The sequence below is a fragment of the Sphingobium sp. L-44 genome, assembly GCF_056859495.1.
On the sequence record NZ_JBSXOQ010000122.1, the window covers coordinates 1 to 92,653 of the forward strand.

A 92,653-nucleotide genomic window follows, 5' to 3' on the forward strand; every position below is an offset into this window, starting at 1 on the left:
CATGCAGATCGAGGGCATGGCCGCCCTTGCCACACCCATAACCGAGGAGGTTCAGCCGCTACAGATTACACCCAAGGCCGCCTGAAAATGCAGCCCGATGGCCAGCACCGAAATTACACCACATTGACGGACGTGACCGAAGATAAGCCCCGAAAGGCTCGGCGCGTGGATTCGTTCTTGGGATACAGGGCTCTCCTCAGAGGCTATATTCCACTACATGACCCTCGGCATAAAGGGCGGCGCAACACCTGCTGATCCTTCCGATCTCGGGCGGTGTCTGCGGCTCCTTGAGTGCTTTCCTGAATGGAAGCCGCGCATGGTCGAAATGTCCGATGTCAGCAAGGAATGGGCTTTGCTGATCCCGCACTGGAGCGCGATCGAGGCATCTTTTTTGGCTGAGGCGGGCGGCTCATTGCCTGGCCGTTGCCAGAACTGGAGCGCGCCAGCCACCTACGAAATGATGCGCGACGTTTTCTACTTCCGCAAGGACGGCATGCTGTTTTCGCGGGCGGCGTTCCCTGACGAACAGGTGCCCGCATGACCCCGCCCCGCAAACACCCCGCGCCCAAGCCCTTCCAGCCAACGCCCAAGAAGGTGGGCCAGTGGGTCCTCAAGGGTGGGGAGTTCGTCAAGGTGGAGGAATGTCGTGGCTGAGCAGAGCAATGACTATAAGCGCGGATATGCTGCTGGCCGGCGGCGCGAAGGCCGCGAAGAAATCGACCAGGCGCGCCAGCATCAGCGCCACATGGCTCGCTATGCGCTGGCTGCTGCTATCGCGCCCGGCATCATTGAACGCCCTTGGGTCAAGAGCAACGGCGAGCAGATAGCCAGCGCATCCGGCATCGCTGGCACGATCACCTATATCGTTCTCGAAGTCGAAAAGAGGCTGGGATGAAACACTACGGCACCGACACCTGCGTCGAATGCGCCGCGCCCGCCGGTCACACGCTGATCTGCGACAAGTGCGCCGCCGAGAAGGGCTATGCCAACGACAACCGGGCGCGGAGTGACTTCGTTGATGATGTCGATCCGGCTGCGAGGGAGGAGGTGAAGTCATGAGTGAAAAGCGCGACATCGCTATGATCCGCGCCTTGCAGACGGTCATTGGCGAAATGGGCGACATGCCTATTCCGATCAGCGCGCTATGGCTTGAACGGCTCATCAACCGGGCCGGGGTGCCGTGCGAGATTTACGACTGCGAGGCACGGGAAGTCGATGCCATCGCGTTGTCGGCCCTCTGCACGCTGGCTCTCCGCAACTGCACTTTCCGTCACTACGAGGCCTCGGCTCCAGCGATCGAATGGACGCCAGCACCTGATGAGCCGGGCGCCTATCGTGTCGGACACAGCCTGCAACCGCATGTGGCTGATGCCATGTGCGCCAGCGTCTGCATCGGTGGCGGCGCTTTCAGCACGATCCCCAATCCGATGGCTGGGTATACCGGCAGCTTGGGATGGCATCTGACGTGGGGAAATGTGCAGCCGTTGGCGCTCACTGCTCGCAGTATGATCGAGAGCTACGAATATCTCATCTCAGGGTCGATCAACATGAAGGAGGCGACGCACCGGCTTCGGCTGCTGCGTAGTGCATATCGATCGCTGGCCCTGCGCGCGCGGGCGGGAGGTTTGTGATGGCTGGACACTACCATGTCGGCAAGCAAGTCCTGCGCGCCGATGGATCGCACTACGCTGACGCCGCGTCCGTCGAGATTGCGGCTGATATCGTTGCCCTGCTGGATCGGTTGGAGGCGGCTGAGAGGGGATGGCAGCCGATTGAGACGGCGCCGAGGGATGAAAGCTTCTTTCTCGCATACTGGCCGGTTCACACGCGAGAAGATCGCGTCTGCGCCACAAGGTGGAGCCACGATGCGATCGATGGATATATGGGTAGGTTTGTCGATGTGGCGGATCATATCGACTGGTGCCAGCCCACCCACTGGCGCCCGCTTCCCGACGCGCCCGCCATCCGGGAGGTGAAGCCGTGAGCGAGATGATCGAGAGGGTGGCCAAAGCCATCTACGAGGAAGACGACCCGTGGCACAAGGCATGGCCGTGGCCCAACCTGAACGAAAGTCAGGGGTCGCCAGAGCCATATCGACGGATCGCCGCCGCAGCCATCAGGGCTATGCGCGATCCGAGCGATGCCATCTTGGACGTGATGCACGATCGCATCCAAATCCTTGTCGACCCGGCCAAGCGGACCGCCGATATCCAGAATAATCGCGACCTATGGCAAGCTATGATCGACGCCGCTCTTGTGGGGGAGGGGTGAACCATGGGGAGCGAGAAAACCGGATCGACGGTGCTTGACCGCGGCAAGCCTCCATCTGAGTGGGTTGCCATCCTAGCCTCCAGGGGATTCCCGGTATCCGAGCGGACCTTGCGAGAGAAAGCGCATCGTCTGGGAGCGTGCCACAAGATCGGCCGCGTGATGCTCATCACGCCGGCGCAAATTGACGAGATTATCGGAGAAAAAAGATGCCGCTTGAACCCTATCGCAGGGGCGCGGTCTGGTGGGCAAAGGGCCGGGTCGAATATCTCGGCAAGCCAATCACGGACTACTACCGATGCAGCACTGGAGCATCTGAAGCGGCAGGCGCGTGGGCGTGGTGCCGCGACGAAGAAGAGCGCCGCATAAACGAACATGTCCTTGGCGCCAACCGGACGCTGACTTTTGCGGAGGCGGTCATGGTCTACCCGGCGAATGCGGCGACGGCAAAATATCTGATCCCGATCGTCACCGAATGGGGTTCCAAGCTGCTGTCCTCCATCGCGCCGCGCGATGTGCGCGCGCTCGCCCGCAAGCTATATCCCGACGCTTCCACCGACACATGGACGCGGCAGGTCATCACGCCGGTGCGCGCTATCATCAACAACTTCCGCGACAGCGAGAAGGGCGAGGCGTTCAGGGTCAAGGGGTTCTCCAAGAAGGAACGGCTCGACCAGGACAAGCGGCGCGGAAAGCGCAGCCGCGTCCGCAAAGAGCCGGGCAGTTGGGAATGGCTCCTGCGGTTCCGCCAGCACGCGCCCCAGCAGCATGCAGCCTTGGCCTTGACGATGTTCGTGACCGGCGCGCGGATCAGCCAGGTTGTTGCCATGCACCCGAAGGATCACTGCAGGCTGGACGAAGGGATGATCTGCATTCCTGCGGCGAAGGGTCACGATGACCGCTGGCTTTCGATCCCGGCTGAACTGGTGGACGAACTGCGTGCGTTGCCGCTGATGTATATCCGGCGGACGAAGCGGATACCGGCAAACCTGCGGCTTTTCGGATTTGCTGGGCGGTCAGGCCCGATCAAGGGATGGAAGAAGGCATGCGAAGAGGCGGGGATACCTTACATCCCGTTCCACGCCGCTGGCCGGCACGGCTTCGGGCAGGAAATGAACGTCCGCCAGGCGATCGATGAGAAGGCTGCCGGCGAGTTCGGCGGTTGGTCTGACACCGCCCTGATGAAGCGCACCTACACGCATGCCGAAGGTGTGGCGGATAAGGTGCATGACGCCTTCTATCGCGGCCTGAAAGACGCCGAAAAACTGACCGGAATCACACTTTCCACTAGCCGTGATTCGTACAATTCGAGTACACTGGCGGATGAGGAATGACTAATATGTCTTTTGATTCAATTGCCTGCAAGGAAGTGCATACTTCCTTCACACGGGTGGGGTCACAGGTTCAATCCCTGTCGCGCCCACCATGATTTCAACGATTTGCGTTGAAGCATGGCTGGAGATATCCAACATCGGTAGTTGACCGTTGCAGCCACAGACCAGCACCGGCGCTTCTATGTGCCCTCGGCAAGTCGATGGTTGCCGCCGAGGATGAAGCGAAGCGAGCAATTTCGCCCTCATCCCCGGCCATCACAGTCTCTCACATATCGTCGAAGCGCGGGGCGCCTTCGAAATCCGCCTGCCCGAACGGCTTGTCGGTGAAGAGATAGGCATAATAATAATTGCGCAGCCTGGCATGGAAGGCGCGGATGCGATCCTGATAGGCGAATTGCGCCTGCATGTCGGTGTCAGCGAGGCGGGCGAGCAGTGCCTGCACGCCGACTGAGGGCAGCAGCCAGCCGACCGAATGGGCGGCAGCATCGCGCGCCTCGATCCCGTGGCGGTAGGCGATTGCCTTGGGCGCGACGCTTTCATCGCCGACTTGGTGGAAGGCGAAATACCATTTCCAGTGGAATGCGTGGCCTAGCGGCGGGCTGTCCTTCCATTCGGGATGGCTGGCATAGAAAGCCCGCATCGTCTGTTCGCGCGGAATGTCCCAGGCACGGTTGACCGCCTCGCGCTGGGCGAGCGTCAGTTCCACGCCCTGGCCGACCGGGATGGCGCGATTGATCGCGACATGGGCGATGGTCGGCAGCAGAAGAGTCAGCAGCAGCCACAGGCCGGCAAGCGTCGCGGCATTGGTGACCGAACTCCAGCGCAGCCGTCCTACCAGCAGCGTGACGCCAATCCAGAAGGCGAGATAGAGGGCGACGAGGCCCAGCACCGCCAGCAGCGGGAGAAGCTTCACATGCGAGAGGATTGCGCCGATGGTGACAGGCAGGGCGAGCGCGAGGAACAGCAGGCCACCACGCAGCAGCACACGCCGTGCCCAGAGATGCCGTCCCGACCCTGCGAGCGCATCGAGCAGGCGCAGCCGCCCGGCTTCCCGCTCGCCCGAGACCAGGTCATGGAACAGGGCAATCACGAACAAAGGCGTCAGATAGACGAGCACGAAGGCGAAATCGAAGCGACCGGGGAGGGCGAGTTCGGGATTGAACGCCTCGCCATCGTAAAGCTGTGCTTCCAGCCCCAGTGCGCGGACACGCAGGATGTAAGGTGCGACGTCCCGCAAGCCGAGCGCCACGAAGGCGAGCGGTGCGGGCGCATCCCAGGTGGCATGGAAGCTGTAATAGGCCGCGTTGCCGGGATCCTGTGTCTTGCCGGCCCATTGCGCGACGGCGGCGATATCCTGTGCCTGTTTCGGCTGGATGCGGGCGATGACGGCGCGCTGCCGGGCGACTTCGGCCATGCCGGCAGCGACCGAGGCGATGGCGAGCAGGGCGACGAGCAGCAGCGCCAACAGCGCCATGCGCGAGCGCAGCAGCAGGCGCAGTTCATGGGTGAGGAGGGTCATGGACGGGCTTTCTGAAGATGGCGGGCGACGGGCAGCAGCGCCAGCAGCGCTAAGGCCAGCCAGGCGAGCAGCAGGCCCAGGCCGGGCAGGCTGGCCGTCACCAGGTCGCCGGCGGTCGGCGCGATGAAGCGGAATTGCGGGATCGACTGCCAATGATCGGCGGAGATGCGCTTGCGCTGATCGGCGCTGGCATCCTTGGCCTTGTCATCGGCATAGCTGACGGCATCCGCCTGCAACTGGTTGAGATGCTGGACCATGGCGAAGCGATAGGCTTCGGCCTGAGCGAGGAAGCGGCGATGGCCCGCAAGATCGGTGCCCGCGGCTGCCATCGACAATTGCCGCAGCGAGATGGCCGGGCTGATGATACCGAAGCCGTCGGTCAGCCGGCTCTGCGCCTGCTGGATCGCGAAGCTGCGATCGGCATAGTCGTCGAACAGCCCCGACGTCAGCTTCTCGCCCTCGACCGCGAGCAGGCCGTTATAATTGACCGGCAGATCCTCTACCTTGTCGACGCCATAGCGGCGCAGCACCTTCTGCTTGAAGGCGTTGAAGAAGGGATCGTCAGGATTATGCGCGTCGCCAAGGCGATGCAGATCCTGCTGGATGGCGATGTCGGTTTCCAGGCGGGTGGGCAGGCTATGGGCCTGCGCTGCAATATCGGGGGCCACGCGCGGCAGCAGGATGACCAGCACCGCCCAAAGCGCCAGCAACGCCAGCAACGCGTCGCGGCCGCGCCTTACCAGCGCGGAGACAAGGATGACGATGATCGACCAGAGTGCCAGATAGGCGCCATAGCCAAGCGCGATCACCGCCATCGGCCCGGCCAGCGCGCCCGGCTGACCCGCGATCAGGAGAAAGGCGATGAGCGCGGGCAGACCGACCAGCGCGGCGATCACGGCCAGCGCCAGCAACTTGCCGATGACGAGCGCGCGGGCGGACACGCCCTGCACCAGCATCTGGTGTAGCGTGCCGCGTTCGCGTTCGCGCGCGACCGCGCCATAGCCAAGGAAGATCAGCAGCAGCGGCGCAATCACCTGCAGCACGAAGGCCGGGGTCAGCTGGCCGAAGCGGACCAGCAGCGAGGATTGGCGAACATCGCCGAAATTGGCGCTGTTCTGGCGATGGCCTTCCAGGAAGATGCTGTTGCCGGTGAAGGCATCGACGCCGGGATCGAAGGCGGCGAGCGGTGGCAGCGGGCGGAAGATGAAATTGCCGAAATGGACCATGCGATGGGGATGGCGGTCGGGCTGCGCCTCGAACGCCTCGGCGGCCTGCGCCTGGAACCGGGCGCGGGTTTCGGCAATGCCGCTCTGGTGCGACCAACTGATGAGCGCGGCGGCGAGTGTCAGCAGGACGAGCAGCGCGAAGGCGATGACGGCGACGCGGTTGCGCCGCATCAGCCGCAATTCGTCGCGCGCGATCAGGGTGATGGCGCTCATGCGGCAACGGCCTCCCGCGCGAACTTGCGATGCAGGTCGCGCACGTCGAAGCGGTCCGTGCCCTGCGCCGATGCCTCGTCGACGATCCGGCCGGATTCGAGGAAGCCGATCCGGTCGGCAATGTCGGCGGCCGACAGCAGGTCATGGGTGACCATCAGCACGGCCGCGCCCTTGCGTGCGACATCATGGACCAGCCGGTTGAAGTCGGCGGTCGCGCGCGGATCAAGGCCGGAAGAGGGCTCGTCGAGCAGCAGCACCGGCACTTCGCGCAACAAGGCGATGGCGATCGCCACCTTCTGCCGCATCCCCTTGGAAAAGCCGCCGAGCCGCTTGTCCCAGGCCGATGCCTGCAGGCCCGTTGCGTCGAACGCGCCGTCAATCTCCTGCGGGGCCGGGTGGCGGCCGGCCAGCGCCAGCAGATAGGCGGCATTTTCCCGCGCTGTCAGATGCTCGTAAAGGGCGACATTTTCGGGGACATAGGCGATCTGCTCGCGCGCCCTGTCGGGCTGCGCCGCCGGGTCATGGCCGGCTACCAGCACCGTGCCGCTGTCTGGGCGGGCAAAGCCCAGCAGGGTCGACATGGTGGTCGACTTGCCGGCGCCATTGCCGCCGAGCAGCGCATAGATTTCGCCGGCATCGACATGCAGGGTCAGGCCGCGCAGCACATGATGGCTGCCATAGGACAGGTGGACGTCGGACAATATTATGGGCTGGCCGGTGGCGGTCAGGGACATGGGGGCAAGGCTCCTTGGCTGTTGCGCCGGACCATTTCGGCGATGCAGCAATCTGTCAATGAAATAATATAACATTTCCATTGACGAGTGCGACGAGCCTACCCTAGGGGCAGCGGCGAATGAGATTTCGTCTCATTTCATTCAGGGGAAAATATGTCGATCCAGTTCCTGCCGCGGGCCTGCGCTGCGCCCGTCCGTTCCCGTCGCTTCCATCACATCGCCCGCGCGCTGCCGCTGGCCGCCGTCCTGGCCTGGCTTCCAGCCCAGGCGCAGACTGGCGACGCGGTTCATCATGTGCCGGAGGGCGAGGGTGCCATCACGGTCGACGGCGTGCGTCAGGCCTATCGCGGCGATTTCTCCGTGAAGGAAATTCCCCAGGCCATCACCGAGATCGACGCGGAGACGCTGCAGCAGAATAATATCCTGCGCCTGACCGACGCGCTGGACATGAATGCCTCGGTCGCGCGCCAGAATACGCTGGGCGGGCTGTGGGATAGCTTTGCCATTCGCGGCTTTGCCGGCGATGAAAATCTGCCGAGCGGCTATCTGGTCAACGGCTTCAACGCCGGGCGCGGTTTTGGCGGCCAGCGCGACGTGGCCGGGATCGAGCGGGTCGAGGTGCTGAAAGGTCCGGCGGCGGCGCTGATCGGGCGCGGCGAGCCGGGCGGCACGATCAACCTCGTCACCAAGCAGGCGGAAATCGGCCGGACCTTCGGCACGGGCACGCTGCAATATGGCAGCTATGACCGGTTCCGCGCTGACGCCGACGCCAATCTGGCGCTGACCGACGGCATCACCGCGCGGCTGATCGGCTATTATGAGAAGGGCGACACGTTCCGCGACTATGTGTCTCAAAAGCGCTGGGGCTTCCTGCCCTCGATCGGCGTTGCGCTGGGCGATCGGACGCGCCTCACCTATGATTTCGAATGGACCCGCGTGGAAGTGCCGTTCGATCGCGGCATCGTCGTGCTGAACAATGATTTCAACACCGTGCCACGCTCGCGCTTCCTGGGCGAGCCGGGCGATGGCGATACGGTGGCGCGCGCCACCGGCCACCAGTTGCGGCTCGACCATCAGTTCAATAACGACTGGAGCCTGCTGGTCGGGGCCAGCCATCGCGACACGCTGCTGACCGGTTTCTCGTCCGACGCGGAGCAGACCGCATCGCGCCAGAAACTCACTGTCGATGGCCGCTCCCTGTCGCGCCAGCGCCGCTCGCGCCGCTATGATGCGGAACATAGCGTGGTCCGCGCCGAGGTCGCCGGCAAGTTCGAGACCGGATCGCTGCGCCATCGCGTGCTGATCGGCGGCGATTTCGACCAGTTCGAATATGATAATTATTTCACCCGCTATCGGCCGCCGGCGCTGAGCAGCAATCCGAGTGACCAGGCCGGCTATGTCATCGACATCGACAATCCGGTCTATGGCCAATATCCGCTGCCTGCGACGTCGGTGTTGACCAATCGTCTGGATACCCAGCGCAGCTTCGGCTTCTATGTGCAGGACCAGATCGAACTGACCGATCGGCTGCAGATCCGCATCGGTGGTCGCTACGACAATCTGACGCTGAAGGTCGATAACCGCGTGCTTGCGGAGGCCAATCGTTACAACAGCCGCAAATATGAGCGGTTCAGTCCGCAGGCCGGCATCGTCTATGACCTCAGCGATCCGATCACCCTCTATGCCGCTTATGGCCAGGGCTATCGCGCCAATGTCGGCGCGGATTTCTTCAACAATATCTTCGACCCGGAAACGAGCGAGTCGATCGAGGCCGGTGTCAAGCTGACCGCGCTCGGCGGCGCCCTGACCGGCACCCTGTCGATCTATCAGCTGACCAAGGACAATGTGCTGGCCAGCGACAATAATAATCCCGGCTTTTCCGTCGCGATCGGCAAGGCGCGGAGCCGCGGCGTCGAACTGGACGTGAACGGCCATCTGCCCGGCGATATCGATATATTGCTGAGCTACGCCTATACCGATGCCGAGGCGCGAGAGGCGGTGAACGATCCCAATTTCGCCACCCAGATCCTGCCGGGGGACAGGCTGATCAACATTCCCGACCATAATCTCAACATCCAGGTTGCGAAGCATTTCGAGGTCGGCGGGCGCGAGGCCCAACTGGGCGCAGGCATGCAATATGTCGGCGAACGGCTGGGCGAAACGGGCACGGACTTCACCCTGCCGTCGCACACCCTGTTCCGCCTGTTCGGCAGCGTCGATGTGATCGAGGGTGTCGAACTGTTCGGGACGATCAGCAACCTGTTCGACGAGACATGGTATGCCAGCAGCTACAGCTCGGTCTGGGTGCAGCCGGGCACGCCGCGCACCGCAACCGTCGGCGTGCGCGCCCGCTTCTGAGCCGGAATGATAGAGACATGAGCAAGACGATGACGCGCCTTCTGGGCGCCGCCGCTTTGTGTGTTGCTGGCACCGCGATCGCGCAGCAGCCGACTGAGGCGCCGCTGCCGGGGCTGCCCGCTTCGGTGCTGCCGCCAACGCTGCCCTGGTCGGGGGCAAGCGAAAAGCTGGTCGTCGGCAAGAATGATCCCTGGATCACGCCGGCCGAGCAGGCGGGCTTTGCCACCACGCCGCGCTATGATGAGGTTACGGCGTGGTTGAAGCGTCTGGATGCGGCCTCGCCCCTCATCAGCCTCGAAAGCTTCGGCCGCACCGGCGAAGGGCGCGACATGCTGCTGGTGCGGGCCAGCAAGGCCAAAGATGGGTCGGGCGCGGGCAAGCCGGTCGTGCTGGTGCAGGCGGGCATCCATGCGGGGGAGATCGACGGCAAGGATGCCGGCCTGATGCTGCTGCGCGACATCGCGCTGCGCGGCAAGGACGGCCTGCTCGACAAGGTCGATCTGGTGTTCGTGCCGGTCTATAATATCGACGGGCATGAAAAGATGAGCCGCTGGAACTTCCCGGCGCTGCGTGGCCCGGCGGAGAAGGGCTATGTCGGCAACAGCCGCAACATCAACCTGAACCGCGACTATTCCAAAGCGGACGCGCCCGAAAGCCGGGCTATGATCGGCCTGCTGCGCCGGCTCGACCCGATCCTCTATGTCGATTGCCACGTCAGCGACGGCTTCGACATGCAATATGACATCACCTTCACCTATGCCGGCTGGGGCCGCTATGCCTATCACCGCGCCACCGCCGACTGGCTGCAGGGCCGTTTCGGGCCGAGCGTGACGGCCGCGCTGGAAAAGGCCGGGCATGTCCCCACCATCTATCCCAGCCCGATCGATACGCGCGAGCCGACAAAGGGCATCCGCCAGGCGCCCGAAGGACCGCGCTATTCGACCGGCTATGGCGATTTCATCGGCGTTCCGACCGTGCTGGTCGAAAACCATATGATGAAGCCCTATCGCCAACGGGTGCTGGGCACTTATGTCCTGCTGGAGGCGGCGCTGAAGCTGGCCGGGCAGGATGCTGGAGCGATTGCGCAGGCGAAGGCCAGCGACCGGGCATCGCGCCCCGCCGAAATGCTGACCCGGTGGAAACCCGCTGCGCAGCCGATCGGCTGGGTCGAACGGTTCAAGGGCATTGCCTTCGACACCTATGTCTCGCCGGCGAGCGGGCGCAGGGAACAGAAATGGCTGGGCCGCCCGGTCGACTGGCGGATGCCGATCATCGGCCAGGAACCGGTCGAGACGGTGCGTCTGCCCAAGGCATGGTGGGTGCCGGCCGGGCAGGCCGAGGTGATCGACCGGCTGACATTGCATGGCATCCGTTTTGAGGTGCTGGACGCGCCGCGCACGTTGACGCTCGATCGGGCGCGGCTGGTGGACCCGCAATCGATGTCGGTGCGCGACGCGCGCATCCCGCTGGACACGAAGTTGCGGCACGAGACCGTGACTGAAACGCTGCCAGCCGGCACGGTGCGCGTGCCTGCCGACCAGCCGCTGGGCCTTTTGGCGGCAGCGCTGCTGGAGCCGGAAAGCCAGGACAGTTTCCTCGCCTGGGGCTTCTTCCCGGAGATATTGGCGGCGCCTTCTGGGGCGGAGGATTTCGTCCGGGCGCCGATCGTCGAGGCGCTCCTCGCCGCTGATGCGCAGCTTCGCGCAGAGTTCGAGGCGAAATTGGCCGCTGATGCCACATTCGCCGGCGATGGCGACGCGCGGCTCGACTGGCTATCGGCCCGGCTGCCCGATCGCAGCCCCTATCATCATCTCTATCCCGTGCTCAGGGAGAACTGAGCCCGATGAACCGGGGCGACCAAGCCGCCCCGGTTCTTCCACATCAGAAGCTGACCCGCGCGGTCACACGGATGTCGCGGCCGGTGAGCGGGGCATAGTCCTTGAGGAAGGACGAGGCCCGGCGGGCGACCACATCGAAGATGTTGTTGGCCGACAGGGCGAAGCTGAGCGGACGTTCCTTGCCCCAGGGGCGAACATTCAGCTCGGCATTGACCATGGTGTAGCCGGCTGTCGTGGTCTCGAACTCGGCGACCCGGTCCTGCTTGCTGACACGCTCGACTTCGCCGCGCAGGTCGAACTTGGTCGCCTGATAGGCCAGGCCACCGAGCAGACGGAGCGGAGGAATGCGCGGCGCCGGCCCGACGCTCTTCACATTGGCATGGACATAGTCGGCCAGGCCATCAGCGACGATCTTGCCGTCGCCCAGCTTGGCCAGGGTCAGCGATCCCTGCACCTCGAAGCCATAATAGCGGGCGTCCGCCTGGTTGAAGGCATAGACGGGCAGGCCATCTTCCTCCTCGCCGGTCAGATCCTCATAGATGAAGTTCGAGAACCAGGTGTGATAGGCCGACGCCTCGAAGCTGTAATTGTCGCCGCTGCCGCGCAGGATCGCCTCGACGCTGTTGGCCTTTTCCAGATTGAAGTCGGGATTGCCGACCTCATAGGCCTGGGTGCCGGCATGGGGACCGTTGGCGAACAATTCTTCAGCCGCCGGCGCGCGTTCGGTGTGCGACAGATTGAGGCCGATGCGCCAGCTGTCGGTCAGGCCATAGGAGGCGCCGACCGAACCGGAGAAGGCGTCGAAGTTGCGCTTGCCGGCGAAGAACTGCTCCTGATCCTCAAGCGGATTGGCGGTCAGGCTGGTATGTTCGTAGCGGCCGCCAAGCTCGAACTTGAGTGCGCCATAATCGAGCTGCTGCAGGGTGAAGACGCCGGCCTGCGTGGTCGAGTTTTTCGGCAGGAAGGCTTCCTCGCCGATCACGTTGAAGTCGCGGTTGAACAGTTGCACGCCGGTCGCGCCGCGCCAGGCGCCATGCTTGGTCTGGGTCAGTTCCAGCCTGGCTTCCATGCCCTTGCTGAAGAAGGCGGTGCCGACCGAGCCATCTTCTTCCAGCTCGGCATGGGTATAGTCCGCATAGCCCAGACGCAGCGAAACCTTGTCCAGCACATTGCCGTCGCCATTCACTTCGGCGCGCAGGTTGACGCTGTCCTGTTTCATGCTGAGGCGCGGGGCTTCCTGCTCGTCGCCCGGCTGGGTCGCAAAGCGGATCGGCACGCCATAGAGGCTGTCATAATGGTCGTAGGAAATGCCGATATTGCCGGTGTCGCCGATATAGGCGATTCCCCCGCCAGCGGTCCAGGTCTTGGCCGCCGAATTGGGCAGCTTGCCCTTGACCGCGGCATTGCCGGCGAAGTCGATCGCTTCCTCGCTGTCGTCGGCGGGGAGCAGGCTCGATGCCAGCGCCTGATCGCGCAGGGCAGGGGTGAGGGCATGGCCGCCGATGCGGACATCGTCGCTCTTCAAATAGCTGCCATCGGCATGGGCGACCCAGCCGCCCGATAGGGGCACGTCGACCGAGGCCGCGCCCGAACGCTCGTCCGCAGCCGAGCCATAGGTGCCGATCGCATCGACATGGACCGGCTCATCCGGGATGGCCGTGGGGATACGCTTGTCGATCACGTTGACCACGCCGCCGATCGCCGAGGAGCCGTAGAGCAGCGACTGCGGACCGCGCAGCACCTCGATACGCTCGGCGAGCAGCGGATTGACGACCACGGCATGATCGACCGAGGTGTTGGACACGTCCACGGTCGACAGGCTGTTGGTCAGCATCTTGACGCGTTCGCCCTGCAGGCCGCGCAGCACCGGGCGCGATGCGCTGGGGCCGAAGGAGGTGGCGGATACGCCCGGCTGATGTTCCAGCGTCTCGCCGATCGACGGGCGGATCGCCTGGGTCAGATCCTTGCCCTCGACCACGGCGACGCTGGACAGCATGTCCTGGCGGCGGGTCGGCAATATGCCGGTGACGATGATGTCGGAACGGGTGGCCTGATGATAGCCGTCGGCGGCGTCATCGGACGCGGTTTGCGCATGGGCGGCCGTGGAAATGCCGAGAACGGCAAGCGCACAGCCGGCGAGAAACTGGAATTGCATGGACTTGGATCCCCCGAGGTGGATGGAGCGACATTATTCTGACCTCCACGCCCTGCTCGGTCGCGCTGGAGGCTGCACCGCCTCTGTAAAAACATGTCCATGATGTTACAACATATCAAACATTCCATTTCTGTCATGTGGCCAGCGCCCTATCCATCCAGCCCGCGCAGCTTCCGCAGGTCGATCCCCAGCCGTCGGACCCGATAATAAAAGGTCTTGCGCGGCAGTCCGAGGCGTTCGATCGCCTGGCCCATGTCGCCGCCGGTCGCCTGGATCGCCTCGATGATCGCCATGCGTTCAAACGCATCCATGCGGGCGTCGAGCGGCAGCGTCGCGCCATCGGCAACCGGTTCCTGCTCCAGCCCCAGCGCCAGCCGTTCGGCCAGCCGCCCCAGTTCATGGACGTTGCCGGGCCAGTCATGGTCCAGCAGATGGGCCAGCACCGCGCGGCTGACCGGCGGCACCGCGCGGCGGAAGCGGCGCGCGGCGGCATCGAGCAGATGGGCGAAGATCAGTGGAATATCCTCGCGCCGTTCGCGCAGCGGCGGGATATGCAGCCGCACCGCCGCCAGCCGATAGAGCAAAGCCGGCTGGATCGCCGCCGCCTGGCCCTGCTGCGTCATGCAGCCGATCACGCGCAGGTCCACCGGCTGGGGTTCGCGCGCGCCGACCGGGCGAACCAGCCGGTCCTCCAGAAACTGGATCAGATGCGCCTGCAGCGCCGGTCCCGACTGGTCGACATCGTCCAGGAACAAGGTGCCCTGATGCGCGCGGGCCAGCCGCCCTTCAAGCGGCGCGCGCCCGGCCAGGCTTTCGCCATGCAGGCTGGTCTCCGCAATCGCATCGGGCACGGCGGCGCAGGCGATGCTGACGAACTGGGCGCTGGCGCGGCGGCTGCGCTGATGGATCATGCGGGCGACCAGTTCCTTGCCGGTGCCGGTCTCGCCCTCGACCAAAATGTCGATATTGGTGTCGGCCAGTGTCGCCACCATGTCACGCAGCCGCTCGATCGCCGGAGAATGGCCGATAAGCGGGGAGGCGACGGCGGTGTCGACCATCGCGCGCAGGCGGCGATTTTCGATCACCAGCAGCCTCTTCTCGCTCGCCCGCGCGACCGATGCCAGCAGGGCGTCGGGATTGAAGGGCTTGGTCAGGAAGTCCCAGGCGCCGGCCTTCAGCGCATCCACCGCCATCGGCACATCGCCATGGCCTGTGACCAGGATCACCGGCAGTTCCGCGTCGCGGGCATGGAGCGCCCGGAACAGGTCGATGCCCGACATGTGCGGCATCCGCACGTCGCTGACCACGACGCCGGGAAAGTCCGCATCGATCGCCGCCAGCGCGTCGGCGGCGCGGGCGAAGGCACGGACCTCATGGCCCGCCAGCGTCAGCGTCTGCGCCATGGCGGCGCGCAGGTCATCATCATCGTCGACCAGGGCGATCGGACGCGGGGGCATGTCGGTCATGCGCGTTGCAAACTCAGCTGGAAATGGGCGCCGACTTCGCTGGGCAGCAGGCGCAGCGATCCGCCCATGTCGGCCATGATGTCGCTGGCGATGACGAGGCCGAGCCCCAGGCCCGACGGGCGGCTGGTGACGAAGGGGGTGAAGAGCTGGCCCTGCACCGACGGATCGATGCCCGGCCCATTGTCGATCACCGACAGCAATATTGTCTCCGCATCGAGCGTGACCGATAGGCGGATCGTCGGCGCGGCCACGCCCTCCAGTGCTTCCAGCGCATTTTGCAGCAGATTGACCAGCACCTGTTCCAGCCGGATCGTGTCGGCCATCACGCGCAGATCGGCAGGCAGGTCCGGCAGGTGCAGGTCGACCCGCGCCAGCCGCGATTTGAGGATCAGCACGCTGCCCTCGATCGGCCCGGCGAGCGGAATGGCGTCGATCGCGCCGGTCGCCTTGCGGGAAAAACCGCGCAGTTCGGCCTTGACCTTGCCGATCCGGTCGGTCAGCCGTTCGATCGCCGCCATATTCTCGGCCGCCGCCTCGGCATCGCCGCGCTCGATCAGCAGCCGGCCATTGGCGGCATAGCTGCGGATCGCGGCGACCGGCTGGGCGGTTTCATGGGCGATGCCGGCGGTGATCTGGCCCAGCGATGCCAGGCGATTGGCCTGGCGCAGCCCTTCGCGCAACGTGTCGGCGCGCGTCTCGCTGGCGGCGCGTTCCTCCATCTCGCGGCGTAACTCATGGGTGCGGGCGGTGACCATCGCCTCCAGTTCGCTGGTGCGCGCGGCGGCCATGGCGGCCCGTTCGGCGCGGCGATGGGCGCGCTCGCGCAATATCCAGATGCCGCCGGCAAGCAGTAGCAGCAGCAAGAGGGTCGCCAGCCGCACCGTGCGCACGAAGCTTTCCACGCCATGCAGCGGCGTCAGCATGTTGAGCTGCCAGCCCGGTTCGCCGGCCGCAACCGATTGCCATAGCAGGCGCCGGCGCGGTTCGTCGGCGGGGCTGACGATCTGCCGCCCATCGGCATCGCCCATGCCCCTGAGCGGCACTGGCAGCAGCGAGCCGCGGCCGGACTGCAATTCGGCGCGAAAGCGCTGCTTGGCCTGCGCCGAGAGCGGATGGATGGTGGTGAAGCGCCAGTCGGGGCGGCTGGTGATCAGGATGATGCCCTCGCGACTGGTGATGAAGGTGATCTCACCGAGCCGCGCCCATTGCTGCTCGATCCCGTCAAATTCCAGCTTCACCACGACATAGCCGCCGCCGCGCGATCGCCGCGACAGATACATGCCGGGCCGCTCGCTGATCGTGCCGAGGGCGAATTGCGCGCCCGATCCATGCGCGGCGGCGAGCTTGAAATAATTGCGGAAGGAATAGTCCTGGCCGACGAAGCTGCGCTCGCTGCCCCAGTTGCTCGATGCGACGGTGCGCCCGGATGCGTCGAGCACATAGATTTGCGCCGCGCCGGTGGTGCGGGCAAGCGCCTGCAGCTTGCGGTCCAGCGCCCGCAGGGCGGTCTGTGATCCGGTGAGGCCCGCGACCAGATCGCTATCGTCGGACAGGGCGATGGGCAGCAGCCGGAACCGCTCGATCTCGCTCTTGAGATAGGCCTGCCGCAGGATCGCGGCGCCGCGCGTCTCCGCGCTCAGCCGGGCAATGGCATTGCGCTCGGCAACCTCGCCCGACAGCCAGAGCAGGCCGCTAGCCACGCCCAGGAACAGGGCGATCCACAGGATGCGATTCGGGAAGCGGGCGCTGTCCATAGCCCTGCATATCGCGCCGGCAGGCTATGTGCAAATTTTGGCACATCGCGCGATATTGGTGAGCAATTATATGCACTAAATGAACTGGCCGCAGGCATGGAAATCGTATTAATATATTGAGTTATAATGATTTAATTTCATTCCTCCTGCAATTTGTCGCGCATGGCTGACGGCTCGATACTGGTCCCCTCAATTCCCGACCCGCCCAACCAAGAAGGCGGGAAGGCTTTTGGCGAGGGCCAGAAAGATAACTGTCATGCAGATTTCCGATTTCCCCGACACGCCGGTCGCCCGGCGTCCCTGGTATTTTCATCTTTATGCGCAGGTGCTGCTGGCGATCATCGCCGGCGTGGCGCTCGGCCATTTCGCGCCGCATCTGGGGGAGGCGATGAAGCCGGTCGGCGACGCCTTCATCAAGGCGGTGAAGATGGTCATCGCCCCGGTCATCTTCCTGACGATCGTCACCGGCATTGCCGGCATGCGCGACATTGCCAGCGTCGGCCGGGTCGCGGGCAAGGCCTTTGCCTATTTCCTCTTCTTCTCCACCCTGGCGCTGGTCGTCGGCATGATCGTCGCCAATGTGGTGCGGCCGGGCGCGGGCCTCAATATCGATCCCGCCACGCTCGACGCCAGCAAGGTCAGCGAATATGCGGAAAAGGCGCATGACAGCACGCTGACCGGCTTTCTGACCGGCATCATCCCCGACAGTTTCCTGTCTGCCTTCGTCAGCGGCAATATCCTTCAGGTGCTGTTCGTCGCGATCCTGTTCGGGGTTGCGCTGGCGCTGATCGGCGATCGCGGCGCGCGCGTGCTCGACCTGCTCGAAGATGTCTCGACCGCCGTGTTCAAGCTGGTCGCCATCGTCATGAAGGCCGCGCCCGTCGGTGCGTTCGGCGCCATGGCCTTCACCATCGGCAAATATGGCGTCGGCACGCTCGCCAATCTCGCCTTCCTGGTCGGCACCTTCTACCTTACCTCGGCACTGTTTGTGGTCGTGATCCTGGGCCTGGTCGCCCGTGCCGCCGGCTTCTCGATCTTCGGCCTGATCCGTTACCTGAAGACCGAATTGCTGCTGGTGCTCGGCACCTCCTCGTCGGAAAGCGCGCTGCCGGCGCTGATCGAGAAGATGGAGCGGGCGGGCTGCCCCAAGTCGATCGTCGGCCTAGTCGTGCCGACCGGCTACAGCTTCAACCTCGACGGCACCAATATCTACATGACGCTGGCCGCGCTGTTCATCGCGCAGGCTACCGGTGTGGACCTGTCGATCGGCGACCAGATCCTGTTGTTGGGCGTCGCCATGCTCTCGTCCAAGGGCGCGGCGGGCGTGACCGGTGCCGGCTTCATCACGCTGGCGGCGACCCTCTCCATCGTCCCCTCCGTGCCTGTCGCCGGCATGGCCCTGATCCTGGGCGTCGACCGCTTCATGAGCGAATGCCGCAGCCTCACCAACTTCATCGGCAATGCGGTCGCGACGATCGTCGTGTCGCGTTGGGAAGGGAAGCTGGACCGGGCGCAATTGCAGGCCGCGATGCGGGGGCAGGGCGGGGTGCCGTACCCGGCGTCCCCGGCGCTCACCAACGCCGTCCCGGCGGAATGAGGCGCAGCCACCATGGTTCGTTTCTCCTGCGCGGCCACGCGCCGCCCCATCGCCGTCTCCGCTCTCACCCTGGCCACCCTGTTCGCCCGTCCCGCATGGGCCGACGCCATGCCCGCTGAACCCGCCAGCCTCTATCCCGCCGATGCCGTTGGCGAAGGATCGGTATCGGGCGGCTATGCCCTGTCGCGCTGGGCGGAGGACTGGCGCAGCAAGGCTGATCCGCAGCAGCGCGATGACCTGTTCGATCGCCTCAAATATCTGCCGCTTGACGATGATGGCGACATCTATCTGACGCTCAGCGGCGAGGCGCGGGTGCGGGTCAATTACACCACCAACCTCAACCTGCGGAACGCCGGCAGCCAGCGGCAGGACATCAACCGGCTGGTCGGTGGCGCCGACCTGCATGTCGGGCCGCATCTGCGCTTCTATGGCGAGATCGCCCATGGCGGCATTTCCGGCGACAATATCGGTGCGCCGTCGGGATCGCTGCGCAATGATCTGGTGCTGCTCCAGTCCTTTGCCGAACTGAAGGGCCGGGTCGCCGGCATGGACCTGGGCCTGCGCTATGGGCGGCAGGAATTTACCGACGGACCCAATCTGCTGACGTCGCAGCGCGACAATAATACGATCCGCTATGCGCTGAACGGCGTGCGGGCCTGGGCACGGACGGGATCGCTGCGCATCGACGCCTTCGATTTCAAGCCGACCGCACTGGGCAATGGCGGCATCGACGATGACAAGGTCGAGCAGGGGCGGCGCTTTTCCGGCTTCACCGCCGGCATCCGTTTGCCCGAAAAGGCGCTGGGCGGATCGGAACTCTATCTCGATCCCTTCTTCTGGCGGTTGCGCACCAGCGAAGCGCTCTGGGGCGGCGTGACCGGCCGGGTCGAGCGCTTCTATGCCGGCGCGCGCCTGTGGGGGGAGGTTGGCCCGGTCAATCTCGACTGGACCGTCAACCACCAGTTCGGCGATTTCGACGGTCGCGACATCAACGCCTGGCAGCTTTTCTTCAACCAGAGCTACAAGCTGCCGGGCGACCTGCCGATGGCGCCGCGCATCGGCTTCCACGCCGATTATGCCAGCGGCGGCGGCACGTTCGAGGGTGGCACGCTGAAGGCCGCTTACGCTCCCTTCGGCAATAATATCTATTACAGCTACCAGCTGTGCATGACGCCGACCAACCTCAAGACGCTGGCGCCCAGCCTGACCCTGTCGCCGCTCAAGGGTGTGAAGGCGACGATGGAATATCAGTTTGCCTGGCGCGCCGATGAAAATGATGCGGTCTATCGCGCCAACAAGTCGATCTTCGCCGGCACCCAATCGGTTCCCGGTCACAAGATCGGCGAATCCATCCGCGCACAGATCACATGGTCGATCACGCCGCGCCTGTCCTTTGTCGGGCGCTACGAGCATCTGGATGCAGGACCGGTGCTTAGCCGTGCTGGCTATGGCAACAGCGATTATCTGGCCGGCTGGCTGAGCTTCCGTTTCTGAAGGTGGATGGGGTGGTGCGCATGACCTGACGGACAAGATTGGCGAACGCGCATCCGGCCGCCCGGCCCCTTTCCACGCAGATTTGGAATCCACGATCATGACATCCTCCTCCAGTCCGGCGGCACCGCGCCGCCGGCCCCTGTTCAAGAAGATCCTCCTTACCCTCGCCATTCTCCTCCTGGTGCTGGCGATCGCCGCCACCGCCTTCCTGTTCCGTCCGATGGCCTCGCCCGCCGGCAAGGCGGCCGCCAATGACAAGCCGGTCGATGTGCTGGTGATCGGCGGCGGCATCATGGGCGTGACGCTGGCCACCTATCTCCAGGAAATGGAGCCGGACTGGCGGATCGACATCTATGAGCGGATGGACAAGGTCGCGCAGGAAAGCTCCAATGGCTGGAACAATGCCGGCACCGGCCATTCGGGCTTTGCCGAGCTGAACTATACGCCGGAGAAGGACGACGGATCGATCGCGACCGAAAAGGCCGTCGATATCGCCGAGCAGTTCGAGATTTCGCGCCAGTTCTGGTCGCATGAGGTCAGGCAGGGTCGCCTGCCCAAGCCGACCGACTTCATCAATGCGACGCCGCATATGAGCTTCGTCTGGGGCGACGACAATATCGCCTATCTGCACAAGCGCCGCGATGCGCTGGTCAAGAACCCGCTTTTCTACGGCATGCAATATTCGCAGAATCCCGCACAAATCCGCCGCTGGGCGCCGTTGGTGATGGAGGGACGCGACCCGAAGCAGAAGGTTGCGGCGACGTTCATGCCGCTCGGCACCGATGTCAATTTCGGTGTCATCACCACCCAGCTGACCCATGCGCTGACCCGCAATTCCAATTTCAACCTGCAGCTCGGCCATGAAGTCCGCGGCCTGCATCAGAATGCGGACAAGACCTGGAACGTTACCGTCCATGACCTCAAGAAGAACAGCGATGCCGTGGTGAAGGCGAAGTTCGTCTTCATCGGCGCGGGCGGCGCTTCGCTCAAGCTGCTGCAGATGTCGGGCATTCCGGAATCGAAAAACTATGCCGGCTTCCCGGTCGGCGGCCAGTTCCTGGCGTTCGAAGGGCCGGCCGCGACCAGCCGTCACAATGTGAAGGTCTATGGCAAGGCGGAGGCCGGATCGCCACCCATGTCGGTGCCGCATCTCGACGCGCGCAAACTGGATGGGAAGTCGGTGACCCTGTTCGGCCCGTTCGCGCTGCAGAGCACGAAGTTCCTGAAAAATGGCTCGTCGCTCGATCTGTTCGCTTCCATCTACAAGAATAATGTCGGCGGCATGATGAAGGTTGGCGCGGAAAATCTGGATCTGGTCCGCTATCTGGCGCAGCAGGCGACGTTGACCGATGCCCAGCGTCAGGCCGAACTGGTCAAATATTACCCCAATGCCAAGCGCGGCGACTGGAAGCTGATCACCGCAGGCCAGCGCGTGCAGGTGATCAAATATGATCCCAAGAAGGGCACGGTGCTGCAGTTCGGGACCGAAATCGTCACCGACAAGGATGCCAGCATCGCCGCGCTGCTGGGCGCCTCGCCCGGCGCTTCCACCTCGCCGGCGATCATGCTGGAAGTCATGCGCCGCGCCTTCCCGCAACAGATGGCGACCAGCTGGAAGCCCAAGGTGGCGGCGATGGTGCCCTCCTATGGACAGAAGCTCAACGCCAGCCCGGACCTCACCAACCGCATCCGTCGCATGACCAGCCAGACGCTAGGCCTGCCTTATGTCGAGGTGCCGGCGAGCCTCAATGGTGCGACGCCCGATGCCGGCGCCAAACTGCCGGCGAAGCGCAACCTCAATTCGGAACAGCAGGCGCTGTAACGACCGGACAGGGGAGAGGCTGGTGCGTGATCGCCAGCCTGTTCCCTGTCCCTCAGCCTATCGCCGAGTGATGCCCGCGCCGCCATCCACCGGGAACACGCCGCCGGTGATCCAGGCGGCTTCATCGGACGAAAGGAACAGCACCAGATTGGCGACATCCTCGACCGTGCCGAGCCGGCCGAGTGGATGGCGCAGGATGTTGGCGGCCAGCGCGGCCGCCGGATCGGGCTGGCGGTCGAAGGAGGCGCGCAGCATTGCCGTGTCGATCGAGGCCGGGGCGACGCAATTGGCGCGAATACCGTCGGCTGCGACGTCCAGCGCAAAGCCCTTCATGAAGGTTTCTAGGCCGCCCTTCGATGCGGCATAGGCGGCCAGGCTGGGCGCGCCCATGCGGGCATTGATCGAGGAAATGAAGACGAAATTGCCCCGGCCCGCGTCCTGCATGGCGGGGGCGAAGGCCTGGACCAGGCGGACTGCGCCACCGACATTCACGTCATAGATCGCATTGAAGGCTTGCGGTGAGGAGGCGAAGATGTCCGCCTGTTCGGTCGCGGCGCCGGCATGGACGATGATGTCCGGCGGCCCAAGCCGTGCCAGCAGGTCGGCCGCGCCCTGCGCAATGCCGGCGTCGTCGGCCAGGTCGCACATCCATGCCTCGTCCCCCGCATAGGGGGCGATCCGGTCCATGGCGACGACATGGGCGCCCTCCGCCTTGAAGCGGGCGCAAATGGCCGCGCCGATGCCGCCGGCGGCACCGGTGACGAGAGCGATCTTACCGGACAGGCGGGGCATATCTTCTCCATTCGTATTTATAAAAGCAACATATCATCTAGAGATGTGCTCGCAATGGCATAATTCTGACAATGCTAGATTGACGTGTTGCTAAATGAGCGATAATTGAAATGGAAACAGGAGAGGAAGGGGTTCCATGAAGGTCAGTGGCGTATATCCGGTTCTGCCCACGCCGTTCGATGCGTCGGGCGCTATCGACGATAGCGGCATGGATGCGATTGTCGATTTCGTCGTCGATTGCGGTGTCGATGGCGCAGTCTTTCCGGGCCTCGCCAGCGAATATGACATGCTCTCGCTCGATGAGCGGATCGGCCTCATTACCCGGATCGCCACGCGCATCGATGGCCGCATCGGCTTCATCATCGGCGGGTCCAGCCCGGACGTCGAGGAAAGCCTGGCGCTGATCCGTGCGGGCAAGGCGGCGGGTGCCGTCGGCGCGATGGTGATGACGCCGGGCGCGCTGGCCGGCGACAATGACGCACTCGCCGCCCATTATCGCACGCTCGGCGAGGTCGGCCTGCCGCTGATGCTGCAGAACGCGCCCCGGCCGATGGGGGCGGGCCTGAGCGCCGAGGATGTCATCGCCGTGGTCGGCGCCGTCCCCGCCATCCACTGGGTCAAGGAAGAGAATATGCCGTGCGGCCAGCGGATCAGTGCGATCCGCGCCGCCGCGCCAGAGCATTTGCTGGGCGTGTTCGGCGGGGCCGGTGGCCGCTACATCACCGACGAACTGGCGCGCGGTGCGATCGGCACCATGCCGGCGGCCGAACTGCCCGAGGCGCATGTCGCGCTGATGGCCGCCCATCTGGCCGGCGACGGCGATGCGGTGCGCGCCCATTATGAACGGATGCTGCCGCTGCTGATGATGCAGGCAGTGTTCCGCTGGCGCCTGACCAAGGAAGTGTTGCGTCGGCGCGGCCTGATCGCCGACGCCTTCACCCGCGCGCCCGGCCCGGAACTGGACGAAGGCGACCAGCGCGAGCTTGACCGCATCCTCGCGCGGATCGACGATTGGACCGGTATCGGCGTGGTGCAGGGCTGAAGGATATGGGCGCGATGGGCGATGTGATCGAGCGGCTGGACGTCTTCACCGTCACCATACCTCGCGATGTGCCGTATCTGGGCGCATTGGGGCCGGGCGAGGAAGTGAATGCCGCCGGCTATATCGTCCGGCGCCGCAATGGCACCATCTATCCGACGGTCGACCGATCGGTGGTGGTGCGCGCCACCAGCCGGTCGGGACTGGTCGGCTGGGGCGAAACCTATGGCCTGGTCGCGCCGGGGGCGATCCACGAGCTGGTCGACAATGTCATCGCGCCAATCCTGGTCGGTCGATCGGCCCATGATGTCGAGGTGATCTGGGAAGATCTTTACGACCTGATGCGGGTGCGCGGCTATCAGGGCGGCTTCTGGCTGGATGCGATGGCGGCGGTCGACATCGCGCTGTGGGATATCCATGCCCGCGCCGTCGGCCTGCCGCTCTGCCGCGTGCTGGGCGGGCAGCGGCGCGAGACCATTCCGGCCTATGTCTCCGGACTGCCCGAACCGACATTGGAGGCGCGCTGTGCGCTGGCGAAGCGCTTCGTCGACCAAGGGTTCGACGCGATCAAGTTTGCCGGCGTGGTCAGCTTTGACGGGATCGAGGCGGAAGCGAAGGCGTTGCGCGCGGCGATCGGCCCGGACGTCAAGCTGATGGTGGATCTTCACTGGATGTATTCGGCGGCCGAGGCAGTGGCGCTCATCCGCCGGCTGGAACCGCATGACCTCTATTTCGCCGAAGCGCCGGTCAAGCCCGAGGATGTGGCGGGGCTGGCCGATGTCGCCGCCCGCGTCGCAACGCCGATCGCCGCGGGCGAGGAATGGCGCAGCGTGTTCGACGCCCGGCCAAGACTGGAAGCGCGCGCGGTATCGATCGTGCAGCCCGAAATGGGCCATACCGGCATCACCCAGTTCATGCGCATCGCCCGGCTGGCGGAGGCGCATCATGTCCGGGTGATGCCGCATGCGACCATCGGCGTCGGCATCTTCGCGGCGGCCAGCCTGCATGCCGCCGCAGCGGTGCGCGACCTGCCCTATCATGAATATCAGCATTCGATCCTGCCGCGTTCGGCACAATTGCTCGACGGGCGCCTGTCCTGCACGGCCGGCGCCTTCGCCTTGCCCGAAGGGCCGGGGCTGGGGGTGGCGCCGAACGCGGCCTTCTGGAAACATGTAACGCGGGGGCGGCAATGAAAGATCTGGGCTGGCTAAAAGCCGTGGTCGGACGCTAGAAACGGCCATGCGCACGAAAATCAACGCCCAGCCCAACCAGAGCCTGATCGACGGGATCACCACGCTTCAGGCGCTCGCTTCCTCGCCCGAGCCGATCGGCTGTCGCGAACTGGCGCGACAGCTGGATTCCGATCCGACCAAGATCAACCGCCTGCTCAAGACGCTCGCCTATCTGGGCATCGCGCGTCAGACCGCGAACCGCAAATATACCGCCGGGCCGGGCATGCATGTGCTGGCGGCGCAGAGCCTGTTCGCGTCCGGCCTGATCCGTCGCGCCCTGCCGGAACTGGAGCAACTGCGCCGCTATGGCCATACGGTGGCGATGGGCGTGCTGTGGAACGACAGCGTCTCCTATCTCTTCCACGCCCCGCCGGGGATTGAGGCGTCGCGCGGCCTGGGGCGCATCGGCCTGTTGCCGGCAACCACCAGCGGCATCGGCATCGCCCTGCTCGCGGAACTGGAGGATGCCGATGTGCGCGAACTCTATGACGGGCGCGACATTCCGATGTTCCCGGACGGCATCGACAGCCTGCTCGCCAAGCTGAGCGAGGTTCGTGCGCTGGGCTATGCGCGCGTCCATGTGGCGGATGAGCGCGACCATCATATCGTGTCCGTGTCGATGGGCGATCCGGTCCATGCCGGCATTGCCATGTCGGGCTGGATTCCTGAGGGGGCGACGGCGCCGCTGGTCGAGGCCCTGCGTGAGGCGGCGCAGCGCATCGGAGAGTAGGTGTTGCTTCATGTGATACAAATATGCCGCGATATCGATTTTACTCCGCAAAATTGGCCAATTAAATCGATATAGAAGCAACAAATTTCAGATTTCGGGATTGACACGTCGCTAATTGTGCAACAATTTCCCTCTCAGAAGCACAATGCTCGCACAGGAGGGGATGAAGATGCGCAAGGTAGCAAAATGCGCGAGCCTGTTGGTACTGGCCACCACGGCCGCGTTTCCGACGATCGTAGCCGCCCAGGACACCGCAGAGCCGCAGCCCGCCCAGGCGGCCGACGGCGCGGTCGCCGATATCGTCGTCACCGGCATTCGCCAGAGCCTGAGCAAGGGTATCGAGACCAAGCGCCAGGCTGTCACCTTCGTTGACTCGATCGTGGCCGAAGATGTCGGCAAGCTGCCCGACCAGAATATCGCGGAATCGCTCCAGCGCGTATCGGGCGTGCAAATCCGCCGCTCGCTGGGCGATGGCACCAGCGTCTCGATCCGCGGCCTGCGTCAGAACCGGACCGAGGTGAATGGGCGCTCGCTGGTCAGCCCCTTTGGTCGTGGTCCCGGCGTGCCGGCCGATGCCGATTTCAATCCGCTGTCGCTTTATCCCGCCGAACTGATCAGCCGCCTGGAAGTCACCAAGCTGCTGTCGGCCGACCAGATTGACGGGTCGCTGGGCGGCACGGTCAACATCATCACCCGCAAGCCGCTCGACGCGCCGAACACGATGGTCGCCGGCCGGATCGAGGGTAGCTATGCCGACATGCTCGACCGCAAGGGTGTCAGCGGTTCGCTGCTCTATTCGCGCAATTTCGATGACCGGTTCGGCGTGCTGGTGAATGTGACTGCGTCCGACCGGCCGATCCAGGAAGACAGCTTCAACAGCTTCGCCGGCTTCCTGCCGCTGACCGGCGCGTTCGACCCCAATGGCGATGGCGTGGCCGACAATGATCCCAATGGCGACGGTCTGGCCGGCACCTATATCGCCGACCTTCGCTATCAGCGGCTGCGCGAACGCCGCAAGCGACTGGGCGCCAATGTCGTGCTGCAATGGCGACCCACCGACGAACTGGAGCTGTCGCTGGACACCGTCTATGCCGCCGGCAAGGCCAAACGCCGACGCAACTGGTTCGCCGTCGCGCTGACCAGCAATGGCGCGGACTATGTCGACTACAGCTTCTCGCCCAATGAGGTGCTGGTCGCGGGCACGGTTCGCCGGCCGCTGCAGGGCAATGACGAGCGGCTGACGATCAAGGATGACTCGCTCTCCAGCGCGCTCAACCTGCGTTATGAGAAGGGGCCGTGGACGATCAAGGCAGAGGGCAGCTATTCGGACGCCCAGCTCAATTACAACCAGACCTATGTCCGCACCCAGACGCGGGCATCCTACCTGACCTCGTTCGATTTCACCGGCGGCGGTGTGCCGCAACTGACCCTGCCGTCGGGCGTCGACCTGCTCGATCCGTCGCTCTACAATTATTCCAACTTCTTCGATAACCGCTTTGAATCCAATGCGAAGGAATATGCCGGCCGGGTCGATCTGCGCTATGCGATCGAAAGCGGCGTGCTGGACTCCTTCGAGGTCGGCGGCCGTATCGCCAAGCTCAAGACCGCGCGCAATTCGCTGCTGTCACAGCTCACCTCCTCGGTCCGCCTGACCGATCGGGATGCGGCGCTCTATGAGGTCGGCAGCTTCCCCGATCTGCTCGGTGGCAAGGCGCCCTTCGCCCAATCCTATCTGGTCGGCAATCCGTTCGGCACCGGCGCGGACTTTGCCTGCGAGGCGATATTGGGCAGTTGCACGCCGCGCGTGCTGGACCCCACCGCCTCCTACAAGCTCGATGAAGTCACCAAGGCGGGCTATGTGAAGCTCAATCTGAAGGGTGACCTGGGCAGCATTCCCTTCTCCGGCAATATCGGCCTGCGTTACACCCGCACCGACCGTGATGCGGTGTCCGCGCTGCGCCGCGCCGACGGCACGTTCCAGCCGGTCACCGCCTCGCCCTCCTATGAGGACTGGCTGCCGAGCGCGGTGCTGAAATTCGACCTGACCGACAAGCTGGTGGCCCGTGTCGGTGCGGCCAAGGTCGTCGGCCTGCCGGACTCGCAGGATCTGAGCCCCGGCTTGCTGCTCAACCGCATCGTCTACACCGGGACCGGCGGCAATCCGAACCTCAAACCCTTCCGCGCGGATCAGTATGACGTGTCGCTGGAATGGTATTTCCGCCAGGGCTCGGCGCTGACGGTCGGCCTTTTCTACAAGGATATCGGCTCCTTCCTGACCACCCGCTCGACCTTCGAGGATGTGCCGGGCGAGGCCCAGCAATTCCTGGTCACGCGCAAGGTCAATGGCGAGGGCGGCAAGCTCAAGGGCGCGGAAGTGATGCTGCAGTTGCCGTTCAACTTCCTCGATGGCTTTGTCAGCGGCTTCGGCATTCTGGCGAACTACAGCTATATCGACAGCAGCACGCCGTTCGTGAATGCCCGCACCGGCGCTACCCTGCCACTGGAAGGGCTGTCCAAGCATAATGCCAATCTGGTCGGCTATTATGAAAAGGATGGGTTCGGCCTGCGCGTCGCCTATAATTATCGCTCGGGCTATCTCGACAGCGTGACGGCGGGCGGCGAAGGCTCCTTCTTCAAGCCCTATGAGACGATCGACGCATCGATCCGCTATGATTTTGGCGCCTTTGGTATCTATGCCGAGGCCGGCAACCTGACCAACGAGAAGCAGATCCGCTATACCGGCGCGCCCGAAGCGATCGCTCTATATGCCGAGCAGGGCCGCCGCTTCGCCATCGGCGCCAACTTCAAGTTCTGAGGACGGGATGAACATGCTGATCGCGGGCGATTGGGGATCAAGCAACATGCGCCTCCACCTGTGCCGGGTGGAGGAGGGGCGGCTGATCCCGGTCGAGACGGTGCGTGGCAAGGGTGCCAAGGATGTGGCCGATCATGAAACCGCCTTCCGCGCGGCGGCAGGGGACTGGATCGATCGTCATGGTCCGATGCCGGTGCTGTTGTCGGGCATGATCGGGTCGACCATCGGTTGGCGCGAGGCGGCCTATCTGCCTTGCCCGGCCGGACCGGAGGCGATGGCCGGCGCGCTGCTGCGGTTCGAGGCGGCAGGATGCCCGGATGCGATCGTGCCGGGCCTGTCCTGCCGCAACATCTTCGGCCAGCCCGATGTGATGCGCGGCGAGGAAGTGCAATTGTTCGGCTGGCTGGCGGGCGTGGCGGATGATGATGCCGAACGGCTGATCTGCCTGCCGGGCACCCATGCCAAATGGGCGCGGACACAGGGACGGACGGTGCTGGATTTCGTTACCTCGATGCAGCGGGAAATGCGCGAGTTGCTGCTTGCCTATGGCCTGCTCGGTCGGTCGCTGGCAAAGCCCTATGATCCGGCCGCGCCGACCGACATCGCCGCCTTCGATGTCGGTGCCGGGCTGGTGGTCGATGATCCGACCTTGGCGATCGAGCATGGATTGTTCGCGCTGCGCAGCCGTATCCTGATGGGCGAACTGACCAGCGACGCCGCGCCTTCCTTCCTTTCCGGATTGATGATCGGTGCGGAGGTCCGCGACGCGGTCGCTGCCCATCGTGCGCGGGGTATGGCGGTGGACAGCATCGTGCTGGTCGGCGCGGAACTGCTGGTCGATCTTTACGGCCGGGTCTGCGAGCGTCTGGGGATCGTTACCGACAAGGCGGCGGGTGACGGCACCGCACTCGCCGGCCTGTCGGCGATCGCCGCGCGCATGGAGGCGGCGGCCGCATGATCGAGGGGAAGGCCCGCAAGATCAGATGGGCGATCCTGGCGATGCTGTTCGCCTCGACCGTGATCAACTATCTCGACCGGCAGGCGCTCTCGATCCTGGCGACGACGGTGCAGCAAGACCTGCATATGGATGACATCGCCTATGCGCGCGTCGTCCAGGCTTTCCTGATTGCCTATACCTTCGCCTATCTGATGGCCGGCCGGGTGACCGACTGGCTGGGCACGCGCCTGTCTTTGGCGCTGTTCGTGGGCTGGTGGTCGCTGGCGAACCTGCTGACCGGCTTCGTCCGGTCGGCAGGGGAACTAGGCGCGACGCGCTTCGCGCTGGGGCTGGGCGAGGCGGGCAATTATACCGCCGGCCCCAAGGCGGTTTCGGAACATTTTCCACCCAGGGAACGCGGCATTGCGCTTGGCATCTATACGGCCGGCGCGATGATCGGCGCAACGCTGGCGCCACCGCTGATCGCCGGCATCGCGCTGCATTTCGGCTGGCGCGCGGCGTTCATCGCCACCGGCGCGGCGGGCCTTGCTTGGCTGGTCGTCTGGCTGACAATCTATCCGCGCAGCGCGCCGGAAGCCAAGGAAGAGCGGATCAGCGAAGGCGCGCTGTGGGGCCGTATCCTGCGCGACCGGTCGGTCTGGCTGCTCGCCGGCGCCCGCGCGGTCGCCGATCCGGTCTGGTATTTCTACCTCTTCTGGTTCCCCAAATATCTGACCGATATCTATGGCCTGACCCTGATCGCGGTCGCCTCCATGGCGTGGATCGTCTATCTCGCGGCCGACCTTGGCAGCATTGGGGGCGGCTTCTTCTCCAGCCGGTTGATCGCGCGCGGCGTGGCGCCGGCAACCAGCCGCATCATCGTGATGGGCGCGGCCGCGCTGGTGGCGCCACTGGGCGCGATCGCGGCCAGCCATCCGGCCCTGCCGATCCTGTTCGCGCTCGCCTCTGCCGTGGCCTTCGCCCATCTGGTGTTCCAGATCAACATCAGCACGCTGATCGTCGATCTCTACCCCACCCGCATCGTCGCCACCGTGTTCGGCGTGGTGGCGGCGGGCAGCGGGCTTGGCGGCCTGCTGTCGACCCAGTTGGTCGGCCAGCTTGTGGCAGGCGGCGCGTTCGAGCGCAGCTTCCTCTTGATGGCGCTGCTCCATCCGATCGCCTTTCTGCTTGCTTTCCTGGCGCTGCGCAGCGCGCGCCGATCCAAGGGGGAAGGCCAACTCGTCCACGCATAACAACAAGTGGGAGAGGAAGATGAAGCGTTTCTATGGACTGGCAGGGGGACTGGCCCTTGCCGGAACGGCGTCGGCCGCGCTGCTGCTGAGCAATACGGCCACCACGGGCGGCGCCAGCGGATCGACCAGCGCTATTGCCAACTGGGTTAGCCTTGGCAGCCCGCTCCAGGCGACGGCGGAAGAGCCCATGGCCGCCGCGCTCGCTGCCAGCATCAGCGTCGAGCGGGTGCCGCGCGACGCGGACTCCTCCAACCAGGCCGCCTGGTGGGTGCCGATCGCGCTGGCCCCCGACGGCACGCTCTATGTCGCCTTCGACAGTCCGCCCGCCTCCGGCGCGGCCGGCAGTCACGAGATCAAGATCGGCAAGCGCGACACGAGCGGCATCTGGACCTTCGCCGTGCTGCGCAATCCCGATGGCACGGTCTGGACCGAGGCGGACGATATCGGCCACAAGCAGCCGACCATCGCGGTCGACGGCGCGGGCGTGCTGCATGTCTGGGCCGACATGCACAATCTGTCGGACGGCATGCGCTATTTCCGCGCCGATGCGCCCGGTGGCATGAGCTTCACCCGCCAGACCGATATTCCGGCGACTGGCCTCTACACCTATCCGGTCGCCAAGCGGGCGCCCAATGGCGACGTCTATCTGATGATCCGCAGCTACGACGCGGCGACCTATGATGGCGAGGGCGAACTGTATCGCTGGGCCATGTCGGGCGGCAGCGGCGCTTGGAGCCATGTCGGCACCTTTGCCGCCGCCAATGATGCGGTCGTCTATCCGGACGACATGACATTCGGCAGCGACGGCAGCGTCCATCTGCTGTGGGAATGGGCCAAGTCGCTGCCCCGGTCGCTGCGTCATTATGGCAGCTATCTGCGCTACTCGCCGACCGGCGGCGGCTGGAGCTATGCCGATGGCACGGCGGCGATGCTGCCGGTGGGCCTCGCCAATGCCAAGCTCTTCTTCCTGCCGCTCCAGTCGGGCGAGGTCTTCACCACCGACCAGACGCTCAAGGGACTGCAGAGCGCCAAGCTGGCGCTCGACGATTATAACCAGCCGACCATCGCCTATCGCTATCGCCCGACCGATGGCAGCGGGGACGCCAATTTCGATGTGTGGCGCGTGCGCTGGAGCGGCACCGGCTGGACCAGCCGGGAAAAAATCTACGCCGCCAGCAACAATGTGCCCGCGGCGCTGGGCATATCGCGCACGGCGGCGCAGGTCCGCGTCTATTTCGCCACCACCGGCGAAGGGCTGCGCCAGGGGCTGAAGACATCGACGGCGTCGGGCTGGACGATCACCGACCTCGCCCCCGGCAAGGCGATAACCCGGCTTGCCACGGTGCCGCTGTCGGCCGACACCGACATCATCTATGGCGCCGCGCCGACCGATGTGAACAGCACCACCGGCAGCGTCTATCTGACGCAGGTCACGAACTGAAAGGGAGACGGGATGATCGGCAGTCGACGCGAATTTCTGGCGGCGGTGGCAAGTTCACCGTTGTTCGGCCGCTTTTCCGCGGCCACCGACGAGCCGACGCAGATCATCCCGCTCTGGCCCGATGGCGTGCCGGGCGGCAAGATACCGGCCATCACCGAAGTGGTGGACGACCAGATCGACACGCTGGGCTATCGCTACCGCGTCGGCATCCATGTGACGCGGCCGACCCTGTCCTGGTTCGCGGCGGCCAAGCCGACTGGCGCGGCAGTGCTGATCATTCCGGGTGGCGGCTATTCGCGGGTAGGCATCGACCGGGAAGGCTATGAATGCGCGCGCTGGATGGCTGACATGGGTATCCATGCCTTCGTCCTGCGCTATCGCCTGCCGGCCGATCGCTGGGCGGCGGGGGCAGATGTCGCGTTGCAGGATGCGCAACGGGCGATGCGACTGATCCGGGCCGGGCGCAGCGGCGGCTGGACCGTCGATCCGCAAAGGGTGCTGGTGCTGGGCGGGTCGGCCGGTGGTCATCTGGCCGGGAGCCTGTGCATGCGGCCCAATGACCGCATCTATCCGATGGCGGAGAGCGCGGACCATCTGTCGGCCCGGCCGGACGGGGCGATCCTGCTCTATCCGGTGGTGACGATGGCCGGCGCCACCAATGGCGGCAGCCGAAGGTCGCTGATCGGCGACGATCCGACCGACGCGCAAATAGCTGCCTATTCGCTGGACAAGATCGTGGCGTCGACCACGCCGCCGATGATCCTTTTCCATTCTGTCCATGACCGCACCGTGCCGGTCGACCAGTCGCTGACCTTGTTCGGGGCGGTGCGGGCCGCGCAGGGGGCGATCGACATGCATTTGTTCGACGAAGGCAGTCATGGCGTCGGCCTGCGCGGCGACCCGGCCCAGCCCTTTGCTGACTGGCCGACAATCGCGCGCAAATGGCAGGTGCGGAATGGACTGGTCTGAGTGTCAGGGAGTCCGGTGGAAGGGGGACATATTCTTCCAACCGATTGATCTTTTCCGTCGCATCGCGCTAAGCCCGGCCGATATTGTGGTGCCCGATCGGGTGCTGCCCGGAAAGGATGAGCATGTCCCCATATCTGAAGGCCGGCGCTGCGTTGGGCGCCTTGCTGCTGTTTCCCGTCACAGCCGCGCAGGCGCAGCAAAAGCTGACGCTGGAGCGGGTGTTCGCAAGCCCCGACCTCGCCGGCCCGCAGCCGCGTGCGCTCAAGCTCTCGCCCGACGGCAAGCTGGTGACCCTGCTCAAGCCGCGTGCTGACGAGAAGGAGCGCCTCGACCTCTGGGCAATCGACACCGCAACCGGCGCCGAGCGCATGCTGGTCGATTCGAAAAAGACCGGCAGCGGTGCGGAACTGAGCGAAGCGGAAAAGATGCAGCGCGAGCGCGACCGTTCGGTCGCCGGCAGCACCGGTATCACCAGCTATGACTGGTCGCCCGATGGCAAGACCATCCTGGTGCCGGTCGATGGCGATCTCTATCTTGCCGCGCTCGACGGCAAGGTCACCCGTCTCACCGACACGCCGGACGGCGAACTCAACGGCGTGGTCAGCCCCAAGGGCGGATTCGTGTCCTTCGTGCGTGGCGGCAATTTGTTCGTGCAGCCGATGAACGGCAGCGAGAAGCAACTGACCCAGGGCGCCAGCGATACGGTCAACTGGGGCGTGTCCGAATTCGTCGCGCAGGAGGAAATGGATCGGCGCACCGGCTATTGGTGGTCACCGACCGACGCGATGATCGCGGTCGCGCGGGTTGATGAAAGCCCGGTCGGGATTGTCACCCGCACCGCGATTGGCGGGGAGGGCACCAAGGTCTATCAGCAGCGCTATCCGGCCGCCGGTACCCCCAATGCGATCGTCGACCTTTTCGTCATGAAGGCGGACGGCTCGGGCCAGATCCAGGTCGATCTCGGCGCAGACAAGAACGTCTATCTCGCCCGCGTCGACTGGTCGAAGGATGGCAAGACCCTCTATGTCCAGCGCGAAAGCCGGGATCAGCAGCGGCTTGACCTGCTCGCGGTCGATCCCGCGACCGGCAAGGCGAAGGTCGTCCTCACCGAAACGTCGAAAAGCTGGATCAACCTCAGCAATAATTTCACGCCGCTGAGCGACGGCAGCTTCCTGTGGTGGTCGGAAAAGACCGGCCATGGCCATCTCTATCATGTGCGGGGCGGCAAATGGACCGCGCTGACCAGCGGCGAGTGGGAAGTGCGCGACATTGTCGGTGTGGATGAGGGCAAGGGCCTGGTCTATTTCACCGGCAATCGCGACACGCCGCTGGAGCAGCAGCTCTATGTCGCATCGCTGGCCAAGACCGGCCCGCTCAAGGCGCTTACCGCCAAGGGTTGGTGGAACGACGCGGTGATGGACGGCGCGGCCAGCCGGATCGTCGTCACCCGCCAGAATGCCGACCAGCCCAAGCAGGTCTATCTGGCCGACAGCGGCGGCAAACAGTTGCAATGGATTTCGGAAAATGCGCTGAAGGGCGATCATCCCTACGCGCCCTATCTGGCGAGCCACGCCAGGACCGTGTTCGGCACCGTCAAGGCGGCCGATGGCAGCACCCTCTACACCAAGATGCTGACCCCGCCGATGCAGCCGGGCAAGCGCTATCCGGTGTTCATGATCCATTATGGCGGTCCGGGTGCCGGGCGCCAGGTGACCAACACATGGAGTGGCGCGCTGAACCAATATCTGGTCGACCAGGGCTGGATCGTCTTCTCGATCGACAATCGCGGCACGCCCGATCGCGGCAAGGCATTCGAGGACCAGATCCATCGCGCCATGGGCACGGTCGAGGTCGACGATCAGTTGAAGGGCGTCGAATGGCTCAAGGCCCAGCCCTTCGTCGATCCCGAGCGGATCGCCACCTATGGCTGGTCCTACGGCGGCTATATGTCGCTCAAGCTGGCGGAAAAGGCGCCGGGTACGTTCGCCGCGATCGTCTCGGGCGCGCCGGTGACGAAGTGGGAGTTTTACGACACTCATTATACCGAACGCTATCTGGGCCAGCCGCAGGACAAGCCGAGCGCCTATCCGGGCTCCGATGCGGTCGATGAGGCAGTGAAGATAAAGGATCCGCTGCTGCTGATCCACGGCATGTCGGATGACAATGTCGTGTTCGACAATTCGACCGCGCTGATGGCGAAGATGCAGGGCGCGGCCGTGCCGTTCGAACTGATGGTCTATCCGGGGCAGACACACCGCGTCGGCGGGCCGAAGATCAGCGTTCACCTCTGGACCACGATCGAGAATTTCCTGCGCGATCAGGGTGTCGATCCGGCCAAGTGAAGGCCGGGCGTAGAGAGTAACGGATGGGTGGCGTCAATCGTGCTGACGCCACCTCCCACCCCGTGACTATCGCTGGCAATAGCCCTTCTTTCTGGACAAATCGCGCCACTGCGCTATGCGCCACCCCGCAATACTGCATGGAGTGGAGTGTTAAGTCATGGGTTATAAGGTCGTCGTCGTTGGTGCCACCGGTAATGTGGGCCGCGAGATGCTGACCATTCTCGCCGAACGCGAATTCCCGATTGACGAGATCGCGGCGGTTGCATCGCCCCGGTCGCAGGGCACCGAAATTGATTTCGGTGACACCGGCAAGACACTCAAATGCAAAAATATTGAACATTTCGATTTCACCGGCTGGGACATCGCCCTGTTCGCGGCCGGCTCCGGCCCGACCGCCGAATATGCGCCCAAGGCGGCGGCGGCCGGCTGCGTCGTGATCGACAATTCGTCGCTCTATCGCATGGACCCGGACGTGCCGCTGATCGTGCCCGAAGTGAACCCGGACGCGATCGACGGCTATGTGAAGAAGAACATCATCGCCAACCCCAACTGCTCGACCGCGCAGATGGTCGTGGCGCTGAAGCCCTTGCATGACGCCGCCAAGATCAAGCGCGTCGTCGTCGCCACCTACCAGTCGGTGTCGGGCGCCGGCAAGGAAGGCATGGACGAGCTGTTCGAGCAGTCGCGGAACATCTTCGTCGGCGATCCGGCCGAGCCGAAGAAGTTCACCAAGCAGATCGCCTTCAACGTGATCCCGCACATCGACGTCTTCCTGGACGATGGTTCGACCAAGGAAGAATGGAAGATGGTCGCGGAAACCAAGAAGATCCTCGATCCCAAGATCAAGCTGACCGCGACCTGCGTGCGTGTGCCGGTGTTCGTCGGCCATAGCGAAGCGATCAACATCGAGTTCGAGAATGAGATCTCGGCGAAGGAAGCGCAGGACATCCTGCGTGAGGCGCCGGGCATCATGCTGGTCGATAAGCGCGAGGACGGTGGCTACATCACGCCGATTGAATGCGTCGGCGATTTCGCGACCTTCATCAGCCGCGTGCGTGAGGATTCGACCATCGAGAACGGCATCAACCTGTGGTGCGTCAGCGACAATCTGCGCAAGGGCGCGGCGCTGAACGCGGTGCAGATCGCCGAACTGCTGGGCCGTCGCCACCTCAAGAAGGACTGAGCCCGAAGATGATCTCCGGCGCTGTCGCGGCATGGAAGGCCCTTCCTGTCGCTCAGCGCCGGATGATCGCCACCTTGTTGGTGGCGATCGGGTTGGCCAACGTCGCGCAGCCCTTTCCCGACCTTGCGCCGTTGCAGCATGGGCCGACCTTGCTGCTGACGTTTGCCACGCCCTGGCTGCTGCGGCGCTGGCCGCTTTCAAGCCGCTCGGTCGGCTGCATCTGGCTGTTCCTGCTGCTCCACACCTTCGGCGCGCGCTGGATCTATTCCTATGTGCCCTATGATGATTGGGCGCGAATGCTCAGCGGCCATGATATTTCCGGCCTCCTCGGCCTCCATCGCAATGCCTATGACCGGCTGGTCCATTTCGCCTTCGGGGCGCTGCTGACGGGGCCGGTGGCGGAGGTCGTGCGACGCAAGGGCGGCTTGCGCCATGGCTGGAGCCTGGCCTTCGCCTTTGCCGCGGTCGGCCTTGGCAGTGCGCTTTACGAGATATTCGAATGGCTGCTGACGGTGATCGCCGCCGGCGAGACCGCCGACTATTATAATGGCCAGCAGGGCGATGTGTGGGATCCGCAGAAGGACATGGCCGCCGCCCAGGTCGGCAGCGCCCTTGCCCTGATCGCGCTCTTGCGCGGGCGCGGCGGAGATCCTATCGGCGAGACCCCACGCCCCGAAGGACCAGTGCAATGACCGACCTGCAGATCGAACGCCATGATATCAAGGGCCTGGGCGGCCTGCCGATTGCGGTGCATGTCGTGGGAGAGGGACGCGACCTGGTGCTGATCCATGGCTATTTCTCCAATGCCTGGACCAACTGGATCCGCTACGGCCATGCCGCCAAGCTGGTGGAGGCAGGTTTCCGCCTGATCATGCCGGACCTGCGCGGTCATGGCGAAAGCGGCAAGCCTCATGACGCAGCGGCCTATCCGGCCGATGCGCTGACCGACGACAATCTGGCGCTGGTCGAGCAGATGGGGCTGACCGACTATGATCTGGGCGGTTACTCGCTGGGCGCGCGCACGACCGTGCGGATGCTGGCGCGCGGCGCGACTCCGCGCCGGGTGATCCTGGCCGGCATGGGTCTGCGCGGGCTGACCAGGACACTTGACAAGGGCGGCTATTACAAGAAGGTGCTGACCAATCTGGGCACGTTCGAGCGCGGCACGTCGGAATGGATGACCGAGGCGTTCCTCAAGACCACCAAGGGCGATCCGGTGGCGATGCTGCATATCCTCAACACCTTCGTCGACACGGACGAGGCGACGATTGCCGGTTTCCAGCAGCCGACCGAAGTGATCTGCGGCGCCGACGACCAGGACAACGGCATCGCGCAGGAACTGGTCGATGCACTGCCCAACGGCCGCTATGTCGAGATTCCGGGCAATCATATGAACGCCGTCACCCGCAATGAGCTGGGCCAGGCGATGGTCGATTTCCTGACCGCTTGACTGTCTCGCCCGCCTAATCCACCTTGGCCCCATAAGAAGACCTGAGGGGCCAAGTTCCATGAAAATCGCCATTTCGATCGCCGCGCTTGCGGCTGCCCTTGTTGCATCGCCGGTGCTGGCGCAGCAGGCGCCGACCGCGCAGCAGCCGACCGCTGCCGAAGCCGAAGCCTTCCTGACCAAGGCGGAGAAGGCGCTGTTCGATCAGTCGCTGATCAGCAGCCGGGCCGCCTGGATCAACGCGACCTACATCACCGACGATACCGACGCGCTCGCTTCCTATTTCGGCGCGATCGATACGACGATGCGGGTCGACTATGCGCTGGAGGCGGCAAAGTTCGCGACCGCGCCGGGCCTGACCGAGGAAACCAAGCGTCGCCTGACGCTGCTGCGCACGGCGCTGACCTTGCCCGCGCCGACCACGCCGGGCGCCTCGCAGGAACTCAATGACCTCGCGACCAAGCTGCAGTCCACCTATGGCAAGGGCAAGGGTACGCTCAACGGCCAGCCGATCAACGGCAGCGATATCGAAGAGAAAATGGGCACGGACCGCAACCCGGACGAGCTCAAGGAAATGTGGGTCAGCTGGCACGACAATGTCGGCGCGCCGATGCGCGGCGACTATGCCAAGTTGGTGACGATCGCCAACCAGGGCGCTAAGGAACTGGGCTTTGCCGATACCGGCGCGATGTGGCGGTCCAAATATGACATGCCGGCTGACGACTTCGCCAAGCTGACCGACAAGATCTGGGCCGAGGTGAAGCCGCTCTACGATGATCTGCACTGCTATACCCGCACCAAGCTCAACGAGAAATATGGCGATGCCGTTCAGGCCAAGACCGGGCCGATCCGCGCCGATCTGCTTGGCAATATGTGGGCGCAGGAATGGGGTAATATCTATGATATCGTCGCGCCCGCCGGTGCCGGTGACTTGGGCTATGACATCACCGACCTGCTGACGGCCAAGAATTACGATCCGATCAAGATGGTGAAGACGGGCGAAGGCTTCTACAGCTCGCTCGGCTTTGCGCCGCTGCCCCAGACCTTCTGGGATCGTTCGCAGATTACCAAGCCGCGCGACCGCGAAGTGATCTGCCATGCCTCCGCCTGGGATCTGGATAACAGGGACGATATCCGGATCAAGATGTGTACCAAGGTGAATGGCGACGATTTCGTCACCATCCATCATGAGCTGGGCCATAATTATTACCAGCGCGCCTATAATATCCAGAAGCCGCTCTATCTCGATGGCGCCAATGATGGCTTCCACGAGGCAATCGGTGACTTCATCGCGCTCTCGATCACGCCGGACTATCTGGTGAAGATCGGCCTGCTCGATCCCGCCAAGGTGCCGGGCACCGACAAGGATCTGGGTCTGTTGCTGCGCCAAGCGATGGACAAGGTCGCCTTCCTTCCGTTCGGCCTGCTTATCGACAAATGGCGCTGGGGCGTGTTCGACGGATCGATCCCGGAATCCAAATATGAGTCGGCCTGGACCGACCTGCGCCGTCAGTATCAGGGCATCGTTCCGCCGGTGTCCCGTGACGAGACGAAGTTCGATGCCGGCGCGAAATTCCATATTCCAGGCAATACGCCCTATACCCGTTATTTCCTGGCACGCGTGCTGCAGTTCCAATTCTATGAGGCGGCCTGCCGCCAGTCCGGCTGGAAGGGACCGCTCCATCGCTGCTCCTTCTATGGAAACAAGGCCGTAGGCGAGAAACTTGATGCCATGTTGAAGATGGGTGCATCCAAGCCCTGGTCCGATGCGCTGCAGGCCTTCACCGGCAGCCGCGAGATGTCGGGCAAGGCGCTGGTCAATTATTTCGCGCCGCTTCAGACATGGTTGAAGACGCAGAATAAGGGCAAGTCCTGCGGCTGGTAAGTCGCCGTAAAAATTGGTAAATGGCCGGCGCATGAGCGCGCCGGCCGTTATTCTTTCCCTGCTTTTCGGTACTGCCCTGGTGATGACTATCGCCATGGGTGTTTCATGGCTGCATTTCGGTCGCCAGAGGCATGTGCTGACCTGGACCGCATCCTATGCGGTCGCCATCCTCCAATGGATCGCCAATGCCGGTGGCTATTTCCTGCACAGCCGCTGGCTGTTCATCCTGACCGGCATCGGCCTCATTGTCAGCGCGTCGCTGCTGGCGATCGGCATCCGTCAGCGTTCGGGCCGCCCCTTGCAGTTGCTCGCCTTTGCCGTCCCGGCTGTCCTGGTGAGCCTGGCAATGGCGATTGCGATCGGGCCAGTGGGTAGCCAGATCATGCAGGGGATGATCATTCCTGCCTATGTCGGTCTGCTCATGGCGGTCAGTGCGCTGTCGCTCTGGCCGCGCAACCGGTCCTTCACGCCGCCCGAACTGGCCTTCTTCGCCGCGCTGCTCGCCTTTGCTCTGGGTCAGCTGGCGCTGGCCACATCGGCAGCCCTGATCCGCGGCCCGGAGGACGGCAAGGAACTCTATCGCGCGATCCTCGGGCTGTTCATGCCGACCGTCTATGTCGGCACGGCGGTTACGGCCGTGCTGGTGGTGGCGGGCGATCTTGCCCAGCAGCTTCGGCAGCAGATGATGCATGATCCGCTGACCAATATCCTCAACCGTCGCGGTATCGAGGAAGCAGCCGAAAGGGCGATCGCCAACGCCAGGCGGCAGGGGCGACCGGTTGCGCTGGTCATCTGTGACCTGGATGGCTTCAAGGGGCTGAACGACGGCTATGGTCATATGGCGGGCGATGCCGCGCTGCGCGGCTTTGCCCATCTGCTGACCAACGCGGTGCGGCGCGGTGATGTGGTCGGCCGCCTGGGTGGCGACGAGTTCGGCCTGCTGATGGTGGATACCGGCGCGGAAGTCGCGGCCGATGCGATGGAGCGCGTGCGCGCCGAAATCAGTTGCCTGCGCCTTGGCGAAGCGCCCCAGGCGCTGTTGCGCGCCAGCTTTGGCGTTACCGATTTGCGGCCGGATGATCGGGAACTGGACGATCTGGTCGCGCGGGCGGATGCGGCGCTTTATGCTGCGAAGCGCGACGGCAAGAACCGGGTCACGGTATCCCGCGCCGCCGCCTGATCCATCGGGATCGGGCAACGACGCGGGGGTTCCTGCCTTACCGGAAGGGCGGCTCGTTGAAGGCGCGCAGTTTGCGGCTGTGCAGCTTTGGCCCTTCCTGACGCAATAGTTCGCAGGCCATCAGGCCGACACGTAGATGGCCGGCAATGGCTTCCTCATAGAAGCGGTTGGCCTGGCCGGGCAGCTTCAGTTCGCCATGGATCGGCTTGTCCGATACGCAGAGCAGCGTGCCATAAGGGACGCGGAAGCGATAACCCTGGGCCGCGATCGTCGCGGACTCCATGTCGATGCCAACCGCGCGCGACAGGCTGAAGCGCAGGGCGGAACTGGAATAGCGCAATTCCCAGTTGCGATCGTCGGTGGTGACGACGGTGCCGGTGCGCAGGCGGCGCTTGAAATCCTCCGGGTTTCCACCGCCCAATATCGCTTCGGCGGCGCTCGCCATCGCGACCTGGACCTCGGCGATCGCCGGCACCGGGATTTCCGGCGGCAGCATCTCGTCGAGGACATGGTCGTCGCGCAGATAGGCGTGGGCCAGCACATAATCGCCGATCCGCTGGCTGGGTCGCAGGCCGCCGCAATGGCCGATCATCAGCCAGGCTTCGGGGCGAACGACGGCCAAGTGGTCGCAGATGGTCTTGGCGTTGGACGGGCCGACACCGATGTTGACAAGAGTGATGCCGCTGCGATCCGGCGCGATCAGATGATAGGCCGGCATCTGATGCTTGCGCCAGGCGCTGTCGGCGATCATCTGCGCGGGATCGGCGGTTTCGGGCGTAACGAAGACGCCACCGGCACCCGACAGCGCAGTGAAGCGGCTGTCAGGGCGCTGCAGTTCCTTGCAGGCCCAATCCACGAACTCGTCGACGTAACGATGATAGTTGGTGAACAGGATATAGCGCTGCACATGCTCGGCCGGGGTGCCGGTATAGTGCTTCAGGCGCGCCAGCGAGAAGTCGGTGCGGAGCCCGTCGAACAGGGCGAGCGGACGGTCCCCTTCGGCATCCGGCGTGAACAGTCCGTCAGCGATCTCGTCGCCGATCTCGGCCAGTTCCGTTGCCGGGAAGTGGCGCGCCAGCTCGGTCGGCGGCGTGCCGTCGAGCGCGTTGATGTCGAGTCCGTCGAGGACATAGGGGAAGGGGATCTGCTGATCCGACAGGCCGGTTTCGACCTCCACGCCATAGTCGCGGACCAGAAGGTCGATCTGTTCGGCGAGATAATCGGCGAACATGGCGGGCCGGGTGACCGTGGTCACATAGCGGCCGGGCTTCGACAGGCGCGCGAACGAACGGCCCGGCGGTGGTGCCTGGCTGTCATCCTGATAGGTGACCCGCAGTTCGGGGTAGCAGAAGCGCCGGTCTGCCCGCGCCTCGGGCGGCGGGATGCTGCCGTCGCGGGCATAGGCACGCATGGCCTCCCGCAGATTTTCGATGGATGTCTGATAGATGGCGTCGAGTTGCGCGACGATCGCTGTGCCGATGCTCTGTGTCATCACCTCTTGCTACCGCACTTGTGTGACGGAAGGAAGATGCCAGCGAAACAATCGCGCGCCCGACCGATCTGGCCGGGCGCGCGACCGGAAAATTCAGAGCTGTTCGAGCATGAAGTCGGCCGAGGAGACCTTGAAGTCGCCCGGTGCTTCGACGTTCAGTTCCTCGACGACGCCGTCCTTGACGATCATCGAGAAGCGCTGGCCACGCTCGCCAAGGCCGAACTTGCTGCCGTCCATGGTCAGGCCCACGGCCTGCGCGAAGCTGCCATTGCCGTCTGCCAGCATCGTCACCTTGTCATCGGCGCCGGCCGACTTGCCCCATGCGCCCATGACGAAGGCATCGTTGACGGCGGTGCAGGCGATCTCGTCGACGCCCTTGCCCTTCAGGGCCTCGGCCTTTTCGATGAAGCCGGGCAGATGCTTGGCCGAGCAGGTCGGCGTGAAGGCGCCGGGCACCGAGAAGAGGGCAACGGTGCGGCCCGCGAAATAATCATCCGAAACAACCTGTTCGGGGCCGTTTTCGGTCATCTTCGTGAAGGTGGTGCTGGGAAGGCGGTCACCCTTGGCGATGGTCATATCTTGTCTCCTGGCCTGTGGCGTCGCGGAGTTCGTTGCTCGCGCCTTCGCTGTCAAGGGTGCGGGTGCGGAATATGGCACGATGCCCCTTTGTCGCGACGGTCGCCGATTGGCATTGGCGCGTTTCTGCCTATATTCCGCAGCATGACCGATCCGCGCTTCTATGGCGGCCGCTTCCTACTGGCATTGCCAGGCATGGAAGATGAGCGCTTCGACCATTCCGTGATTGCGCTATGCGTGCATGACGAGGATGGGGCGCTGGGTATTTCCCTGAGCGAGGAGGTCGAGGGGGTCGGCTTGCGCGACCTGCTCCAGAGTTTCGATATCGACGCTTCGGCCATTCCTGACCAGCCCGTCCTGAAGGGCGGACCGGTGGAGCCGCGGCGCGGCTTCGTGCTGCATTCGCTCGATTGGGCCGGGCAGGACATGGTGCAGTCCGGGCCGGACTGGGGTCTTTCCGGCTCGCTCGACATATTGAAGGCGATTGCCGAAGGGCGCGGCCCGAGCCGCTATCTTGTCGCGCTGGGCTATGCGGGCTGGGGCGCGGGCCAGCTGGAACGGGAAATGGCGGGCGAAAGCTGGTTCCTGGCCGAGGGCGATGCGGCCCTGCTGTTCGACACGCCTGCGCACCGCAAATGGCGCGCGGCCTATGCCGCCGCGGGGGTCGATTCGGCCCATCTGGTGAGTGGCGGCGGGTCGGCCTGACTTTTTGATCCGTTGCGCTGTCGATTTCCGGCCGTTTCAGGGATGGAACGACAAAAGCCGTTGGCCGCTTGTTCTGGCATCGTAACTGAACCGTTTAGGGTAAATTCGCTTTAACCATAGCGCGATAGATTGCAGCAATCGGTTCCGCTCATTCTCCGTCCTTGGGGAATATGCGGGGTTATTTCATGAAGAAGATTATCTGTGCGGCACTTGCCGCAGCGATGCCGCTCGCGCCGGCGTCGGCAGCGACCTGCTGGAAGAAGGATCATGTCGAGGCGGCGCAGGTCCGCAATTTCGAGATGATGCTGATGGTGTCGGCGCTTCGCTGCAATACGAGCGCCTATGATTTCCTGCCGGCCTATAACCAGTTCGTGCGTGAAAAGCGGACGGCCCTGGTCGAGGTGAATGACGCGCTGCGCAGCCACTTTGCGGACGTTGCGGGTCTGGAAGGCGGTCTCGACGCCTATGATGATTATGTCATCATGCTGGCGAACAGCTATGGCGCGGGTGCTGGCGGGCTGGAATGCCGGGATCTTCAGGCGATCCAGGCGGCGGCCAATGCGGTCCCGGCCAATCGGGCTGCGATCTGGAAATTGTCGGAATCTGCCGGCATCGCGCCGCGGATCGATGCGCCCCAGTGCGACATGGCGATCGCGCTGGCCAATGATCTGCTGGCCGACGAAGGTGTAAGCGGCGGCTCTGTGGGCCGATCCATCGCCATGGCCGAAGGAGCAGCGCGCCTGCCGTCCGCACAGGCTCGGGGTCCGGCCAATTAACACATAAAGAAAACTTTATATTGAGTTGCCATGCTTGGCGGCGATTGGTAAAGCCCGACCATCGCCGCCGCCTTTCTTATGCCGGCGGCCGGTCAATTTCTAATGATGGAGACAGGCTCGTGGCCACCGTACCCGCTGACAAGGCGCAGGATTATGTGATCGCCGATATCGGCCTTGCCGCCTTTGGTCGCAAGGAAATCGAGATCGCCGAAACCGAAATGCCCGGCCTGATGGCTCTGCGCGCCGAATTCGGTGCGTCGCAGCCGCTCAAGGGCGCGCGCATCACCGGTTCGCTGCACATGACGATCCAGACCGCCGTGCTGATCGAGACGCTGACCGCGCTGGGCGCGCAGGTCCGCTGGGCGACCTGCAACATCTATTCGACGCAGGACCATGCCGCCGCCGCGATCGCCGCGTCGGGCGTGCCGGTCTTCGCCGTCAAGGGCGAGAGCCTTCAGGAATATTGGGACTATGTCGAGCGCATCTTCGACTGGCACAATGACGACAGCGGCGTCTGCAACCTGATCCTCGACGATGGCGGCGACGCCACCATGTTCGCCCTGTGGGGCGCCCGCGTCGAAGCCGGCGAAGAGCTGTTTACGCCGTCGAACGAGGAAGAGGAAATCTTCTGCGCCGTGCTGAAGCGCGTGCTGGCCGAGCGTCCCGGCTTCCTGACCAAGACCGTCCAGTCGATCAAGGGCGTGTCGGAAGAAACCACCACCGGCGTGCATCGCCTGTATGAACTGTCGAAGAAGGGCAAGCTGCCTTTCCCGGCAATCAACGTGAACGACAGCGTCACCAAGTCGAAGTTCGACAACCTCTATGGTTGCAAGGAATCGCTGGTCGATGCCATCCGTCGTGGCACCGACGTCATGCTGGCCGGCAAGGTCGCCTGCGTTGCCGGTTTCGGTGACGTCGGCAAGGGTTCGGCCGCATCGCTGCGCAATGGCGGCGCCCGCGTCCTCGTGACCGAGGTCGATCCGATCTGCGCCCTGCAGGCCGCGATGGAAGGTTATGAAGTCGTGACGATGGAAGAAGCCGCGCCGCGCGCCGACATCTTCGTCACCGCGACCGGCAATGAAGGCGTTCTGACCGTCGATCATATGCGCGCCATGAAGAATATGGCGATCGTGTCGAACATCGGTCACTTCGACAGCGAAATCGAAATCGCGGGTCTCGCCAACATGAAGTGGACCGAGATCAAGCCGCAGGTCGACGAAGTCGAATTCCCCGACGGCAAGAAGATCATCGTCCTGTCGAAGGGCCGTCTGGTCAACCTGGGCAACGCCACCGGCCACCCCAGCTTCGTGATGTCGGCCAGCTTCACCAACCAGACGCTGGCGCAGATCGAGCTGTGGACCAAGAGCGAAACCTACGGCAACGACGTCTATGTCCTGCCCAAGCATCTGGATGAAAAGGTCGCTGCGCTGCATCTGGAAAAGCTGGGCGTGAAGCTGACCCAGCTCAGCCAGCGTCAGGCCGACTATATCGGCGTGCCGGTCGAAGGCCCGTTCAAGCCGGACCACTACCGCTACTGAAAATTGGAAAGGGGGAGGGCCATCCTCCCCCTTTTGCCTTATCCGATGCCCGGACCATGCTGTGCCGGGCATTCATCATATCTGGGCGCTTTCCGCCGGCGCCAAGTTGCGTTAGGCCCGTGGCCATTGGTCTGTATGAACGATAAACAACTGGTCGCGAACGGGATGGGAATGGCGCAATGGGGTCTATGAGCCCGCTTGCCACTTTGTTGCTGGGCACGGTGATGGCCGGCTGGCTGGGGGCTGCGATATGGGCGCTGGTCACGGGCCAGCGCATGCGCCGCGCAGGCATGCAGGCGCAGGGCAAGCTGGATCGGCTGACGACGCTGCTGGCGTCGGCGCCGGCTGCGCCCGTCATCATTCATCCTGACGGCCGGATGGAGGCCGCCGATCGGCTGGGCAAATGGCTGGGCCGGGACCGTGTGCCGACCTTCGTGTCCGAACTGACGGCGCCCGATGGCGGGCTTGAGCCGGCCGATGCCGCTGCACTGGGGCGCGAGATCGGCGCCGCACAGAAAGCGGGCAAGAGTTTTTCGCTGCCGATCCGGGGCAGCGGCTCGTCGCGCACGCTGCTGGTTCGCGGTGCGCCCGCCGGGCCGGCGCTGGCCGCCAATGGCGGCGTCGTGCTGTGGATCTTCGACGCGACCGACAGCCAGGCGGAAATCCAGGCGCTAAGCGCGACCGTCGGGCAATTGCGCGAGGCGTTGGAGGCGCTCGCTGGACTGGTCGAGGCCGCGCCCTTCCCGATGTGGCACCGCACGCCCGACCTGCGCCTGAGCCTGGTCAACAGCGCCTATGTCCGCGCCGTCGACGGCGCTGGTGCCCATGACGTGATCATGAACGGCACCGAACTGGTCGAGAATGTGAACGGCTTCAGCCCGCAGGACGCCGCGGCACAGGCGCTCGACGAAGGCAATTCGCTTGCCCGTATCGTTCCCGCAACGATAGATGGCGAACGGCGGACGATGCGCGTCGTTGACGTGCCGCTGGGCGCGGCCGGGGTCGCAGGTTTCGCGATGGACCAGCATGAGCTGGAACAGGCGCGGGTCGAGCATCGCCGGTTGGAAGCGGCCCAGCGCGATCTGCTCGATCGGCTGTCAGCCGGCGTCGCGCGCTTCGGTCCAGATCGGGCGCTGCGCTTCTGGAACCAGCCCTTCATCAGCCTGTTCGGCCTGAAACAGGAAGCGCTCACGGATGCACCGCTGTTCGAGCGCGTGCTGGATCAGATGCGCGATGCCCGCCGCCTGCCGGAAAATCGCGACTTCCCGGCCTGGCGCGCGGAGCGGCGCGACTGGTTCCTGTCGCCGGATCCGCTGGAGGAGAACTGGCTGCTGGTCGATGGCACGCATTTGCGCGTCTATGCCCAGCCGCTGCCCGACGGTGGCCTGTTGCTGATCTTCGAGGATCGGACCGAACAGGTGCAATTGTCGAGTGCGCGCGACACGCTGCTGCGGGTGCGGACGGCGACCTTCGACAATCTGTTCGAGGCGATCGGCGTCTTCTCGTCGGATGGGCGCCTGCATCTGTGGAACAGCCGTTTCCGCACCATCTGGGACATCAGTGAAGAAGCGCTGGGCAAGCATCCCCGCATCGACGAGTTGATGCGCGCCGTGCAGAGCCGCCTTGCCAAGCCGCAGCAGAGTAATCTGGTGCGCGAACTGGTCCGCGCGGCAACGGTCGAGCGCAAGCAGCGTGTTGGCCATGTCGGCTTTGCCGACGGGCGTATCTTCGAATTTGCCGCCATTCCGCTGCCGGACGGCAATGCGCTGTTCACCATGCTGGATGTCACCGACAGCCGGCGGGTCGAGCAAATGCTGCGCGACCGCAACGAGGCGTTGGAGCAGGCCGACAAGGTCAAGACCGCCTTCGTCACGAACATGAGCTATGAATTGCGCACGCCGCTGACGACCATCGCCGGCTTTGCCGAGATGATGAGTGCTGGCTATGCCGGTGAACTCAGCGACAGCGCGGTCGAATATGTGAACGGCATCCTTCAGAGCACCGGCCGCCTGTCGATGCTGATCGACAATGTGCTCGACCTCACCCAGGGCGAGGCCGGCACCTTGCCGATCGAACGCAGCGAGGTCGATCTGGCGGCTCTGGTGCGTGCCAGCGTGGCGCGCATCGATGCCGAGGCGAAGGCCAAGGGGATCGATCTTGCCGTCACCTTGCAGGATACGCTGGGGGTGATCCAGGGCGATGCACGCCGGATCGGCCAGGCGGTCGATCATCTTCTGGAAAATGCGGTGCGCTATTGCGGCTCGGGCGCACGGGTGCTGTTGCACGGCGATGGCGGCCCCGATCTCGCGCGCCTGGTCGTGTCGGACAATGGCCCCGGCATCGATGCCACCCGGCAAGCCACGATCTTCGATGCGATCAGTCGCGCCGAACAGAATCGCAAGGGCGCGCGCGCGACGATCGGCCTGCCGCTCGTCAAGCAGTTGGCACAGGCCCATGGCGGCACGTTCGAACTGGTATCGGAGCCGGGTCAGGGAACGATGGTCGTGATCGAGCTGCCGCGTGGCTGAGCTGGATATGATGCTGGAGGGCGAGGGCGCCCAGCTCGATCTGGGCCGACGACTGGCGGGCCATGTCCGCATCGGTGACGTCATCGCGCTGGAAGGCGGTCTGGGCGCCGGCAAGACGACGTTGGCGCGCGGCCTGTTGGAGGGGCTTGGCCTGGAGGGGGAGGCGCCCAGCCCCAGCTTCGCGATCGTCCAGCCCTATGACATTCCCGATGTCCGCCTGCCGGTCGCCCATGTCGATCTCTACCGGCTTGATGATGCGGAGGAAGCGGCCGAGCTGGCGCTGGACGAATATCTGCAGGACAGTCTGCTGATCATCGAATGGCCCGACAGGCTGGGCGATGGGCTCTGGTCGCACGCCCTGTTTCTGACCATCATGATCGAGCCGGATGGCGCACGGCGCTTGACAGCGCGCGTGCCCGACGCTTGGACGGACCGATGGTCACAGATATGATCCCCCCCGCAACCGCCCCCGCTTTCCTCACGCAGGCGGGTTGGGATGGCGCCGCCATCGTGCCGCTTGCCGGCGATGCGTCCTTCCGCCGCTATTTCCGCGTGGTCGACGGCGGCCGCCGTGCCGTGCTGATGGACGCGCCGCCGCCGCATGAAGATCCGCGCCCGTTCATTGCGATTGCGCAGCATCTGCTGGGTCAGGGCTTTGCCGCGCCGGCAATCCTGGCGCAGGACCTGACGCAGGGCCTCGTCCTGATCGAAGATTTTGGTGACGAGCGCCTGAAGGAGCATGTCGAGGAGGATCCGGCGGGTGAACTGGCGGTCTATCGCCGCGCGATCGATCTGCTGGCCGACCTGCACAAGCTGTCCGCTGCCGATGTCCCGCCCTATGACCGCGCGGTCTATCAGCGCGAGGTCGGGCTGCTGACCGAATGGTATTGCCCGGCGCTGGGGCTGGACGTCGATGCCGACGCCTATCATGCAGCCTGGGACGCGGTACTGCCGATCGCCGAACAGTCGGCAAGCCCGGTCGTCACCGTGCTGCGCGACTATCATGCCGAAAATATCATGCTGATTGACCGGCCCGAAGTGCGCGGCCTGGGTCTGCTCGATTTCCAGGACGCGCTGGCCGGCCACCCGGCCTATGACCTCGTCTCGCTGCTGCAGGATGCCCGGCGCGACGTGCCTCCCGAACTGGAGGCGGCGATGCTGGCCCATTATCATGCAGTCGCCAATCCGCCGGCCGATTTCGACGCCGCCTATGCGGTGCTGGGCGCCCAGCGCAACGCGAAGATCATCGGCATCTTCACCCGCCTGTGGAAGCGCGACCACAAGCCGCGCTATCTGTCCTACCTGCCGCGCATGTGGGGGCTGCTGGAGCGCGATCTGGCCCATCCGGCGCTGGCGCCGGTCAAGGCCTGGTTCGATGCCAATATCCCTGCCGACAAGCGTCATCATGCGCTCGCGGAGTTCGCCCAGGCATGATCGATACCGCCATGCTCATGGCAGCAGGACTCGGCAAGCGGATGCGCCCGCTGACGGCAACCCGTCCCAAGCCGCTGGTGAAGGTCGCCGGCAAGGCGCTGATGGACCATGCGCTCGATCGCCTGGCGGCCGGTGGCATCAAGACCGTGGTCGTCAACGTCCATTATCTCGCCGATACGGTCGAGGCGCATCTCAAAACGCGCAAGGACATGGACTTCCGCATTTCCGACGAGCGGGCCAAGCTCCTGGAAACCGGCGGAGGGCTGATCCACGCCAGGCCACTGCTCGGCGACAAGCCGTTCATCTGCGCCAATAGCGACAATCTCTGGATCGACGGCCCGGCCGAGACGCTGGGCATGATGCAGCGGCTATGGGATCCCGAACGGATGGACGCGCTGCTGCTGCTGGTGCCGCTGGCGCGGGCCAATTGCCATAGCGGACCGGGCGATTTCCATATGGACGCCAATGGCCGCCTGACGCGGCGCAAGACCGCCCATGTCGCGCCGTTCGTCTTCACCGGCGTACAGATCCTTTCGCCCCGCCTGCTGGTCGATCCGCCAGCGGATGTCTTTTCGACGAACATCTTCTGGAACCGTGCAATCGCGGCCGGGCGCCTCTATGGCGCAGTGCATCAGGGGCTATGGTTCGACGTGGGTACGCCGCAGGCCATCCCCGTCGTGGAGTCGATGATCGCCCATGGGTGATCGGGCCAAGCCGGCGCTGTACACCATCCCGGCGCACCGCGCCTTCGCCGACGCGCTGGTTGCCGGCATCTTGGCGCAGCAGGGAAGCGATCCGGTCCGTCTGGCGCAGGGCATGATCCTGTTGCCCAGCAATCGCGCCGTCCGGGCCGTCAGCGACGCCTTTGTCCGCCGGGCCGAAGGCGGCCTGCTGCTGCCCCGTCTGGTCGCGCTGGGCGATCCCGAACTCGGTGAGGAAGTCGGTGGCGCGCTCGACCCGCTCTGGGAAGGCGATGCCGTTCCCGCCGCCATCCCGCCGATGCGGAGACAGATGATCCTGGCGCGCATGGTGCAGGATGCGGGCGGCGCAGCCGATGCCGGGCAGGCGCTGCAACTGGGGCAGGCGCTCGGTGCCGTGCTCGACCAGATGCAGGTGGAGCGGGTGCCGGTCGATGCGCTGTCGAAGCTCGACCTGATCGAGGGGCTGTCGAGTCATTGGGAAAAATCGCTCGGCCTCTTCTCCATCCTGATTGCGCGTTGGCCGGCTGAACTGGCACGGCTGGGCTTCATCGACCTTGCGGATCGGCGCAACCGGCTGTTCGACCGGGTTGCTGCGCGCTGGGCGGAGGCTCCACCGCCGGGCTTCATCGTCGCGGCCGGCATCAGCGCAACTGCGCCGGCGATCGCCGGGCTGCTGCGGCGGATCGCCGAACTGCCCAATGGACAGGTGGTGTTCGCCGGCCTCGACCAGAATTTGGACGAGGACGCCTGGGCCGCGATCGGTCCGTTCCCGCCCGATCCCGTCACCGGCCGCAGCGCTGCGGGACATGAGACCCATCCCCAATATGCCTTGAAGCGCCTGCTCGACCGGATGAGCGCCAGCCGCGAGGATGTCGCCCAGTGGCGCTGGGGCAGCGAGCATGATGCCCGGGCCGTGCGCGGCCGCAATATTTCCAATGCGATGCTGCCGCCGCGCCTGACCAGTCGCTGGCGCGATCTCAAGACCGCCGATCGCTCGCTGGCCAGGGTCGAGGCGCTGGAGGTAGCGACGCCGGGCGAGGAAGCGCAGACGATCGCCATCGCGCTGCGCGAGGCGCTGGAAACGTCCGAACGCACCGCCGCGCTGGTGACGCCGGACCGACAACTGGCGGTGCGGGTTTCCGCGCATCTGCGCCGCTGGGGCATAGAGGCCGACGATTCCGCCGGTCAGCCCTTGTCCCGCCTGCCGCCCGGCACCTTGCTGATCGCGATGGCGGAGGCGGCGGCCGAGCGTTTCGCGCCGGTCGCGCTGCTGACCCTGCTCAAGCATCCGCTGGTAATGCGCGGCGAAATGCGTCTGCCCTGGCTGGAGGGCGTGCGTCAGCTCGACCTGCTGCTGCGCGGACCGCGGCCGCAGGCGGGGCTGCGCGGCATCGACCTGCTGCTGGAATCGCGTGAGGGCGATGACCGGCAGAAGGATCTGCGCGCGCAGGCCCGCGCATGGTGGCCTTGGGCGCGCGACCTGCTGGAACCGCTGGAGGCCGCCTTCGCGCTCGCGCCCGATCTGGCCGGGCAATTGGCGGCCGTGCGCGAGCAGGCCGGGGCGCTCACCAATGACGCGCTCTGGGCCGGGCATCAGGGCCATGCCGCCGCCGACCTGTTCGCCGAGATGGAGGCCGCCGCGACCGAAGGGCCGCGCCAGGCCGATATCCGCTCCTTGCCCGCACTGCTCGACCATATGCTGGGCGGCGTGTCGGTGCGCCCGCCACAGGGCGGCCATCCCCGCATCGCCATATTGGGTCTGGTCGAGGCGCAGCTGGTTCAGGCGGACCTGATGATCCTGGGCGGCCTCAACGAAGGCAGCTGGCCGGGCCTGCCATCGCCCGATCCCTGGCTGGCGCCGCGCATTCGCCGCGAACTGGGCTTGCCGGGTCTCGAAACCCGGATCGGCCTTGCCGCGCATGATTTCGCGAGCGCGCTGGGCGCCCCGCATGTCCTCATCACCCGTGCCCGGCGCGGCAGCGGCGGGCCGGCGATCGCCTCGCGCTTCTGGCTGCGGCTGAAGGCGATGGCCGGGCCGCAATGGAAAACCGCCGATCGTTATCACCTGCTGGCCGATGCGCTGGACCTGCCACCCAGCCACCGGCCGTCCGCGCGCCCTGCGCCGGTGCCGCCGCTTGCCGCCCGGCCGACCCGCATTCCGGTTACCGATGTCGACCGGCTGAAGGCCGATCCCTTCGCTTTCTATGCCCGGCGCATCCTGAAGCTCAATCGGCTCGATCCGGTCGATGCCGATGCCGGCCCGGCCTGGCGCGGTACGGTCGTGCATGAGATATTGGAGCATTGGGCGCAGGGTGGCAGCCGCGATCCGGCCGATCTGGAGGCGCGCGCCCGCGCCCTGTTCGCCCGGCCCGATGTTCATCCGCTGCTCCGCGCCCTGTGGCAGCCGCGCCTGATCGAGGCGATCCGCTGGATCGCGGCCGAAGTGGCGAAGGATCAGGCCGCGGGTCGCCATATCCTGGCGGTGGAGACGGAAGGGAAGGCGGAGATTGCCGGCGTTCTATTGACCGGCAAGGCCGATCGCATCGATCGGATGCCCGACGGCAGCATCGGCATCGTCGACTACAAGACCGGCAAGCCGCCCAGCGCGCGGCAGGTACGGGGCGGCTATGCGCTGCAGCTCGGCCTGCTCGGTTTGATTGCGGAATCCGCCGATGGCGCCTTCCCCGGCGTTGCCGGCGCGCGGGTGGCGGGCAGTTTCGAATATTGGTCGCTGGCCAAGAAGGGCGACGCCTTTGGCTATCGCGAGAGCCCGGTCGATCCGATGGGCAAGCGCGACAAGGTCGTCACCGCCGATTTCACCGCCTTCGTCTACGACCAGTTTCGCGACGCAGCCGAAACCTGGCTGACCGGCGCCGCGCCCTTTGCCGCGCAGGTCAATCCGGAAGTGGCCAATTATGGCGATTATGACCAGCTGATGCGGCTGGAGGAATGGTATGGGCGCGACGATGGCTAAAGGCTCCAGCCCTTTGCAACCGCTGGCCGGCGCGCAGGCGCTGGCCGCAGCGCCCGACGCCCATGTCTGGCTGTCGGCCTCCGCCGGCACTGGCAAGACCCATGTGCTGACCGCGCGCGTCTTCCGCCTGCTGCTCCAGGGCGTGCGGCCGGAAAATATCCTGTGCCTGACCTTTACCAAGGCCGGCGCGGCGGAAATGGCCGACCGTATCCATGACCGGCTCGCCACCTGGGTACAGGCCGAGGAACGCGACCTGTTCAACGATCTGGAAGCGCTGGGCGAGGAAAGCGGGCCGGAGGCGCGCGACCGCGCCCGGCGCCTGTTTGCCGAAGTGCTGGAATCGACCGGCGGCGGCCTGCGCATCCAGACCATCCATGGCTTCTGCCAGCAATTGCTTGCCTCCTTCCCGTTGGAGGCGGACCTCGCCCCCGGCTTTCGTCCGCTCGACGCACGCGAACAGGGTGTGCTGGCCCGCCAAACGCTGGCCGATATGGTCATCCGGGCCGAAGAGCTGGGCGATGGCGACCTGATCGACGCCTTGCAGGCTTTGAGCCTGCGACTGGGAGAGGGGGCGGCCGAGACTTTCCTGCTGCGCTGTGCCGCCCGCCTTTCCGCACTGACAGAGCTACCCGGCGATATCGGTCCCTGGCTGGCGCGCGAACTGGGCCTGCCCGAAGGCGATATCGACGCCTGGCTGGCGGACCAGTGCAGCGACGACATGTTCGACATGCGCAGCCTGGCCTGGGTGGCACAGGCTAATGCCGACTGGGGTACGGGCCGGGCGCTGGAACGCTGCGACCGGATCGCCGCGTGGCGCAGCCGCGATCCCGCCGCACGTGCCGCGGCCCTGACCGACCTGCACAGCGCCTGGGCGAAGGCGGATGGCGACCTCATTTCCGCCAAGGGCTGGGTGCCGCCGATCGACGGCTATGGCGAGGCCACGGCACGGCTCCATGCCCGCTGCGCCGAGCTGATCGGGGTCAAGCTTCAGGCCGATTATGCCGCGCTGCTGGCCCGCGCGCTCCATGCCGGCCGCGCCTATGCCCGCGCCTATGACGAAGCCAAGCGGCTCGCCGGCGCGGTCGATTTCGACGACCTGATCGCGCGCACGGCCTCCCTGCTCCAGAAGGAGGGGATCGCCGAATGGATCCGCTACAAGCTGGACCAGCGGATCGACCACATCCTGGTCGACGAGGCGCAGGACACCAATGTCCACCAATGGGCGATCGTCGGCGCGCTGGCGGCCGAGTTTTTCGCCGGTGAGGGCGCCAAGGCCGACAAGGTCCGCACCATCTTCACCGTGGGCGATTTCAAGCAGGCGATCTTCGGCTTCCAGGGCACCAGCCCGCAGGCCTTTGCCGCCGCGCAGATGGTGTTCGCGCGCCATGCCGACATCGCCGGCCATGCCTTTCACGACCTGTCGCTCGATCGCAGCTTCCGCTCGACCCCGCCGGTGCTCGATCTGGTCGACCGGACGATCGCCACCTTGCGGGCGCAGTCGCTGGGCCTGACCGAGGGCGAAGTCCGCCATATCAGCGCCAATCGGCATCCCGGCGACGTGCTGCTGTGGAAGCCGACGATCGCGGGCCTGGCCGACGAGGTCGAAGGCGAGGAGGATTGGGTCGCCGATCAGGAACGGGAACTGGCCAGCAAGATCGCGCGCCAGATCCGGCAATGGATCGACGACAAGATGATGCTGGAGGCGCGGGGGCGCCCGGTCCGCCCCGACGACATCATGATCCTGGTCCGCCGCCGCAGCGAACTCGCCCGACTGATCGTCGCGCGCCTCTATGAGGAAAAGGTCGCGGTGGCGGGGATCGACCGTCTGCGCCTCAATGCGCCGCTGGCGGTCCGTGACCTGCTGGCCGCGCTGCGCTTTGCTACGCAGCCCGACGATGACCTGAACCTTGCCGCCCTGCTGGTGTCGCCACTGATCGGCTGGACCCAGGACGAGTTGATGGAGCGGGCGATCGGGCGCAAGGGCGGCCTCTGGCGCCATCTGCTCCAGCGCTTGGACGACGCCCAACTGCTGCCGCTGCGCCAATTGCTGGGGCAGGCGGATTTCACCACCCCCTATCGCTATCTGGAGGCGATCCTGTCCGGCCCGATGGACGGGCGCCGCCGCCTGATCGAGCGGCTGGGCGCGGAAGCGGCCGACCCGATCGAGGAATTGCTGAACGCGGCGCTCGGCTTCGAGGCGGACGACCATCCCTCGCTCCAACGCTTCATCGACTGGTTCGACCGCGGCGAGGTGGAGATCGTCCGCGACGCGGCGGCACAGGGCGATGCGCTGCGGCTGCTGACCGTGCATGGCGCCAAGGGGCTGCAGGCGCCGATCGTCATTCTCGCCGATGCCTGTCTTGATCCCGACGCCGGCAACCGGATGGATTCGCTCGAATGGAACGGCCTGCCGATCCTGGCCCCGCGCAAGGGCGAGCGACTGGGGCCGATCGGCGAGGTCGCGGCCGATGCCGCCGCGATCGAGCGGGAGGAGCATTGGCGCCTCCTCTATGTCGCCCTGACCCGCGCCGAGGAAAAGCTGATCGTCGCCGGATCGCTCGGGCCAAGGGCCAAGGGCGAGGTCAAGCCGCAAAGCTGGTATGGCGCAGTCGATGCGGCGATGGTCGACATGGGCTGCGACTGGGAAGCCGATCCGCTCTGGGGCGCCCGCCGTCGCTGGCGCGGGACCGAGGCGCTGACGCCCAAGGCGACGCAGCCCGAAAGCGCCGAAGACAAGCCTGTGGTGGTCGAGCCCGACTGGCTGCGCGCGCAGGCGCCGGCGGAACAGCGCCCCCCCCGACCGCTGGCGCCGTCCGCGCCGGTCGAGGATGATGTCCCCAATCCGCCGCCGACGGCTGCGATGCGGCAGGCCGCCGAGCGCGGTCGCTGGCTCCATGCCCTGTTCCAGCGCCTGCCGGACCTGCCCGCCGAGCGGCGGCGCGAGGGCGCCGAACGCTGGCTGGAACAGCAGGGGGCAGGGGATGCCGCTCTGCGCCGGGACGTGATCGACCATGCGCTGCGGGTGATAGAGGATCCGCATTTCGCCGCCCTGTTCGCGCCGGGTGCGCTGGCCGAAGCGCCGATCGCCGCGGTCGTGGGCGAAGCGGTGATTGCCGGCACCGTCGACCGGCTGCGGGTCGAGGCCGACCGGGTCCAGCTGGTCGATTTCAAGACCGGGCGGATGACGCCGCGCGATGCGGAGGAAGTGCCGGTCCCCCATGTCCGGCAGATGGCGGCCTATGTCGCCGCGCTGGAAGTGATCTTCCCCGGCCGCGCGGTGGAAGCAGCCCTGCTCTATACCAGCGTGGCGCGGCTCATCGCGCTGCCGGCGGCGCAACTGGCGCCCTACAAGCCGGGCTTTTCGCCCACGCAGCAATATTTGCTGCTGTGACCCGTTGAGCCAAGGGCGCAGCCATCCTAGATATTGACCAACTTAAGGAGTTTGCAGTTATGGCCACCAAGGCAGTTACCGATGTCAGCTTCAAGCAGGACGTGATCGACGCCGACAAGCCCGTCCTTGTCGACTTCTGGGCCGAATGGTGCGGCCCGTGCAAGATGATCGGCCCGGCTCTGGAAGAGATTAGCGAGGAACTGGCCGACAAGGTCACGATCGCCAAGATCAACATCGACGAAAATCCCGATGCGCCGGGCCAGTATGGCGTGCGGGGCATCCCGACGATGATCCTGTTCAAGAATGGCGAAGTCGCCGCGACCAAGGTCGGCGCCGCGCCCAAGAGCGCGCTCAAGGGCTGGATCGAAAGCGTCCTCTAAGTCGCTGGTAAATCTAAAAAGGGGACGGCAGCCCGGCTGCCGTCCCCTTTTTATTAGCTGAGCGGGATCATTACCAGTTCGGCATAGGCCGGCTTTTCGCGCAGCCGATCATACCAGGCGCGCAGATGCGGCAGGTCGGGCCGCGGCATGTCGAGCGTGAAATAGGTGTGGGCGTAGACGCCCATCGGCACATCCGCGACACCGAAATTGACACCCGAAAGCCATTCTTGATCCGCCAGCGCCCGGTCGAGGATCGTCATCGCCGCGCCGGACGCCTGCGCGGATGTCTCGACCACCTGTAAATTTCGCTGTCCATCTTGGCGTCGCACCAACTGGATGAAGGCGTCGCGCTGGGCGTCGGCAAAGCTGAACTGCCAGTCCATCCATTTGTCGCCCTGCGCCCGCAGCGCCGGGTCGGTGGGATAGATCTCCTCCGATGCATAGCGATGGGCGAGATAGCGCAGGATCGCGTTGGATTCCCACAGTATGACATCGCCGTCCTCGATCGTCGGGATCAGGCGATTGGGGTTCATCGCCAGATAGGCGTCGGACATGCCATGTTCCATGCCGACATCATGCCGCACGAAAGGCAGGCCGATTTCCTGCGCGAACCAGGCGACCTTCTTCACATTATGCGAATTGAGGCGGCCCCAGATCGTCAGCATGCTCGGTCTTCCTTCGGTCAGGCATAATAGGTCTTGGCGGCCAGATCCCACAGGCGCGGCGAGGATGCGCCCATCAGGCCCCGGCGCTGTTCACCGACCCGATAGGCGCTGCCGTCGAGCCGCTGGCAGCAGCCCCCCGCCTCATTGACAAACAGGGTGCCGGCCGCATGGTCCCAGGGCAGCACGCGCGCAAAGATCGACACGTCATTCTGCCCCAGAACTAGCCTTGGATATTGCTCGGCGGCGCAGCGGGGAATGTCCACCATGGTGAAAATGGCCTGCGACTTGCGCTCCATTTCGGCCCGTTCCTCTGCCTCCATGAAGATGGTGGAAATGGCAGCGATCGGCAGGTCGCCGCTACTTTCCTTCGCCATAATCCGTTCGCCATCGACATGGCTGCCGCCGCCCAGGGTCGCATGGCACAACCGCCCGGTCAGCGGATCGAGGATCCAGCCGGCCAAAGTGGCGCCATTGTCGGCCAGCGCGATCATGATGCCGAAGGGCGGCTTGCCCGACGCGAAATTGCCCGTGCCATCGATCGGATCGATAATCCAGTTGAGGCCGTCGCCGGCGCGGTCGAGGATTGATGGGTCGGCCGCGCAGGCCTCTTCGCCGATAACGCCGGCTTCGGGCAGGATCGAGGTCAGCCCTTCGGCCAGCCGGATTTCGCTTTCCTTGTCGGCGATGGTGACGAAGTCGTTCGCCGCCTTCTCGCTAATCTCTTCCGCCGCCAGATTCTGGTAGCGGGGCATGACGATATCGCGCCCCACCTGTCGCATCAGCGCGACGACGGGATCATGCAGTTCCACCATCATGCGCCAGCCCTCTTAGCTGCGATAGTCCGCGTTGATCGAGATATAGCCATGGGTCAGGTCGCAGGTCCACACCGTGGCGCGGCCCTCGCCCAGGCCGATATCGACGCCGATGACGATATCCTGGCCCTTGAGATGGGCGGCAACGGGGGCCTCGTCATAGCCGTCCAGTGCCAGGCCGCCGGCGGCGACCTGCGTCGCGCCGAAGCGGATCGCCAGCTTGTCGCGCTCGGCCGGTTCGCCCGCCTTGCCGACGGCCATGACGACGCGACCCCAATTGGCGTCCTCGCCGGCGATCGCGGTCTTCACCAGCGGCGAATTGGCGATCGAAAGGGCAATGCGATGGGCGCTGGCGTCGCTTTCCGCGCCCTCGACCGTGATCTCGATGAACTTGCTGGCGCCTTCGCCGTCGCGCACGACCAGATGGGCGAGTTGACGGCACAGGTCGGAGAGCGCGGCGGCGAAGGCGTCCGCGCCGGCATCTTCCATCGAAACGAGTGGCGCATTGCCGGCCTTGCCGGTGGCGAAGGCCAGCACCGTATCGCTGGTCGAGGTGTCGCTGTCTACGGTGATGCAGGAGAAGGTCCGCTTGTTTGCCGCTGACAGAATCTGCTGCAGCAGCGCCGGATCGATCGCGGCGTCGGTGAAGATATAGCCGAGCATCGTCGCCATGTCGGGCGCGATCATGCCCGATCCCTTGATGATGCCGACCAGATCGACGCGAGTGTCGCCGATCATCGCCGAGACATGGGCGCCCTTGGCGTAGGTGTCGGTCGTGCCAATGGTCTTGGCCGCATCCTCCCAACCGCAGGGCGCGGCGACGAAGGCCGCTTCCAGGCCCGCCTCGGCCTTGTCGATCGGCAGCGGCACGCCGATCACGCCGGTCGAGGAGACGAAGATGTCCGACGGCTGGCACGACAGGTGATTGGCGACCTTGGCGGCGATAGCCTCCACGGCGGCGCGGCCGCGATGGCCGGTGAAGGCGTTGGCGTTGCCGGCATTGACGACCACGGCACGGGCCTGGCCCATGGGGATGGCGTCGCGGCACCATTCGACCTCGGGCGAGGGGCATTTGCTCTGCGTCGTCACGCCGGCGACCGCCGTGCCCGCATCCAGCTCGACATAGGTAAGGTCGCACCGGTCCCAATTCTTGTATCGCGCCTTGGCGACACGCAAAGTCACGCCAGCAATGGCGGGCAGGGCGGGGAAGGCGGCGGGGGCGAGGGGGGAACGGTCGGTCATGGGGCGCGGAATGAGCGAAATCCCCCCTTGCGTCAATGGCCCGATCGGGTGCTAGTCCCGCAGATAGAGGCGCCCGACGCCATCGGGCATCGGGACCATGCGATAGCCATGGCGGCGGGCGTAATATTCCACGCTGTCGTCGGGGCGCAGTGGCAATTTGCGCGTGCCATTTTCATAGCCGGTAAGGATCGCTGCCGGCATGGCGCGATCCAGGTCCGGCAGGGTGGCAGGCGTCAGCGCATGGAGCCGGCGGGCCTGCTCGGGACGGAGCGTCCAACCGGTGCGATAGACGAACGGGCCGGTTGCCAAGCGCGGATCGAGCGTCAGGCCGCTATCGATCACGAGATGCGGCGAGAGGGTGAGGATATCGGCGCCGCCTGCGGCACGCACCGTCGTGCCCAGCCAATGGGCATTGGCTTGCGCGGCCAACAGCGGCGATCTGGTACGGGCAGCCGTCACCAGATCCCGGATCGAGGGGATGAGGCCGGGGATCGTTGCCAGGCAGAGCAGGGCCAGCATCGCCTTGCGCCGCAGCGGCAGCCAGTGACGGGCATCGTCGAGCAGATAGCCCAGTGCGAGCGCGAGCGGCGGCAGCAACGGCATCAGATATTGCAATTGGGTCGGGGTCGGCAGCGCGGCGCCGATCAGCGCGCCGACACTCATCCAGATCGCCAGCCGACGCCCCGATGAGCGCATGCGGCCACGGGTCGCGATCCAGTTGACGATGAGCAGCAGCAAGGCGACGAGCGCTGGGCCCTTCCAGAGATATTTGAGAAGGTCGCGCAGCTTTTCCGTCGTCGCCAGCTCCTGCGCGGCGCCGTTGGCGGCATACCAGGCGTGGGGCGCGGTCATGCCATAGGTCAGGACGCCGTAGAGAAAGCTGTCGCGCCCTGATATCCAGGCGATGGCCATGGGCGCCATGCCCAGCAGCGCGCCGAGTGCCAGGAATAGGGCGGCGCGAATAGCGTGCCGGCCGCCGCTGGCGATGACGAACAGGCCGACGGTCGCGCCGAGCGGGGCGAAATTGAGCTTTGTCGCGATGGCAAGGCCGTAGAGGATCCCGGCTCCAAGCCAGTGGCGGTCCGAGCGATGACGCAGGCCAAGCAAGGTCAGCAGCATTGCGGCGGAGGCCAGCAGGGTCGCCAGCATATCGTTGCGGACCACGGAGCCGCTGAACTGGAACGCGGCTGTTGCCGCCATCAGTAGCATGGCCAGGGTAGCGCTGGAGCGCGATATGCCTGCCGCACGCTGGGCCGCCCAGATGAGCGCAAGCGTCGCGAGCGCCATGACGGCGGTGGCAAGGCGCATCGCCAGTACCATATGGCCCGATGCGATCAGGCTCAGCGGTGCCAGCCCCCAGGCGTGCAGCGGCGGCTGAAGATAAAGAAAATCGCGAAACATGACCGCATGCCCGCTGAAATAGGCACCGGCGACATATTGGCTTTCGTCATGATCGAAGGGCGCCGCAATCGCGGCGATCAGGAACCAGCCGATCAATGCGCTGACCAGCAGCGCCGCCAGAGGCAGGCGCAATCGGCGCGACGGCGCCATGGAAATGGAACGATACACCCTGTTTGCGACCCTTGTTGTCGTGGCGCTCTTGCGGCGGCGTGCGCCCAAACGCAAAATATTTTCGGCGGCGCGTCGCGCCTGCACGACGGCAGGACGGCGCGGCTAAGGCAAAGCCGCATCGGGCAAAGCCGTTACAGCCGTGCGACAGTCCGTCGCATTGATTGACTATCGGCTGTGCCGTGCCTAAATCGCGGCGCATATCTGCCCATGTGTCCGTTGGACCCATGGCCCCCTCATTGTCAGGAATTTGCATGTTCGGCGCACTCGCCAAGTCTATCTTCGGATCGTCCAACGAACGTTATGTGAAATCGCTGGGCAAGGTCATCGACCAGATCGCCGCCTTCGAACCGACGATCCAGGCGATGAGCGATGATGAACTGGTGAACCAGACGGCGCGCTTCCGTGAGCGCCTGGCCAATGGCGAGACGCTGGACGGCCTGCTGCCCGAAGCCTTTGCGACCGTTCGTGAAGCCTCGGTCCGCGTGCTCGGCATGCGTCACTTCGACGTCCAGATGATCGGTGGCATCGTCCTGCATCGCGGCGAGATCGCCGAAATGCGCACCGGTGAGGGCAAGACGCTGGTGGCGACGCTCGCCACCTATCTGAACGCGCTTGAGGGCAAGGGCGTCCATGTCGTCACCGTGAACGACTATCTGGCCAGCCGTGACTGCGAATGGATGGGGCAGGTCTATCGCTTCCTGGGCCTTACCACCGGCGTGATCGTGCCCAACCTGTCGGAAGACCAGCGCCGCGAGGCCTATAATGCCGACATCACCTATGCGACCAACAATGAACTCGGCTTCGATTATCTGCGCGATAACATGAAGTTCGATCGCGGTGCGATGGTCCAGCGCCCGTTCAACCATGCGATCGTCGATGAAGTCGATTCGATCCTGATCGACGAGGCGCGCACGCCGCTGATCATTTCCGGTCCGACCGACGACAAGTCGGAGCTGTATGTCGCGGTCGACGCGATCGTGAAGCAGCTGGTCGAGGAGGATTATGAGAAGGACGAGAAGCAGCGCACGATCACGCTGACCGAAGACGGCACCGAGAAGATCGAGCGCCTGCTGGAGGCCGCCGGCCTGCTCCAGGGCAATAATCTCTACGATTTCGAGAACACGCAGGTCGTCCATCACGTCAACCAGGCGCTGCGCGCGGTGGTGATGTTCCGCCGCGACATCGACTATATCGTCAAGGACGGCAAGGTCGTCATCATTGACGAATTCACTGGCCGTATGATGGATGGTCGTCGCTGGTCGGATGGCCTGCACCAGGCGGTGGAAGCCAAGGAAGGCGTCCAGATCGAGCCGGAAAACCAGACGCTCGCATCGATCACCTTCCAGAATTATTTCCGCATGTACCCCAAGATTTCGGGCATGACCGGCACCGCATCGACCGAGGCGACCGAATTCTACGAAATCTACAAGATGAACGTCGTCACCATCCCGACCAACCGGCCGGTACAGCGCGTCGACGAGGAAGATACGTTCTACAAGAATCTGGAAGACAAGTTCCGGGGCATTGCGCGCACCATCAAGGAACATGCCGAAAAGGGTCAGCCGGTGCTGGTCGGCACCGTGTCGATCGAAAAGTCGGAAATGCTGTCGGAATTCCTCAATCAGGAAGGCGTCAAGCATGCGGTCCTGAACGCGCGCTTCCACGAGAGTGAAGCCCATATCGTTGCCCAGGCAGGCCGCAAGGGCGCGGTGACGATCGCCACCAACATGGCTGGCCGCGGCACCGACATCAAGCTGGGCGGCAATCTGGAGATGCGGGTCGAGGACGAACTGCGTGATATGCCGGAAGGCCCCGAGCGCGAGGCGGCGATCGCCCGTATCGAGGTCGAGATCGAGGCGGAGAAGCAGGAAGTGCTGGCGGCCGGTGGCCTGTTCGTGCTGGCGACCGAGCGGCACGAAAGCCGTCGTATCGACAATCAGCTGCGCGGCCGTTCGGGCCGTCAGGGCGATCCCGGCCTGTCGCGCTTCTACCTCAGCCTCGACGATGACCTGATGCGCATCTTCGGCCCGGACACGATGTTCGCCAAGATGATCCGCTCCAACCTGGAGGATGGCGAGGCGCTGCCCCCGTCCAAGTGGCTGAGCAAGGCGATCGAGACCGCCCAGCGCAAGGTCGAGGCCCGCAACTACGACATCCGCAAGCAGGTCGTCGAATATGACGATGTCATGAACGACCAGCGCAAGGTGATCTACGAGCAGCGCAGCGACATCATGGACGCCGAGACGGTGGACGATGTCGTCACCGACATGCGCCATGAGACGGTCAATGACCTGGTCGGCGCATCCTGTCCGCCGGGCACCTATCCCGAACAGTGGGATATGGAGCGGCTGAAGCTGCGCACGGCCGAAGTGCTGGGCCTGGAGCCTGATTTCGACGCCTGGCTGGCTGAAGACGCCGTCGATCCGGAAATGATCGAGGAGCGGCTTGCCGGTCTGGCCGACGCGGCCATTGCCGAGAAGACGCAGGAAGTCGAAGCGGCCGACTGGCACATGATCGAGAAGAGCATCATGCTCCAGAGCCTCGACCATCACTGGAAGGAGCATCTCTCGACGCTCGACGCGCTGCGCCAGGTGGTGCATCTGCGCGCTTATGCGCAGAAGACGCCGATCAACGAATATAAGCAGGAGGCCTTCGCCCTGTTCGAGCGCATGCTGGAAAATATCCGCGAGGACGTGACCAGCTCGATCGCGCGGGTGCAGTTCCGTATGGAAGCGCCGCAGCCGCAGTTCGACCTGCCGGTACTGCCGGACTTCATCACCACCCATATCGACCCCTTCTCGGGCGAAGATAACAGCGCGGATATCGATGGCAGCCAGTTGGCGGGCATCACCACTATCATTCCGCGCGCACCGGTGGACAATGTCGCGCCGGGCGAGTTCGCCAATCTGGACATCAGCCGCAATGCGCTGTGCCCCTGCGGTTCGGGCCAGAAATACAAGCATTGCCATGGTGCGCTGAGCTAAGGCGCGACCACAGGCGAGAAACAGGGAAGGGCGTTGCCGATGGCAGCGCCCTTTTTTTGTTTTGGTCCTGCAATGAAAATGGGGAACTCTTGCGCTGACAGGCCGTTGCGCATTGCGCCTGTGCGATGCGGACCGGATGTTCCGGCGGAAGGAGAAGGGCATGAGAAAATTTGCGATGGTATTGGCCTTGGCTGTGATCGCGGCCCCGATTGCGGCAACTGCTCAACATCCGCCCGGCCATGGGCAGAACAAGCCTTCGCACAATAATGGCAACGGTCCGGGCAACCGACCGCCGGGCCATAATAGCGGGCCGGGTCCTGGCGCATCCCACGGCAAGCCATCCCATAATAATGGACGCCCGCCGGCACCGGGCAAGCCATCGCATTCCGCCTCCCACGGCGGGAAATATTATCCGGACCAGCATTATCGCCCCGGTTCCTCGCGGGATCGCTATCGGATTGACCGGAACACGCGCATCTATCGCGGTGGTAACGGGCGATATTATTGCCGTCGCAACGATGGATCGACCGGCCTGATTGTCGGTGCGGCCGTCGGCGGCCTCCTGGGCAATGCGCTGGGTGACGGCGATTCCGGCGTGCTGAGCACGATCCTGGGCGCAGGCGTCGGCGGCGCGCTGGGCCGCGAGATCGATCGCGGTAACGTCTATTGCGAATGATCGATCACCAGAATGCGCAGTGCCGCCGACCGCGTGATCGGCGGCACTTTTTCGCGGGCGGGGCAGGTGACGGGAGGCCATTTATTGAACGCCTGTGATGTCGGCGCGGCGCGGCGCTCCGCTGATGGGGCTCAAGCGGCTTGAGATGCTTCGATTAGTGATCCCTCACTTCGCAGATTTAAGTTCGATAATATATATTATGTTAAATTATGAACAGGATCGATGGGAGGTATTCCTCCTCGTCCATCTCAATTCTCCAGGATGCGGCTATGGGCTTTGGTGTCGCGCATGCGGACATAGACCGTCAGCGAGATCGCGATCATGACGCTGACATAAATATAGAACGCGGATTCCATCCCGGACTGTTTGAACCAGAGCGCGACGAACTCGGCCGTGCCGCCGAACAAGGTGTTGGCCAGCGCATAAGGCAGCGCCACGCCGAGCGCACGAATATGTGCCGGAAACAGTTCGGCCTTCACCACCGCGTTGATCGACGTATAGCCGGTGACGATCACCAGGCCCGCCATCACCAGCAGCCCGGCGACCAGCGGATCGCGCGTTACCGCCAGCGTGGCGAAGATCGGATAGGTGCAGAGCACGCCCATGATACCGAAGCCGATCATCAGCGGCTTGCGCCCGATGCTGTCGGACAAGGCGCCGGCCAAAGGTTGCAACAGCATGAAAATAAACAATGTTCTACCATTGATTTCCGACGCTGTTTCACGACCGAAGCCGGCTGTATTGACCAGGAATTTCTGCATGTAGATGGAATAGGCATAGAAGGCGATCGTGCCGCCAGCGGTCAGCAGCATCACCGTCAGTGTCTCGCGCGGATGATTGGTGATGAGTTCGATGAAGCCGGACTTGGGCGCGCCTTCGGCCTTGGCGACCTCATAGCTTTGCGTTTCCGCGAGGCCGCGCCGCAGCCAGAAGACGATCACTGCCAGCGCCCCGCCTATGGCGAAGGGAATGCGCCAGCCCCATGCGTCCAGTTGCCCTTCGGTCAGGATCGACTGGAGCAGTAGCAGCACGCAGATCGCCACCAACTGTCCGGCAATCAGCGTCACATATTGGAAGCTGGAATAGAATCCGCGCCGGTCCTTGCCGGCCATTTCGGTGAGATAGGTCGCGCTGGCGCCATATTCGCCGCCGATCGACAGGCCCTGCATCAGCCGGGCCAGCACGAGCAGCAACGGCGCGCCGACGCCGATCACCTCATAGCCCGGCGTCACCGCAATCAGCAGCGATCCGGCGCACATCAGCGATACCGACAGGGTCAGGCCACTCTTGCGCCCATGACGGTCGGCATAGACGCCCATCAGCCAGGCGCCGATCGGTCGCATCAGGAAGCCCACGGCGAAGATGCCGGCCGCGCTCAGCAACTGGGCGGTGCGATCCTCGCTCGGGAAGAAATGCGGGGCGAAGTAGAGGGTGAAAGCAGCATAGGCATACCAGTCATACCATTCGACCAGATTGCCGGTGGAACCACCGATGATCGCCTTGAGCCGGGCCCGTTTGTCGGGTGCCGCACCCTGCCCCTCATGTGACGTCATGGCGTCAGCACCATTTCACCATTTTCAACGCTCCAGCTCTTGAGACGGGACAGCATGTTCATGCCGATGACATTGACGTCGCCCAGCGCCGGCGAGACGACGACCTCGACATCATTGGCGCGCAGCGGCCCGACCGTCAGCGTCGAGATGCTGGCGCGGCGCGTGTCGATCTTGCCATTGGCGGTGTTGAGCGGGATCGGGGGCGCGTTCATGTCGATATTGAGGCCGGTAGCGCGGGCGGTATTTTCCGAAAGGGCGGTGATGGTCGCGCCACTGTCGATCAGGAAGCGCGCGGACATGCCGTTGACCATGCCCTCCACCCAATAATGGCCGTCCGGCGCGACCGGAATGCGCACCACCTGCCCATCGGACTGGATCGGCGGTGGGGCCCGCGATGGCGCGGGTTGTGGCGTTGGCTCGGCACTATTCTGCGGCTGGAGCAAGGCCGCCTCCTCCGCTGCAAATTTTGCCGGCATCAGTCCTGCCTTCTGGGCGAAGGTGAAGAGGCCGAGCAGGGCACCGAAGATCAGCACCCAGAGCAGGGCCATCCGCACGAAGCTGCCCAGCGCGATACGGCGGCCGATCAGGGCGGAGCCGACCAGGACCAGGGCGAGCAGATACCAGATGCTGGACATCGCCTGATCCGTGCCGTCCATCAGTGGGGTGCTCCGTCGTTGAGGTCGATGACCAGCCCGTCATAGCCCGGCTCCACCCCTTTGGGGAGCGTGGCGCACAGGGTGGCATAATCCATGCTCTGGTCCATATGGGTGAGGATCGCGCGACCGGGCCGGGTTGCCATGATCCCTGCCAATGTCATCTCCAGATGGGCATGGGTGGGATGCGGCCGCGCGCGCAGCGCATCGACCACCCAGATGTCGAGATCATCGAACAGCGCCAGCATATCCGGGGTTATTTCATGAAAATCCGTAGCATATCCGACATGACTACCATCATGACTGAAGCGAAATCCAGTCGAATAAATGTCGCCATGGGGCATGTCGGTGCAGGCAATGTCGATATCGCCGATCCGCAGCCCATCGGGCAGGTCATGCGGGATGATGATCGGCGGATAGCCCCCCCTCCCCGCAAAGGCATAGGCAAAGCGGGCCTGGAGCAGGCGCATCGTCTGGGCACGAGCATAGCCGGGGATCGGGCTGCCGCGATGATGGAACAACTGGCGAACATCGTCGATGCCATGGCTGTGATCGGCATGGTCATGGGTCCACAGGATCGCGTCTATGTCGATCACGTCGGCCGCCAGCAACTGCGCCCGCAGGTCCGGGGATGTATCAACCAATATCCGGGTCGTCGCGCTTTCCACCAGGATCGAGACGCGGGTGCGGCGGTTGCGCGGCTCCGTCGGATCGCAGGCGCCCCAATCATTACCAATCCGGGGAACGCCGGAGGATGTGCCGCTGCCAAGGATGGTCAGCTTGAGGCTCATGCCTGCGGCCGGCCCTCGATCTTGGCAAAGAGGCGGAGGAAATTGGCCGAGGTGGCCGCCGCCAGATCCTCGATGCTCTCGCCGCGCAGATCAGCCAGGAAGCGCGCCGTGTCGGCGACGAAGGCCGGTTCGCACGGCTTGCCGCGATGGGGCACCGGGGCGAGGAAGGGCGAGTCCGTTTCCACCAGCAGCCGGTCGAGCGGCAGGCGCGCGGCGGTTTCCTGCAGATCCTTCGCGCTCTTGAAGGTCACGATGCCCGAAATGCTGATATAGAAACCCAATTCCATCGCCGCATCGGCAAAGGCGCCGCTGGCGGTGAAACAGTGGATGACGCCGCTATAGGCCCCCTTCCCCATTTCGTCCCGCATGATCGCCAGCGTATCCTCTTCCGCTTCGCGCGTATGGACGATCAGCGGCAAGCCGGTCTCGCGACAGGCGGCGATATGGCTGCGGAAGCTTTTCTGCTGCCGCTCGCGATCGCTATGGTCGTAATAATAATCGAGGCCCGTTTCGCCGATGCCGACGACGCGCGGATGGACCGCGCGCTCGACCAGTTTGGCGGTGTCGACATGGGGATGCTCGTCTGCCTCGTGCGGATGGATGCCGACGGTCGCCCACACGTCCGCCTCGCGCACCGCCGTGCCCAGCACATCGTCCCACTCGCTTTCGCGGGTGGCGATGTTGAGCATCAGGTCGACGCCGCGCGCGCGGGCGCGTTCCAGCACATTCTGCTGATCTTCGATCAACCCCTTGTAATTGAGGTGACAATGGCTGTCGATCAACATCCGTCAGGCGTCCGCTTCGGTCAGTTCCAGGCGCGGGAAGAGCGGCTTGGGCGCGGCCAGCACGAAATCGCTTTCGGCCAGATCGCTATACCAATGATCGCCGATCGCGCCATAGCTGCGCTTGTCCGCCGGCACGCCCATATGGTCGAGCAGCGCGGTGGCGCTCGCCGGGATCACCGGCTGGATCGCGACCGCCAGCTGGGCGATGGCGATATAGAGCGTCGCCAGCACCGTCTCCATACGCTGGGGATCGGTCTTGCGCAGCGACCAGGGCGCCTGCGCGTCGATATATTGGTTGCAGGCAAAGGCCGCGCGCAGCCAGGCATCGATCGCCACCGACGGCGCCAGATCGGCCATGGCGGCGGGCATATCACTGCGCACGACCTTGTCGATCAGCGCGAACAGCTCCGTATCGGCAGCGTCATGGCCATTGATGGCCGGCAGGCGCCCTTCCAGATTTTTCGCGATGAAGCTCAGCGTGCGCTGCGCGAGATTGCCGAACGCATTGCCCAGATCGCTGTTCGAGCGCTGGACAATCGCTTCGGCGCTATAGCTGCCGTCATTGCCGAAAGTCACTTCGGACAGCAGGAAATAGCGCAGCTGGTCGACGCCGAAGCGTTCGGCCAATTCCATCGGATCGGCGACATTGCCGACCGACTTCGACATCTTCTCGCCGCGGTTCAGCAGGAAGCCATGGCCGAATACCTGCTTGGGCAGCGGCAGCTTCGCGCTCATCAGGAAAGCTGGCCAGTACACCGTATGAAAACGCACGATATCCTTGCCGATGATATGGGTGATGTCGCCACCCTCGGCCCAATAGCGTGCCATCCGTTCGGCATCGTCAGGATAGCCACAGCCGGTGATATAATTGGTCAGCGCATCGACCCAGACATACATGACATGGCCGTCTGCGCCAGGCACCTGGACACCCCAGTCGAAGCTGGTACGCGAAATGCTGAGATCGGACAGGCCGCCTTCGACGAAGCGCAGAATTTCGTTGCGCCGGCTTTCCGGACGGATGAAATCGGGCTGGCTGTTATAGAGCTCCAGCAGTTTGTCCTGATATTTGGACAGGCGGAAGAACCAGCTTTCCTCGACGGTCCATTCGACCGGCGTTCCCTGAGGCGACAGCTTTACGCCACCTTCGCCGTCGGTGATTTCCTTCTCGTCATAGAAGGCTTCGTCGCGGACCGAATACCAGCCCTCGTAGCGGCCCAGATACAGGTCGCCATTGGCCTCCATCGCCTGCCAGATCGCCTGGCTGGCGCGGTGATGATCGGGTTCGCTGGTGCGGATGAACCGATCATAGCTGATATTCAGGCTATCGTTCATCTGCTTGAAATAGGACGACATCTCATCGGCCAGCTCGCGCGGCTCGATGCCGCGGTTGCGCGCCGTCTGGGCCATCTTCAGGCCGTGTTCATCGGTTCCGGTCTGGAAGAAGACATCGCGGCCCATCATCCGCTGGAACCGGGCGATCGCGTCGGTGGCGATCACCTCATAGGCATGGCCGATATGCGGACGGCCGTTGGGATAGGAGATGGCGGTGGTGATTGTGTAAGGCTGCGACATGCAGCCTCCCTAGCGGCTGTTCGCGTCGCCGCAAAGCCGCTTTTCAGGTCGCCGCCTCAGCCAATGCCGCCACATGGCCGCCCAGCTCGAAAACGACCGAGGCCGGGTCCAGCGACAGGATCACTGCGCCGCCTGCCAGATGGCGGGCTGCTTCCCAATGATCGAGCGCGCTGCCCAGTGCCGGGCCATGGCGAGTGCGGGCCGCCTGGGCGATGAAGGCGGGCGCGCGTTCGAGAAAGGCTTCGTAACGCGGCTTGGCCGCCTTGCCCGCCAACGCCTTGGCCAGGCGCAAGCGCTCCCGATTGCCGGGATCACCATCGGCAGCGATCGCGAGCAGCGATTTTTCGAGGCCCGTAAGATCGAGGCCCGCATAGCGCAGCGCGCGACCGGGGGAGCCCTCGCCGGCGCGCAGCAGGGCGTCGAGTTCCGGCCCGGACAGGCTTTCATCCTCGCGCCGCAGCACCGTCGCCATGGCACCGTCCGACAGCGGATCGAAGCGCATCGTGCGGCAGCGCGAGCGAATGGTGGGCAGCAGCCGGCCGGGCGCATGGCTGACCAGCAGGAAGATCATGTCCGCCGGCGGCTCTTCCAACGTCTTGAGCAGGGCGTTGGCGGCGCCGCGCTCCAGATCATCGGCGCTGTCGATCACGACGATGCGACGGGAGGAGAGCGACGGCGCCGACTGGATCAGCCGCTGCAGGCCGCGCACCTGGTCGACGCTGATGTTCCGCGCGGTAACGCCATCCTTTTCCAGCGGCGCCAGTTCGGCATAATCGGGATGAGCGCTCGCCTCGATCAGGCGCCGGATCGGATGGCTTTCGGGAACGGCAAGCCCCTCGCCCTCGATCTTCGGACCGGCCGCATCGGCCAGCAGGCGCATCGCCATGGCGCGGGCAAAGCTGGCCTTGCCGATGCCGCGCGGGCCGCTCAAGATCCAGCCATGATGCATGCGGCCGCTGCTCGCTGCCGCCAGCAGGGTCTGCGCCTCGGCGTCATGCCCGACCAGTGACGTCATGACAGCAGGTCGTCCAGTGCCGCGAGCAGCCGGGCCGTGACATCGTCCGCTGCGCCCGACGCGTCGATCGCGCGGACCCGTGCCGGCTCATCGGCGGCAAAGCGGACGAACGCATCGGCCACGGCCCGATGAAAGGCGCGGTCGCGACCGCCGATCCGGTCCGACACGTCGCCGTCACGGGCATGGGCGCGGGCTTCCGCCTCCGCTTCCGGCAGGGTCAGGAACAAGGTGCGATCGGGCAGGAAGCCGGCGCTGCCGATCTGGTGCAACGTCAATATGTCGGCATCGCTGAGATCGCCCTGCCCCTGATAGGCGCGACTGCTGTCGAGGAAGCGATCGGACAGAACCCAGGCGCCACGGGCCAGCGCCGGGCGGATGGTCTTTTCGATATGGTCGGCCCGCGCGGCGGCGAACAGCAGAGCTTCGGCGCGGGCATTCCAGCGGTCCGCACCACCGGTCAGCAGCATGGCACGGATCGCTTCCGCCCCTTCGCTGCCGCCCGGCTCGCGGGTCTCGACAACCTCCAGCCCGCGCGCGCGCAAGGCCGACGCCAGCGCACGAAGCTGGGTCGACTTGCCGGCGCCCTCGCCGCCTTCGAGCGTGATGAAACGGCCTGTTATCACCCGAAGAAGGACTTCAGACCATTCCACAAACGACCGAAAATGCCGGCTTCCGCGACATCTTCACCGGCAACCAGCGGCAACACCTGCGGCGGTGTATCCGGGGTTTGGACGATGAGCTGGGCGATCTGTTGGCCCTTGGCGATCGGCGCCTTGATCGGGCCGGTATAGACGACCTTCACCTTCACATTGGCCGACGCGGTGCGCGGCATGGTGACCGCCATATTCTGCGGCGCGACCAGCGACACGGTCGATGCGCTACCGAGCTGAACCGCGGCGGTCTCGACCGTCTGCCCCTTCTTGAACAGCGGCTGCGCCTTCCAGGCGCGGAAGCCCCAGTCCATGAAGCGGACGGATTCGGTAATCCGGCCGTTGAAGCTGGTCAGGCCGGCGACCACCATCACCAGGCGGCGGCCATCCTGCTCGGCCGATCCGGTGAAGCCGAAACCGGCTTCTTCGGTATGGCCGGTCTTGAGGCCGTCGGCGCCCGCGATCTTGCCCAGGATCGGATTGCGATTGGCCTGCGCAATGTCGGAGCCGCCCATGGTCTTGCCCCAGGTGAAGGAGCGGGTGGCGTAGAATTTCTTGTAGAGATCCGGCGTTTCGACGATCGTGGCTTCGGCAAGCTTGGCCAGATCTTCGGCGGTGACATAGGTCACGCCCTCGTCAGGCCAGCCATTGCTGGTGCCGAAATGGCTGTTCTTGAGGCCCATGCGCTTGGCCTCCTCGTTCATCAGTGCGACGAACGCCTGCTCGGTGCCGGCAATGCCCTCGGCCAGCACGACGCAGGCGTCATTGCCCGACAGGGTGACGATGCCGTGCAGCAAATTTTCGACCGACACCTGCTCGCCCACCGACAGGAACATGGTCGAACCGGCCTTGGGGCCGTGCCATTGCTGCCAGGTTTCCGGACGAACCGTGAACTTGGTGTCGAGCTTCAGTTCGCCCTTCTGGATCAGGCGGAAGGCGACATGCGCCGTCATCATCTTGGCCATCGAGGCCGGCGGCATCCGGGTTTCGCCGCCCTTGTCATAGAGGACGGCGCCCGAGGAAAGATCCTTGAGATAGGCGATCGGCGCCTCGCTCGTATAAGGCGGGGCCGCGGCAACCAGCGGCTGGGCCAGCAGACCGACGAAGAGAGTGGCGGCAACGGTTTTCTTCATGAACTCAAGCCTTCGACTGGATAGATTCGCTGGACGCATCGCTATGATTAGCGCGCGTCATTAGCCATGACACGGACATTCGCAAAGCCCTTCGCTGCCGCCGCCTTCACGCCGGCCTGCGCCGCCTCCTGCGAGGGATAAGGACCATAGCGCACCCGCCAGACCGGACCGGCCGCCACGGCATGGGCGCCGATCTGCCTGGCCAGCGCCTCGGCCCGGCTTTGCGAAGAAAGCGCTGCAACCTGAACGACATAGCCGCCGGACACCGGTTTTGTCGGCGCTGTGGTCTTCGGGGCCGGCTTGGGAGTGGGTGGCGCGGGCGTATCAAAGGATGCGCCGCGACGGCTGGAACTGCTTGCTACCGGGATCGTCTGAACGACGGGGCGCGCGGCCTGAACCTGCGCTAGCTGGCTTGCCGGCACTTGCGCCAGACGCCCGCGCAGCACCTTGAGCAAGGGCTGCGGCGTCTCGATCCGCTCGGGCGCGCGTTGATGGGCGCGCAGCAACGCCTTTTCCTGCTCCGGCGGATTGACCCTGCGAACGCGAACGGCCGCCGAGCCATCGCCGGTAATGCCCAATTGTTCGGCCGCGCCGCGCGACAGGTCGATGAGCTTGTCGTCGCTGAACGGGCCGCGATCGTTGAGCCGGACCAGGATGGTACGACCGCTATCCAATGCCGTCACCTCGACATAGCTTGGCAGGGGCAAGGTCTTGTGCGCGCCGCTGATCGCCGACGGCACGAAATCCTCGCCATTGGCCGTCGGCTTGCCAATCGCCTCCTCGCCATACCAGCTGGCATAGCCGACCTCGTCATAATTGACCGGATCGGCCGGGACATAGGTCTTGCCGCCCACGCTATAGGGTTCGCCGATCTTCACCGGTTCGTCCGCAACCGCTGGCGCCGTTACAGGTGTCGCCGGGCGCGGTGCCGGCGGTGCAACGGCCTGCTCGCTGCTGCAGGAGGCCAGCAGAGACGCCGCGCCGCCCAGCGCAAGCCAGTTCCTATTGCTTGACCGCATCGGCCAGCAACCCCACGGAAAGAGCATAGAAATTGGAGCAATTATAGTCGAGGATCGCGCGATAATTGCTGGTCAGCAGATAGGCGGTCTTGCCCGGCCCGTCGGGTTCCAGCAGGGTCGCCATGACAGTGTCTGCCGGCCAGATGCCACTGGCCGGGAACAGGCCCAGCTTGCGCCATTCGGCCATGGTCAGCCAGCGACTGTGGCGGTTGAAGACCCGCGGGCAGCGCGGCGCCGTCGTGCGCGCCGCCACCGAGGCGCGATTGAAACTGGACGGCACGCTGACCGCTACGCCCCAAGGCTGGCCCCGCCGCCATCCCGCCGCGACGAAATAATTGGCGATCGACGCCAGCGCATCCGCCTGACTGGTCCAGATGTCCGCCCGGCCATCGCCGTCGCCATCCTTGGCGAGCTTGAGATAGACCGAGGGCAGGAATTGCGGATAGCCGGTCGCCCCGGCCCAGCTGCCGACCAGCCGGCTGCGCGGTACGCCATCGTTCAGCATCTTGAGCGTCGCCAGCAATTCCGGCTCGAACAAGGTGCGGCGGCGCCCCTCATGCGCAAGGGTCGCGAGCGACCGGATCAGGTCGAAATCGCCGGTATAGGAGCCATAATTGGTTTCATGGCCGAAAATGGCGACCATGATTTCCTCGGGCACGCCAGTTTCCGCCTCGATCCGGGCCAGGCGTGCGCGATTGGCGGCATAGACCGCCCGCCCGCGGCTGATCCGCGCGGCATCGACGTGCTTGACCCGATAAGGTTCGAAATTGGGAATGGGCGAATAGGCGCCGCCGCCCGGCTGGCTCTGGTCGAGCGCCACGACGCGCGGGTTGATCGTCAAGGTCGGGAAGACGGCGTCCAGCGTCGCGTCGCGAATGCCCATGGCCCGTGCCTTGGGCCGCAGCGATTCCAGATAGGCGCGAAAGTCCCCATCATCCTGCGCAACCGCGACCTGCGGCGCGGCCAATCCCGCCACAACCGTCGAAAAACCCATCATCAGCGCAATGGCCAGCGAATTGAACCGAGAATCTGCCATGACCTTTTGTGGCACAGCCAGGGCAACCGGCGAAACCCCTATCCGATACGAAGTCGCGAATGGACGACCATTACCCTCAATATTGTCATTTTTGCCCTTGGCTTGTTCGCCGGCTTCGCTAGGAAGCGTCGCAACGGAAGTGTGGCCGAGTGGTTTAAGGCAGCGGTCTTGAAAACCGCCGTGGGTGCAAGCTCACCGTGGGTTCGAATCCCACCGCTTCCGCCACCCCCCCCATGGCAGCAACCCCACCAAGGCCGACCGACGGCCGGGTCATCTACTGCCACTTCGTGGCCCCAGATAACCAAATAAACGGCTCCATTCGGGTCTGCTAAGATCGAACCAGGCAGTGGGAAGGAGGGGGGGGGGCGTGCGGCGTGCCTTGGCGTTCAGAAGCAAATAGCCCCGCTGTTGACCCATGAGTATATCTCATAGGTCGTGGCCGAGCCCGATGTCCCCATGCGCGCCGACGATGCCTAATTCCCGTATCGCCATCCTCTCCAGCACCAATAGCCCAATTTAAAACGTTTAGCGTTGCCAATAGGAGCAGCAGCCACCGCCTTTCCCTTCATACCGGGGTAGAAAAACTTTTTTGTCTACCAATTCCGTTATCTTTAGCCCGCCCCTCGTCCAATAGTCCGACAAAAGGGGTCCTCTGTCGTGCATCGTCTTACCAGCGCCGTCTTCCTGCTGCTCTCTACGACATCCACCTTCGCCCAGGCGCAGGATCAATCCACGCCGCAAGCCACTCAGGAAGGGGCAACGGAACGCTCCGACATCGTCGTGACCGGCATCCGCAAGAGCCTGGCCGACGCGCTGGCAGTGAAGCGCCAGTCCGCGCAGGTCGTCGACGTCATCTCGGCCGAGGATGTCGGCAAGTTCCCCGACAAGAATATTGGTGAAGCGCTCCAGCGCGTGACCGGCGTCCAGATCACCCGCGGCGGCGGTGAGGGCCAGGCGATCACCATTCGCGGCGCCGATCCATCACTCAACCGGGTCGAGATCAACGGCCAGTCTGCCCTCTCGACCTCGATCGCTGCTGCCGCAGGGAATGGCAGCAACCGCGCGGTCGACTTTCGCGACCTACCCGCCGAATTCGTCTCGCGCCTTGAAGTGCTCAAGTCCGCCACGCCCGACATGACTGAAGGCGGCCTGGGCGGCACGGTACGGATCATCACTCGCCGCCCGTTCGATGCGAAGGAAGGCTATCTGGCCGGGTCGGCACAGGGCATCTACAATGAACTGGCGGACAAGGTGGATCCCAAATTCGCGCTGATCGGCTCCAAGCTGTTCGCGCATGACACGATCGGCGTGCTGCTGTCGGGCACCTATGAAGATCGCACCATCCGCTACGATCAAGCGCGCACCACCGGCTGGCGCCAGGTGGAAACGACGCAGCCGGCGACGCCCGCCAACCAGAACTGCCTGTCGGGTCGCAACCAGGCGCGCTGCGTCGACCTAGACGGCAGCGGCTTTGGCGATTTCTATCCGGACATTCCGCGCTACATCACAGCGACCGAGCCGACCAAGCGCTATGCCCTCAATGGCATCGTCGAATGGCGCCCGGACGATAATTTCAAGGCCTATGTCGAGGGCACCTTCACCAAGAGCAATACGCGATCGGACGACCAGTATCTGCAACTCTCCACCACCCAGTCGGTGGCCAATGGCGGGATCGATCCGACCGGCGTCGTGATCCGCGACGAAACGGCCCAGACTGTCACCTTCGTGAACAACAGCGCCACCGGGACCGGCCCCAGCGTCAATTATCGCAGCGTCATCGGCGGGCTGCGTCGCCGCACCTTCAACGGCATCGTCGGCGCCGAATGGCAGGTCGGCAAGGTCAAGCTGTCGGCCCGCGGCACCTATGCCGCGTCGCGCGTGTTCAATGACGAGGTCGACGTGACCGCGTCGGTCTCCGGCAAGGAGGCCCTGCCCTGGATCACCATCGACTATGACAATCCGCAGCATGCGCCCAACATCATCCTGCCGATCGACACCACCACGACCCAGGGCATCAACACGCTGTCCGTCGAGGCGCGGCCGCGCCTCAATCGCCAGCAGGAACAAGGCGCCAAATTCGACGCCGAATATCGCCCCGACAATGACGGCCTGCTGACATCGCTGAAGGGCGGCATCGAGCAGAACAGGCTGGTATCGAGCAGCCGGTTCAGCAACGCAGTCTATACGCTGAACGGCATAACCGGCCAGACAACCCTGACCCGGTCGGGCATCAGCGGCACGCAGGTTCTGGCGACCACGACACCCGCCGCCCAGCTCGCGACAATCCAGAGCCTGCTCAACAATTATGGCGGTATGGGCGACGGCAGCTTCTTCAAGACCGGCGATCTGGGCTTTTCCGGCATCGACCGCTGGTGGAATCTGGGCGATGACCTCGCCAATGCGATCGGCATTCCCGATCCCTATACCAGCATCTCGCCGCTCGACACCTATCGGGTGAAGGAAGAAACCATCGCCGGCTATGGTCAGGCCGCGTTCAAGGCGGATCTGGGCTTCGACCTGTCGGGCGTGTTCGGCGCGCGCCTTGTCCACACCCGCACCATATCGACCGGCAGCCAGAGCAGCGGCGGCGTCATCACCCCTGCCCGCTACACCGGCGAATATACCGTTCTGCTGCCATCCGCGAACCTGCGTGCCGAACTCGTCCCCAACAGGCTGGTGGTGCGCGCTACAGCATCCGACGTGCTTGCCCGCCCTGCTCCTTCGCAAATGGCGCCCAATGTCCGGCTCGATCCCGTCGGGCTGACCGGATCGCGCGGCAATCCGGGGCTGAAGCCTTATCGGGCCTGGCAATATGATCTGGGCGTCGAATATTACATCTCGCGCACCAACTATCTCTCGGTCACCGCTTTCCGCAAGGACATCAAGTCCTTCATCGACACCGACAGCCGTGAGGAGGAAATTGACGGGCAAGTCTACACCATTCGCCTGCCGGTCAACGGCACCCAGCATGTCACGATCCAGGGCGTAGAAGCCGGCGTTCAGTTGGGCCTCGATTTCCTGCCCGGCATATTGAGTCATTTGGGCGTGATCGCCAACTATACCTACAACAAGGACAAGGGCTATGAAGGGCGTGACTATTTCACCAATGCCAGCCTGCCCTTCCCTGGCGTGTCGCGGAACAGCTATAATGCCTCGCTCTTCTATGATGATGGGCGCTTCGCCATTCGCGGATCCTATAACTGGCGCAGCCGCTATCTGATCAACGCGGTCGATCGCGGCAACAATCCGTCCTTTGGCGAAGCGTTCGGCCAGTTGGACGGATCAGCCAGCTATGTCGTCAACCCGCATGTCTCGCTGTTCCTGGAGGGCGTCAACCTGACCGATTCCACCCGGATCGAGAATGCCAACAGCATCTATCGCCGCAATGTCATCGAAACCTATGGCCGCCGCATCTATTTCGGCGTCCGGGCAAAGCTGTGACGCGGCGCGATACGCTGGCAGGCCTGGCGGGGGCTATGCTCCTGCCGGCCTTTGCCCGTGCCGCAACCGGCCGTCTGCTGCATCGGGACGATTTCCGGCATGGGCTGGGCCAATGGCAGATCGAAGCCGAAAAGCCCGCCACCGTGCGCGCGCAGGGCGGGCTGCTCGATATCGAAGCGCCCGCCGGGCTTACCCTGTGGTTCCGCCCGCTGCTCAAGGGGCCGATCGAAATCCGCTATCGGGCGCAGGCCGTGGCGCAGGGCGGACCGCATGATCGGGTGAGCGACCTCAATTGCTTCTGGATGGCCAATGACCCCGCAATGCCAGACGGCGATGTCCTGGCCCGATCGCGCAGCGGCAAGTTCGAGGAATATGACGGCCTGCAGACCTATTATGTCGGGCTGGGCGGCAACGGCAACAGCACCACCCGCTTTCGCCGCTATGTCGGCCGCGCCGGCGAGCGACCACTCTTGCCGGAAAATGACCTGCGCGGATCCGAAGACATGCTGGTCGCCAATCGCTGGCAGGATATCATCCTGACCGCAGACGGGGACAAGATCGCCTTCTTGCGCGATGGCCAGCGACTGTTCGCCTTTCAGGACGATCATCCCTACACCCATGGCCATTTCGCCCTGCGCACCACCGCCAGCCATCTGAAAATCCGCGACTTCACCGTCCGGGCCCTTCGCTGACCCAAGGAAACCGCATGCCCCTCTCTCGCCGCGCCCTGCTCCAGTCCAGCCTGTTGGGTGGCGCCGTGCTCGCCTTGCCGACACCCGCGCGCGCCGCGAAGGCGCCGCCGGCAACGAATGTGCATTGGCTGGACGGAAGCCCGCCCGCCTGGGACGGCGGCCAGAGCTGGGGCACGCCCTGGCCGCGCGGCACGTTGCGCGCCACGGACCGGCTTCAAGCCCATGGTGCAGATGGTACCATCTTGCCGCTGCAAAGCTGGCCGCTGGCCTATTGGCCGGACGGATCGATCAAATGGAGCGGCCATGCGCTGCCGGCGATGATCGACAGAGCCGCCTCCCAAGTCTCCATCGGCATCGGACGCAATCCGGCTCCAGCCCATCCCGTCCGGGTCGAAGAGTATGCCGATGTCGTGCTGGTGCATGTTGACGCAACATCCTGGCGGCTGCCGCGCGCAGGCAGCGCCATCATCGCCGCGGCAGAGCTGGATGGCCGAACCCTGCTGCGCAATGTCCATCTGCTGGCCAGTGCCCAGAATGCGGCGTCCGACGAGGAATCCGAAAATCTGTCGGTCCAGCGCTACACCAGCCGGATCGATGCGCTGACCGTCGAACAAAGCGGTCCGGTCCGTGCCGTCGTCAAGGTGGAGGGGAGCCATGTCGGCAACGGCCGCCAATGGTTGCCCTTCAGCCTGCGCCTCTATTTCACCGCCGACAGTCCGGCTGTCCGTATCGTCCACAGCTTCATCTGGGATGGCGACGCCGATCGCGATTTCCTGCGCGGTCTGGGGATCCGGGCGCAGGTGCCGATGGCCGCGCCATTGCACGATCGACATGTCCGCATTGCCACCGACGATGGCCTGTTCAGTGAAGCGGTGCGACCGCTTACGGGCCTGCGCCGCGATGTCGGCGAAGCCTTTCGTCAGGCACAGATTGACGGACGCGCAACCCCATCGGTCGACACGCTGCCGGATCGGCTGCGCCAGTTGCTCGACAATATCCCGGCATGGGGCGATTTCCGGCTGTTCCAGGGCAATGCCCAGGGTTTCACCCTGACCAAGCGCACCCGCAAGGGGCGTGCCCCCATCCAGTCGCTGGAAGGCGATCGCGCCCGTGGGCTGGCCTATGTCGGCACGCCCTCCGGCGGCGCGGCGATCGGCATGGCCGATTTCTGGAAACGCCATCCGGTCCGGCTCGACATTGACGGCGCGGCGGGAGACGCGGCCGACCTGACCGCCTGGCTGCATGCACCCGATGCGCCTGCCATGGACATGCGCTCCTATCGCGACGTGCTGGGGATGACCGATTATGCTCGCCAGAATGACGGGCTGGACATGACCTATGAGGATTATGAACCCGGCTGGGATCAGGCCAAAGGCATTGCCCGCACCAATGAATTGTGGCTCTGGGCGCTGCCCGCGACGCCCGATGCCGCAACGCTGGACAGCTATGCTGCCCAGGTGGCCCGCCCCGCCCGGTTGCAGGTCCAGCCGGATCGCATTCATGCCGCCGGCGTGTTCGGCGATTGGGCGCCGCGCGCGACCAGTGGTGCCCTGTCCCTGGCGATCGAGCGACAGAATGACCTGCTGATCGATCATTATCGCGACGAAATCGACCGGCGCCACTGGTATGGTTTCTGGAACCATGGCGACGTGATGCACAGCTATGACAGCGATCGGCATCAATGGCGGTACGACATTGGCGGCTATGCCTGGGACAATAGCGAATTGTCGACCGACCTGTGGTTCTGGTACAGCTATTTGCGATCAGGCCGGGCAGACATATTCCGCATGGCGGAAGCGATGACCCGCCACACAGGCGAGGTCGACGTCTATCATGCCGGCCCCTGGGCCGGCCTTGGCACGCGCCACGGCGTCCAGCACTGGAGTGATAGCAGCAAGCAGCCGCGCGTATCCAATGCTGCCTATCGCCGCATTTTCTATTATCTGACCGGCGACGAACGGGTCGGCGACCTGATGCGGGCGCTGGTCCATTCCGACCGCGTGCTGCAACATGTGGATATTGGCCGCAAGGTTGCCGATCGGGCGCCGGAATCGCTGCCACCCGGCGGCGTCGGCGCCGTCGTCAAACCCGCAGGATTGCCGGACGGCGTGATCCAACTGTCCTTCGGCACAAGCTGGGGCAGCCTGGTCGCCGCCTGGTTTACCGAGTGGGAAAGGACCGGCGACCACCGCTGGCGCGACCGCATCCTGGCCGGCATGGACAGCATCGCCGCCCTGCCCCGCCAATGGTGGGCCGGCGGCGCCAACTTCGATTTGGCCAGCGGCCGCTTCGTATCCGGCGGCGACCATGTCAGCGTCAGCCACCTCAATGCCGTCTTCGGCATTGTCGAAATCATGGCCGAACTTCTGCCGCTGGTCGATGCCCCCGCCTATCGCACCGCATGGATCGATTATTGCAAATGGTACAACGCCCCCGCCGACCAATGGGAAAGGCGTTTTGGCGAAGCGCCGCGCGGCCATAATCTGCGCCAGGCCCATTCGCGCCTGACCGCCTATGCCGCGCACGCGTTGCAGGACACGGCGCTGGCAGCGCGCGCCTGGAACGAATTTCAGGATGGCGAACTGAAACCGGGCCTGGCGACCATGCAGGCGGGCGACGGCATCGTGGAAATCCCCGGCCTGTCGACAAATGGCGCAGCCCAATGGGGGCTGGCAGCAATCCAGAATCTGGCCCTGGTCCCGCCAGATTGAACATCTCGATCAACGACCGATAAATTGCGACAATGATAAAAAAGGAAAAATCATAAATAGATAATATTCACCTATTCAATCTTACAATTCAAATGACGCCATAGTCATTTGATACAGATCACGGGACATATCTAAAAAAACATCACCAGCCACGTTTACCAACGAGAGCGGTGAATGACGATAATATCGCAAAGTCACGCGGACGGTTTCTCGCACCCGGCGCTACGGCGCCATCGCATCCATGATGTCCCCCGCGATGGCGATGCGCCACGGCTGCATGCGGACGCGGCCCGGCGCACAGTTCGGGACGAACGGCTGCACCGCAAGCAGCAACTGGCCGCGTCGCTGCGCCTGCTGGCCCAGCATGGCGTCGAGCCTGGCCTGGCCGGCCATCTGAGCGCCCGCGACCCTGAACATGTGGACCATTTCTGGGTCAATCCGGTCGGCGTCCCCTTTTCCCATATCCGGGTATCGGACCTGCTGCGGATCGACAGCGACGGGCGGGTCGTCGAGGGCGACGGGCCAGTCAACATCTCCGGCATCCCCTATCATCATGCCGTCCAGCGTGCCCGGCCGGACGTCGTCGGGATCGTCCATGCCCATAGTTTCCACGCCAAGACCTGGTCCGCCTTCCGGCAACCGGTCGAGCCGATCATCGCCGACCTCGCCGCCTTCCATGAGGATCAGGTGGTCTTCGTGCCCGACCGGTCGTTGGATGCCGCTACGGGGCGTGATGCCGTCGCGCAGCAGTTCGTCCAGTCACTGGGTGACCGCAACATTCTGCTCTGGGCCAATCATGGCCACTGGACCGTCGGCAACAGTGTGGAAAGTGCGGCCTGGCGCTTCATCGCCTATGAAAGCGCCGCCCGCGTGCAACTGACGGCACGGGCCGCCGGAGCACCGATCATCGATCCACCGTCCCAGCTTCCCTCTCCCGACCAGCGGGAAGGATGGGCCTGGCTCAGCTTTCTGCCCTATTGGGACGAGATCGTCCGCGCGCAGCCCGATCTGCTGGACTGATGAGCGCCCAGCTTTACTCCCGGCGGGCGCTGCTGGCCGGCGCCGGCGCCCTGACGCTGGCCGGATGCGGCGCCGCCACGGAACGGGCTTTGTCCGACGTGACCCTGAGCGTCTGGCGCTACAAGACGACGGCCGGCAATTTCATGGCGGCGGCAGGACAGGCCGACACGCCCTATCAGGTCCGTTACGTCGACCTGCCCGGCGGCCCGCTGGTGCTCAATGCCTATGCCGCCGGTGCGCTCGACTATGCCTATATGAGCGAAATTCCACCGGCTTTCGCGCTGCAATCGGGCACGCCGCTCAGGCTGATCGCGACCCACCAGGGCGACGTTAACAATAGCGGCGTGCTGGTGGTGAAGGGATCGAGCGCACGGCGATTTTCCGATCTGCGCGGACGTACGATCGCCTACACGCCCAACACCAACAATCACTATTATCTGCTCAAGCTGCTCGAAGCGCATGATCTGCGCCTGTCCGACATGCAGGCCGTCGGCCTGCCCGCCAACGACGCCAACGCCGCTTTCACGCGTGGTCATGTCGAAGCGATCGTCACCGGCGGCATTTCCGCCCTGCTGACCGAAAGCCTGCTCGGCGGCCGCTGGATCGTCCGATCGGTCGCGGGTCTCTATTCGGGCAATTTCTGCATCTCTGCCCATCCGGCCGCGCTGGCCGATCCGCTCAAGCGGGCGGCGATCCGTGACTATCTGCGCCGGGAACAGGCGACCTGGCAATGGATCGACCGGAACCCGGAACGCTGGGCGGCACTTTCGGGGACGCTCAGCAGCCAACCCGCCGCCCTGTTCCAGCGCCTGGCCCGCGAAGCAAGCCGGCCTGCCCTGATCGTCCCGCCCGCCAAGTCCGCCATCGCAAGCCTGCAACATGTCGCCGACGATCTCGCCCGCTTCGCACTGGTGCGGGATCGCCACGACCTGTCCGCGCTGTGGGAACCGGACCTGATCTGATTGGGCCGACCGTCACGAACATCTTAAAAAAGGGGGAATTTATGCGACATGAGATCAGCCGGTCGATTTTTGGCGCGCGACTTCAGTTATGGCTTTCCACCGCAACCCTGGCCGCGCTCGGGATCGGTTCGTCGGCGCTTGCGCAGGAACAACCTGTCCCGGCCCCAGCCCCAACCGATGCCAATGCCAATGCCGAGGGGACGATCGTCGTCGTCGGCAACCGCAGCCGCGCGACCACCGCGCTGGAAAGCCCGGTGCCGATCGATGTGATCGACGAAAGCCAGTTGGCGACATTGGGGGCAAACAGTTCGCTGCGCGACGCACTGGGCGTGTTACTGCCTAGTTTCAACTCGCTAACCGTCAGTTCCTCGTCCTGGAACAGCGTAGCGCGTCCAGCCGGCTTGCGCGGCTTGGGCGGGTCGCATGTGCTGGTGCTGGTGAACGGCAAGCGGCGCCACAATAGCTCGCTGCTCAACCTGTCGACCGGCAGCGTCGACCAGGGTGCCAATTCGGTCGATATCGACCTGATCCCGGCGGCCGCCATCAAACGGATCGAGGTGCTGCGCGACGGCGCGGCCGCCCAATATGGATCGGACGCGATCGCCGGCGTCATCAACATCGTGCTCAAGGATGACGACCATGGCGGCACGCTGACGGTGAACGGCGGCAAGCGCTACAGCTACCGCGGCAATTCCGACGGGCGTAATATCGAGGCAGGCGGCAATATCGGTTTCAAGCTGGGGCCGGACGGGTTCGTCAACATTGCCGCCAGCGCCAAGGACAATAATCATGCCCGCCGCGCCATTCCCGCGACCGGCGCCTTCTATTATCCGCTGGCCAATGGGCAGCCCGACCCGCGCGAGAGCCGGGACAAGACGGTGTTTACCGGCGGCCTGCCCGACCTGCGCGCACTGACGATCCTCTATAATGCAGAACTGCCGCTTTCGCCGGCCGCAACCCTCTATTCCTCCTCGACCTGGTCGACGCGATCCGCGATCATCGGGCAGAATTTCCGGCGCCCCAATTCCACCAATGCGGTGCTGTCCATCTATCCCGATGGCTATGCGCCCAACTACACGCTGGACGAGAATGATTTCCAGATCCTCGCCGGCATCAAGGGCGAAGCGGGGGGCTGGAGCTGGGATCTGTGCAGCACCTATGGCGAGAACCGGTCGAAGAACGGCTCTACGGAGAGCCTCAACGCCTCCTTGGGCGATGCAAGTCCAACCGAATTCTGGACCTTCACCGCGAAGTTCGCCCAGTGGACCAACAATCTCGACATTTCCAAGGGCGTGGACATCGGCCTCGCCGAACCGCTGAAAATATCCTTCGGCGCCGAACATCGCTACGAGCGCTTCCAGACCATCGCCGGCGACCCGGAAGCCTATGCCAACGGCCTTTACCAATATCCCGCCGGCACGCCGCTGGCCGGCCGCTATGCCACCATTGGCGCGCAGGGGGCCATCGTGCTCACGCCCGAGGATGCCGCAAAGCTGACCCGCAACAGCTATGCCGCCTATGTCGACATGGGCATCAATCCGGTGCCGCGCTGGTTCATCGGCCTCGCTGGTCGGGCCGAACATTATGACGACAGCGCCGGCGACACGCTGAACGGCAAGTTCACGACCCGCTACGACTTTGACGATCATTTCGCGATCCGCGGCACGATCAGCAACGGCTTCCGCGCGCCATCGCTGGCCCAGTCCGCCTTTGCCCAGACATCGAACCAATATACCACCGTCAACGGTGTCCAGACCTTCATCACCGCCAAGTCGGTGCGACCGGGCACGCCGATCGGCGATGCGCTCGGCGCCAAAGCGCTGACGCCGGAGAAATCCTTCAACCTGAGCGCCGGTTTCACCTACAGGCTGGGCACGCGCTTCAACCTGTCGGTCGATGCCTATCAGATCAAGCTGGACGATCGCATCGCCCAGACCGGCTATCTGACGGGCGCGGGCGTCAGCGCCATCCTGGTCGCCAACGGCTTCGACCCCAATTATTCGGTGCGCTATTTCGCCAATGCGATCGACACCCGGACCCGCGGTGTCGAAGCGGTGGCCAACTATCTCCAGCCGCTGGGCGAGGACAAATCGATCCGCTTCACGCTCGGCTATAATTACAACAAGACCAAGATCACGCGCGTGGCCGACAATCCGCCGGAACTGGCGGCGCTCAACCTAACATTGTTCGACCGTCAGGCGCAGGGCTATATTTCCGGCGACCTGCCCAAATCGAAGGTGATTCTGGGTCAGGACCTCAAGCTTGGCAATCTCCAGCTCAACCTGCGCGAGACTCGTTATGGGTCGGTCGCTTTCCTCGGCACCACGGCTGCGACCGACCAATTCTACGGAGCCAAATGGATCGCGGACATCGACCTGTCCTTCCAGGCGACCCGCAACATCAACGTCGCGATCGGCGCGAACAATTTCTTCGACACCTATCCCGACAAGAACACGCTGTCGGATACCAACGGTTTCCCGCCCTATCCGGCCCAGTCCCCGTTCGGCTTCTACGGCGGCTATTATTATGGCCGCGTGGCCTTCAGCTTCTGATGGAGACGCAGGCATGACCCACCCCTCCGGCACGCTCAAGCTCGGCGCCTTCCTGTCGGGGCACGGCTCGCATAATGCGAGTTGGCGCCTGCCGGAGGCAGATGTCGATGCCTCGCGCAGCTTCGCCCCCTATGCCCGCGTCGCCCAGAAGCTGGAACAGGGACTGTTCGACGCGATCTTCCTCAACGACAGCGTCGCCATTCCCGATCTCGACGCGGATTCGCTGGCCCGCTCGGCACAGGGGATGCGCTGGGATCCGCTGACGCTGCTACCCGCGCTGGCCGTGGTCACCAGCCGGATCGGCCTCATCAGCACGGCCAACACCACCTATAACGAACCCTATACGCTGGCCCGCCGCCTCGCCTCGCTCGATCATCTGAGCGCGGGACGAGCCGGCTGGAACCTCGTCACCTCGCTCGGCGGCGGCGAGAATTTCAACCGCGAGGACCATGTCCTGCATGCCCAGCGCTATCGGCGCGCGGAGGAGTTTTTCGACGTCATCACGGGCCTGTGGGACAGTTGGGAGGATGACGCCTTCGTCCAGGACAAGCAGAGCGGCATCTGGGCCGACCCCGCCAAGCTCCACCGGCTCGACCACAAGGGCCCCCATTTTTCGGTGCAGGGGCCGCTCAACGCAGCCCGCCCGGTTCAGGGCTATCCCGTCATCGCTCAGGCCGGATCATCCGATGACGGGCGCGAACTCGCGGCACGGACAGCGGAGATCATCTTCACCGCCGCCCAGACGATCGACGAGGCGCTGGCCTTCGGCGCGGACATCACGGCGCGCCTCGGCCGCCATGGTCGCAAGCGCAGTGACGTGCGCATCCTGCCCGGCATATCGGTCTATGTCGGACAGGATGCCGAGGAAGCCCGTGCCCGCTACGAAGCGCTTCAGGATCTGCTCGATCCGGTTTCCGCGCTCAAGGGCATATCCCGCTTCGTCAATATCGGCATCGACCTGTGGACTCTGCCGCTGGACGAACCGGTCGTACTGCCCGCCGCAATCCCCGTCACCAACACGCACAAGAGCCGCCAGCAACTGGTGATCGACCTGATCCGCCGCGAACAGCCAACGGTGCGGCAATTGCTGCGCAAGATGGTCGCCGGCGGGCATCGCATCCTGTTCGGCAGTGCGCGCGACATTGCCGATGACTTTGAGCATTGGTTCCGCGCCGGCGCGGCCGACGGGTTCAACATCATGTTCCCCGACCTGCATGGATCGGTCGACCGTTTCGTCGAGGAGGTTGTCCCCGAACTGCAGCGGCGCGGTCTGTTTCGCACCGCCTATGAGGGCGCCACGCTGCGCGACAATCTGGGCCTCGATCGCCCGGACAACCGCTTCACCCGTCCCCCGCCAGTGGCGGCTGTCAGGAACTGAGCGGCGCTTCATCCCCAAGATCTTAGAACAAGGAAACGGACATGTCCCAGACCCATGACCCAATCGACCAGCATTGGGCCGATCTTCTCTCCCCCGGCCGACGGCAATTGCTGCGCGCCGGCGGACTGGCGGCTGCCGGTGGCCTGATCGGGGCGCCGGCCTTTGCCGCCGGTCCTGCGCCCTCTCCCGCCGCCATCGCCGCCCATACGGGCAAGAGCCCCTGGGGCTATGCTACTACCACGGAACCGACACCCCGCCCCCTGGCGGTGCGACCCGGCGAGGAGCATGGTCTACCCGATCGGCCCCGCGCCTATACCGATATCAAGAGCTACCACGCCCATATCTATTTCGACGAGGATAGTTACGAGAAGGCAGTCCGCATCCGGCAATGGACGGCGGAACGCTTTGCGGTGGAACTGGGCAACTGGAATGCGGAGCCGCGCGGCCCGCATGTCACGCCATCCTTCTATTTCGGCTTCGGCACCGACCTGCAGCCGCTGATCCTGCCCTGGCTCCAGCTCAACAGCCTGGGCCTGACCATCCTTGTCCATCCCAATACCGACGATCCGCGCGCCGACCATCTCCATTATGCCCTGTGGGTGAACCGGTCGCAGCCGGTCAACGCCTATGGCATGAAGAAGCCGGACCTTGCGGCTGGCGAGCCGGCGGTAGAGCAAATCTATCCCAATACCCAGCCGACGGTCGCGATCGAGCGTAGCTGATGGGCGCTGCGACGGAACAAGCGGGCCGGCATTATGCCATCGTCGGCGGCAGCAGCGGCATCGGCCTTGCCGTGGCGAAATTGCTGGTCGCGCGCGGCGACAGGGTGCTGATCGGCGGGAGATCGCCCGACCGATTGTCCAGCGCCATCGCGACATTGGGGGATCAGGCCTCCGCCCGTCCCATCGACACCGGCGATCGCGCGTCGATCGCGGCCTTCTTCACCGATGTGCCGGCACTCGACGGACTATTCACCCCGGCCGCCAACTATCGCACCGGGGCCTTTCGTGACGGCGATGTTGACACAAGCGAGGCACTATTCGATGCCAAATTCTGGGGGCAATATTGGACCGTCCACGCCGCCTTGCCGCTGTTGAAGCAAACAGCATCGGTCGTGCTGATGTCGGGTGCGGCCTCGGTCAGGCCGATCGGTGCCCCGGCCTATGCCGCCTGCAATGCAGCGCTGGAGGGGTTGGCGCGTGGCCTCGCGTTCGAATTGTCCCCGATCCGGGTCAATTGCCTGTCGCCTGGCACAACCGACAGCGCCCTGTGGCGGGGGCGCCCCGCGCCGCAACGTGAGGCCGCCTATGCCCATTGGAACGGACTCTGCCTGACCGGGCGCCCCGCCCATGTCGAGGAACAGGCACATTCTGCCTTGTTCCTGCTCGACAATGGCAACATGACCGGCGCCACCCTGTTCTGCGATGGCGGCTATAGTTTCCGCTAGGCGATGTCCGTGTCCGCCCGTCGCGCGGCATAACGGCGGGCGGCAATCTCCGCCCCTTCGCGCAACAAGGGGCCGAGTTGCCAGAAGTCCTGCAGATGCGGCGCCTCGGGCGGTGCATCGCGATCCCAGCCATAATCATGGCGTAGCCGCCCGACATGCCCCATGGCCAGCGCCTCAGCGGCGGACAGGCTTGGTGCGCCCTCCTGCTCGGGCGCGACATAGAGGGCATCGGCCGGGCAATAGAGCTCGCACATGAAACAGGTCTGGCGCTGGTCCAGCCGTGCGATCAGCGGCACCCCGTCAGTTCCGGCATCGAAGACATGGGTGGGACAGGCCGTCACGCAGCTCTGGCAACCGGTGCAGCGCTCCTCGAATATCTGCGCGATCATGCGGCGATCCCCTGCGCTGCGGGCCGTTCCGGACGGGTCCAGACGTGATTCAGCCCTGCGACCAGCAAGCGGCTCTGCTGCGCCGGATCGGTCCCCGGCCGATCGATGCGCATATGCATGCCGCGACTTTCGTCGCGCGCCAGCGCCGCCGCCAGGACCCAGCGCGCACACGCCGCCATTGCCGCATGTTCGCGCAAGGCCACCGCCGCCAGCCCCTCCGCACGGCCATGATCCGCGATCGTGCGCCAGACTGCCTCGACCGCGTCCCGGTGCCGCACGAGCTTGTCCGCGCTGCGCCACAGCGCTGCATCATAGCCGATGGTGGCGGCCTGGATGATCGGCAGACCCTCACGGGCGTCGGCGAGCCGTGCGGTGGAAGCGGGGCGCAGGCCTGCCGTGCCGGCCACCTGCACCGGCGTGTCGCCTCGTCGTCCGGTCCGACGTGCATGGGCCGCCGCAGCGGCGCCGGCGATCCGGCCAGAGGTCAGCGCCCAGGCGGCATTTTGCGCGCCGCCGCCGCTGGTGGCGCCGGCAACCAGTTCGCGCGTGGCGCTGTCACCCGCCGCATAGAGATTGGCGACGCTGGTCTCGCAGCCGTCGCCGACGATCTGCAGCTCGCCGGTGCCGCGGACCGTGCCTTCGCCGAATAGTCGCACCGGGAAGCGATCGCGAAACAGATCGATCCCCTTGCGCTCGAACGGCGCGAGCGAGGCGGGCTGGATGCGGCGCAGGCCCCGTTTGAGGGCGTCCGGCGCCTCGGACAGGTCGGCCAGGACGGGTCCAGCCTCCAGCGCGTGGGCCAGGGCACGCAGATGCGCCGCCTCCCCGCTCATCGGTGGCGGCACGTCCAGTTCGCGGCCTTCGGTATCGAAGAAGCGGGCCGCGAAATAGGGCAGCGTCCGGGTCGAATTCCAGGCCGGCGAGAGGGAATAGGATACGGAAAATTCCATGCCCGACAGCGCAGCGCCGGCCTCCGCCGCCATCAACAATCCATCGCCGCTATTGCCATGGCTGCCGATCAGCCCGGATCAGAAGGCGCAGCCGCCAGTCGCGATCACGACTGCACCCGCGCGCACTGTCCAGGCCTGTTGCTTCAGCCGCGCATAGCCGGCCGCCCCCGCCACCGATCCATCGGCATGCAGCAGCAGTTCCAGCGCAGGATGATGATCCAATATGGTGACACCGGCATCCTGCGCAAAGCGACGCAGGGCACGCATATATTCCGGCCCGCGCACACCGGAGTAGAAAGTGCCGCCCTTGCCGTCGCCGGCGAAGGGATAATAGCCCGCCAGTTGCGGCAGGGCACGCCAGCTTTCATCGATGATACGCGCCATCCAGGCCCGTTCGGCCAGGCCGAAGCTGCGGGCGTAACGCTCCTCGATCGCGGCCTCGCGCCGGCCAGGCTCGGGCGCGACCCACCAATGATTGGGACCGCCGGTCGCCGTGACGCCGCTGGTCCCGACAAAGCCCTTATCCACCAGCAGCACGTCGGCGCCCGCCTGTGCCGCCATGATCGCTGCCCAGCAGGCGGCCATGCCACCGCCGATGATCAGGACATCGGCGCTGCGCGTGATCGGCGCGGCTTCGCTCATTCGGCGGCAATAGCGGCGGGCGAAGGCGCAATGCCGCTGTAGCGGTTTTCCGGCACCGGCAGGCCAAGATGGCCGCGCAGCGTGTCATGCGCATATTCGGTGCGGAACAGGCCCCGCGCTTGCAGGATCGGCACCACCTCCTCACGGAAGCGGCGGAACGGTTCGGGCGAACCGGCGAATTGCGAGCGCCAATCACCGAAGCGATCGACGGCCAGGCGCAGTGTCACACCCGCCTCCTGCGCTGTCTGGATGATCCGCTTGGCCTGCCCCATATAGCTGTGGTCGAGCGCTTCGCGACCGGCGTCTTCGATCGCGCGAGCCTTCTCATCTGATAGGCTCGGGATCGAGCCAACTCGACTGGTCGCCACCCGCCCCCTCCAGGATCGCGCCCTGATGCAGTTGGCTGTGCGTTTCGTCGGCCATCGTCGCCTCCCTTGGATGAGACGAGCGTAACCGTGCGGGCCCCACCGGCATAACGAGAGCTTCTCATAGGCTGTTGTGAAAGGCTGATGAACAGGTTGTTGCAGAAGAATGCAACGAAAAGGCCAAGTTCATTAGTTACGGATTACCTCCGAAAATGCTGCTCAAGTGACGTTGATTTTCTAAAAATCCGCTTCCTGTTGACAGTGTAGGAACGCGTCCCGTCCGGTCAGCGGGTCACGTCCGTCAATGTGGTGTAATTTCGGTGCTGGCCATCGGGCTGCATTTTCAGGCGGCCTTGGGTGTAATCTGTAGCGGCTGAACCTCCTCGGTTATGGGTGTGGCAAGGGCGGCCATGCCCTCGATCTGCATG

74 protein-coding genes and 1 tRNA gene are annotated in these 92,653 nt (G+C 64.6%); 48 read left to right on the forward strand and 27 right to left on the reverse strand.

The features are described 5' to 3' along the window. The first annotated feature begins 217 nt into the window (after nucleotides 1-217). From AC13EK_RS23460 to AC13EK_RS23490, 7 genes are all read left to right on the forward strand, one after another. Nucleotides 218-541: a hypothetical protein gene (locus AC13EK_RS23460; RefSeq protein ID WP_483022406.1), complete on the forward strand. Its 324-nt coding sequence runs from the start codon at nucleotides 218-220 to the stop codon at nucleotides 539-541. Between the two features lie 105 nt (nucleotides 542-646). Beyond that, nucleotides 647-895, forward strand: coding sequence for a hypothetical protein (locus tag AC13EK_RS23465; RefSeq protein WP_069337508.1), 249 nt, complete (start codon nucleotides 647-649; stop codon nucleotides 893-895). Then, nucleotides 892-1,059, forward strand: coding sequence for a hypothetical protein (locus tag AC13EK_RS23470; protein WP_170828698.1), 168 nt, complete (start codon nucleotides 892-894; stop codon nucleotides 1,057-1,059). Before AC13EK_RS23465 ends, AC13EK_RS23470 begins: the two co-directional genes overlap by 4 nt. Beyond that, nucleotides 1,056-1,631, forward strand: coding sequence for a hypothetical protein (locus tag AC13EK_RS23475; RefSeq protein ID WP_069338739.1), 576 nt, complete (start codon nucleotides 1,056-1,058; stop codon nucleotides 1,629-1,631). Before AC13EK_RS23470 ends, AC13EK_RS23475 begins: the two co-directional genes overlap by 4 nt. After that, nucleotides 1,631-1,984 (forward strand): DUF551 domain-containing protein, encoded by a 354-nt coding sequence (locus AC13EK_RS23480; RefSeq protein ID WP_277788306.1) that lies wholly within the window; start codon nucleotides 1,631-1,633, stop codon nucleotides 1,982-1,984. The genes AC13EK_RS23475 and AC13EK_RS23480 overlap by 1 nt, the downstream gene beginning before the upstream one ends. Beyond that, nucleotides 1,981-2,271: a hypothetical protein gene (locus AC13EK_RS23485; RefSeq protein WP_069336067.1), complete on the forward strand. Its 291-nt coding sequence runs from the start codon at nucleotides 1,981-1,983 to the stop codon at nucleotides 2,269-2,271. The genes AC13EK_RS23480 and AC13EK_RS23485 overlap by 4 nt, the downstream gene beginning before the upstream one ends. Before the next feature lie 206 nt (nucleotides 2,272-2,477). Beyond that, complete coding sequence (locus AC13EK_RS23490; protein WP_017499726.1) at nucleotides 2,478-3,602, forward strand: tyrosine-type recombinase/integrase; 1,125 nt, start codon at nucleotides 2,478-2,480, stop codon at nucleotides 3,600-3,602. 265 nt (nucleotides 3,603-3,867) lie between these two features. Here AC13EK_RS23490 and AC13EK_RS23495 read toward each other — a convergent pair whose 3' ends face one another. From AC13EK_RS23495 to AC13EK_RS23505, 3 genes are read right to left on the reverse strand one after another with little or no spacing between them, the layout of a single operon-like run. Continuing rightward, on the reverse strand, nucleotides 3,868-5,121 hold the full coding sequence (locus tag AC13EK_RS23495) for a DUF3526 domain-containing protein (RefSeq protein WP_069336066.1): 1,254 nt from the start codon (nucleotides 5,119-5,121) through the stop codon (nucleotides 3,868-3,870). Beyond that, the gene (locus AC13EK_RS23500; RefSeq protein ID WP_069336065.1) at nucleotides 5,118-6,560 is read right to left on the reverse strand and encodes an ABC transporter permease; all 1,443 of its coding nucleotides are present in this window, start codon (nucleotides 6,558-6,560) and stop codon (nucleotides 5,118-5,120) included. Before AC13EK_RS23500 ends, AC13EK_RS23495 begins: the two co-directional genes overlap by 4 nt. Continuing rightward, nucleotides 6,557-7,294: an ABC transporter ATP-binding protein gene (locus AC13EK_RS23505; protein WP_069336064.1), complete on the reverse strand. Its 738-nt coding sequence runs from the start codon at nucleotides 7,292-7,294 to the stop codon at nucleotides 6,557-6,559. Before AC13EK_RS23505 ends, AC13EK_RS23500 begins: the two co-directional genes overlap by 4 nt. Nucleotides 7,295-7,447: 153 nt before the next feature. Between AC13EK_RS23505 and AC13EK_RS23510 the strand changes: the two genes are divergently transcribed. Beyond that, a complete protein-coding gene (locus AC13EK_RS23510; protein WP_069336063.1) occupies nucleotides 7,448-9,652 on the forward strand; it encodes a TonB-dependent siderophore receptor in 2,205 nt (734 codons plus the stop codon). Nucleotides 9,653-9,669: 17 nt separating this feature from the next. Beyond that, nucleotides 9,670-11,490: a M14 family metallopeptidase gene (locus AC13EK_RS23515; RefSeq protein ID WP_069336062.1), complete on the forward strand. Its 1,821-nt coding sequence runs from the start codon at nucleotides 9,670-9,672 to the stop codon at nucleotides 11,488-11,490. Nucleotides 11,491-11,533: 43 nt separating this feature from the next. On the opposite strand, the gene AC13EK_RS23520 is transcribed toward AC13EK_RS23515, so the two are convergent. From AC13EK_RS23520 to AC13EK_RS23530, 3 genes are all read right to left on the reverse strand, one after another. Next, nucleotides 11,534-13,645, reverse strand: a complete 2,112-nt coding sequence (locus AC13EK_RS23520) for a TonB-dependent receptor (RefSeq protein ID WP_069336061.1) — start codon at nucleotides 13,643-13,645, stop codon at nucleotides 11,534-11,536. 149 nt (nucleotides 13,646-13,794) lie between these two features. Then, nucleotides 13,795-15,111 (reverse strand): sigma-54-dependent transcriptional regulator, encoded by a 1,317-nt coding sequence (locus tag AC13EK_RS23525; protein WP_069336060.1) that lies wholly within the window; start codon nucleotides 15,109-15,111, stop codon nucleotides 13,795-13,797. After that, nucleotides 15,108-16,865, reverse strand: coding sequence for a sensor histidine kinase (locus tag AC13EK_RS23530; RefSeq protein WP_069336059.1), 1,758 nt, complete (start codon nucleotides 16,863-16,865; stop codon nucleotides 15,108-15,110). Before AC13EK_RS23530 ends, AC13EK_RS23525 begins: the two co-directional genes overlap by 4 nt. 256 nt (nucleotides 16,866-17,121) lie before the next feature. Here AC13EK_RS23530 and AC13EK_RS23535 point away from each other — a divergent pair, with 256 nt between their 5' ends. From AC13EK_RS23535 to mqo, 3 genes are all read left to right on the forward strand, one after another. Then, nucleotides 17,122-18,462: a dicarboxylate/amino acid:cation symporter gene (locus AC13EK_RS23535; RefSeq protein ID WP_069336058.1), complete on the forward strand. Its 1,341-nt coding sequence runs from the start codon at nucleotides 17,122-17,124 to the stop codon at nucleotides 18,460-18,462. Between the two features lie 12 nt (nucleotides 18,463-18,474). Continuing rightward, on the forward strand, nucleotides 18,475-19,956 hold the full coding sequence (locus AC13EK_RS23540) for an alginate export family protein (protein ID WP_069336057.1): 1,482 nt from the start codon (nucleotides 18,475-18,477) through the stop codon (nucleotides 19,954-19,956). A gap of 97 nt (nucleotides 19,957-20,053) precedes the next feature. Further along, nucleotides 20,054-21,778 (forward strand): malate dehydrogenase (quinone), encoded by a 1,725-nt coding sequence (gene mqo / locus AC13EK_RS23545; RefSeq protein ID WP_069336072.1) that lies wholly within the window; start codon nucleotides 20,054-20,056, stop codon nucleotides 21,776-21,778. A gap of 57 nt (nucleotides 21,779-21,835) precedes the next feature. Here mqo and AC13EK_RS23550 read toward each other — a convergent pair whose 3' ends face one another. Then, entirely contained in the window at nucleotides 21,836-22,570 is a 735-nt protein-coding gene (locus AC13EK_RS23550; RefSeq protein ID WP_069336056.1) for an SDR family NAD(P)-dependent oxidoreductase, read from the reverse strand. Nucleotides 22,571-22,706: 136 nt separating this feature from the next. Between AC13EK_RS23550 and AC13EK_RS23555 the strand changes: the two genes are divergently transcribed. From AC13EK_RS23555 to AC13EK_RS23620, 14 genes are all read left to right on the forward strand, one after another. After that, nucleotides 22,707-23,612, forward strand: coding sequence for a dihydrodipicolinate synthase family protein (locus tag AC13EK_RS23555; RefSeq protein WP_069336055.1), 906 nt, complete (start codon nucleotides 22,707-22,709; stop codon nucleotides 23,610-23,612). Beyond that, nucleotides 23,582-24,802 carry a mandelate racemase/muconate lactonizing enzyme family protein gene (locus AC13EK_RS23560; protein ID WP_234792000.1) on the forward strand — a complete coding sequence of 407 codons (1,221 nt, stop codon included), beginning with the start codon at nucleotides 23,582-23,584 and terminating at the stop codon, nucleotides 24,800-24,802. The genes AC13EK_RS23555 and AC13EK_RS23560 overlap by 31 nt, the downstream gene beginning before the upstream one ends. Before the next feature lie 46 nt (nucleotides 24,803-24,848). Continuing rightward, the gene (locus tag AC13EK_RS23565; RefSeq protein WP_069336054.1) at nucleotides 24,849-25,571 is read left to right on the forward strand and encodes an IclR family transcriptional regulator; all 723 of its coding nucleotides are present in this window, start codon (nucleotides 24,849-24,851) and stop codon (nucleotides 25,569-25,571) included. Between the two features lie 169 nt (nucleotides 25,572-25,740). Beyond that, nucleotides 25,741-28,386, forward strand: a complete 2,646-nt coding sequence (locus AC13EK_RS23570; RefSeq protein WP_234791998.1) for a TonB-dependent receptor — start codon at nucleotides 25,741-25,743, stop codon at nucleotides 28,384-28,386. Between the two features lie 7 nt (nucleotides 28,387-28,393). Then, the gene (locus AC13EK_RS23575; RefSeq protein ID WP_483022407.1) at nucleotides 28,394-29,344 is read left to right on the forward strand and encodes a 2-dehydro-3-deoxygalactonokinase; all 951 of its coding nucleotides are present in this window, start codon (nucleotides 28,394-28,396) and stop codon (nucleotides 29,342-29,344) included. Beyond that, nucleotides 29,341-30,576, forward strand: a complete 1,236-nt coding sequence (locus AC13EK_RS23580; RefSeq protein ID WP_069336053.1) for an MFS transporter — start codon at nucleotides 29,341-29,343, stop codon at nucleotides 30,574-30,576. Before AC13EK_RS23575 ends, AC13EK_RS23580 begins: the two co-directional genes overlap by 4 nt. Before the next feature lie 19 nt (nucleotides 30,577-30,595). After that, complete coding sequence (locus tag AC13EK_RS23585; protein WP_069336052.1) at nucleotides 30,596-32,017, forward strand: BNR-4 repeat-containing protein; 1,422 nt, start codon at nucleotides 30,596-30,598, stop codon at nucleotides 32,015-32,017. Nucleotides 32,018-32,029: 12 nt separating this feature from the next. Next, nucleotides 32,030-32,986: an alpha/beta hydrolase gene (locus AC13EK_RS23590; protein WP_069336051.1), complete on the forward strand. Its 957-nt coding sequence runs from the start codon at nucleotides 32,030-32,032 to the stop codon at nucleotides 32,984-32,986. A 122-nt stretch (nucleotides 32,987-33,108) separates the two neighbouring features. Next, a complete protein-coding gene (locus tag AC13EK_RS23595; RefSeq protein WP_069336050.1) occupies nucleotides 33,109-35,328 on the forward strand; it encodes a S9 family peptidase in 2,220 nt (739 codons plus the stop codon). Nucleotides 35,329-35,485: 157 nt separating this feature from the next. Continuing rightward, nucleotides 35,486-36,511, forward strand: coding sequence for an aspartate-semialdehyde dehydrogenase (locus AC13EK_RS23600; protein WP_483022408.1), 1,026 nt, complete (start codon nucleotides 35,486-35,488; stop codon nucleotides 36,509-36,511). An 8-nt stretch (nucleotides 36,512-36,519) separates the two neighbouring features. Further along, a complete protein-coding gene (locus AC13EK_RS23605) occupies nucleotides 36,520-37,203 on the forward strand; it encodes a DUF2238 domain-containing protein (protein WP_069336049.1) in 684 nt (227 codons plus the stop codon). After that, entirely contained in the window at nucleotides 37,200-37,961 is a 762-nt protein-coding gene (locus tag AC13EK_RS23610; protein ID WP_069336048.1) for an alpha/beta fold hydrolase, read from the forward strand. The genes AC13EK_RS23605 and AC13EK_RS23610 overlap by 4 nt, the downstream gene beginning before the upstream one ends. Nucleotides 37,962-38,019: 58 nt before the next feature. Then, complete coding sequence (locus AC13EK_RS23615) at nucleotides 38,020-39,843, forward strand: M2 family metallopeptidase (RefSeq protein WP_483022409.1); 1,824 nt, start codon at nucleotides 38,020-38,022, stop codon at nucleotides 39,841-39,843. Nucleotides 39,844-39,874: 31 nt separating this feature from the next. Then, nucleotides 39,875-41,023: a GGDEF domain-containing protein gene (locus AC13EK_RS23620; RefSeq protein ID WP_069336046.1), complete on the forward strand. Its 1,149-nt coding sequence runs from the start codon at nucleotides 39,875-39,877 to the stop codon at nucleotides 41,021-41,023. 37 nt (nucleotides 41,024-41,060) lie between these two features. Here AC13EK_RS23620 and AC13EK_RS23625 read toward each other — a convergent pair whose 3' ends face one another. Together AC13EK_RS23625 and AC13EK_RS23630 are read right to left on the reverse strand one after the other, a co-directional pair. Continuing rightward, nucleotides 41,061-42,515 (reverse strand): AMP nucleosidase, encoded by a 1,455-nt coding sequence (locus AC13EK_RS23625; protein WP_010338771.1) that lies wholly within the window; start codon nucleotides 42,513-42,515, stop codon nucleotides 41,061-41,063. A gap of 93 nt (nucleotides 42,516-42,608) precedes the next feature. Beyond that, entirely contained in the window at nucleotides 42,609-43,091 is a 483-nt protein-coding gene (locus tag AC13EK_RS23630; RefSeq protein ID WP_069336045.1) for a peroxiredoxin, read from the reverse strand. A gap of 144 nt (nucleotides 43,092-43,235) precedes the next feature. On the opposite strand from AC13EK_RS23630, the gene AC13EK_RS23635 reads away from it, so the two are divergent. From AC13EK_RS23635 to trxA, 10 genes are all read left to right on the forward strand, one after another. After that, complete coding sequence (locus AC13EK_RS23635; protein WP_004207178.1) at nucleotides 43,236-43,796, forward strand: YqgE/AlgH family protein; 561 nt, start codon at nucleotides 43,236-43,238, stop codon at nucleotides 43,794-43,796. Between the two features lie 185 nt (nucleotides 43,797-43,981). Beyond that, a complete protein-coding gene (locus AC13EK_RS23640) occupies nucleotides 43,982-44,572 on the forward strand; it encodes a hypothetical protein (RefSeq protein ID WP_004207177.1) in 591 nt (196 codons plus the stop codon). Between the two features lie 119 nt (nucleotides 44,573-44,691). Further along, nucleotides 44,692-46,110, forward strand: coding sequence for an adenosylhomocysteinase (gene ahcY / locus AC13EK_RS23645; RefSeq protein ID WP_010338767.1), 1,419 nt, complete (start codon nucleotides 44,692-44,694; stop codon nucleotides 46,108-46,110). A 179-nt stretch (nucleotides 46,111-46,289) separates the two neighbouring features. Next, entirely contained in the window at nucleotides 46,290-48,638 is a 2,349-nt protein-coding gene (locus AC13EK_RS23650; RefSeq protein WP_125997539.1) for a sensor histidine kinase, read from the forward strand. Between the two features lie 7 nt (nucleotides 48,639-48,645). Continuing rightward, nucleotides 48,646-49,089, forward strand: a complete 444-nt coding sequence (gene tsaE, locus AC13EK_RS23655; RefSeq protein ID WP_081331616.1) for a tRNA (adenosine(37)-N6)-threonylcarbamoyltransferase complex ATPase subunit type 1 TsaE — start codon at nucleotides 48,646-48,648, stop codon at nucleotides 49,087-49,089. Next, complete coding sequence (locus tag AC13EK_RS23660; RefSeq protein WP_069336040.1) at nucleotides 49,086-50,072, forward strand: aminoglycoside phosphotransferase family protein; 987 nt, start codon at nucleotides 49,086-49,088, stop codon at nucleotides 50,070-50,072. Before tsaE ends, AC13EK_RS23660 begins: the two co-directional genes overlap by 4 nt. Continuing rightward, nucleotides 50,069-50,776 (forward strand): nucleotidyltransferase family protein, encoded by a 708-nt coding sequence (locus tag AC13EK_RS23665; protein WP_069336039.1) that lies wholly within the window; start codon nucleotides 50,069-50,071, stop codon nucleotides 50,774-50,776. The genes AC13EK_RS23660 and AC13EK_RS23665 overlap by 4 nt, the downstream gene beginning before the upstream one ends. Then, nucleotides 50,769-53,747 carry a double-strand break repair protein AddB gene (gene addB / locus AC13EK_RS23670; RefSeq protein WP_069336038.1) on the forward strand — a complete coding sequence of 993 codons (2,979 nt, stop codon included), beginning with the start codon at nucleotides 50,769-50,771 and terminating at the stop codon, nucleotides 53,745-53,747. Before AC13EK_RS23665 ends, addB begins: the two co-directional genes overlap by 8 nt. Then, the gene (gene addA, locus AC13EK_RS23675) at nucleotides 53,728-57,138 is read left to right on the forward strand and encodes a double-strand break repair helicase AddA (protein ID WP_069336037.1); all 3,411 of its coding nucleotides are present in this window, start codon (nucleotides 53,728-53,730) and stop codon (nucleotides 57,136-57,138) included. Before addB ends, addA begins: the two co-directional genes overlap by 20 nt. A gap of 32 nt (nucleotides 57,139-57,170) precedes the next feature. Continuing rightward, a complete protein-coding gene (gene trxA, locus AC13EK_RS23680; protein ID WP_257011054.1) occupies nucleotides 57,171-57,518 on the forward strand; it encodes a thioredoxin TrxA in 348 nt (115 codons plus the stop codon). Nucleotides 57,519-57,571: 53 nt separating this feature from the next. Here trxA and AC13EK_RS23685 read toward each other — a convergent pair whose 3' ends face one another. The 4 genes from AC13EK_RS23685 to AC13EK_RS23700 are packed head-to-tail and all read right to left on the reverse strand — an operon-like array spanning nucleotide 57,572 to nucleotide 61,770. Continuing rightward, a complete protein-coding gene (locus AC13EK_RS23685) occupies nucleotides 57,572-58,183 on the reverse strand; it encodes a glutathione S-transferase family protein (protein WP_069336036.1) in 612 nt (203 codons plus the stop codon). A 17-nt stretch (nucleotides 58,184-58,200) separates the two neighbouring features. Further along, a complete protein-coding gene (locus tag AC13EK_RS23690) occupies nucleotides 58,201-58,998 on the reverse strand; it encodes an inositol monophosphatase family protein (protein ID WP_069336035.1) in 798 nt (265 codons plus the stop codon). Between the two features lie 12 nt (nucleotides 58,999-59,010). Then, the gene (gene argJ, locus AC13EK_RS23695) at nucleotides 59,011-60,237 is read right to left on the reverse strand and encodes a bifunctional glutamate N-acetyltransferase/amino-acid acetyltransferase ArgJ (protein WP_277788308.1); all 1,227 of its coding nucleotides are present in this window, start codon (nucleotides 60,235-60,237) and stop codon (nucleotides 59,011-59,013) included. A gap of 51 nt (nucleotides 60,238-60,288) precedes the next feature. Beyond that, complete coding sequence (locus tag AC13EK_RS23700) at nucleotides 60,289-61,770, reverse strand: ArnT family glycosyltransferase (RefSeq protein WP_483022410.1); 1,482 nt, start codon at nucleotides 61,768-61,770, stop codon at nucleotides 60,289-60,291. Between the two features lie 290 nt (nucleotides 61,771-62,060). Between AC13EK_RS23700 and secA the strand changes: the two genes are divergently transcribed. Then, the gene (gene secA, locus AC13EK_RS23705) at nucleotides 62,061-64,793 is read left to right on the forward strand and encodes a preprotein translocase subunit SecA (protein WP_069336879.1); all 2,733 of its coding nucleotides are present in this window, start codon (nucleotides 62,061-62,063) and stop codon (nucleotides 64,791-64,793) included. A 160-nt stretch (nucleotides 64,794-64,953) separates the two neighbouring features. After that, nucleotides 64,954-65,469 carry a glycine zipper 2TM domain-containing protein gene (locus AC13EK_RS23710; protein ID WP_069336887.1) on the forward strand — a complete coding sequence of 172 codons (516 nt, stop codon included), beginning with the start codon at nucleotides 64,954-64,956 and terminating at the stop codon, nucleotides 65,467-65,469. A gap of 248 nt (nucleotides 65,470-65,717) precedes the next feature. Here the strand turns inward: AC13EK_RS23710 and AC13EK_RS23715 are convergent, their stop codons facing one another. The 10 genes from AC13EK_RS23715 to AC13EK_RS23760 are packed head-to-tail and all read right to left on the reverse strand — an operon-like array spanning nucleotide 65,718 to nucleotide 75,676. Beyond that, nucleotides 65,718-67,022, reverse strand: coding sequence for an MFS transporter (locus AC13EK_RS23715; RefSeq protein ID WP_483022411.1), 1,305 nt, complete (start codon nucleotides 67,020-67,022; stop codon nucleotides 65,718-65,720). Next, nucleotides 67,019-67,678 carry a retropepsin-like aspartic protease family protein gene (locus AC13EK_RS23720; protein WP_069336881.1) on the reverse strand — a complete coding sequence of 220 codons (660 nt, stop codon included), beginning with the start codon at nucleotides 67,676-67,678 and terminating at the stop codon, nucleotides 67,019-67,021. Before AC13EK_RS23720 ends, AC13EK_RS23715 begins: the two co-directional genes overlap by 4 nt. Further along, a complete protein-coding gene (locus AC13EK_RS23725; protein ID WP_063975958.1) occupies nucleotides 67,678-68,466 on the reverse strand; it encodes an MBL fold metallo-hydrolase in 789 nt (262 codons plus the stop codon). The genes AC13EK_RS23720 and AC13EK_RS23725 overlap by 1 nt, the downstream gene beginning before the upstream one ends. Continuing rightward, entirely contained in the window at nucleotides 68,463-69,251 is a 789-nt protein-coding gene (locus tag AC13EK_RS23730) for a TatD family hydrolase (RefSeq protein ID WP_069336882.1), read from the reverse strand. The genes AC13EK_RS23725 and AC13EK_RS23730 overlap by 4 nt, the downstream gene beginning before the upstream one ends. Nucleotides 69,252-69,254: 3 nt before the next feature. Next, a complete protein-coding gene (gene metG / locus AC13EK_RS23735; RefSeq protein ID WP_069336883.1) occupies nucleotides 69,255-70,823 on the reverse strand; it encodes a methionine--tRNA ligase in 1,569 nt (522 codons plus the stop codon). A gap of 43 nt (nucleotides 70,824-70,866) precedes the next feature. Beyond that, the gene (locus tag AC13EK_RS23740) at nucleotides 70,867-71,838 is read right to left on the reverse strand and encodes an AAA family ATPase (protein WP_069336884.1); all 972 of its coding nucleotides are present in this window, start codon (nucleotides 71,836-71,838) and stop codon (nucleotides 70,867-70,869) included. Continuing rightward, complete coding sequence (gene tmk, locus AC13EK_RS23745) at nucleotides 71,835-72,461, reverse strand: dTMP kinase (RefSeq protein ID WP_069336885.1); 627 nt, start codon at nucleotides 72,459-72,461, stop codon at nucleotides 71,835-71,837. Before tmk ends, AC13EK_RS23740 begins: the two co-directional genes overlap by 4 nt. After that, nucleotides 72,458-73,621 carry a D-alanyl-D-alanine carboxypeptidase family protein gene (locus AC13EK_RS23750; RefSeq protein WP_004207133.1) on the reverse strand — a complete coding sequence of 388 codons (1,164 nt, stop codon included), beginning with the start codon at nucleotides 73,619-73,621 and terminating at the stop codon, nucleotides 72,458-72,460. The genes tmk and AC13EK_RS23750 overlap by 4 nt, the downstream gene beginning before the upstream one ends. A 47-nt stretch (nucleotides 73,622-73,668) precedes the next feature. Beyond that, nucleotides 73,669-74,640 (reverse strand): septal ring lytic transglycosylase RlpA family protein, encoded by a 972-nt coding sequence (locus tag AC13EK_RS23755; RefSeq protein WP_069336888.1) that lies wholly within the window; start codon nucleotides 74,638-74,640, stop codon nucleotides 73,669-73,671. Then, a complete protein-coding gene (locus AC13EK_RS23760; protein WP_069336886.1) occupies nucleotides 74,624-75,676 on the reverse strand; it encodes a lytic murein transglycosylase in 1,053 nt (350 codons plus the stop codon). The genes AC13EK_RS23755 and AC13EK_RS23760 overlap by 17 nt, the downstream gene beginning before the upstream one ends. A gap of 135 nt (nucleotides 75,677-75,811) precedes the next feature. Between AC13EK_RS23760 and AC13EK_RS23765 the strand changes: the two genes are divergently transcribed. From AC13EK_RS23765 to AC13EK_RS23810, 10 genes are all read left to right on the forward strand, one after another. Continuing rightward, nucleotides 75,812-75,901: transfer RNA gene (locus AC13EK_RS23765), tRNA-Ser, on the forward strand. A gap of 432 nt (nucleotides 75,902-76,333) precedes the next feature. Next, nucleotides 76,334-79,117, forward strand: a complete 2,784-nt coding sequence (locus AC13EK_RS23770) for a TonB-dependent receptor (RefSeq protein ID WP_069335511.1) — start codon at nucleotides 76,334-76,336, stop codon at nucleotides 79,115-79,117. Continuing rightward, a complete protein-coding gene (locus AC13EK_RS23775) occupies nucleotides 79,114-79,809 on the forward strand; it encodes a DUF6250 domain-containing protein (protein WP_234791888.1) in 696 nt (231 codons plus the stop codon). The genes AC13EK_RS23770 and AC13EK_RS23775 overlap by 4 nt, the downstream gene beginning before the upstream one ends. A 14-nt stretch (nucleotides 79,810-79,823) precedes the next feature. Next, nucleotides 79,824-82,520: an exo-rhamnogalacturonan lyase family protein gene (locus AC13EK_RS23780; RefSeq protein ID WP_069335512.1), complete on the forward strand. Its 2,697-nt coding sequence runs from the start codon at nucleotides 79,824-79,826 to the stop codon at nucleotides 82,518-82,520. 174 nt (nucleotides 82,521-82,694) lie between these two features. Then, nucleotides 82,695-83,540, forward strand: coding sequence for a class II aldolase/adducin family protein (locus AC13EK_RS23785; RefSeq protein ID WP_081331559.1), 846 nt, complete (start codon nucleotides 82,695-82,697; stop codon nucleotides 83,538-83,540). Continuing rightward, nucleotides 83,540-84,502, forward strand: coding sequence for an ABC transporter substrate-binding protein (locus AC13EK_RS23790; protein WP_069335513.1), 963 nt, complete (start codon nucleotides 83,540-83,542; stop codon nucleotides 84,500-84,502). Before AC13EK_RS23785 ends, AC13EK_RS23790 begins: the two co-directional genes overlap by 1 nt. Nucleotides 84,503-84,543: 41 nt before the next feature. Continuing rightward, nucleotides 84,544-87,054, forward strand: a complete 2,511-nt coding sequence (locus tag AC13EK_RS23795; protein ID WP_069335514.1) for a TonB-dependent receptor plug domain-containing protein — start codon at nucleotides 84,544-84,546, stop codon at nucleotides 87,052-87,054. Nucleotides 87,055-87,067: 13 nt separating this feature from the next. After that, on the forward strand, nucleotides 87,068-88,432 hold the full coding sequence (locus AC13EK_RS23800) for an LLM class flavin-dependent oxidoreductase (RefSeq protein WP_069335515.1): 1,365 nt from the start codon (nucleotides 87,068-87,070) through the stop codon (nucleotides 88,430-88,432). Nucleotides 88,433-88,473: 41 nt separating this feature from the next. Next, nucleotides 88,474-89,154 (forward strand): DOPA 4,5-dioxygenase family protein, encoded by a 681-nt coding sequence (locus AC13EK_RS23805; RefSeq protein WP_069335516.1) that lies wholly within the window; start codon nucleotides 88,474-88,476, stop codon nucleotides 89,152-89,154. Further along, the gene (locus AC13EK_RS23810; protein WP_069335517.1) at nucleotides 89,154-89,879 is read left to right on the forward strand and encodes an SDR family oxidoreductase; all 726 of its coding nucleotides are present in this window, start codon (nucleotides 89,154-89,156) and stop codon (nucleotides 89,877-89,879) included. Before AC13EK_RS23805 ends, AC13EK_RS23810 begins: the two co-directional genes overlap by 1 nt. Here the strand turns inward: AC13EK_RS23810 and AC13EK_RS23815 are convergent. Genes AC13EK_RS23815 through AC13EK_RS23830 form a run of 4 tightly spaced genes read right to left on the reverse strand, consistent with a single transcriptional unit; the run spans nucleotide 89,876 to nucleotide 92,228 of the window. Beyond that, a complete protein-coding gene (locus tag AC13EK_RS23815; protein ID WP_069335518.1) occupies nucleotides 89,876-90,268 on the reverse strand; it encodes a 4Fe-4S dicluster domain-containing protein in 393 nt (130 codons plus the stop codon). The genes AC13EK_RS23810 and AC13EK_RS23815 overlap by 4 nt on opposite strands. After that, nucleotides 90,265-91,251 (reverse strand): FAD-binding protein, encoded by a 987-nt coding sequence (locus AC13EK_RS23820; protein WP_234791889.1) that lies wholly within the window; start codon nucleotides 91,249-91,251, stop codon nucleotides 90,265-90,267. The genes AC13EK_RS23815 and AC13EK_RS23820 overlap by 4 nt, the downstream gene beginning before the upstream one ends. Nucleotides 91,252-91,296: 45 nt before the next feature. Next, a complete protein-coding gene (locus AC13EK_RS23825) occupies nucleotides 91,297-91,860 on the reverse strand; it encodes an FAD-dependent oxidoreductase (RefSeq protein WP_234791890.1) in 564 nt (187 codons plus the stop codon). Then, nucleotides 91,857-92,228, reverse strand: coding sequence for a hypothetical protein (locus tag AC13EK_RS23830; protein WP_069335519.1), 372 nt, complete (start codon nucleotides 92,226-92,228; stop codon nucleotides 91,857-91,859). The genes AC13EK_RS23825 and AC13EK_RS23830 overlap by 4 nt, the downstream gene beginning before the upstream one ends. Nucleotides 92,229-92,653 lie beyond the last annotated feature (425 nt).

Coding starts and splice junctions, on each gene's coding strand:
- AC13EK_RS23460 (WP_483022406.1), top strand. CDS start 218: ATGACCCTCGGCATAAAGGGCGGCGCAACACCTGCTGATCCTTCCGAT.
- AC13EK_RS23470 (WP_170828698.1), top strand. CDS start 892: ATGAAACACTACGGCACCGACACCTGCGTCGAATGCGCCGCGCCCGCC.
- AC13EK_RS23475 (WP_069338739.1), top strand. CDS start 1,056: ATGAGTGAAAAGCGCGACATCGCTATGATCCGCGCCTTGCAGACGGTC.
- AC13EK_RS23480 (WP_277788306.1), top strand. CDS start 1,631: ATGGCTGGACACTACCATGTCGGCAAGCAAGTCCTGCGCGCCGATGGA.
- AC13EK_RS23490 (WP_017499726.1), top strand. CDS start 2,478: ATGCCGCTTGAACCCTATCGCAGGGGCGCGGTCTGGTGGGCAAAGGGC.
- AC13EK_RS23495 (WP_069336066.1), bottom strand. CDS start 5,121: ATGACCCTCCTCACCCATGAACTGCGCCTGCTGCTGCGCTCGCGCATG.
- AC13EK_RS23500 (WP_069336065.1), bottom strand. CDS start 6,560: ATGAGCGCCATCACCCTGATCGCGCGCGACGAATTGCGGCTGATGCGG.
- AC13EK_RS23505 (WP_069336064.1), bottom strand. CDS start 7,294: ATGTCCCTGACCGCCACCGGCCAGCCCATAATATTGTCCGACGTCCAC.
- AC13EK_RS23510 (WP_069336063.1), top strand. CDS start 7,448: ATGTCGATCCAGTTCCTGCCGCGGGCCTGCGCTGCGCCCGTCCGTTCC.
- AC13EK_RS23515 (WP_069336062.1), top strand. CDS start 9,670: ATGAGCAAGACGATGACGCGCCTTCTGGGCGCCGCCGCTTTGTGTGTT.
- AC13EK_RS23520 (WP_069336061.1), bottom strand. CDS start 13,645: ATGCAATTCCAGTTTCTCGCCGGCTGTGCGCTTGCCGTTCTCGGCATT.
- AC13EK_RS23525 (WP_069336060.1), bottom strand. CDS start 15,111: ATGACCGACATGCCCCCGCGTCCGATCGCCCTGGTCGACGATGATGAT.
- AC13EK_RS23530 (WP_069336059.1), bottom strand. CDS start 16,865: ATGGACAGCGCCCGCTTCCCGAATCGCATCCTGTGGATCGCCCTGTTC.
- AC13EK_RS23535 (WP_069336058.1), top strand. CDS start 17,122: ATGCAGATTTCCGATTTCCCCGACACGCCGGTCGCCCGGCGTCCCTGG.
- AC13EK_RS23540 (WP_069336057.1), top strand. CDS start 18,475: ATGGTTCGTTTCTCCTGCGCGGCCACGCGCCGCCCCATCGCCGTCTCC.
- mqo (WP_069336072.1), top strand. CDS start 20,054: ATGACATCCTCCTCCAGTCCGGCGGCACCGCGCCGCCGGCCCCTGTTC.
- AC13EK_RS23550 (WP_069336056.1), bottom strand. CDS start 22,570: ATGCCCCGCCTGTCCGGTAAGATCGCTCTCGTCACCGGTGCCGCCGGC.
- AC13EK_RS23555 (WP_069336055.1), top strand. CDS start 22,707: ATGAAGGTCAGTGGCGTATATCCGGTTCTGCCCACGCCGTTCGATGCG.
- AC13EK_RS23565 (WP_069336054.1), top strand. CDS start 24,849: ATGCGCACGAAAATCAACGCCCAGCCCAACCAGAGCCTGATCGACGGG.
- AC13EK_RS23570 (WP_234791998.1), top strand. CDS start 25,741: ATGCGCAAGGTAGCAAAATGCGCGAGCCTGTTGGTACTGGCCACCACG.
- AC13EK_RS23575 (WP_483022407.1), top strand. CDS start 28,394: ATGAACATGCTGATCGCGGGCGATTGGGGATCAAGCAACATGCGCCTC.
- AC13EK_RS23580 (WP_069336053.1), top strand. CDS start 29,341: ATGATCGAGGGGAAGGCCCGCAAGATCAGATGGGCGATCCTGGCGATG.
- AC13EK_RS23585 (WP_069336052.1), top strand. CDS start 30,596: ATGAAGCGTTTCTATGGACTGGCAGGGGGACTGGCCCTTGCCGGAACG.
- AC13EK_RS23590 (WP_069336051.1), top strand. CDS start 32,030: ATGATCGGCAGTCGACGCGAATTTCTGGCGGCGGTGGCAAGTTCACCG.
- AC13EK_RS23595 (WP_069336050.1), top strand. CDS start 33,109: ATGTCCCCATATCTGAAGGCCGGCGCTGCGTTGGGCGCCTTGCTGCTG.
- AC13EK_RS23600 (WP_483022408.1), top strand. CDS start 35,486: ATGGGTTATAAGGTCGTCGTCGTTGGTGCCACCGGTAATGTGGGCCGC.
- AC13EK_RS23605 (WP_069336049.1), top strand. CDS start 36,520: ATGATCTCCGGCGCTGTCGCGGCATGGAAGGCCCTTCCTGTCGCTCAG.
- AC13EK_RS23610 (WP_069336048.1), top strand. CDS start 37,200: ATGACCGACCTGCAGATCGAACGCCATGATATCAAGGGCCTGGGCGGC.
- AC13EK_RS23615 (WP_483022409.1), top strand. CDS start 38,020: ATGAAAATCGCCATTTCGATCGCCGCGCTTGCGGCTGCCCTTGTTGCA.
- AC13EK_RS23620 (WP_069336046.1), top strand. CDS start 39,875: ATGAGCGCGCCGGCCGTTATTCTTTCCCTGCTTTTCGGTACTGCCCTG.
- AC13EK_RS23625 (WP_010338771.1), bottom strand. CDS start 42,515: ATGACACAGAGCATCGGCACAGCGATCGTCGCGCAACTCGACGCCATC.
- AC13EK_RS23630 (WP_069336045.1), bottom strand. CDS start 43,091: ATGACCATCGCCAAGGGTGACCGCCTTCCCAGCACCACCTTCACGAAG.
- AC13EK_RS23635 (WP_004207178.1), top strand. CDS start 43,236: ATGACCGATCCGCGCTTCTATGGCGGCCGCTTCCTACTGGCATTGCCA.
- AC13EK_RS23640 (WP_004207177.1), top strand. CDS start 43,982: ATGAAGAAGATTATCTGTGCGGCACTTGCCGCAGCGATGCCGCTCGCG.
- AC13EK_RS23650 (WP_125997539.1), top strand. CDS start 46,290: ATGGGGTCTATGAGCCCGCTTGCCACTTTGTTGCTGGGCACGGTGATG.
- tsaE (WP_081331616.1), top strand. CDS start 48,646: ATGATGCTGGAGGGCGAGGGCGCCCAGCTCGATCTGGGCCGACGACTG.
- AC13EK_RS23660 (WP_069336040.1), top strand. CDS start 49,086: ATGATCCCCCCCGCAACCGCCCCCGCTTTCCTCACGCAGGCGGGTTGG.
- AC13EK_RS23665 (WP_069336039.1), top strand. CDS start 50,069: ATGATCGATACCGCCATGCTCATGGCAGCAGGACTCGGCAAGCGGATG.
- addB (WP_069336038.1), top strand. CDS start 50,769: ATGGGTGATCGGGCCAAGCCGGCGCTGTACACCATCCCGGCGCACCGC.
- addA (WP_069336037.1), top strand. CDS start 53,728: ATGGGCGCGACGATGGCTAAAGGCTCCAGCCCTTTGCAACCGCTGGCC.
- AC13EK_RS23685 (WP_069336036.1), bottom strand. CDS start 58,183: ATGCTGACGATCTGGGGCCGCCTCAATTCGCATAATGTGAAGAAGGTC.
- AC13EK_RS23690 (WP_069336035.1), bottom strand. CDS start 58,998: ATGATGGTGGAACTGCATGATCCCGTCGTCGCGCTGATGCGACAGGTG.
- argJ (WP_277788308.1), bottom strand. CDS start 60,237: ATGACCGACCGTTCCCCCCTCGCCCCCGCCGCCTTCCCCGCCCTGCCC.
- secA (WP_069336879.1), top strand. CDS start 62,061: ATGTTCGGCGCACTCGCCAAGTCTATCTTCGGATCGTCCAACGAACGT.
- AC13EK_RS23710 (WP_069336887.1), top strand. CDS start 64,954: ATGAGAAAATTTGCGATGGTATTGGCCTTGGCTGTGATCGCGGCCCCG.
- AC13EK_RS23715 (WP_483022411.1), bottom strand. CDS start 67,022: ATGACGTCACATGAGGGGCAGGGTGCGGCACCCGACAAACGGGCCCGG.
- AC13EK_RS23720 (WP_069336881.1), bottom strand. CDS start 67,678: ATGGACGGCACGGATCAGGCGATGTCCAGCATCTGGTATCTGCTCGCC.
- AC13EK_RS23725 (WP_063975958.1), bottom strand. CDS start 68,466: ATGAGCCTCAAGCTGACCATCCTTGGCAGCGGCACATCCTCCGGCGTT.
- AC13EK_RS23730 (WP_069336882.1), bottom strand. CDS start 69,251: ATGTTGATCGACAGCCATTGTCACCTCAATTACAAGGGGTTGATCGAA.
- metG (WP_069336883.1), bottom strand. CDS start 70,823: ATGTCGCAGCCTTACACAATCACCACCGCCATCTCCTATCCCAACGGC.
- AC13EK_RS23740 (WP_069336884.1), bottom strand. CDS start 71,838: ATGACGTCACTGGTCGGGCATGACGCCGAGGCGCAGACCCTGCTGGCG.
- AC13EK_RS23750 (WP_004207133.1), bottom strand. CDS start 73,621: ATGAAGAAAACCGTTGCCGCCACTCTCTTCGTCGGTCTGCTGGCCCAG.
- AC13EK_RS23755 (WP_069336888.1), bottom strand. CDS start 74,640: ATGCGGTCAAGCAATAGGAACTGGCTTGCGCTGGGCGGCGCGGCGTCT.
- AC13EK_RS23760 (WP_069336886.1), bottom strand. CDS start 75,676: ATGGCAGATTCTCGGTTCAATTCGCTGGCCATTGCGCTGATGATGGGT.
- AC13EK_RS23780 (WP_069335512.1), top strand. CDS start 79,824: ATGCCCCTCTCTCGCCGCGCCCTGCTCCAGTCCAGCCTGTTGGGTGGC.
- AC13EK_RS23785 (WP_081331559.1), top strand. CDS start 82,695: ATGACGATAATATCGCAAAGTCACGCGGACGGTTTCTCGCACCCGGCG.
- AC13EK_RS23790 (WP_069335513.1), top strand. CDS start 83,540: ATGAGCGCCCAGCTTTACTCCCGGCGGGCGCTGCTGGCCGGCGCCGGC.
- AC13EK_RS23795 (WP_069335514.1), top strand. CDS start 84,544: ATGCGACATGAGATCAGCCGGTCGATTTTTGGCGCGCGACTTCAGTTA.
- AC13EK_RS23800 (WP_069335515.1), top strand. CDS start 87,068: ATGACCCACCCCTCCGGCACGCTCAAGCTCGGCGCCTTCCTGTCGGGG.
- AC13EK_RS23805 (WP_069335516.1), top strand. CDS start 88,474: ATGTCCCAGACCCATGACCCAATCGACCAGCATTGGGCCGATCTTCTC.
- AC13EK_RS23810 (WP_069335517.1), top strand. CDS start 89,154: ATGGGCGCTGCGACGGAACAAGCGGGCCGGCATTATGCCATCGTCGGC.
- AC13EK_RS23815 (WP_069335518.1), bottom strand. CDS start 90,268: ATGATCGCGCAGATATTCGAGGAGCGCTGCACCGGTTGCCAGAGCTGC.
- AC13EK_RS23820 (WP_234791889.1), bottom strand. CDS start 91,251: ATGGCGGCGGAGGCCGGCGCTGCGCTGTCGGGCATGGAATTTTCCGTA.
- AC13EK_RS23825 (WP_234791890.1), bottom strand. CDS start 91,860: ATGAGCGAAGCCGCGCCGATCACGCGCAGCGCCGATGTCCTGATCATC.